Raw genomic sequence first — 113,105 nt, forward strand, 5'->3', positions numbered from 1 at the left:
TCGGCACGGGCGCACCCTTCTACTACGCGCGGAGCATCTACCCGTCGGCCACCTCGGCCGAACGGCACAACTACACCTCGGCGTCCTACTCGCTGCTGCTCATCGAGGCGATCTTCGCGAACCTGCCCTACGGCACGACCGAAGGGTACGAGCGCATCGACGATCGCCTGGTGCCGCGCATCTCGCCGCGGGCGCACAACCCGGAACTGCTCGACGCCATGGAGCGACTGATGCCGGCGTTCGCGGCCGACTTCCTCGCCCTGCCCGCGTTCGATCATGCGCAGCTCGCTCGCGACGCCTTCCGCTTCGGCTTCGAGCACTTCCGCACGCAGCCGGGCTTCACCGACTACGTGGAATTGATCGCCCCGCTGCGCGACGCCGTAGAACTCGGGGGACTCGAACGGGAGTTCGCGCCCGCGCTCCGGCTGCGCGACCTCGTCGCGTTCCTCAGAGGCAAGCCGATTAGCGAGATCACGAGATCGTTCCCGATCAGTATGAAACGCTCGCGGGGCCTCGCCCCGAGGCTGTTCCGGCTGCAGCGGGAGGTCGGCTTCCGTCGCGTGCTGAAGCGGCTTCGGCAGCGCATCGGCGGCGTGGTGCCCCGGCGACGCAATCGTCCCGAGCCCGCTGCCCCCGGTGCGAATCCGCCGAGCGCGGCCGGCCGGCCGACCGCGTAGCGGTCCCGCCGCTCAGGCGTCGCCGCGAGGGACGAACACCGCATCGACGAGGCGGGCCGCCGCGCGGCCGTCCTCGAGTTCGAGGTACTCCTCCCGGAACCGTTGGACGGCGCCGGCATACTCCGCGCGAACCGCGCCGAGGTCGGCCAGCTTGCTCGCCACCTCGTGGAAGGTGCCGACCCACGGGCCGGGCGCGGTGGCTGCGTACGGCACCATCGGCGGCCGACCCTCGAAGTACTCGTCGAGATCCGGGACGTGGAACAGCATCGGCTTGCCGGTGAGCGCGTAGTCGAAGCGCAATGAGGAGTAGTCGAGGATGGCCGCGTCCGAGGCAAGCGTCAAGTCGGTGATCGACGGGTGGTCGGTCACGTCGATGATGTTCGGGCCGGCGACGGAGTACCCGACTCGGGAGTTCATGACGTGTCCACGCACCAGCAGCACGTGCGTGTCGGCGAATTTCCGAGCGAGTCGGGTGAGGTCGAGCGAGGCGATCGGCCGAGCGCGGAACTCGTCGAGGGAGAGGTAGTCGCGGTAGGTCGGCGCATAGAGCACCGCCGTCCGATCGTCGGGGATCCCGAGTTCAGCACGAACGCGCTGGCGGATCTGCTCGCCGCCCGGTCGGAGGAGCACGTCGTTCCGCGGATAGCCGAGCTCGAGCATCCGCCCCCGCCATTCGTCGCGGGGCAGGAACTCCTCCAGCAGCGGGGTCGCATACGCTGCAGGGGAGACGAAGTAGTCCCACTCGGCGGCCCGGGCCTCGAACGAGGCGATTCGCGCGGGCGGCAGCCCGCTCGCCTCCCAGTGCCGACGGCCCGCGAGCTTGAACGGGTAGCCGTGCATGGTCTGGATGACGACCTGCTCCGGCCCGCGGACGAACCAATCGGGCTGGTGCACGTTGAAGACGAGGTACTTCGAGCCGTTGATGGCCCGATAGAAGTCCTCCGACTGCTCCAGGACGCGGGTCCCACCCTCGGGAACCGGGACGCCGTGGTCCTTGGTCGACCAGATCAGCTCGAGGTCGCTGCCGCGACGTCGGAGCTCATGGTGGACCGCCTCTGCGGAATCGCCGGTGACCTCGCCGTACAGGCAGCGGAAGAAGACCGCGGGCCGGGCCGGTCGATCCGCCGCGGTGAGCGAGCTCGCCTCCCGCATCCGCCGCTGCCAGTATCGGCTGCGCTCCTGCTGATCGAGCGGTGGGGCGATCTCGACTCGCAGGTGCCCTGCGGGGTTCTGCTGCACCCACAACCGGGCGTCCGGGCGAGCGAACTCGAGCGGGAGCTGGGCGGCGAACGCGCCGGCGTCGACGGGCACGATGCTCGTTCCGCCCCATTCGATGCGCAGGCGGTAGGTGCCGCTGGGGGCGATCCGTGGCGGTCGACCCCACATCGAGAACTTCAGCGGAAAACATGCGACGAGCTCACCGTCGACGGAGCTGAGCTCTTCGCTCCGGATCTCGTGCTTCGCCGAACGCAGCACCGCCGTGGCACCGGCCGCCGGGAGGCCGATTGCGGTGAACCGTGCAACGAGCGCGTCCTCGACGAGCTCGAACGACTGCAGTTCGGCGCTGCGGGTCCGTGCAATCACGAGCGCGGCGTGCCCCGGGTAGTAGATCCGCGTCGGATCTGCGGGTTCGATCCGGGGCTGCACGAGCGATCCGCTGGGGCGCCGCTCGACCCGGACCGGTCCGTCGCCGGGGGCGCCGCGAAGGGGAATGACCGGATCTGCGATGACGGCGGCCCAGTCGCCTCCCGCCTTCCGGGCCTCGAGACGCCAGACCTGCTGGTTCCGCGGCGAGCGCGGCGCCGTCTTCGCCGCGGGCAGCTCGAGTTCGACGGCGTAGTCGCGGTCACCCGGCTGCACTTTGGCGACGACCGAGGGGATCGCGAACCGGTCGTCCGCCGGCACGAGCGCGATCGCGGTCACCGCTTCAGCGGCTCGGCCGCGGATCCGCAGCCGATCGCCGTCGAGTTCGGCGTTCGAGAGGGTCACGGTCGGTCGGCTCGCACGCAGCACGAGGTATCCGCGGTGATCGGTAACGGCGTCGACGACCACGCCATGGGGGAGCAGCCGTGCGGGTGCGTCCCCGCTCGAGCGGCGATCCTGCAGGCGCCCGCTTCGCGAGATCCCGCCGGAGGTGAGCGTCAGCTCGATCGCCCAGTCCCCGGGTTCCACGCCGGCGGCGACCGGATCGACGACGAGGCGGAAGTGCGCCTTTGTGCCGTCGGTGTTCGGGGTGGCGAACGACGCCGTACGGAGCTCGTCTTCCGCCCAGCCGATCTCGATTGGGACTCGGGTCTGGTCGAGGACGAGCTGCGCGGAGATGTCGACGTCGTGGGTGGCCGGGTCCAGCCCGGTGATGGCAGCGTGCCCGTGCAGTTCGAGCCGCCCGTCGTCCAGCCACCGGATGCGCTGGGTACGGCTGCGCAACCGCGTCTGGAACTCGCTGAGCCGGAAGGCCTCGGGGGCGACCCCGGCGAGGTGCTCGGTGAGGCGGCCGAAGTCGGCTTCGATGGTCCCGCCCACCACGCGCGATTCGAGCTGATCGGCCTGCCAGCCGCCGCCCAGCAGGAACGCCGTGAGGTCGTCGCGGCGATCCGCCGTGATCAATGAGAAGGCGACCTTGTTGCGGGCCGGGACGCTCTCCCAGATCTCGGGCTCGTCGCCCACCTCCTCCACGAGCGTGCGCAGCGCGGAGACGAATTCGTCCCACTGCTCGGCGCTCGCGTCGGGGAGCATCGGGATCATGTGCGAATAGTCGTTCGAGAGGAGCTGCTCGAGCCGGGCTCGGCGCGCCGCCGTCAGCCCGTTCGCCGCGAGGAAGCCGAGCGAGTCGAGGGCGACCCGCAGGTGGTCCCTCGTGTTCCGCACGTTCAGCACGGCCTGTGAGATCGAGGACCCGTCATCCCGCACCCGCCAGTTGATCGCTGGGTGCGTGAGGACGTCGAACCGGTCCGCGAGTGCGTACGCGCGCGTCGAGACGGGCTGATCCTCGTAGAGGATTCCCTCGGGGAAGCTCAGCCCGTGCGCGCGCCAGAAGCTCGTGCGGTAGACCTTGCTCCAGGCGACGGCGTTCACCTGGATGGACGGGTCGTCCGACAGCCGGGCGCCCAAGCGCTCCTCGGCGTGCGCTTCGGCGATCCACGGTCCGGCGGGGTGCTCGGCGTTGCGCACCAGGCGGCGGTACGGCATGACCGCGAAGTCGGATCCGGTGCGCCGCAGCGTCGAGATCGTGTATCGGTAGGCGTGCCGGTCGACGGTGTCGTCGCTGTCGACGAACGCGAGGAACTCGCCCCGGGCGGCACGTGCCCCGGTGTTGCGCGCCGCACCGAGGCCGGCGTTCTCCTGCCGGATGATGCGCACCCGCGGGTCCAGGCGGCGGAATCTCCTCGCGATCCGATTGCTGCCATCCGTGCTCCCGTCATCGACGATCACGACGTCGAGGGCCCGGTAGCGCTGCCGGAGGAGAGATCGGAGCATGGTCTCGAGATACGCCTCGACGTTGTAGACGGGCACCACCACCGTGAGGACACCCGCCGCGGCGCGATCCGGGGCAACGGCCGAGAGGATCCGTCGCCGAACGCCGTAGCTCCGCCCGAGGACGTCCCGGGCGGCCTCTCGCACCGGGAGGAGGCGAGGTGCGCCCAACGTGCGGTACAGCGATGACTTCAGATTCATGGGGACCCCGCGGTTCAGAACGAGGCGAGCAGCTCGCGCACCGCGGCGATCTGCTCTGGCACGGGGTAGTGGTGGTTCCCGATGAACAGACCGTCGGTGTGGATCTCGTCCGCGGCGCGCAGCTCTCCGTCGACGCGGGCGTCGAGGTGGTGCATGACGGGGTTCCGGGCGAAGTTGCCGGCGACGACCGGGCGGGATTCGATGCCCGCTCGAGTCAGGACCTGCACCAGTTCGGTGCGGCGTCCTGCGAGCTGACCGGTGAGCACCATCGAGAATCCGAACCAGCTCGACTCGGCGTCGGCAGCCACGCGCTGGATCCGGATTCCGGGCAGATCCTGGAACTCGGCCACGAACGTTCGAGCGTTCTCCTGACGCCCGGCGATGAGCGAGGGCAGCTTGGCGAGCTGTTCGATGCCCAAGGCGCCCGAGAGCTCGAGCGGACGCAGGTTGTACCCCGGGAGCACGAACCGGAAGAGGTCGTCGAACTGGTCGCCGGATTTGGGGTGGATCAGGTTGTCCGCGGGCAGCTCGCGGGTCCAGCCGTGCGCGCGCATGGAGAGCATGGCCTGGTAGAGGTACTCGTCGTCCGTGACGACGAGGCCGCCCTCCATCGTCGAGATGTGGTGCGAGAAGAACGAACTGTAGGTGCCGAAGAGGCCGAACGTCCCGGTCTGGCGCCCGCCGAGCGTCGCCCCGAGCGACTCGCAGTTGTCCTCGAAGAGCAGAAGCCCGTGCTCGGCGCAGATCGCCTGCAGGTCCACGAGCTCCGCCGGGTTGCCGAGCAGGTTCACGGCGAAGACCGCTCGGGTCCGCGGGGTGATGGCCGCTCGCACGCGGTCGGGATCGATGTTGAGCGTGTCGGGATCGACGTCGACGAGGACGGGGACGAATCCCAGCTGGCTGATCGGATAGTAGGTGGTGGCCCAGGACACCGCGGGCACGATGATCTCGTCGCCGCGCTGGAGACCGAGATGCGGGCTGTACGCGGCGGCGGCGATGCCGAGGAGGTTGGCGCTGCTGCCCGAGTTCACCATCACCGCGTAGCGGCTCCCGGTGAAGCGCGCGAACTCCTCCTCGAAGCGACGGACCTTCGGGCCCATCGTGAATCGGCCCCCCGCGATCACCTCCTGCATGGCGGCGTACTCGGCGTCGTCCCAGGTGGTGGTGGCCAATGGGTACCAGGGCTGCTCGCTCGTCACTGCGCGGTCTCCGTCCGGTGGTCGGGGGTGGTCGCGGAACCCAGGAAGGCGGCGTACGCCGCCGCCATTCCGGTGCGGATGTCGGTGGGCGGGGCCCACCCGAAGGATGCCGCGAGCGACGAGTCCATGAGCTTCTGGTGCATTCCAGCCGGCTTGGAAGGATCGAAGCTGAGCTCGCACTCGTAGCCGACCGTCTCGAGGGCGAACTCGTAGAACTCGCGGATGGAGTGGTCGCGGCCGAGGCCGACGTTCAGCAGCGGCGGCCAATCGGCCAGCCCGTGAGCGGCCCGAGCCACCCACTCCGCCACGTCTTCGACGTAGGTGAACTCGCGGCGCGCGGTGCCGTCGCCCCAGACGTCGAGGTGGTCCGCGCCCGTCTCACGGGCCACGTGCGCCTTCCAGATCGTCGCGGCGACGAGGTGGCTCGCCTCGCTGCCGTAGTGGTCGTTCGGTCCGTACAGATTCGAGGGGATCACCACCCGGTAGTTCAGGCCGTACTGCCGCGACGCGTATTCGCAGTACTTGGCGCCGGTGATCTTCGCGAGCGCGTAGCCCTCGTTCGTCGGTTCGAGCGGCGCCTGCAGGACATCGGTCTCGACGAGGGGCTGGCGGTAGTCGCGCGGGTACATGCAGGAGCTGCCGAAGTAGATCAGGTCGCGCACGCCCAGTTCGCGAGCCGTCTCGAGGACGCTGGTATCGAGCGCGAGGTTGTCGGCGAGGAACTCCGTCGGCGAGGCGACATTCGCACTGATGCCGCCGACCTTGGCTGCGGCGTGCAGCACGAGGTCGGGCGAGATCCGTTCGAAGAGCCGGCGTGTGGCGGTCCGATCCCGGAGGTCGGCGTCGTCCCGCGTGACGGCATGGACCTCGTCATCGGGGTGGGCGCGCTCCCACGCGCGCACCAGCGCGCTGCCGAGCATGCCGCGACCGCCCGTGACGACGACCTTCATCGCAGCGCCTCGGCCCACGGGGCCGACTCGGGGGTGTCGACCCAGTGGGCGGTGCCGGCCTCGAGGGCGGCGATGTCGGCGTCGACCATGATGCGGGCGAGCGCCGCTCCATCGACGGACGGCTCCCATCCCAGTCGCTCGCGCGCCTTGGCGGGATCGCCGATCAGTGCGTCGACCTCGGAGGGACGGAGGTAGCGCTCGTCGAACCTGACGAACTCGTTCCAATCGAGGTCGGCGTGGCCGAACGCGATGTCGAGGAAGTCGCGGATGGTGTACCCCACGCCGGTCGCGAGGACGAAGTCGTCGGGCTCGTCCGCCTGGAGCATCTGCCACATGCCGAGCGCATACTCGGGTGCGTAGCCCCAGTCGCGCACTGCGTCGAGATTGCCGAGGTAGAGCTCGGACTGGAGCCCGGCCTTGATCCTCGCGACGGCGCGCGTGATCTTGCGGGTGACGAAGGTCTCGCCGCGGCGGGGCGACTCGTGGTTGAAGAGGATCCCGTTCACCGCGAAGAGGCCGTACGCCTCGCGGTAGTTCTTCGTGATCCAGTAGCTGTAGAGCTTGGCGGCCGCGTACGGCGAGCGCGGGTGGAACGGGGTGGTCTCGCTCTGCGGGGGCGGGGTCGACCCGTACAGCTCTGAGGAGGAGGCCTGGTAGAACCGGGTTCGGATGCCGGAGAGCCGCACCGCTTCGAGCAGACGCACCGTGCCGGTTCCGGTGGTGTCCGCGGTGTGCTCCGGCTCGTCGAATGACACCCGCACGTGGGACTGCGCGGCGAGGTTGTAGACCTCGTCGGGGTCGATCTGCGCCATGAGCGTCACGAGTCGGGCTCCGTCGCTGAGGTCGCCGTAGTGCAGGAAGAGCTTCGCGTCGCGCTCGTGCGGGTCCACGAACAGGTGGTCGATACGCGCGGTGTTGAAGGTCGAGGCACGCCTGATCAGCCCGTGCACCTCGTACCCCTTGGCGAGCAGGAGCTCGGCGAGGTATGACCCGTCTTGACCCGTGATTCCAGTGATCAACGCCCGCTTGCTCAAGTTCGTCCTCGCCTCGGTTTCGGCGCGCTCCAGCGGCGCACCCCTGACAGCGTACCCGGAGCGCCGATTCGATAAGCGATACCGGTACCCTGGCACGGTGCCGCTCGCCGTGGCGGAGCCGGCCTCGGAACCGGCGCGGCCGGGCAGCGGGGTCCGACGAGCCACGATGAAGGGGGACGGATGCACGGGACGACGGTGCAGGTGTTGGGCGAGGACTACGTCTCGAAGCTCGGGCTCCGCCTCGAACGCGACTTCTCCGTGGTCTCCCGGATCAGCGGCGTCTCCCCGTTCACGATCGCCGCCCCGCGGGACGCCGAGCTGCAGAGCCCCGACGGCGATGCGAAGAGCACGCCGCGGAGTCGCCTCGATCACGGCAAAGCCCTCGCATCCGCGCTCGAGAACGTCCACGCCGATCTGCTCGTCGTCGACCTCACCGGCGCATCCCTCCAGATCGTCGAGCTGGGTGACAGCTGGTACACGTCGGCGAGCTCGGAGGACTCCTGGCTCGCTCGGCGGGTCGAGGCGGAGGTCGAGCGGGGCAGGGCGGTCCGACCCGCGCTGCGCGCGCTGTCGGAACGCGAGCTCGCATACTTCGACGCGTTCGCCGGCATCGTGCGCGAGGTCTACGGGCCGGATCGCATCATCCTCGTGGAGTCCGCCGTTCACGAGTTCTTCTGGGACGGGGCGCAGGTACGACCGCGCGGGCGGGTCGCCGAGCTTCGGGCGCACCGCGAGCTGCTCGAGGGGCTCGATGCGCGATTCGCGGAGCTGACGGGGTGCGGCCGCATCGACCTCGCCCGGCGATTCCTGCCCCGGGTCGACGGACCGCCGGGCGACCTCCGGCTCGGTCCGGACTTCGAGGCGGCCCTCGAGCGGGAGCTCGTCTCCGCCGTGCGCGGAGGGGGGTCCGTGCGCACATCGGCGGGGCGCTCTCGAAGCTCCGGCCCGTCCGCCTTCGGTGCGTGGGTGCATCGCCAGCTCAGCCGCGGTCGACGGGTCCAGCAGGGCGCGGTGCGCCGCCGTATCTCCGCGCAGGCGTCCGTTTCGCACTCCGACGCCGTGGCGCTCGCCGCCCTCGTCGGCGCTGAGCCGCACGCGGACTGGCTCGAGGTCGCACGACTCGTCTGCGCCATCCCCGACTCGGCCCCGGTGATTGAGGCTCGTCGACGTTTCGACCGCAACGTGGAGACCCTCCGCGCGTACCCGCACGTCTACGTCGACGGCGGTCTCGACGTGTCGTTCGAGGCGCACGGCTCGGTGCCCATCGCCGACGACGTCCGCCTCATCGTCGACCCGGCGGCCGAACGGCCCATGGCCGTCGAACGGACGACGCGGACCGGCGACTGGGATGCTTCCCGATTCGTCGAGGGCGGGTACTCGCTCGGGCTGCACGAACTCGACCACGTGCTCGAGAGCTGGTGGATGTACTTCGAGCGCGCCAGGCGGGGCGACACGCAGCCGTTCCGGCTCGAGTTCGCCGACCGCGCCGCCTTCACCAGGTCGCTGTCGGCCGTCGACTACGCCGAGGTGCTCGAGAACGAACGGCTCTGCCTCACGGTGGATGGGCAACTCCCCGACGACGTGGAGTGGGCGCCCGCCGTCGACCTCGGGTTCCTGTTCGACCCGTCGGCGCGGGTGTGCGGTCTGCGGAGCGGCTTCGGCGACCAGCTCTATTACTACGTGCACGCTCGCGCGCTCAGCACGAAGCACGGCCTCCGGTTGTATCTCGACGATCTCCTCTACGACAACGACGAGATGATCGCGCACACCCCGCACATCCGTCCTGACGTCCTACCCTTCACCGAGGCGGACGGCGTGTTCTCGGAGCTCGTCTCCCGGCGGCTGCGCATTGCACGGGTCCGCGACCTGAAGGAGCGCCGCGACAATCGCAGCGAGTATCACCGGATGGGCTTGCGCGAGATGGTCCTCGCCACCGACCGCATGCACCTGAAGGCGTGCTACGACCGCCGGGAGTACCCCTCGGCGCTGACGGTGCAGGTCATCGATCTGGACGGCTACGAGCGGTTGATGACGAATCCGCCGGGCTCGCTCTACCTCGACGTCCTCGCGAAGCACGAACTCCTCGGCTATCGCCTCCTCGAACAGAAGCCGACCTGGGAACGAGCGATCCGTCTGGCGCCGTTCGAGTCCGAGGCATCCAAGTCCGTGGAGGCGAAGATGCTGGAGACGGACGCCGTCGTCGTGCACATCAGGCGCGGCGACCGGGTGGCCCTCGGCATCGCGGACGGCGACGCCTACTACCGCGACTTCGTCGTGCGGACCGCCGAGCTCGACCACCTGCCGAACAAGCACTGGTTCGTCTTCTCGGACGACCTCGACTACTGCCGGAGCCACCGTGAAGAGCTCGGCCTCGACATCGCGGGCGACCGCATCACCTTCGTGGAAGGGAACCACCACTATGCGTCGATCGACGACTTCCACCTGATGGCGCTCGGCAAGGTCGTGGTCTGCGGCAAGAGCGGCTTCAGCGCGTCGGCCGCGATGATCAGCACCCGGGTCGAGCACATCTTCGGCACCGGGTACTCCCTGACGCCGGGCGGCGACTCGTGGAGCCGGGCGGAACAGGCCCAGGAGGCGAGCGCATGAGCGAGGCCGGAGCGGGCGTCGGCCGCAACGGCGGCGCGCCGCGTCGCGCGGTCGTGCTCGGGGACATCGGACGCCCGGGGCATTACCACCTCGGCGACGAAGCGATGACGGAAGTCGCGATCGAGCAGTTGCGCGCACGCGGCGTCCACGACCTGACGCTCGCCGCGGTCGACCCGGAGACCGCGCAGGCGTTCTACGGCGTCGCCGCCGTGCGGCAGTTCGGCTTCGTCTGGAACTGGTCGCGTCAGAAGCACGAAGCGGCGCTCGCCGGGCTGACGGAGGCGCTGCGCGACGGCACCGCGACCGGACCGCTCGTCGAGGCGGTGCGGACGGCGGATCTCGCCGTGATCGCCGGTGGTGGCAATCTCACGAGCGAATACCCGCTCCACGTGTACGAGCGGGTCGCATTCGCTCGGATCGCCGCGCACTTCGGCGTCCCGCTGTACATCACCAGCCAGACGGTCGGCCCGGTGCTCCGAGCTCGCGAGCGCGAGCTCGTGAAGGAGATCGTCGACACCGCCGAGTGCTTCGGCGCCCGGGAACGGTTCTCCGCCGCGCTCGTGCGCGAGCTCGCCGCCGCCCCCGATCGGGTTCGGCACACCCTCGACGACGGCATCCTCCTCCGAGCGGACGAGTCCGGCCGACTCGACGCGACCGAGCTCGGGCTCGGCGGTCGGGTCATCGTCGCCTCCTTCGCCGCGGACCAGGGGGCGACCGGCTGGTCGCGGGAGGCGTACGTGGCGAAGGTCGCGCGCGCGCTCGACGAGTTGGCCGTCGCGCTCGACGCCCGCGTGGTGCTCGCTCCGCATACCGGCGGGCTGGAGCCCGCCGCGGCGTCGCGGGACCACGAGATCGGTCTGGAGATCGCCGCGGCCGGTTCCGAGGCGATCATCGCGCTGCCCGTGCTGCCGGCTCGTGAGTATCTCGCGATCCTCGAGTCGGCGGTGCTGTCGATCTCGACGAGATATCACCCGACCGTCTTCGCCCCCGCGCTCGGCATCCCGACGGTGGGGGTCTCGACGTCCTCCTACTCTTCCGTGCGGATGCGCGGGGCCCTGGGCAACGTCGGCCTCGAACGCTTCGTCGTGCCGGCTGCCGCCTGGGAGCAGCTCGTGCCCGCCGCCCTGGCAGCGGTCGCGAACGGCGCGCCCGCCGCAGCGCACATTCGCTCGGCCGTGGACTTCCAAGGTCGGTGGTGGGACGCGCTCGTGCGTGGCGCCGGCACCGGAAGCTGGGTCGCACCGGACGCGTACTCGGCCCCGGAGCAGGTCGACCCCGACGGTGCGTGGAGCGAGCTCAGCGAGGCGGTCGCTCCGGTGTTCGACGCGTTGACCGCCGAGCGCGTCGTCGTGAGGCTCGAGCGGGAGGACGGGGCGGCGGCTCTGGCCGCTGCCGAGGGTCGGGCGCGCGAGGAGCGTCTCCGAGCCGAGGACCTCGAACGCCGGCTCTCGAAGCTGCAGGCGGAACGGGATGCGCTGGCCGGGCAGCTGGCAGCCGCCCGTGAACGCCGCGTCGTGCGGTTCGCGGATGCCGCGGGCGACGTCGTGCGTCGGGTGCGCCGGCGCGCCTGAGACCGGGCGGCCGGCGGCGGCCTACACGAACGCCGCTTCCCCGGTCACGGTGCGGCCGACGATGAGGGTGTTCATCTCGCGGGTGCCCTCGTAGGAGTAGAGCGCCTCGGCGTCGGCGAAGTAGCGGGCCACCCCGTAGTCGAGCACGATGCCGTTGCCGCCGAGCGTCTCGCGCGCCCAGGCGACCGTCTCGCGCATCCGGGCCGTGGCGTACGCCTTCGCGAGGGCGGAGTGCTCGTCGCGCTGGGTGCCGGCGTCGAGCATCTGCGACACCCGCACCACCATGGCGAGCGAGGCGGTGATGTTGCCCAGGCTGTTCACGAGGTGCTCCTGGATGAGCTGGTGGGCGGCGATCGGCTTGCCGAACTGCTCGCGCTCCGTCGCGTACGCGACGGCCGCCTCGTAGGCGCCGATCGCGGTGCCGACGGCGGCCCAGGCGACCTCGGCGCGGGTCTGGCGGAGGATGGCGGCGGTGTCACGGAACGAGTTCGCGTTCTGCAGGCGCAGGGCCTCCGGCACGCGGACGTCGCGCAGCTCGATGTCGGCGTTCTGCACGGGGCGCAGGCTGATCTTGCCCTCGATCTTCGTCGCCGTGTAGCCGGGGGTCGAGGTCGGCACGATGAAGCCCTTGACCTGGCCGTCGGCTTCGTCCTTCGCCCAGATGATCGTCACGTCGGAGAAGGTCGCGTTGCCGATCCAGCGCTTCTGCCCGTTCAGCACCCACTCGTCGCCCTCGCGGCGGGCGGTCGTGCGCAGGCCTCTTGCGGAGTCGGAGCCGGAGAGCGGCTCGGTGAGCCCGAAGGCGCCGATGACCTCGGCGGAGGCGAGCTTCGGCAGCCACTCGGCGCGCTGCTCGGCGGAGCCCGCGAGGGCGATCGAGCCGGCGGCCAGGCCGTTCTGCACGCCGACGAAGGTGCTGACCGAGGCATCGATGCGGGCGAGCTCGAGGGCCACGAAGCCGCGGAACACGGCCGAGTTCTCGAAGGGCTTCGTCTCGTCCCAGGCGAACGACAGCACGCCGAGTTCGGCGAGCGGCTGCACGATCCCGGTGGGGAACTCGGCGCGCTCCCAGTAGCCGCCGATGACGGGCTTCACCTCGCGCTCGCCCCAGGCGCGGATGGCCATGACGGCCTCCTGCTCGCGATCGCCGAGGAGGGCCTCGGCGTAGCCGTAGAAGTCGCTCGAGAGGGGCGCGAAGGTCATGACTGCTCCAATGCGGGTCGGATGCCCCGAGCCTAGGACGCCGGCTCGGGGCATCCGAAGCCGTTGGTAGTTTGGAGCCAAGCCGCGAAAGGAACTGCGCCGAGATGTTCGTCAGGATCGACAACGAGCCCAGGGACTACGCCTGGGGCGACCGCGGGCTGATCGCGGCCTTCCGCGGCCGGGAGGCGAGCGGCGCGCCCGAGGCGGAGCTCTGGCTCGGCGCGCACCCCGGCTCGCCGTCCCGCATCGTCGGCGCCGAGGTCCCGTTCGACGACCTCGCGGCCTGGGTCGCCGCCGAGCCCGAGCGGGCGCTCGGGGCCGAGGTCGCGTCGCGCTTCGCCGACGAGGGGATGCCCCGGCTGCCGTTCCTGCTGAAGCTGCTCGCCGCCGGCGGCCCCCTGTCGCTGCAGGCGCACCCCACGACGGAGCGCGCGCGGCTCGGGTTCGCCAAGGAGGAGGCCGAGGGCGTGCCCGTCGACGCCTACGACCGCAACTACCGCGACCGCTTCCACAAGCCGGAGCTCGTCGTCGCGCTCAGCGAGACCTTCGACGCGCTGTCCGGCTTCCGGCCCCTCGACGAGGTCGCCGAGGTGCTCGAGGTCCTGCGCGCCGCCGATGCCGCCTCGGCCGAGCCCCAGCCCGGCGCGATCGAGCTGCTCGCCGCGCGCCTGGGCGCCGAGGGGCTCGAAGGCGCGGTCGAGTGGCTGCTCACCGATGGCCGCGGCGGGGACACGGGGGAGTCCGCGTGGCTCGTCGAGCGCGTCGTCGCGCTCGCCGCCGAGCCGATCGCGCTCGCCTCGCCGGCCGCCGCGTCGTTCCGCACGGTCACGGCGCTCGCCGAGGCGTATCCGGGCGATCCGGGCATCGTCATCTCGCTGCTGCTGAACCGGGTGCGCCTGGCGCGGGGCGAGTCGCTGTTCCTCGCCGCAGGCAACATCCACGCCTACCTCGGCGGCCTCGGCATCGAGCTCATGGCTGCGAGCGACAACGTGCTGCGCGGCGGGCTGACCCCGAAGCACATCGACGTCGCCGAACTCGTCGAGGTGCTCGACTTCACCCCGATGCCGCCGCCCCGGCTCGAGCCGGAGCATCCGGCGCCCGGGGTGCTGAGCTTCCGGCCGCCGGTGCCCGACTTCGTGCTGTACCGGCTCGAGGCTGGCGAGGGGCGGTCCGCCCTCCCCGAGGTGCCGATCGAGGGGCCGGCGATCGCGATCGCCGAGGCCGGGCCGGCCCGCCTCGCCGGCGCGCTCGGCGCGATCGAGCTCGGCCGCGGCGAGGCGGTGTTCGTCACGCCGGACGAGGGCCGCCTGCGCCTCGAGGGTGCGGGCACGGTCTGGCTGGCGACGACCGGCTGAGCCGAGGCATCCGCCCGCTCAGCCGGCGAGCGCGGCCGTGTCGCGCCGTCCGAAGAGCCGGCGGTAGGCGGTCGGCGTCGTCTGCAGCACCTTCACGAAGTGGTGCCGCATCACGGCCGCCGCGCCGAAGCCGCACTCGCGCGCGATCTCCTCGAGGCTCAGATCGGTCTCCTCGAGGAGCTGCTGCGCGCGCAGCAGACGCTGCCGGTTGAGCCAGGCGTTCGGCGTGGTGCCGGTCTCGGCCCGGAAGCGCCGCGCGAAGGTGCGCGGCGACATGAGCGCCTTCCTCGCGAGCCGGTCGACGGTGAGCTCCTCGTCGAGGTGCTCGAGCATCCACGCCGTGACGGTCGCGAAGGAGTCGCTCTTGCACTCGACGACGGGCGTCTGGATGAACTGCGACTGGCCGCCGTCGCGCTGCGGGGGGACGACCATGCGGCGGGCGACGATGTTCGCGGCGCTCGCGCCGAGTTCGGTGCGCACGATGTGCAGCGCGGCGTCGATGCCGGCGGCGGTACCGGCGCCGGTGACGACGAGGCCGTCCTGCACGAACAGCACGTCGGGGTCGACCTCGGTGGCGGGGAAGGCGGCGGCGAGGCGGTCGGTGTACATCCAGTGCGTCGTCGAGCGGCGGCCGTCGAGGACGCCGGCCTGGCCGAGGATGAACGCGCCGGAGCAGACGGAGAGCACCCAGGCGCCCCGGTCGACCGCCTCGCGGATGACCTCGAGCACCCGCTCGTCGGCGTCCTGATCGATGAGCGCGGCGGGCACGGCGACGAGGTCGGCGGTGCGGGCCGCGTCGAGCCCCTCGTGCACGACGACATCGAAGCCGAGCTTCGTCGGGATCGGGCCGGGCTCGGCCGCGACGACGCGGAAGTCGAAGGTGGGCCCGCCGTGCTCGCGCCGGTCGATGCCGAAGACCTCGCAGATGACGCCGAACTCGAACGGCGCCATGTGCGGCACGGCGATGCAGGCGATGGAACGGAGCATGGGCACCTCGCGTGGCAGGAACTGATGGATTCGTGGCAATGCTGCCACTGTCGGCAGAATCTCACAAGTCATAGATTTCCTGCCATGATCACGATTCTGCTCCTGATCCTCGCGGGCCTCGCCGTCTGGGGCGTGGTGGCGACCCTGCTCCGGCTCGACTCCGACGGCTACGGCCGACCGGAGATCCGAGACCGGGTCCGGCACGCCCAGCACGAGCCGATCTCCAGCCGTTAGCATCGTCGAGGCGGCGGCCGCCCCGGCCGCCGCGTCGAGGTGTTGCGGAGGGAACGACGGATGAGCTGGATGGTCACCGGGGGAGCGGGCTACATCGGAGCGCACGTCGTGCGGGCGTTCCAGGCCAAGGGCATCGACGTCGTCGTGCTCGACGACCTCTCCTCCGGGCGGCGCGGCTTCGTCACCGACGGCGTGGACTTCGTGCACGGCTCGATCCTCGACGGCGCCCTGCTCGAGAGCGTCTTCGCCCGGCACGACGTGCGCGGTGTCGTGCACCTCGCCGGGTACAAGTACGCGGGCGTTTCCGTGCAGCGGCCGCTGCACACCTACCAGCAGAACGTCACCGGCACCGCGACGCTGCTCGCCGCGATGGAGGCGGCGAAGGTCTCCCGCATCGTCTTCTCGTCGAGCGCCGCCGTCTACGGCACGCCGGACGTCGACCTCGTCACCGAGGAGACGGCGAAGCACCCGCAGTCGCCGTACGGCGAGTCGAAGCTGATCGGCGAGTGGCTCCTCGCCGACCAGGCCGTGGCGACCGGCCTGGCCCACACGAGCCTGCGCTACTTCAACGTGGTCGGCTCGGGCACGCCCGAGATCTTCGACCCGAGCCCGCACAACCTCTTCCCGTTGATCTTCGACGCGCTGCTGGACGGCCGGACCCCGAAGATCTACGGCGACGACTACGCGACGCCCGACGGCACCTGCGTGCGCGACTACATCCACGTGGCCGACCTCGCGGCGGCGCACGTCGTGGCGGCCGAGCGGCTCGAGGCGGGGCAGCCGGTCGCGCCCGTCTACAACCTCGGTTCGGGCGACGGCGTCTCGGTCGCCGAGATCATGTCCGCGGTCGCGGCCGTCACCGGCATCGACTTCACTCCGGAGCACGCGCCGCGCCGGGCCGGGGACCCCCCGCGGATCGTGGCCTCGGGCGAGCTTGCCGCGCGCGACCTCGATTGGCGCATGCGGCACTCGCTCGAAGACATGGTCCGCAGCGCCTGGGAGGCCCGCCGCGCCGCCGGCTGAGCATCGCGAGCGGGTGCGCCGTGTCCCCAGAGCGGGGGACGGGATCACAACTCCGGAACGACTCCGGCGTGTCGCGGCGAGGCGGAAGCTTCGATCCCTGCCTGAGGGTTTACGATCTGCGACTTGACTCACTCGAATTACACCGCTGTAATTGGTCGTGACGCGGCATCCGGATCCTCGGGAGCGGCGGGCGGTACAACTGGGTGGGAGACGATATGGCAATTCCTGAATATCGTTCTGGAGTACCTGACGACTGGTTCATCGATCCGGTGCGGCTGGGTGTCCCGGGGGTGCGTCCAACGACGGACGACGACGACAACCCCCTGGCATGGCAGAGCGACGCGCTGTGCGCGCAGACCGACCCGGAGGCGTTCTTCCCCGAGAAGGGCGGATCGACCCGGGACGCGAAGAAGATCTGCACCGGCTGCGAGGTTCGTGCGCAGTGCCTCGAGTACGCGCTGTCGAACGACGAGCGGTTCGGGATCTGGGGCGGGCTCTCCGAACGAGAACGACGAAAGCTCCGCAAACGAGCGGTGTAGCAAGATCCGGCAAGACGAACGAGGGCCCGTGCGATGCACGGGCCTTCGTCGTTCGTCCGCGGATCGGCGGCACGCCCGCCGATGGCGACGGCTCGCAGCGAGCCGGTGCTTAGGCTGACTGCGATGTCCCCCAGAGTGACCGCCATCCTCGTCGTGCACCACGGCGGCGAACGCCTGACCCGTGCCCTCGACGCCATCCGCGCGCAATCGCGCCGGCCCGAGCGCCTGATCGTCGCGCTGGTCCAGGCGAACGCGGAGACCCGCGCCGCCGCGGCCGAGGCCGCGCCCGACGGGATCATCCAGATCGAGGAGCGCGTCGCCTTCGGCGAGGCGGTGCGGCGGGCCGAGCAGACGCTACCGCCGCCGCAGGACGACGAGGACGCCGTCTGGCTGCTCTCCGAGGACACCGAGCCGGAGGCCCGGGCTCTCGCCGCGCTCGAGACCACCCTCGAGACCGCGCGGTCCGTCGCCATCGCCGGCCCCAAGCTGCTCGAGGCGGAGCGGCCGGATCGCATCGCGAGCCTCGGCCGTTCGATGACCCGGTTCGGCGCCGCCGTGCCGCTCGTGACGGGCGAGCTCGACCAGGGCCAGCACGACGGGCTCAGCGACGTGCTCGGGGTGGATCCCGGCGGCATCCTGGTCCGGCGCGCCGTCTGGCGTTCGCTCGAGGGCTTCGATCCCGCCCTGCCGGTCGTCGACGACGGGCTCGACCTCGCTGTCCGGGCTCGCCTCGGCGGGCACCGCGTCGCCGTGGTGCCGACCGCGCACGTCCGCTTCGCCGCCGGCGGCCTGATCGGCCCGGCCGCCGGGCACCGCGCGGGCGCCGTGCGCCGCAGGGCCGCGGCGACGAGGCGCGCCGCCCTGCACCGGCGGATGAGCTACGCGCCCGCCGCGGTGACCCCGCTGCACTGGCTGAGCCTGCTGCCGCTCGCGGTGCTGCGCTCGATCGTGCTGCTCGTGACGAAGGCCCCCGGCCGGATCGTCGGCGAGTTCGGCGCGGCGCTTCGCACGATGTTCTCCTTCGGCGCCATCGCCCGCTCGCGGCGCGTGCTCCGCGGCGCCCGCTCGGTCGGCTGGTCGGCGATCGCGCCGCTGCGGATGCAGCCGGACGAGATGCGCCGCCGCCGCCGGCTCGAGGCCGAAGAGCGGCGGGCCAGGGCCAGAGGGCGGGTCGACGGCGTCGACTTCCTCGCCACCGGCGGAGGCTGGGTGCTGCTCGTCTCGGTCGTCGTGTCGATCGCCGTCATGTTCCCCCTGCTCGGCGCCGCCGGCGTCTCCGGCGCAGGGCTGCTGCCGCTGTCCCCGGCCGTCGACGAGCTCTGGCGCAACGCGAGCTACGGCTGGCGCGACGTCAGCACGGGCTTCGTCGGGGCAGCGGACCCGTTCCAGGCCGTGCTCGCGGTGCTCGGCTCGCTCGCGTTCTGGTCGCCCTCCTGGGCGCTCGTCGCGCTCTGGCTGCTCGCCATCCCGGTCTCCGCGCTCGGCGCCTGGTTCGCGGCGGCGCGCCTCACCGAGCGCGGCGCCCTGCGCGCGCTCGCGGCGGTGCTCTGGATGCTCGCGCCCCCGCTGCTGTCCGCCCTCGCCGACGGGCGTCCCGGTGCGGTGCTGGCGCATGTGCTCCTCGCCTGGCTGCTGTACGCGGCGCTCGGCGCGGCGACGAGCTGGGCGACGGCCGCGACCGCGTCGCTGCTGTTCGCGGCCGTCGTCGCCGCGGCGCCCAGCCTCGCCCCGGCGCTGCTCGTCGCGTGGATCGTCGGCATGGCGGTCTCCGGCCGCGGGGCGGCGCGGCTCGCGCTGCTGCCCGTGCCCGCCGCGGTGCTCGCCGCACCGCTGATCTGGGCCCAGCTGGCTGCGGGCAACCCGCTCGCGCTGCTCGCCGATCCGGGCGTCCCAGTGCCTGCCGCGGTGCCGGGAACCGGGGTGCTCGCGCTCGGCTTCACCGACCCGGAGCTCGGCGGCTGGCAGCAGGTGCTCGCCGCGCTGCAGGCGAGCATCGACCCCCGCTGGGTCGTCGCCGCACTGCTGCTGCCGCTCGCGCTCGCCGCGCTCGCCGCCTTCGCGACCGGTCGGCTCCGCGCGGCCGCCTTCGCCCTCGCCGGCGCCGCCCTCGGCTTCGCCACGGCCGTTGCCGCGGCGCAGCTGTCGCTCGCGATCGTCGGCGCCTCGGCGGTCCCGGTCGCCTCCGCCCCGGGCCAGAGCATGATGTGGCTGGGGCTCGTGCTCGCCGCCGTCGTCGCGCTCGACGGCCTGCGGCGCGCTTCGGCCTGGCTCGCGGCGCTGCTCACCGTCACGACGGCGGGGGCCGTGCTGCCGCTCGCCGTCAGCATCGCCACCGGACGCGCGGAGGTCGCTCCCGCGCCGCAGCGTTCGCTGCCCGCCTTCGTCACCGCCGAGGCGGAGAACGACCCCAGGGTGACCACCCTGCGGCTCGTCCCGCAGGCCGACGGCGGCCTCCGAGCCACCCTCGAACACGGCGCGGGCGCCACGCTCGACGAGCAGTCCACCTTCGCGCAGACCCGCGTCACGATGGACGCCGGCGAGCTCGCGCTCGCGGCGATCGCCGGCAACCTGGCCTCGCGCGGCGGGTTCGACGCCGACCGCGCGATCGAGGAGTTCGGCATCTCCTACGTGCTCCTGGGTCAAGCCGATGCGGACGCCCCGCGGGCCGAGACGCAGACCGCCGATCGGTCCCGGGCCGCCCTCGACGCCAACGCCGCCCTCGTGCCGGTGGGCGAGACCGATTTCGGCATCCTCTGGCGGTTCGCCGACGCCGAGCCCGACGCGCCGGCCGCGCAGATCCCGCCGCACGCGGGAGCACCGCTCGCCGGCTGGATCGCGACCGTGCAACTGATCGTCTTCGGTGCCGTGCTGCTGCTGTCGATCCCCGCGGGGGTCGGCCGCGAGGAGCCCGCGCGCCGCCCGAAGCGGCCGCGTCCGGACCGCGTGCGGCGGCGCAGCGCGAAGGCGGCGCCGGCCGAGCCTGCGGCCCCCGTCGAGACCGCCGAGCCGGACTCCGACGCCGAGGCGGTCGCGACGGAGGCGCCGGACGGCGCCGAGGACCGCACGGCCGTCGACACGGGGGTCGCGGTCGACGCGGGCCCCGCCGAGCCCGAGCCGCCGGCTCCGCTCGCGGAGCCCGCGCAGGAGGGCGGTTCGACGGATGCCGGCGAAGTGAAGCCCGACGAGCGGGAGGGAGAGCACGATGCCCGATAGTCGCACCCTGTTGCGGGCCGGTGGACGCGGCGTCGCCGTGCTCGGCGCCGCCGTGCTCACGGTGGCCGCGTTCGGGGCGGCGGCGATCGTGCCGTGGCCCGAGCACCGCGCCGAGCCGCTCGCCCGCTCCATCCAGCCCGCCGAGAGCCGGACGCTGCGCGTCTGCCCCGGCCCGATGCTGGAGCTCGGCGACGACGCCGAGAGCGTGTCCACCCTGGGCTCCGCCCGCATCGTGACCGCCACGCAGCCGGCGGATGCCGGGGCCGAGCGGGTCGTGCTCGCGCCGCCGCGCGGCACCGAGGACGACGTCGCCGTCTCGCTCGTGACCGACCCGGGGGCCGTCGACGCCGGGATGCTGGCCGGTGCCCAGTCGCAACGGCTCACGACCGAGACCGCGGCCGGGTTCCTCGCCGCGGGCTGCGCGGAGCCGCTCGCCGACGCCTGGCTCGCCGGCGGCAGCACGGAGCTCGGCCGCTCGACGATGCTGCTGCTCGCGAATCCGGGCGAGGTGGCGGCGACCGTCGACGTCCGCGTGCACTCGGAGACCGGGCCCGTGGAGGCCCCGTCCGGCCTCGGCCTCATCGTCCAGCCGGGCGGGCAGCGCGTCATCTCGATCGCGGGCCTCGCGCCGGGGGCGGCGGCGCCCGTCGTGCACGTCACGAGCACTGGGGGCACGGTCGCCGCGACGCTCGAGCAGACCTCGATCGACGTGCTGACCCCGACGGGTGCCGAGCTGATCGGCACGACCGCACCGCCTGCGAAGCGGCAGACCATCACCGGCGTCGTCGTACCCCAGGCCGGCGGGATCGCCGTCGACGAGGATCACGCCGAGGGCGACGCGCATCCGAGCCTGCGGCTGCTGGCGCCCGGCACGGACGCCGTGGAGGCCGCGGTCTCCGTCGTGCCCGAGGCCGGTGGCGAGGGCTCCGTCTTCAACGTGGTGCTGCAGCCCGGCCAGGTCAGCGACATCCCGCTCGGCGAACTCGCCGCGGGCGAGTACACGGTCCGCATCGACGCCGACGGCGAATTCGTCGCCGCCGCGCGGACCGCGACCACGGCCGGCGGCGACGAGCCTCCGAGCGACTTCGCCTGGTTCCCGGCCTCGCTGCCGCTCCTCGAGGAGACGCTCATCGCGGTGCCCCGCGGCCCCGGGGCGAAGCTGCACTTCGCCAACACGGGTGACGCGGACGTCGAGGCGAGCGTGACCACCGACGACGACGGCGAGCGCCGGGTGACCGTGCCGGCCGGCGGCGCGGTCTCCGTGCCGATGCCGGGCGGCGGCGGAAGCGCATTCGTGGCGGACGGCGCCGGGCTCTTCGCCTCGCTCAGCTTCGCGGGTGACCGTCAGCTCGCCGGCGTCGCCGTGCAGCCGCCCGGCCCGCTCGACTCGCCGATCGTGGTCTACCCGCGCTGACCCGCGGCGCGCTCGGCCGTCACGGTCAGAAGTGCCGGTAGCGGCCGGGCGCGAGCTCCCACGGGTCGCGTCCGATGAGCTCGCCGACCGCTCGGAAGACGCAGCTCTCGATGAGGAGCTTCTCGTCCTTGTCCTCGCCCTCCTGCAGGCGCAGGAACCGGACGATCGGCAGGCGGAAGAAGACGATCCGGCGCTCGTCGTGGAAGACGTGCCAGCGGTCGACGTGGTCGTCGTGGATGGCTTCCGCCGGCGCCTGCGAGACCTCGAACACGGCGCCGTCGAGCTCCGGCCACAGCCCGCGCAGGTACGACGCCGTCGCGGCGATCGTCATCTCGAACTCGTCGATGCGGGTGCTGAGCAGCGGCAGGTGCGGGCCGGTGACGGGGGAGCGGAGGCCGCGGCCGTGGCGGTCCCTCGCGAGCCGCCGCGGCGAGTGCGGGACTCGGGCGACACGACGAGGACGGGGCATGCCCTCCATCGTAATGTCCGTGCGGCTCGCTACGCTGGTCGAGCCATGAGACGTTGTTCGCGCACCGCATGCACCGCTGAGGCGGTGGCGACGCTGAGCTACGACTACGCCGACTCCATGATCGTCGTGGGGCCGCTCTCGCCCGTCCGCGAGCCGCACGGCTACGACCTCTGCGCCAAGCATTCCGAGCGCACGAGTGCGCCGCGCGGCTGGCAGGTCGTGCGCCACAAGCCGATGGGTGAGGTAGGTTTCAAGGCGTGATCGCCCCCGCCGACCCGTCCGGTTCCCTCGCCAGCCTGTCCGCCGTCGTCAAGGCGTACGACATCCGCGGCCTCGTCGGCGATCAGCTCACCGAGCCGATCGTCGAGGCCCTCGCCGCGGCCTTCGTCGACGAGGTCGACGCGGCCGGCGGCACCGTGGTCGTCGGGCACGACATGCGCGACTCCTCGCCGGGCTTCGCGGCGGCGTTCGCCCGTGGCGCGGCGGCGCGCGGCGCCTCGGTCACCGAGATCGGGCTCTGCTCCACCGACGAGAACTACTACGCCTCCGGCGCCCTCGCCGCTCCGGCCGCGATGTTCACCGCGAGCCACAACCCGGCGGCGTACAACGGCATCAAGCTGTCCCGCGCCGGCGCCCAGGGCATCTCGCTCGACACCGGTCTCGCGGCGATCCGCGACCGCGCCGCGGACTACCTCGAGCACGGCATCCCGCCCGTCGCCGAGCCCGGGGCGATCGCGGCCCGCGACGTCCTGGCCGAATACGCGGCCTACCTGCGCGGCCTCGTCGACCTCTCCGGCATCCGGCCGCTCAAGATCGTCGTCGACGCCGGCAACGGCATGGCCGGGCTCACCGTGCCCGCCGTGCTCGGCGACGCGGCGGGGCTGCCGCGACTGCCGCTCGAGATCGTGCCGCTGTACTTCGAGCTCGACGGCACCTTCCCGAACCACGAGGCCAACCCGCTCGAGCCCGCGAACCTCGTCGACCTGCAGCGCGCGGTCGTCGAGCACGGCGCCGATCTCGGTCTCGCCTTCGACGGCGACGCCGACCGCTGCTTCGTCGTCGACGAGCGCGGCGCGGCCGTCACCCCCTCCGCAGTCGCCGCGATCGTGGCGCTGCGCGAGATCGCCCGGGTCCGCGCCGCCGGCGAGACCGGCGAGATCGCCGTCATCCACAACCTCATCACCTCGCGCGTCGTCCCCGAGACGATCGAGCGCGCCGGCGCCGTGCCGGTGCGCACCCGCGTCGGTCACTCGCTGATCAAGGACCGCATGCGCGAGACCGGCGCCGTGTTCGGCGGCGAGCACTCCGCGCACTACTACTTCCGCGACTTCTGGGGCGCCGACAACGGCATGCTCGCCGCGATGCACCTGCTCGCCGAGTTCGGGGCGCAGACCGGGCCGCTCTCCGAGCTGTCCGCACGCTTCACGCCCTACGCCCTCTCGGGCGAGGTGAACTCGACCGTCGACGACGTGCCGGCCGCCTACGCCCGCATCTTCGAGGCCTTCACGGGCCGCGCGGAGTTCGACGAGCTCGACGGCCTCACCGTCGAGGGCATCACGGCGATCGACGAGCCGTTCTGGTGGTTCAACGTCCGCCCCTCGAACACCGAGCCGCTGCTGCGGTTGAACGTCGAGGGCGCCGATGAGGCCACGATGATCCGCATCCGCGACGAGGTGCTCGCGCTCATCCGCGCCTGAACGGCCCGGCGGAGCCGGGGCGGGCGGCGCTGCGGCGTCACACTCAGGCCCCGAGTTCCCGATTCTCCCGCCGAGGCCGGAGAATGGATGCCATGAGCTCCCAGCCCCTCACCACCGCCCTGCCGTTCAAGGTCGCCGACCTCTCGCTCGCCGAGGCGGGCCGCCACCAGCTCCGGCTCGCCGAGAACGAGATGCCGGGGCTCATGGCGCTCCGCGCCGAGTTCGGCGCGGCGCAGCCCCTGGCCGGCGCCCGCATCGCCGGCAGCCTGCACATGACGGTGCAGACCGCGGTGCTCATCGAGACCCTCGTCGCCCTCGGTGCGCAGGTGCGCTGGGCGAGCTGCAACATCTTCTCCACGCAGGACGAGGCCGCCGCCGCGGTCGTCGTCGGCCCGAACGGCACCGTCGAGGAGCCCGCCGGCGTGCCGGTGTTCGCCTGGAAGGGCGAGTCGCTCGAGGAGTACTGGTGGTGCACCGACCGCATCTTCGATTGGTCGGCCGAGGCCGAGGCCGCCGGGGCGGACTGGATCGGGCCGAACATGATCCTCGACGACGGCGGCGACGCCACCCTGCTCGTGCACCAGGGCCGCGAGTACGAGCTCGCCGGTGCCGTGCCGGCGGCCGCCGCCGACGACAGCGCCGAGTTCCGGGTCGTGCTCGACACGCTGCGCCGTTCGCTCGAGCGCTCGAGCGACCGCTGGACGCGCATCGCCGAGGAGCTCCGGGGCGTGACCGAAGAGACCACGACCGGCGTGCACCGCCTCTACGAGCTGCACGCCCGCGGCGAGCTGCGCTTCCCGGCGATCAACGTCAACGACTCCGTCACGAAGTCGAAGTTCGACAACAAGTACGGCATCCGCCACTCGCTGCCCGACGGCCTGAACCGCGCCACCGACGTGCTCATGGGCGGCAAGGTCGCCTTCGTCGCCGGCTACGGCGACGTCGGCAAGGGGGCGGCCGAGGCGCTGCGCGGCCAGGGCGCCCGCGTCATCGTCTCCGAGATCGACCCGATCAACGCGCTGCAGGCGGCGATGGACGGCTACCAGGTCGCGCGCCTGGAGTCCGTGATCGGCGACATCGACATCCTCGTCACCGGCACGGGCAACAAGGACGTCGTGCGCCTCGAGCACCTGCTCGGGCTGAAGCACCTCGCCGTCGTCGCGAACGTGGGCCACTTCGACAACGAGATCGACATGGCCGCCCTCGAGGCGCTGCCGGGCGCGGAGCGCGTCGAGATCAAGCCGCAGGTGCACGAGTGGCGGCTGCCGAACGGGCGCAGCGTGCTCGTGCTGAGCGAGGGCCGGCTGATGAACCTCGGCAACGCGACCGGGCACCCCTCCTTCGTGATGAGCAACTCGTTCACGAACCAGGTGCTCGCGCAGATCGAGCTCTTCACCCGCCCGGAGGCGTACCCCACCGGCGTGTACGTGCTGCCGAAGCACCTCGACGAGAAGGTCGCCCGGCTCCACCTCGACGCGCTCGGCGTCGAGCTGACGGAGCTCACCCCCGAGCAGGCCGCCTACATCGGCGTCCCGGTCGAGGGGCCCTACAAGGTGGAGCACTACCGCTACTGACGGATGCCGCGGCGGCGCGCCTGCGCCGCCGCGGTGATCGCGGCGGGGCGTGCGCGGGGGCTCAGCGCTCGGGGAAGCCGTTCGGACGCGCGGTGAGCACCGGCTCGAGCGAGCGCATCCGGGCGGCCTCGAGCTCGAGCGCGGTGGTGTCGCGCTCCCGGCGCAGGGCGATGACGCCAGCGAGGAACAGCTCGGCCGGGGCATCCGGGATCGGTGAGACGTACGGCGCGGCCTCCTGCGCGAGCGCCGCGGCGAAGCCGGCGCGCCGCTCGGGCACGAGGTGGGCGGCGTTCCGGAAGAACGCGGAGATGCGCCGCTCGAGCGGCGCCGGCAGGCGGCCGACGTCGGCCGTCGCGGCCCACGCGGTGAGCGGCGTCGGCACGCCGAAGGGATCGATCTCGAGCTTCGGCACCCGCTCCATCTGCGCGTGGGTGCCGGCGAGCAGGTCGCCCAGCCGCTTCGAGGACGGGTTCAGGAATCCGACCAGCAGCGCCAGCCCGCCGAGCGTGAAGTAGATCTCCAGCACGCCGGTCAGCGCGCGGATGAACGCGTGCCGGAACCCGATCGCGCCGCCGTCGTCGCGCACGACGCGCAGGCCCACGGCGAGCTTGCCGAGCGAGCGGCCCCGGCTCGCCGTCTCGACCGTCGTCGGCACGACGACGAGGCAGACGACGAGCGCCGCGATCGCGACGGCGCGGAACGCGGCCTCGTCGAGGCGGAGGCTCGAGGCCAGCCAGACCAGGGCGGCGCCCAAGAGGAGCGTCACGAACACGTCGATCCCGGCCCCGGCGGCCCGCAGCACGGCGCCGGCCGGGCGCACGTCGAGCTGCACCGCCTCGCCGGTCAGCACGCCGTCCTCGGCCGTGGTGGATCGGCGCTCGGGCGCTGCGACGGTCATGGGTAGTATTCAAGCAGATGGATCTCGACGCTCTCGCCGCAGCCCGTGCCGACGACTGGCAGCGCCTCGACGCGCTCACCAAGCAGCGACGACTCGACGGCCGTGAGACCGACGAACTCATCGAGCGCTACCAGTCGGCCGCCTCCGACCTCTCGACCGTGACGACGACGGCCGGTTCGACCGCCCTCGGCGAGCGACTGTCGATCCTGCTCGCGCGAGCCCGGCTCCGCTTCACCGGGGTGCCCGAGAATCCGCTGCGCCAGCTCACCCGGTTCTGGCTCGTCTCGCTGCCCGCCGCCCTGTACCGGGTGCGCTGGATCACGCTGGCGGTGGCCGTCGCGACCGTCGTCGTCGCCGGGCTCTTCGCGTCCTGGGTGCTCTCCGACCCGCGCGTGATCGCGAACCTCGGCAGCGAAGCCGAGCTCAAGCAGATCGCCGACGAGGGCTTCGTCGCCTACTACTCCGAGCACCCCGCCGCTTCTTTCGCCGGATCCGTCTGGACCAACAACGCCTGGATCGCCGCGCAGTGCGTCGCCTTCGGCATCGTCGGTGTCTGGGTGCCGTGGGTGCTCCTGCAGAACGCGCAGAACCTCGGGGTCACCGCCGGCATCATGCTGCACTTCGACGAGGCCGATACCTTCTTCCTCTACCTCGCGCCGCACGGCCTGCTGGAGCTCACCTGCGTCTTCGTGGCCGCCGCCGCCGGACTGCGCATCTTCTGGGCGTGGATCGCGCCGGGTCCGCGAGGGCGCGCCTCGGCGCTCGCCTCGGAGGCCAGGGCGCTGTTCACGATCGCCATCGGACTCGTCTTCTGGCTGTTCGTCTCGGGCCTCATCGAGGGCTTCGTCACCCCGCAGCCCTGGCCGTCGGCGGTGAAGATCGCGATCGGCGCGCTCGCGCTGGCCGCCTTCCTGTTCACGATGCTCGGCCTCGGCCGGCGCGCCGCGAAGGCGGGCGAGACGGGCGATCTCGCCGAGTTCGACTCGGGCGAGCGCCGCCTCGTCGCGGGCTGAGCCGGCCGCTTCGTCGGCGCTCGGCCGGACCGAGCCGGGCTGGACCGCCCCGGAGACGCCGATGGCGGATGCCCCGTCGGGACATCCGCCATCGTGGTCGCGAGGCTCAGGCGCTGAGCTTCGCCGCGCGGTCGAAGACCAGCTTGTACAGCACGCCCGCGATGAGGCCGCCGACGATCGGCGCGACGATCGAGGCCCAGAGCTGCCCGAGGGCGTCGCCGCCGCCGAAGATCGCCGTCGCGATCGAGCGGGCCGGGTTGAACGAACCGTTGGTGATCGGGCCGGCGACGAGCACCAGCACGGTCAGCGTGAGACCGATGGCGAGCGGGGCGAAGTTCGCCGCCGCGCGGCCGGCGGAGGTCACGCCCAGGATGACGAAGAGGAACACCGCGGTGGCGACGATCTCGGCGATGAAGAACGCCCCGATGCCGAAGCCGGCGGGGGAGAGCTCGTCGTAGCCGGTCGAGGCCGCGCGGAACGTCGCGACGACGTCGGCGCCCGGGGCGCTCGCGACGATGCCGAGCAGCACCACGGCGCCGAGGATGCCGCCGACGATCTGCGCGACGAGGTACCCGGCGACGTCCTTCCACGCGAAGCGGCCGGCGACCGCGAGGCCGAGCGTCACGGCCGGGTTGAAGTGCCCGCCCGAGATCGGTCCGAAGGCGTAGGCGGCGACGAGCACGCTGAGGCCGAGCGCGAAGGCGACGCCGAGGAGGGTGGCGTTGGCGGAGGAGAAGATCGCCGCGCCGATGACGCCGAAGACGAGGATGAAGGTGCCGAGGAGTTCGGCGGTGAGCTTCTGCCCCGTCGAGGGGGCGGCCGTTCCGGCCATGCTGGTGTCCTTTCCTAGGGAGACGAATCGCCTCCTGCGGAGGCGACGAAACGGCGCGGGACCCCTCCGCGCCGGGCATGAGCCTATCGACAAGCGGGATCGCCGCCGCGGCGAGGCGTGCCGGTGTGTCGCGCCGCGACGTCGGATGACGGCCGGCGACGTCGCGTGCAACACCGTGGCGCCCGGGGGCCGCGGTTAGAGGCGCCCGGCGGCCTTCAGCGCCAGGTACCGGTCGGCGAGGGCCGGTGGGAGCTCCTGCGGCGGGGCGCTCACCGTCTCGGCGCCGAGGCGGCGGATGGCCGCCTCGACCCGGGCGCCGTCGAGTAGGCCCCGCTCGGCGGCGGCAGCGCGGTAAACCTCGTCGAGGTCTTCGGTGCCGCGGCTCGCGGCGACCGCGTCGGGATCGGCGACGGAGGCGACGATCACGAGGTGGCGGGAGGTGAGCTGCGGGAGCATGGCGAGCAGTCCCGCCGCGTTCGCGGGGGAGTCGACGCCGGTGAGGAGGACGACGAGTGCGCGCCGGCTCGTGAGCCGGCGCACCTGCGCGGGCACCGCCGCCCAGTCGGTCTCGATGAGCTCGGGGTCGATGGTCGACATGACGTCGACGAGTTTCGCCAGCAGCTCGGCGCCGTTCGCGCCGTGCACTCGGCCGCGGACGCGGCGGTCCCAGGCGAGCCAGTCGACCCGGTCGCCCGCGTGCGAGGCGAGGGCCGACAGCAGCAGCGACGCCTCGAACGCGGTGTCGAGCCTGGGCTCGTCGGCGATCCGTGCGGCGGCGGTGCGCGAGGTGTCGGTGACGATGACGATGCGCCGGTCGCGCTCGGGACGCCAGGTGCGCACCATCAGCCGGGTGCCGCCGGGCGCCTCGGGATCGGTGCGCCGCGCGGTCGCCCGCCAATCGATCGAGCGGACGTCGTCGCCGCGGACGTACTCGCGGATGGAGTCGAACTCGGTTCCCTGTCCGCGGATCAGGATCGGCGTGCGCCCGTCGAGCTCCCGGAGTCTCGTCAGCCGCGACGGCAGGTGCACCCGCGAGGCGAACGGCGGCAGCACGCGCAGCACGCCGGGCGCTGAGAGCGTCGCCTGCCGGGACCACAGGCCGAGCGGACCGGCGCTGCGGATGGTGACCTGCCCGACCCGGCGGTCGCCGCGACGCCGGGGCACGAGCACGAGGGACACCCGACGCCGCTCGCCGGCCGGGATCCGGAGCCGTGAGCGATTCGGCCCGACGACCCCCGCGGAGGGCTGCCAGCCGTCGCGGACGACCGCACGCAGCGCCCGTCCGCCGAGGTTCTGCACGATGAGGTGCGACTCCGCCGCCTCACCGAGCCGGACCCGTGGCGGCAGCTCCCGCTCCAGCGCGACACGTCGAGGGGAGCCCGCCAGGGAGAGGTCGATCGCCCCGAGGCCGGCGCAGAGCGCCGCCCAGGCGAGCAGCGCGAGCCACGCCGTCTGGCCCCCCGCGGCCGCCACGGCGGCCGGCGTCTGAGCGCCGGAGGCGGCGCCGGCGAGCGCGCCCGCGACGACGATCGGCACCACGCCGAGCGCGAGGAGCAGCACGAACCTCCCAGAGATCGTCATCTCAGAGCGGGACCCGGACCTGCTGGACGATGCCGCGCAGCACCTGGTCGACGGCGACGCCCTCGAGCTCGGCCTCGGGCCGCAGCTGCACGCGGTGACGCCAGACGGGCAGCAGCATGGCCTGCACATGGTCGGGGGTCAGCCGGTCGTAGCCGGTCAACCAGGCCCAGGCCTTCGCCGCGGCGAGCAGGGCGGTCGCCGCCCGCGGGCTGACCCCGAGCCGGAGCGAGGGGGCGCGGCGGGTCGCCCGGGCGAGGTCGACCAGGTACGCGAGCACGTCGTTGGAGGCGCCGACCCGGCCGGCCGCGGCGCGCGCGGCCGTGAGCTCGCCCGCCGAGAGCACGGGCTGCACGCCGGCCGCCTCCAAGTCGTGCGGGGAGAAGCCATCGGCGTGACGGCGGAGCATCGCGAACTCCGCGTCGCGCTCGGGCACCTCGAGCACGAGCTTCATGAGGAAGCGGTCGAGCTGCGCCTCGGGGAGGGAGTAGGTGCCCTCGTACTCGATGGGGTTCTGCGTGGCCGCCACGAGGAACGGGTTCGGCAGCGCACGGGTGACGCCGTCGGCGGAGACCTGCCGCTCCTCCATCGCCTCGAGCAGCGCCGACTGGGTCTTCGGCGGGGTGCGGTTGATCTCGTCGGCGAGGAGGAGATTGGTGAAGATCGGGCCCTCTCGGAACGCGAACTCCCCGGACCTCGGGTCGTAGGCGAGCGAGCCCGTCACGTCGCCCGGCATGAGATCGGGAGTGAATTGCAGGCGACGGGTCTCGAGCCGGAGGGTGCGGCTCAGCGTGCGGACGAGCAGCGTCTTCGCGACGCCGGGAACGCCCTCGAGGAGGACGTGGCCGTCGGCGAGCAGCGCGATGATGAGGCCGGTGATCGCGCCGTCCTGGCCGACGACGGCCTTGCCCACTTCGGCGCGGACGCGGTTGAGGGCGTCGCGCAGCTCGGCGTCCGTCTGCATGGGGTCGGTCATGAGGGCCTTCCTGGTCGTTCGGTGGTCTGCGTGGGGTCGGCGTCGGGCCGGAGGGTGCGGCGCACCTCGGCCTCGAGCTCGTGGATGGCGGCGGCGAGCTCCACGAGCCGCCGGTCGTCGGCCGGCTCCTCGTCGACGAGCAGCCGCTCGGTGGCGTAGGGATCCCGACCGGTCGCGAGCGCGGCGGCGTGGGCGATCTCGCGGACATCCGCGGAGCGGGGCAGCTTCAGGACGCCGAGCAGGCGGCCGAGCGCACCGATGCGGAGCTGATCGAGCGCGTGGGTGCGCACCGAGCTGCGCTCGTAGAGGCGGGCGCGGCCCTCGCGGGTCTCGGCGACGGGGACGTCGACGACCAGGTCTTCGGCGACGAGCGGTCCGAAGCGGCGGCCGCGCCAGACCGCCGCCACGACGACGAGCGCGATGAGCAGGAGGATGACAGGCGTCACCCATCCCGGGGTGAGCTCGCCGAGCGTCGGGGCGGTCGCGGCATCCACGTCCTCGATGCCCGGGACGTACCAGGCGAGCGTGTCCGTCTCGCCGAGGAGTCCGAGCGCGAGCGCCGCGTTGCCGGCCTCGTCGATCGTCTCGTTCGCGAACGCCGTCGAGGCGGCGACGACCGTGATCCGGCCGCCGCCGCTCGGGCCCTCGGCGAGGGCGAAGCCGAACTCGCCGTCCGGGAAGCAGCCCTGCCAGCCCGCGGCCCGGGCGTCGTCGTCGATCCGCAGCAGCCCCTGCCCGTCGGAGAGCGTGCCCGCCCGCTCGGCGGCGGGGAGCTCGCAGGCGGCGCCATCGAGCGCGCCGCTCGCGGTGCCGGCCAGACGCACGCCCTCGGCGAGCGCGTCGAGCGAGGCGAAGTCGGGTGCGACGACGACGAGCCGCTCTGCGGTGTCCGCGAGCTCGGCGAGCCGTTCCGGATCGAGGAAGCCCTCGACGTCCGCGACGACGACGGTCGCGCCGCCGCGGGCAGCGCTGCGTGCGTCGTCGAAGGCGGCGACCTCGTCGACCTCGACGCCCTGCCCGCGGAGCACCTCGACGACGGCCTTCGCGCCCGCCGGGGCGGGGTTGTCGGCGCCGAGGGGTGGGCCCCCGCCGCGGATGCCGCCCTGCAGCACGAGCAGCGCGACGGCGCCGAGGATCGCGACGGCGCCGATGGCGATCCAGGTGCGGGCGCGGCGCAGGCCGCCGCGCAGCGTGGGGGTGAGGGGCGTCGCCTGCTGGGGGCCGCCCGGGGTCGCGGGCGGCTCCGCCGCGCGTGCCGCTGCCGGGGGTGCCGGCGCGCTCGTGCCGCTCACGCCGTTCATGCGGGCACCGCCGGACGGCCGAGCGACGCGTCGTCCGGCGTGGTGGTCGCGAGCGCCGTCTCGAGCGCGGTCAGCTGCTCGTACTCGGCCGCACCGCCGCTGCGTCCCAGGTACCTGACCTCGTCGAACGCCCGCGCGGCCTGCTGCAACGCGGTGGCGTGGCCGGGGAACGGGATCGTCGCGGCCGCGGCGATCGCGTGGGCCGTCGTGCCGGGGTGGATGCGCACGAGCTCGCGCTCGACGAGTCCGCGGGCGAGCGCGCGGAACCGCTCCTCGATCGCGAGCGGCCAGTCGCCGCGCTGCGCGGCGAGCGCCGCGGCCCGGCGCAGCTCCTCGAGTCCGCGGATGTCGCCGTCCTCGAAGAGGGGCACCTGGGCGGCTCGGCGCCGCCGGAGCCGCGGCACCCCGAAGACCAGCAGCCCGATGACGACGAGCGCGATCACGATGAGCACCACGATGCCGATCACGAAGGGCTGCGGCACGCCGCCCGCTCCTGAGAAGAGCTCGCCCAGCCACTCGCCGATGGCCTGCATCAGCCGGTCGAACCAGCTCGGCTCCGCCGCCCGGTACTCGGGCTTCGAGAGCTCGTCGACGAGCCAGCGTCGGGCCTCCTCGGCATCCGGGTCGACCGGGATCTCGATGCGCACGGCCGCTCAGGCCCAGTTCGGCGCGGTCGCGGTGGGCGCCGCCGACGGCGCGAACGGGTCCCCGACGGGGACGCCGGCCTCGCGGAGCTCGACGTGCCGCTGCAGGACGAGGTCGAGGCCCTCCTTGCGCATGCGGAGATCGACGTAGACGACCGCGACGACGGCGGACTGCACGACGGCCGTGACCGCGCCGAGGACGAGCGAGAGCACCGTCGACACGGCGTAGAGCGCGATGATCGCCCCGACGCCGCTGCCGGAACCGGTCGGGTCGACGAGGCCGACCACGATGCCGCCGATGACGGAGACCGGCGTGCTCACGAGCTGCGCGGCGAAGTACAGGATCACGGCCACCAGCGCCTCGACGCCGAAGGTGCGCCAGAAGACGCCGTTCGTGAGCTGCCAGGACCTCGCGATCGCACGCCCGACGCCCGCCTGCTCCAGGACGATGACGCTCGGTACGAGGGACAGCTTCACGGCGAGCCAGACCCCGACGGCGCCCACGCCGAGCGCGACGAAGCCGATGATGAGCACCGTCGCGACGATGCCGCCGACCCCGCCGTCGGTGGCCGCGGCGAAGCCGAAGCCGATGAGGACGCCGAGCACGACGACCACGAGGATGGCGAGCACGACGGCGACCGCGACGAGCAGGGTCCAGCCGATGAGGGGCCAGATGCGCCGCGCGGTGCGACGCCACAGCTCGCCGAAGCGGAGCCGTTCGCCGAGTGTGCCGCTCGCGACTTCGACGACCATGATGCCCTGCAGGAACGCGCTGCCCACGACGGAGAGCGCCAGCGGGATCAGCATGAGCAGGAGGAAGCCGCCGACGGCGCCGGCCGCGATCGCGCTCTGGTCGGCGACGCTCGCCGACCCCGCTCGGGCCGTCACGGCGAAGAAGAACGGCACGAACGCGCCGACGGTGGCGAGCGCGATGACGAGTTGCACGATGAGCCCGCTGCCGAGCACCGGCCCGGGGTTGCGCCGCAGCGTGCGGAACGGCGCCCACATCAGCGTGCCGAAGCCGAGGGGGCGCAACGGCAGCAGGCCGGGCTTCGGCGGCGGGGTCCATCCCGCGTGCGGCGCACCGTACTGCGGCTGGGGCGCACCGTACTGCGGCTGGGGCGCGCCATATGCTGGCTGGCCGTATCCCGGCTGGCCGTACCCCTGCTGGGGCGCCGGTGCCGGCCAGCCGCCCGGGGCGCCGCCGTTCGCCGGCGGCGGCCACGCGCCCGATTCGGGCGCCTGCCACTGCGGATCGGTCACGAACGGGCTCCTTCCGGTGGTCTCCCCATGCTTTCACATCCCGCCGGGAACGCGTCGTCGTCGTCCACAGCGCGCCCCCGGCTCCGGGATCCCGCTCCCTCGGCCGTCGAACGGCTACGCTGGGACGACCGGCCACGTCGCAGAAGCCCCGGCCCGAGCGGAGATGTGAATCGATGTCCCAACGCATCCTGGTCGTCGACGACGACACGGCCCTCGCCGAGATGATCGGCATCGTGCTGCGTTCCGAGGGATTCGAGCCGCTGTTCTGCGCCGACGGCGCCCAGGCCGTCGAGGCCTTCCGCGAGGCCCGGCCTGATCTGGTGCTCCTCGACCTCATGCTGCCCGGCATGGACGGCATCGAGGTGTGCGGGCGCATCCGCGCGGAGTCGGGCACCCCGATCATCATGCTGACCGCGAAGAGCGACACCGCGGACGTCGTCCGCGGGCTCGAGTCCGGCGCCGACGACTACATCGTGAAGCCCTTCAACCCGAAGGAGCTCATCGCACGCATCCGCACCCGGCTCCGCCCGGCCCCCGAGCAGGCGCCGGAGACCCTCGGCGTCGGCGACCTCGTGATCGACGTCGCCGGGCACGAGGTGCGCCGAGGCGACGAGCGCATCAACCTGACGCCGCTCGAGTTCGACCTGCTGCACACCCTCGCGGCCAAGCCGCAGCAGGTCTTCACGCGGGAGATGCTGCTCGAGCAGGTCTGGGGGTACCACTACAAGGCGGACACGCGCCTCGTGAACGTGCACGTGCAGCGCCTGCGGGCGAAGGTCGAGCACGACCCCGACAACCCCCGCATCGTCATGACCGTGCGCGGCGTGGGCTACCGCGCCGGCGCCACCACCTAGCGCATGAGCACGACCGAGGCGGCGCCGCTGACGCTGCGGATCGGTCGCTGGCGGGGCGTCCCTCGGCGGCTGGCGACCCTCTGGCGCCACTCGCTGCAGTTCCGCACCGTGCTCATCACGCTGGCGCTCTCGGGGCTCGCGATCCTCGTCATCGGCCTCTACATCAGCTTCAGCGTCGCCTCCAACCTCTTCAAGACGCAGCTCGACCAGGTGCTCGCCTCGTCGAACAACGCCACCGCGGCGGCGCAGCGCATCCTGAGCCCCTCCGACGCCTCGGACCAGGCGGCGATGCAGTCCCTCATGGACTCCACCGTGAAGATCGTGCAGTCGAGTTCGGGCAGCTCGCTGATCGGCGTCTACCGCGCGCCCGAGCAGGACCCGTCGACCATCGCCCCCCTCGGCAGCATCGCCCCGGGGCTCGAGGCGGTGCTCACCGACGAGCTGCGCGAACGGGTGCAGGAGAACCCCGGCGGGCAGTTCTGGCAGTCCGTCGCCCTCGACGACGGCGACGGGGGCACCGATCCCGGCGTCGTCGTCGGCTCCGACCTCCAGGTGCCGGGCGCGGGGCGGTACGAGCTGTACATCGGCTACGACTTCGCGGACGCCCAGCAGACGCTCGACCAGATGCAGGCGACCGGCGTCGTCGGCGCCATCGCGCTGCTCGCGCTGCTGGCCGTCGTCACGCTCCTCGTCGTGCGCTGGGTGATCGAACCGATCCGCACCGCGGCGGTGACGAGCCGCCGGCTCGCGGCGGGAGATCTCGGGGTGCGGATGCCGGAGAAGGGCGAGGACGAGCTCGCCACCCTCGCGGCGTCCTTCAACGGCATGGCCGACAGCCTGCAGGCGCGCATCCGCGAGCTCGCCGAGCTCTCGGTGGTGCAGCAGCGCTTCGTGTCCGACGTCTCCCACGAGCTGCGGACCCCGCTGACCACGATCCGGCTCGCCGGCGACGTGCTCTACGGGCAGCGCGACGACTTCCCCGGCCCGACCGCGCGGACCGTGGAGCTCCTGCACACCCAGACGGACCGGTTCGAGCAGCTCCTCGCCGACCTCCTGGAGATCAGCCGCTACGACGCCGGATCCGTCGAGCTCGCCACGGAGCCGACGAACCTCGTGCACCTCGCGGGCGACGCCATCGAGTCGATGCACGAGCTCGCGGAGGAGCGCGGCAGCGAGCTCCGCCTCGATGCACCGGGCGGGCACCTCGACGCGCACGTCGACCCGCGACGCATCCGCCGCATCGTGCGCAACCTCCTCGGCAACGCCATCGAGCACGGCGAGGGCCGACCCATCGTGATCGCCGTCGACTCCAACGAGCAGGCGGTCTCGTTGAGCGTGCGCGACTACGGCCTCGGCATGAGCGAGGAGGAGCAGGCGCACGTGTTCGACCGCTTCTGGCGCGCCGACCCGAGCCGCACCCGCACCATCGGCGGCACCGGCCTCGGACTCGCCATCTCGCTCGAGGACGCGGTCGCGCACGGCGGTGCGCTCGACGTCTGGTCGCGGCCAGGCGTGGGGACCGTGTTCCGGCTGACGGTGCCGCGGGCAGCCGGCGGGGAGTTCGGCGAGCCGCCGCTGCCGCTCGTGCCGCTCGACCCGGAGGCCGACGGCCCGGGCGCGCCGAACACCGTCACGACCGACACGAAGAGCCTGGGGGTGCCCGATGCGTAGGGGGATCGCGCTCGCCGCGGCGGCGATCGCCGCGTTCCTGCTCGCGAGCTGCGCCTCGCTGCCGAGCTCGGGCGGGGTGAACGCGGGCAGCCCCGGATCGGGCGACGAAGCGCTCGAGCTCGATCTGCAGGCGCCCGCGCCGACCGACGGGGCCAGCCAGGAGGAGATCCTGCGCGGCTTCATCAACGCGGCCACCAGCCCGCGCAGCAACTACGCGGTCGCCAGGCAGTACCTCGCCCCGGGATTCGCCGACCAGTGGCAGCCGGGGGAGGGGGCCACCGTCGACCGCTTCGCCGACCGCGACACGGTCCGCATCGACGACACGCACCTGCAGATCGACGCCGTGCCGGCCGCGGAGCTCGCGGCGAACGGCCAGTACCAGGCAGCGCAGTCGCAGGCGCCGATCCAGCTCGACTACCGCTTCGTGAAGGTGGGCGACGAGTGGCGGATCAGCGAAGCCCCGGCGGGCGTGCTCATGGACGAGTCGAACTTTTCCCGCGTCTACCGCACCCACACCCTCTATTTCTACGATCGCGACTTCCGCTTCGCGGTGCCCGATGTGCGCTGGTTCGCCGGGCGGGAGTCGGTGCAGACGAGCATCGTGCGGGCGCTGCTGGCCGGACCGGCCGACTGGCTCGACGCCGGCGTGGTGTCGGCGTTCCCGGAGGGAGTCCAGCTCGACCCGGACGCGGTGCCGATCGACGGCGGCGTGGCCGACGTCTCGCTCGAGGGCGCGACGGCCGACGACGAGCTCGCCTCGCAGCGGATGCGATTCCAGTTGAAGGAGAGCCTCGCCTCGGTGCCGAACGTCGACGACGTGCAGCTCTCGCTCGACGGCACCGTGCAGGGCGGTGCACTGACGTTCTCGGCCGTGACGGACCCGGTCGGCGACTCCCGGCCCGTCGTCTACGACGGCACCGTCTTCGGTCACCTCGCGGCGACCGGCGACGGCGTCGAGCCGATCCCGGGCCTCTCGGACCAGGTCGCGGCGCTGCTGCCGACGGCGGCGGCGGTCGCGGCCGACGCGCAGTCGGCCGCGGTGCGCTCGGTGGAGGGCGACGTCTACCGGGTCCTGCCCGACGAGCAGCCGGTGCGCGTGGACGATCGTGCCGGGCTCATCCCGCCGGCGATCGACGCGCACGGGTACATCTGGACGGTCCCGGCGGGCTCGGCGAGGCAGCTCCGTGCGACCGGCCCGGACGGCAGCGCCATCGCGATCACGCCGCCGTGGACCAGCGCCGGCATCGCGTCGCTCGAGCTCTCGCCGGACGGGACGAGGCTCATCGCCCTCCTCGACGACGGGGGCGCGAGCCGCTTCGTCGCGGTGGCCGTGGCGCGCACGGCCGACGGCGCGCCCCAGTCGCTCGGCTCCGTGCAGCTCGTGCTGGCCGGCGACTCCGGAGCGGCCGAGGATGTGAGCTGGCTCGATCAGACGACCGTCGTCGCCCTGAGCTCGACGGACGGCGGCAGCGTCATCGTCAGCCAGGTGCTCGGCGGGCTCGCGACCCGACGCGACGGCCCGGGCGGCGGGGTGCAGCTGGATGCCGCGGCGAGCCCGCGCGAGTACCGGGTGCTCACCGCGGACGGCGATCTCGAGACCGTCAGCGGCGTCGGCTGGCAGGTCCGCGCGAGCGGGCTGCGCTTCCTCGGCACGCAGCTCGCGGGCTGAGGGCCGCTCCTCCTCCCCAGCGGCCCCCGGACGTCGCGCCTCCCCGGTTCGGCGCGCGGGGCGCCTGGCCGGATGCCGCGCCGGCATCCTTGCCGCATGGCCGGCCGAGTGGTGCGCGACGCGCTCGCCGCGGCGCTCGCGCTCGCGCTGCCCGTGTCCTGCGCCGGCTGCGGGGCGTTCGACCGGGTCGTCTGCCCGGCCTGCGCGCGCGAACTCGCGCCCGTACCGCGCCTCGTCGCCAGAGCACCGCTCGGAGCGCGCGACGTCTGGGCCGGGCTCCGCTATCGCGGGGCCGTCCGTCCCGTGCTCCGGGCCTACAAGGATGCCGGCCGCACCGATGCCGCGGCCGCGCTCGCGCCCGCCCTCGGCGCCGCAGTCGAGGCGGCGCTGCTGGCGCTGCCGCAGGGCGGCGGCGAGCCCCTCGAACTCTGCACGATCCCCTCCACGCCGGCGGCGCTCCGGGCGCGGGGCTACCGGCCGGTCGAGCGGCTCCTCGCCCGGCTCGGGCTGCGCGCGGCCCCGGTGCTGCGGCCGGTCGCCGGGCACCTCGACCAGGCGGGGCTCGACGCGGAGGCCAGGCGGCGGAACTCCTCCGGCTGGCTCCGGGCGCAGCGGGCGCATGGGAGGCGGTTCCTCCTCGTCGACGACGTGCTCACCACTGGCTCGACGCTCGCCGCCGCGGCGGCCGCGATCGAGTCCGGCGGCGGCCGGGTCGCGGGCTTCGCCGTGCTCGCCGAGACCCCGCGCCGCACGGATGAACATCGCAGGGGATCTTGGGGGAACTCTCCGTGACAAGCGGGCCGAAGCGGGCTACGGTGGCAGCACAGGCGTGGTCCAACCACCCTTCAGAACCGGGTGACACGCCGGGAGATGGAGGCCGTAATGGAACTGAACATCGTCGGACGCAACCTTGGGGTCACCGATCGATTCCGTGCCTACGTCACTGAGAAGGCCGAGAAGGTCTCGCACCTGGCCGAGCGGGCCATCGCGCTCGATGTGAAGCTCGTGCGCCACAGCGAGAAGAACGGGAACCCGGGTCCCGACCGCGTCGAGCTCACGCTCGTCGGCCGCGGCCCCGTCGTCCGGGCGGAGGCGGACGGCAGCGACAAGTACGCCGCGTTCGACGTGGCGCTCGGGCGATTGCTCGAACGGATCAGGCGGGCGAAGGACCGCAAGAAGGTGCACCGCGGGGGCGGCCACCGGCACACCTCGCTGCGCGAGGCCGCCGACGCCGGGTTCACCGGGGTCGGGGTGCAGGCCGCGGGCGCCGAGGTCCTCGAGCGGGTGCGCACCGGGAGCATCCCGGTCGTCGACGATCACGAGGAGCACGGCGAGGACGAGGTGTACACGCCGGTCGTCATCCGCCGGAAGGTGTTCGCGTCCGCGCCGATGACCGTCGACGAGGCCCTCTACTTCATGGAGCTCGTCGGGCACGACTTCTACCTCTTCGTCGACTCCGAGTCGGGCCGGCCGAGCGTGGTCTACCGCCGCAAGGGCTGGGACTACGGGGTGATCGGGATCGACGAGCAGGCCGGCGCCGTCGACGACCCCGTCACGAAGGGTCGCGAGGCGGTCGCCTCCTAGACGCAGGAATCGCGCGGGGCATCCGGTCGAGGGCCGGATGCCCCGCGGTCCGCCACGGGGCCGGCCGGGGCACCGGCGCCGCTCGGCCGGCATCCGGCTCGTGTCCAGGTCGCTGCCCACTAGCATGGCTATGATGACCGTCTGCACAGGCGGCAGCGGGCGTGCCCTCCACCCGATCGGGTGCGGCCGACGACACTGGGAGAGCATTTCGTGGCTTCGATTCTGGAAAAGGTCCTGCGCGTCGGCGAGGGCCGCACCCTCAAGCGCCTCGAGAACTACGCGAAGGCGATCAACGCCCTCGAGGACGACTTCAAGGACCTCAGCGACGAGGAACTGAAGCACGAGACCGTCGAGCTGCGCGAGCGATACTCGAACGGCGAGTCCCTCGACGACCTGCTGCCCGAGGCGTTCGCCGCCGTCCGCGAGGCGTCGCGGCGCACCCTCGGCCTCCGCCACTTCGACGTCCAGCTCATGGGCGGCGCCGCGCTGCACCTCGGCAACATCGCCGAGATGAAGACCGGTGAGGGCAAGACGCTCGTCGCGACGACGGCGGCGTACCTCAATGCGCTCACGAGCCGCGGCGTGCACATCGTCACGGTGAACGACTTCCTCGCCTCGTACCAGTCCGAGCTGATGGGCCGCGTCTTCCGCGCCCTCGGCATGACGACCGGCTGCATCCTCTCCGGGCAGACCCCGCAGCAGCGCCGCGAGCAGTACGCCGCCGACATCACCTACGGCACGAACAACGAGTTCGGCTTCGACTACCTCCGCGACAACATGGCCTGGCAGGCGTCCGACATGGTGCAGAGAGGGCACTACTTCGCCATCGTCGACGAGGTCGACTCCATCCTCATCGACGAGGCGCGCACGCCGCTCATCATCTCGGGCCCCGCCTCCGGTGAGGCGAACCGCTGGTTCACCGAGTTCGCCCGCCTCGCCGAGCGACTCGTCCCCGGCGAGGACTTCGAGGTCGACGAGAAGAAGCGCACCGTCGGCGTGCTCGAGCCCGGCATCGAGAAGGTCGAGGACTACCTCGGCATCGACAACCTCTACGAGTCGGCGAACACCCCGCTCATCTCCTTCCTGAACAACTCGATCAAGGCCCGGGCCCTGTTCAAGAAGGACAAGGACTACGTGGTGATGAACGGCGAGGTGCTCATCGTCGACGAGCACACCGGCCGCATCCTCGTCGGCCGCCGCTACAACGAGGGCATCCATCAGGCGATCGAGGCGAAGGAGGGCGTGCAGGTCAAGGCCGAGAACCAGACCCTCGCGACCGTCACGCTGCAGAACTACTTCCGCCTCTACTCGAAGCTCTCCGGCATGACCGGTACCGCCGAGACCGAGGCCGCCGAGTTCATGTCGACGTACAAGCTCGGCGTTGTGCCGATCCCCACGAACAAGCCGATGCAGCGCATCGACCAGCCCGACCTCGTCTACAAGAACGAGGAGTCGAAGTTCGCCCAGGTCGTCGAGGACATCGTCGAGCGGCACAAGAAGGGCCAGCCGGTCCTCGTCGGCACGACGAGCGTCGAGAAGAGCGAGTACCTCTCGCGGCTGCTCGCGAAGAAGGGCGTGCGGCACGAGGTCCTGAACGCGAAGAACCACGCGCGGGAGGCCGCGATCATCGCCCAGGCCGGCCGCCACGGCGCCGTCACCGTCGCCACGAACATGGCCGGTCGAGGCACCGACATCATGCTCGGCGGCAACGCCGAGTTCATCGCCGTCCAGCGCATGCACGAGAAGGGCCTGTCGCCCGTCGACACCCCGGAGGAGTACGAGGCCGCCTGGGACGACGTCTTCGCCGAGGTCAAGCGCGAGGTCGAGGTCGAGGGCGAGAAGGTGCTCGAGGCGGGCGGTCTCTACGTGCTCGGCACCGAGCGGCACGAGTCGCGCCGCATCGACAACCAGCTCCGCGGCCGCTCGGGGCGTCAGGGCGACCCCGGCGAGAGCCGGTTCTACCTCTCGCTCACGGACGATCTGATGCGGCTCTTCAACGCCGGCGCGGCCGAGAGCATCATGGCGCGCGGGGTGCCCGACGACGTCGCCATCGAGTCGAAGGTCGTCTCCCGGGCCATCCGTTCGGCGCAGTCGCAGGTCGAGGCGCGGAACGCCGAGATCCGCAAGAACGTGCTGAAGTACGACGACGTACTCAACCGGCAGCGCGAGGCGATCTACTCGGACCGCCGGCACATCCTCGAGGGCGACGACCTGCACGAGCGCACGCAGGCCTTCCTCGAGAACGTCATCGACGAGGTGCTCGACCAGCACACCGCCGAAGGCAACCCCGACGAGTGGGACCTCGACGCCCTCTGGACCGAGCTGAAGACGCTCTACCCGATCGACATCACCATCGACGAGGTCGTCGCCGAGGCGGGCGAGAAGGGGCGGGTCAACCGCGACTTCATCCGCCGCGAGATCCTCTCCGACGCGAAGCTCGCCTACCAGCGCCGCGAGGAGCAGCTCGGCAGCCCGGCGATGCGCGAGCTCGAGCGCCGCGTCGTGCTCTCGGTGATCGACCGCCGCTGGCGCGACCACCTGTACGAGATGGACTACCTGAAGGACGGCATCGGCCTGCGCGCCATGGCGCAGCGCGACCCGCTGGTCGAGTACCAGCGCGAGGGCTACGCGATGTTCCAGCAGATGATGGGCTCGATCCGCGAGGAGACCGTCGGCTTCCTGTTCAACCTCGAGGTCGAGGTGGCGCAGCAGGGCGGCGTCGCCGGGCCGAACATCGAGGCGAAGGGGCTCGGCCGTCCGGCGACCCCCACGGAGAAGCTCAGCTACACCGCGCCGAGCGACTCGGGCGAGGCCGAGGTGCGCAACCAGCGCGGACAGCTGCAGCAGGCGGCGACGCAGCGGCTGCGTCGTGCCGTCGCCGAGTCGCAGAGCGAGGGCGCCGGGGCGGCGCCCGCGCAGGGCGCGCGTGGCGCGTTCGGGCAGGCCACCGGCGAGGCGGCCCCGCAGAACCGGGCCGAGCGTCGCGCTCAGGACCGCAAGGGCCGCTAGCGATCACGAGACGAGGGCCGCGCATCCGAGGGGTGCGCGGCCCTCGTCGTGTTCGTCGCGGCCCGCTCGCGTGGGGCGGCCGAAGGCGGCCGGCGGGGTTCAGAGCACGCCGAGCACCGATGCCCGCCAGCGCGCGTCGAATCCCTCGAGCCGGATGACGATGGCGCGGGTGCGCGGCCGCTGGTGCACGAGCACGACCGCTTCGATCACCCCGTCGGCCGGCTCGCTGATCCGGACCGTGCCGATCGCGAAGACCGGCCGCTGCGGGCGGGCGCCGCGCACCCGGCGGGCCCGGGCGGCGAGGGCCACCCGCTTCTCGAGCCCGCGGTAGACGTCGTCCGTGACCCAGCGCGCGAGTTGCTCGAGGTCCCGCGCACCGGCGAGCGCCTCGACGACGCAGTGCGCGAGGTTGCGCAGCACGGGCATCGGCTCGGGAAGCTCGGCCCGCCCGACCGGCTGCGGACCGAAGAAATCGTCGCGGTCGAGCGGCGTGGGGTCGTGGACGGGGTCACCGGTCTGCGCCGGTTCGAAGAGGGGGGCCATCGTGCTCCTGGATCGTGGCGATCGCCGGGCGCAGCCCGGCGGCCGGATCACCCCCGAACGGGGGAGGAGGGGGACCCGTGCTTGAACGCTAGACGGCCCCTGGAATCCCTGTCAAGAAATCCTGCCGCCTGTGGAGAGCGTCGAGCGGTCGGGACTCGGTCTGGATTAGGGTCGCCCGCATGCGATTCGAGCGCCTCATCGACGACCTCTCGGCGCAGATGGAGCACGAGCAGCGAGAGGAGGAGCGCTCCCTCGCGCTCGAGGAGGAGCGGCATCGCCTCGGTCGGCTGTCCGTGCGGGAACGGGCGCGAGCGCTGCACGAGCTCGGTCGGCCGCTGCGGTGCGAACTCGTCGACGGCCGCACCATGACGCTGGCGCTCGAGTCGTTCGGCCGGGACTGGCTGGCGGCGCGCACCGGCCCGCCGTCCGGCGGCCTGCTGATCGTGCGGATCCCCGCGATCGAGGCGATCCTGGGGGATCGGGAGGAGCTGCAGGCGAGTCTCACTCCGCTTCCGGAGTCGCCGACGGCGCTCGCCGCGCGCATCGGATTCGGGTTCGTGCTCCGCGACCTCGCCCGCCGGCGTGCGGCGGTGCTCGTGCACGGCGTCAGCGGTGCGAGCTGGCCGGGCACGATCGACCGGGTCGGCGGCGATCATCTCGAACTCGCGCTGCATTCGGCGGGGACGCCGCGGCGCGAGGCCGAGGTGCGCGGCTACCGGCTCGTGCCGTTCGATCGGGTCTCGACGGTCGAGATGTGAGGGGCCGACGCGACGCGGAGCGTGGTGTCGCAGTGGAATCCCGAACGGATGACGACGAGGTGCGCCGAGTAGTCGGGATGCGAAGACCGTGCTCAGTCGACGGGGCGCACGCCACCGCGGCGGACGCCGGAGAGCTCGGAGATGGTGGCGAACTCGCCCTGGTTCCAGGCGGCGTGACGGCGGGCCGACTCGTACTGCTCGTCGATCCAGACCTCGAGCTGGGCGCGCTCGACGCGCCACGGGCCGTGCTCGCCGATGCGGATGGCGGGCAGCTCGCCCGAACGGATGAGCCCGTCGACCGTGCCCACGTCGACGGCGAGCAGCTCCGCGGTATCGGCGAGGGACAGGAAGCGCCCGAGCTCGCCGCTCGGTCCAGGTGAGGTCATGCCCTCGATTATCGACCCGGCGGACGAGGACGGCAGGGTCTGTGGATAACTCCGGACGCGTGGCTCGCGCCCCCGGGACGATGGACGGGCCGAGGAGCTCGGCGAGAGCAGGCGGGAGCGCGAATGGGCTGGCGGGCGAGGTCGGGCAGGGCGGTCGATCTTCGACTGGTGGTCGGGCTGGTGCTCGTCGCCGGATCGGTGCTCGGTGTGTGGGCGCTCGTGGGCGGACTCGATCGCTCGGTTCGGGTCTACGCGGCTCGCGACACGATCACCGCGGGCTCGCGCCTCGAGGCGCACGACCTCGAAGCGGTGCGGGTCGTGCTGGGCGAGCGGGCCGCGCAGTACCTCTCGGCCGAGACGGCGCTGCGGCCGGGAGCGGTGCTCGCACGCACGGTCGGGCCGGGGGAGCTGCTCCCGCGCGACGCGGTCGCCGACGCGTCCGACACCGCCTTCGCGGCCGTCGTCGTGCCGAGTCGCGGGGCGCTTCCCGAGTCGGTCGCTCCCGGGAGCGCGGTCGACGTCTGGGCCGGCGATGCGGTCGAGCGGGGGTTCGAGGCGCCCGCGGTGCTCGTCCCCGCCGCCGAGGTCGTCTCCGTGCGAGCAGCCGACTCGCCGGGCGCCGACGGGCCGCTCGTGGAGCTGCGGCTCGATCGCGAACGCCTGCCCCTCCTGCTCGAGGCGCTCGCCTCCGGCGACGCGATCGACCTCGTGCCCGCTCGGTCGGTCGGCTGATGGTCCGCATCGCCATGCTGCTCGGGCCCGAGCTGGAACGTCGCCTGCTGCCCGAGGCGGTCGAGCACGGGCACCGGGTCGTGCGGGCCGCCACCTGGTCGGAGCTCCGCGGCGGGCTCGCGGAGCACCGGGCGGAGCACCGGCCGGAGCTGCTGCTCGTCGGGGCGGGCGTGCTCGCCGTCGATCGCGACGTGCTCGCGGTGTGCGACGCCGTCGGCGTCCGGGTCGTCGCCATCGCCGACGACGATCGCCAGCGCGCCGCGGCTCGGGCGGCAGGCCTGCACGAGGTCTTCGGGCCCGTCGCGGCGTGGGCCGAGCTCGAGCCGGTCGTCACGGGCCGCGTCGCGCTCGTGCCGCAGGCGCCGCCCGCGCTCGAGGCGCGGACCGTCGCGGTCTGGGGGCCCACCGGGGCGCCCGGTCGCACGACGGTCGCCGTCAACGTCGCCGCCGAGCTCGCGGCCGGCGGGCGACGCGTCGCCCTCGTCGACGCCGACCCGTACGGGGGAGCCGTGGCGCTCGCCCTCGGGCTGCTCGACGAGACGCCCGGCTTCGCCGCCGCGTGCCGGCTCGCCGGCATGAACGCGCTCGATCGGGCGGAACTCGAACGGCTCGCGCAGCGCTGCACGACGAGCGGAGCGGAGTTCGAGGTGTTCACCGGGCTCATCGGGCCGGGGCGCTGGCCCGAGCTCGGCGCGGACCGGGTGACGGCCGCCCTCGAGGCGATCGCCGCCGGGGTCGACGTCGTCGTCATCGATACGGGGTTCAGCCTCGAGCGCGACGAGGAGCTCACGAGCGACCAGTTCGCCCCGCGTCGCAACGCCGCGACCTTCGCCGCGCTCGAGGCGGCCGATCGCGTGATCGCCGTCGGGCTCGCCGACCCCACGGGGCTCGGCCGCCTCCTCCGCGGCTGCGCGGAACTCGCGGAGCACGTCGATCCCGGACAGATCGACGTGCTGGTGAACCGGGTGCGCCCGAGCGTGCTCGGCATCGACGCCTACGCGCAGGTGCGGGCGACGCTGCAGCGGCTCGGCGGCATCGAGCGGTCCTGGCTCCTGCCACACGACGGGCGCGGCGCCGACGCCGCGGTCCTCCGGGCGCGAGCGCTGCGCGACGCCGCACCGCGCTCAGCCCTGGCGCTGGCCCTCCGGGAGTACGCGGCCGAGCGCTTCCCGCGCTCGGGCGCCCCGGACGCGGGCGGGCCCCGCTCGAGCAGACGCGGCGCGAGCGTCCGCGGAACACGACTTCTGGATCGCGTGCGACGCCGTGCGCCGCACTACGCTTGAGCTGTGTCGACCCTCAGTGAACTCGTCCTCGCCCAGGGCCGCAGCAGTCAGGCCGACGTCGACTGGCTGCACATGCTCGTCGGCGACCTGCAGCTGCTCGCCGATCTCGCCTTCGCCGACATCGTGCTGTGGGTGCCCTCCGGTGACGACGACTTCGTCGCGGTCGCGCACGCGCGGCCCTCGAGCGCGGCGACGCTCTTCTACCGGGACTTCGTCGGCCAGCCCATCAAGCCGCAGTGGCGCGAGCTCGTCACCCAGGCGTACACGAGCGCTGAGATCATCGACTCCTCCGCGCCCGACTGGTACGAGGAGATGCCGACCCGCGTGCGCGCCGTGCCGGTCATGCGGCGGCTCGCCGAGGCGAGCACCGCGGTCGCGCCCGAGCCGGTCGCCGTGATCACGAGGCACACGAACCTCGGCGCGACGCGCACGCCGAGCCGACAGGAGCTCACCTTCAACGACTGCGCCGGCGAGCTGTTCCAGATGATCGCCTCCGGCGACTTCCCCGATCTCGGCGCCCCGACCGGGCCTCGCCGAGGCGCCCCGCGCGCCTCCGACGGCCTCATCCGGCTCGACGTCGACGGCATCACGACCTTCGCGAGCCCGAACGCCCTCTCGGCCTTCAACCGGATGGGCTTCGACGACGAGCTCGAGGGGGAGTCCCTCGCCGATGTGACCACCCGGCTGCTCGGCGGCAAGCTCGTCGTCGACGAGTCGCTGCCGCTCGTCGTGACCGGGCGGGCGCCCTGGCGCACCGACGTGGAGTCCCGCGGGGTCACGGTGTCGCTCCGGGCCATCCCGATCCGCCGCAAGGGGGCGCGCATCGGCGCGATCGTGCTCACCCGGGACGTCACCGAGCTCCGTCACCAGGAGCAGGAGCTCATCACGAAGGACGCCACGATCCGGGAGATCCACCACCGGGTCAAGAACAACCTGCAGACCGTCGCGTCGCTGCTGCGCATCCAGGCGCGCCGCACCCACTCCGACGAGGCGCGCGAGGCGCTCACCCAGGCCATGCGCCGCGTCGGGGCGATCGCGGTCGTGCACGACACGCTGTCGACGGGCCTCTCCCAGAACGTGGACTTCGACGAGGTCTTCGACCGGGCGCTGCTGCTCGTCGCCGAGGTCGCCGCCGCCCACAACACCACGGCGCACCCGAAGCGCTCCGGAAGCTTCGGCGTGCTCCCGAGCGAGTACGCGACGCCGCTCGCGCTCGCGCTCACCGAGCTCGTCACCAACGCGGTCGAGCACGGCCTCGCCGGTCAGGTGGGCGAGGTCGAGGTGGTCGCCGACCGCACCGAGCAGCTGCTCACCGTGCAGGTGCGCGACACCGGATCCGGGCTCCCCGAGGGACGCGTGGGCGAGGGGCTCGGCACGCAGATCGTGCGCACGCTGATCCAGGGCGAACTCGGTGGCACGATCGACTGGCACACGGTCGTCGGCACGGGCACCGAGGTGACCATCGAGGTGCCGCTGCGCTGGATCGCGCCGGCCTGAGCGGGCGCGCGGCGCCGGCGCCGGGCATCGCCTCACGGGACGGGCGCCGCGGAGGCGGCCTACCATGGTCGATATGAACGATGCACGACTCGCCCCCGGCGATCTCGCCCCCGACTTCACGCTCGACGACCAGGACGGCACCCCGGTGACGCTCTCGTCGCTCCGCGGCGGCAAGGTGGTGCTGTACTTCTACCCCGAGGCGATGACCCCGGGCTGCACGACCGAGGCGTGCGACTTCCGCGACAGCCTCAACTCCTTCAAGTCCGCGGGCATCCGCGTCCTGGGCGTGTCCAAGGACGAAGTCGAGAAGCTGAAGCGCTTCGCGGAGCGCGACCGGCTGAACTTCACCCTCCTCGCGGACCCCGACCTCGCAGTCCAGCAGGCGTACGGCGTCTGGGGCGAGAAGTCGCTCTACGGCAAGATCGTCGTCGGCTCCATCCGCTCGACCTTCGTGATCGACGAGGAGGGCCGCATCGCGAAGGCCTTCTACAACGTGAAGGCCACCGGGCACGTCGCGCGCATCCGGCGCGAGCTCGGCCTCGACGGCTGACCCCTTCGACGCACCCCGCCGGGGCGGTGCCGGGCGCTCAGTGCTCCGGTGCCGCCCCGGCGTTGCCGTAGGCGCGGCGCACCGACGGAGCGAGCATGAGCACGACCACGACGATCGCCGGGATGAGCAGGGCCCAACCGATGTCCGGGCGGGCGAAGAGCCCCTGGAACGCCCCCGCGGCGACCGAGACCTGCAGCACCTGCCACACGATGGCGCCGGCGCGCGACCACCCGGCTCGGCGGATCGAGGCGACGGCGACGGCGGCGGTGAACACGGCGCCGATCGCGACGAGCACGATGAGTGCCACCGCGGTCGCGTACGACGACGGGGCGAGCGTCAGCAGGTCGACGACGAGCCAGACCAGCACGCCCGCGACGGCGAGCGCCTCGAGGACGAGCAGCACGTTCACGATCGCGAGCGCCGCGCGAGGGACCCCCTGATCAGCGGGCGGTTCCTCTGCTGAGGCGGGGCGGTCGGAGCTCTGATTCACAGCGATATCCCATACACGGCTATTGATTCGACCCCGTCGCTATGCCACGATTTACAAGGCCGAGTTGATGCTCACAGGGTGGTGAGCCGATCAATCATGATCCTACTTCCCGAGACTTGGCTTTCCCCCCGCAACACCGCTACCGAATTCGTGCGCACGCGAGTACGCACGAACGAAATGGCCGCGCGAAAGCGCGCGAGTGTGACTGCGACGAGTAGCAACAAGGAGCATCTCCATGGATTGGCGCGACAAAGCCGCCTGCCTCACCGCCGACCCCGAACTGTTCTTCCCGGTGGGGAACACTGGTCCGGCCGTCGACCAGATCGAGAAGGCCAAGGCGGTCTGCGCCCGTTGCACGGTCACCGAGATCTGCCTGCAGTACGCCCTCGAGACCGGTCAGGACTCGGGCGTCTGGGGCGGTCTCAGCGAAGACGAGCGTCGCGCCCTGAAGCGCCGCGCCGCTCGCGCCCGCCGCGCCGGCTGAGCGCCGCGACACGACCTCCATCGAGCCGAGGCCGGACGACACCACCCCGTCCGGTGCTCGGCTCGATCAGTGTCCGCCGCGATCAGTGTCCGCCGCGATCGGCGCCGCCCGGCGCCGTCGAGAACGTCTCGAGCAGCCGCTGCAGCGAGTCCAGCCGGGCCCGGCCCGTCTCGTCGAGCTCCCCGTCGGCCGCCGCCTCGTTGAGCGCGCAGTCGGGCGCGTCGGGCAAGTGGGTGCAGCCCCTCGGGCAGCGCTCCGCGATCTCGGCGAGCTCGGTGAACGAGCGCAGGATGTTCGCGGGGTCGACGTGCCCCAGGCCGAAGGAGCGCACGCCGGGCGTGTCGATCACCCAGCCGTCGCCGTCCGCCGCTTCGAGGCGCAGGGAGACCGTCGAGGACGAGGTGTGCCGACCGCGACCGGTGACGTCGTTCACCCGGCCGGTGGCGCGCTCCGCGCTCGGCACCAGCGCGTTCACGAGCGTCGACTTGCCGACGCCGGAGTGCCCGACGAAGACCGTGCGGTGGCCCACGAGGGCGGCGCGGATCTCGTCGAGCGGCATGTCCTCGGCGGCGGAGCGGAACACCGGCAGCTCGAGGCCGGAGAAGCTCTGCAGGAACGGTTCGGGATCGGCGAGATCGGTCTTCGTGATGCAGAGCAGCGGCGTGATGCCCGCGTCGTAGGCGGCGACCAGATAGCGGTCGACGAGTCTGGTGCGCGGCTCGGGGTTCGCGGCGGCGACGACGACGAGCATCTGATCGGCGTTGGCCACGATGATGCGCTCCACGGCGTCGGTGTCGTCGGCGCTCCGGCGCAGCAGGCTCGTGCGCTCGCCGATCCGCACGATCCGGGCGAGCGTGCCCTCGTCGCCCGTCGTGTCGCCGACGACGTCGACGAGATCGCCGGTCACGACGGACTTGCGCTTGAGCTCGCGGGCCCGGGCGGCGGTCACCTCGCGCTCGTCGGCACCGCCCTCGTCGAGCAGGACCGCGTAGCGGCCGCGGTCGACCCCGAGCACGCGGCCCTGCACGGCGTCGGCGTGCTCCGGGCGCTGCTTCGTGCGCGGCCGGCTGCCGCGGCGGCTCGGACGCACCCGGACGTCGGACTCGTCGAACTCGGGCTCGTCGTCCTCGTCGTCGGCGTCCCACCAGCTCATCGCAGCAGCCCGCCCCAGAGCTCGGGGAACTGCGGCAGCGTCTTGCCCGTCGAGGCGATGTCGTCGATCACGACCCCGGGAACCGCGAGACCCACGATCGCGCCGCTCGTCGCCATCCGGTGGTCGGCGTAGGCGCGCCAGGCGCCCTCGTGCAGCGGCGCCGGCTCGACGCGCAGGCCGTCCTCGAGCTCGGTGACCCGGCCGCCGAGGCCGTTGAGCTCGGCCGCGAGCGCAGCGAGCCGGTCGGTCTCGTGGTGGCGGATGTGGCCGATCCCCGTGAACGTCGACGGGCCGTCGGCGAAGGCGGCGATCGCGACGAGGTTCGGCACGAGTTCGCCCGCCTCGCCGAGGTCGAGCTCCACGGCGCGGATGCCGCCCGCCGCCGCGCCCGGGGCACGGACGGTGAGCCGGTCGCCGGTGCGCTCGACCTCGGCGCCGAAGCGGGGCAGCAGGGTCTCGAGCTGGGCGCCGACCTGCGTGGTGGCGTCGGGCCATCCCGTGATCGTCACCTCGCCGCCCGCGACGAGCGCGGCGGCCAGGAACGGCGCGGCGTTCGAGAGGTCGGGCTCGATGTCGACGTCGACGGCGGCGATGGGGCCGGGCGCCACGATCCAGCGGCCGGGCTCCGGCGACTCGACCACGACGCCCCGACGGGCGAGGGCCGCGACGGTCATCTCGATGTGCGGCATGCTCGGCAGCCGCTCGCCGGTGTGCCGGAGGTCGAGCCCCTGCTCGAAGCGCGGGGCCGACAGCAGCAGCCCGGAGACGAACTGGCTCGACGCGGAGGCGTCGATCTCGAGGGCGCCGCCCGCGATGCGGCCGGTGCCGTGCACGGTGAACGGCAGCGTGCCGCGTCGGTCGTCGTCGAGGTCGACGCCGAGGCCCTTCAGGCCGTCGATGACGCCGGACATGGGGCGTCGCCTCGCGGCCTCGTCGCCGTCGAAGGTGGTGGGCCCGAGGCCGAGGGCGGCCACCGGCGGCACGAAGCGCATGACGGTGCCGGCGAGGCCGCAGTCGACGGTGGTGGAGCCGAGCAGCTCCTCGGCGGGCGTCACCCGCAGATCGTCGCCGAAGCCGCCGCGGCCGGGCAGCCGTTCGAAGCCCACGCCGAGCGCCGAGAGCGCCTCGATCATCAGTTCGCTGTCGCGCGACCAGAGCGGCGCCCGGAGCACCGACGGGCCCTCGGCGAGGGCGGCGAGCACGAGCTCGCGGTTCGTCAGCGACTTCGAGCCCGGCACGGCCAGCGTCGCCTGCAGCGGCCGGCTCGCGGTGGGCGCGAGCCAGCCCGGGTCGGGCTCGGTGCGGCGCGCGTCGCCGTACGGGTCGAACTCGGGCTCGGAATATGGCGTGATCTGCATCGGTTATCAACAGTAGCGTCCGTGCGGGCGCGGGAGGAGAGGGTGCAGGTGAGCCTCGCACTGCTGGAACGGACGGCGGCCGAGCGGGTCGACGATCTAGGATGGCCGGTGATGACCGGTGATGAGATCGACGAGCCCATGGTCGAGGCCGAGCGCCCGCTGGGCGAGCTGTTCGAGGAGCAGGCGCTGCCCTTCATCGATCAGCTGTACGCCGCCGCGCTGCGGATGACGAAGAACCCCGCCGACGCGCAGGACCTCGTGCAGGAGACCTTCGTCAAGGCCTACGCCGCCTTCGCGCAGTTCAAGCAGGGCACGAACCTGAAGGCCTGGCTGTACCGCATCCTCACGAACACCTTCATCAACACCTACCGCAAGAAGCAGCGGGAGCCCTACCAGGGCACGATCGACGAGCTCGAGGACTGGCAGCTCGGCGGCGCCGAGTCGACGACCGCCGCGACGAGCCGCTCCGCCGAGGCGGAGGCGATCGACCACCTGCCCGACAGCGCCGTGAAGGACGCGCTGCAGGCGCTCCCCGAGGACTTCCGACTCGCCGTGTACTTCGCGGACGTCGAGGGCTTCTCCTACCAGGAGATCGCCGACATGATGAACACCCCGATCGGGACCGTGATGAGCCGCCTGCACCGTGGCCGGCGGATGCTTCGCGAGTCCCTCGCCGACTACGCCCTCGAGCAGGGCATCCAGTCGGCGGCCAACCCCACCAGGAGCAAGAAATGAACGACTGCGGCTGCGACAAGGCGCGGGCCGAGCTCGAGGAGTACCTGCACAACGAGCTCTGCAGCGAGGATGCCGCCGACATCCGCGCGCACATGGAGAACTGCCCCGAGTGCTCCGGCGAGCTGAAGGTCGGCATCACCATCACCGAGGTCGTGCAGCGGGCCTGCCGCGAGAGCGCCCCTGACGAGCTCCGCACCGTCGTGCTCACGCGGATCCGCGAGATCCAGACGCACGCCGTCCTCGCCGACTGAACCGAGGGGCCTGCCCGCGGCCAATCTTTCGATGGACGCGCTCCAGGGTGCGCCCGGCCTAACGTCGAGAGCATCATGAACGATGCAGAGCTTCGACCCGTCCGCTCCGGAGTGCCCCGCTGGCTCCGCGTGCTGCTGCCCGCCGTCCTGATCCTGCTGTGGACGGCGGCGTTCGGCGTCGGCGGCGCCTCCTTCGGCACCATCTCCGAGGTGCAGACGAACGACCAGACCCAGTTCCTGCCCTCGAGCGCCGAGGCGACCGAGGTGCAGTCGCTCCAGGAGGGCTTCCGCACGGGCGACGAGGTGCCCGCGATCGTCGTCTACGCGAGCGACGACGGCTCGAAGCTGGATGCCTCAGCCCTCGCCGACGTCGACGAGGTCCGCGGGCTCGTGGCCGGCGTCGACGGCGCGGGGGAGACCTCACCGGTCATCCCCTCGGAGGACGGCGCTGCGGCGCAGTTCGTCGTGCCGGTCGACTCGGGCGCCGAGGGCGGGGTCGACGAGGTCGTCGGCGAGGTGCGCGAGCTCGTCGCCGATCACGAGCTGGACGGCGTCACGAGCGCCGTCACAGGACCCGCCGGCTTCACCGCCGACCTCGTCGCCGCCTTCGCCGGCATCGACGGCCTGCTGCTCGCCGTCGCCCTCGCCGCGGTGTTCGTCATCCTCGTGATCGTCTACCGCTCGCTCCTGCTGCCGTTCATCGTGCTGTTCACGAGCCTGTCGGCGCTCTGCGCCTCGGTGTTCGCCGTCGTCTCGCTCGCGCGCAGCGGCGCGCTGCTGCTGAGCGGCCAGACCCAGGGCATCCTCTTCATCCTCGTGATCGGCGCGGCCACCGACTACGCGCTGCTCTACACCGCGCGGTACCGCGAGGCGCTCGAGTCCGCGCCCGGCAAATGGGCGGCGACGATGACGGCGCTCCGCCGCGCGTGGGAGCCGATCGTCGCCTCGGGCGGCACGGTCATCGCCGGACTCCTCATCCTGCTCTTCAGCGAGCTCAACTCGAACAAGGCGCTCGGGCCCGTCGCGGCCATCGGTATCGTCGCGGCGCTCCTCGCCGCCCTCACGCTGCTGCCGGCGCTCCTGCTCTGGGCGGGCCGGGCGGCCTTCTGGCCGCGCAAGCTGCACCGGCCGGATGCCTCGGCGCCCGGCGCTGCCGCGGAGCCCGAGCTGCCCGCCACGGGGCTCTGGGCCGGTCTCGCGCGCCTCGTCTCACGCCGGCCGCGCCTCGTCTGGGTGCTCTCCGTGCTGCTCCTCGCCGGCATGTCGCTCGGCCTGGCCCGGCTCGACGCCGACGGGGTGCCGTCGAGCGAGTTCGTGCTGGGGCACTCCGAGGCGCGCGACGGGCAGGCGCTGCTCGCCGAGCACTTCCCGGGCGGCTCCGGAGCGCCGGCGGCGATCGTCGGGCCGGAGGACGAGCTGCAGGCGATGGCCGACACCGCCCTCGCGACGGACGGCGTGGCGAGTGTCGCGGTCGTCTCGGCCGATTCGCCCTCGGGCACCGCACCCGTCACGGCCGACGGCATCGGCGCGTTCGGCCCGCCCGGCACCCCGGCGCCGGAGCCCACGGTCGTCGACGGGCGCGTGCTGCTGCAGGCGACCCTCGACGACGCCCCGGACTCCGCGGCCGCCGAGCAGACCGTGCGGGAGCTGCGCGACGCGCTCGACGACGTGTCGTCCGACGCGCTCGTCGGCGGCCCGACCGCGGTCGCCCTCGACACGAACGACGCGGCGATCGCCGACCGGACGCTCATCATCCCGCTCGTGCTCGCCGCGATCCTCCTGATCCTGATGCTCCTGCTGCGCGCGATCGTGGCGCCGCTCCTGCTCATCGCGAGCGTCGTGCTCTCGTACACGGCGGCGCTCGGCGTCTCCGCCTGGGTGTTCGAGGGGATCTTCCACTTCCCGGGCGCCGACCCGAGCGTGCCGCTGTTCGGCTTCGTGTTCCTCGTCGCCCTCGGGGTGGACTACAACATCTTCCTGATGACCCGGGTGCGCGAGGAGTCGCTTCGCTTCGGGGCGCGGGAGGGCGTGCTGCGCGGCCTCCGGCTCACGGGCGGGGTGATCACCTCGGCCGGCCTGGTGCTCGCGGCGACGTTCGCGGCGCTCGGGGTGCTGCCGATCCTCTTCCTCGCGCAGATCTCCTTCATCGTCGCGTTCGGCGTGCTGCTCGACACCTTCCTGGTGCGCACCCTGCTCGTGCCCGCCCTGGCGTACGACCTGGGCCGGTCGATCTGGTGGCCGTCGAAGCTCGCCCGCGGGGCGCGCTGAGCCTGCGCCCCCGGGCGCCGGGACGCGGAAGGGGCGCGGATGCCGAGGCATCCGCGCCTCTCCGGCGCTTCGGTCGTGAGCTACACGCTCAGTGCGCGACGCACGAGCTCGCTCTGCTCGGCGGCGTGCCGCTTCGCGGAGCCGGTCGCGGGGGAGGCCGCGGCCGCACGCGAGATGACCCGCACCTCGCGCGGCCCGAGCTTGTTCGTCTCGATGATGAAGTACGGCCAGGCGCCCTGGTTCTCCGGCTCGTCCTGCGCCCACACCAGCTCGGCGTTCGGGTAGGAGTCGGTGACCGCCTTCAGCTCGCCGGCGGGCAGCGGGTAGAGCTGCTCGAGGCGGACGAGGGCGATCTCGGGGTTGGGTGACTTCTCGAGCTCCGCCGCGAGGTCGTAGTAGAGCTTGCCCGACAGGAACACGACCCGCTTGACGGCGGCCTTGTCGGTGATGCGCGCGTCGTCGATCACCGGCTCGAAGCGGCCCTGCGTGAAGTCGGCCACCTCGCTCGTGGCCCCGCGCAGGCGCAGCATCGCCTTCGGGGTGAAGACCACGAGCGGCTTGCGCGGCCGCGCGTACGCCTGGCGGCGCAGCAGGTGGAAGTAGGACGCCGGCGTCGAGGGACGGGCGACCGTCATGTTGTTCTCGGCGCAGAGCTGGAGGTACCGCTCGATGCGGGCGCTCGAGTGGTCGGGGCCCTGGCCCTCGTAGCCGTGCGGGAGCAGGAGCACGACGCTCGAGCGCTGGCCCCACTTCTGCTCGGCCGAGGAGATGAACTCGTCGATGATGGTCTGCGCACCGTTCGCGAAGTCGCCGAACTGCGCCTCCCACGCCACGAGGGTGTCGGGGCGCTCCACCGAGTAGCCGTACTCGAAGCCCATCGCCGCGTACTCGCTGAGCAGCGAGTCGTAGACGTAGAAGCGGCCCTGGTTCTCGGCCAGGTTCATGAGCGGCAGCCACTCCTGGCCGTTCACCCGGTCGTGCATGACCGCGTGCCGCTGCACGAAGGTGCCGCGGCGCGCGTCCTGACCGGCGAGGCGCACGGGGGTGCCCTCGAGCAGGAGCGAACCGAAGGCGAGCAGCTCGCCGAAGCCCCAGTCGATCTTGCCGTTGCGGCTCATGTCGACGCGCTTCGTGAGCAGCTGCTGGATCTTCGGGTGCACGGTGAAGCCGTCGGGCTTGTTGCCGAAGGCGTCGCCGACGGCGTGCACGACCTCGAGGGCGACGCCGGTCGTCTCGAGCTCGCCGCTGGCGGGCTCGGGCTCGGCGACCGACTCGGTCGCGCCGATCACCGGGATCGCCCCGGTCTGCGCCGCGTGCGTCTCCGCGAAGGCGCGCTCGAGGCGGTCCTGGAAGTCGCGGTGCGCGTTCTCGTACTCCTCCTCGGTGATGTCGCCGCGGCCGACGAGCGCCTCCGTGTAGAGCTTGCGCACGCTGCGCTTGGCCTCGATGAGGTTGTACATGAGCGGCTGCGTCATCGAGGGGTCGTCGCCCTCGTTGTGCCCGCGCCGGCGGTAGCAGATGAGGTCGATGACGACGTCGCGCTTGAACTCCTGGCGGTAGCGGAACGCGAGCTCCGCGACTCGCACGACCGCCTCGGGGTCGTCGCCGTTCACGTGGAAGATCGGCGCCTGGATCGTCTTCGCCACGTCGGTCGAGTAGATCGACGAGCGGGCGTCGCCCGGCACGGTGGTGAAGCCGACCTGGTTGTTGATGTTCACGTGGATCGTGCCGCCCGTGCGGTAGCCGCGCAGCTGCGACATCTGCATGGTCTCGACGACCACGCCCTGGCCGGCCATCGCCGCGTCGCCGTGGACCAGGATCGGCAGGGTCGAGAAGGTGCCGATGGGCTTGCGGTCCTGCTTCGCGCGGACGATGCCCTCGAGCACGCCGTCGACGGCCTCGAGGTGCGAGGGGTTGGCAGCGAGCGAGACCGGGATCTGCTGGCCGTCGTCGGCGGTGAAGGTGCCCTCGGTGCCGAGGTGGTACTTCACGTCGCCGGAGCCCTGGCCGGCGGTCGCGCCCTCGAACTCGCGGAACACCTGGCCGTAGGTCTTGCCGGCGATGTTCGTGAGCACGTTGAGCCGGCCGCGGTGGGCCATGCCGATCGCGACCTCGTCCAGGCCGGCCTTCGCCGCGCCCTGGAGGATCTCGTCGAGCAGGGCGATCACCGACTCGCCGCCCTCGAGGCTGAAGCGCTTCTGGCCGACGTACTTCGTCTGCAGGAAGGTCTCGAACGCCTCGGCCTCGTTCAGCTTGCCGAGGATGCGCATCTGCTCGTCGTGCGTCGGCTTCTCGTAGGGCCGCTCGACCTCGTTCTGGATCCAGGCGCGCTGCACGGGGTCCTGGATGTGCATGAACTCGATGCCGATGGTGCGGCAGTAGGAGTCGCGCAGGACGCCCAGGATGTCGCGGAGCAGCGCCTTGCGCCGGTCTCCGAAGCCGCCGGTGACGAACTCGCGGTCGAGGTCCCAGAAGGTGAGGCCGTGGCTCGCGATGTCGAGGTCGGGGTGCGAGCGCTGCACGTACTCGAGCGGGTCCGTGTCGGCCATCATGTGGCCGCGCACGCGGAACGCGTTGATGAGTTCCTGCACGCGGGCGGTCTTGTCGATCGCGCTCGCGACGTCGACCGCGATGTCGGGCGCCCACTGGATGGGCTCGTACGGCAGCCGGAGGGCGGCGAAGATGCCCTCGTAGAAGCCGCGCTGGCCGATCAGCAGCTCGTGCACCTTCTTGAGGAACTCGCCCGAGCCGGCCCCCTGGATGACCCGGTGGTCGTAGGTCGAGGTGAGCGTGATCGTCTTGCCGATCGCGAGGTTCGCGAGCGTCTTCTCGCTCGCGCCCTGGAACTCGGCGGGGTACTCGAGGGCCCCGGCGCCGATGATGCAGCCCTGGCCCTTCATGAGCCGCGGCACCGAGTGCACGGTGCCGATGCCGCCGGGGTTCGTCAGGGAGATCGTGCCGCCCTGGAAGTCGTCGGCCTTCAGCTTGTTCTGGCGGGCCCGCGAGACGAGGTCCTCGTAGGCGGCGAGGTACTCGTTGAAGGTCATCGTCTCGGCGCGCTTGATGGCGGGGACGAGCAGGGCCCGGGTGCCGTCGGGCTTCGGGATGTCGATGGCGATGCCGAGGCCCACGTGGGCGGGCTTCACGAGGGAGGGCTTGCCGTCAACCTCTGCGTAGTAGACGTTCTGGCTCGGGAACTCCTTGAGCGCCTGGATCAGCGCCCAGCCGATGAGGTGGGTGAAGCTGATCTTGCCGCCCCGGGTGCGCCGCAGGTGGTTGTTGATCACGATGCGGTTGTCGATCATGAGCTTCGCCGGGACGGTGCGCACGCTCGTCGCGGTGGGAACGGTGAGCGAGGCGTCCATGTTGGCCGCGAGGGTCTTCGGCATGCCCTTGAGGGTCACGACCTCGTCTTCCCGCTCGGAGGCGACGACGGGCTGCGGGCTCGTGACGGGCACGTCGGCCGGGACCGGCTCGGAGCGCGGCGCCCGGGAGGTGGTGCGCGCCGCCGGGGTCTGCCCGATGACGGGCGTCGGCGTGGTCGGCGTGGGCACGGCGCCGTTCGCCGAGCCGTTCGCGGAACCGTTGGCTGGTTGCGGAGCCGCCGGTGCGGCTTGCGCGGCCGGCGCCGGCGGTGCGGCGGAGGCCTCGGCCGCGGGGGCCGGGGCGGCGGCGGCGCTCTCGGCCGTCTTCGAGCGGTGGTAGTGCTCCAGCACCGGCCGCCAGGTCTCGTCGACGGAATCAGGGTCGGCGAGGTACTTCTCGTACATCTCGTCGACGAGCCATTCGTTGGCTCCGAACTCGCCCGACGCCGTCTCTTCGGCACCCGCCCCGGTCAATTGGCTCGACACAGCCTCTCGCCCACTCTCTCCGTTGATGAAAGGATTCCGCGGAGATCGGACCGGCCGCGCTCGCGACCGCGCCCCGATCACCCACCCAAGCCTAAACCCGTTGCGACCCGGCCGAGGACCCCGCGCCTGGCAGTACCGTGGGAGCCATGGAGTTCTACCGCACGGCGCCGACGCACGACCTGACGTACTCCGACGTCTTCCTCGTCCCGAGCCGCTCCGGAGTGCCGAGCCGGCTCGACGTCTCGCTCGCCCCCGACGACGGATCGGGCGGCTCGATCCCCATCGTCTCGGCGAACATGAACTCCATCACGGGTCCGCGCCTCGCCGCGACGCTCGCCCGCCGCGGCGGCATCGGCGTGCTCCCGCAGGATCTGCACCTGCAGGACCTTGCAGAATCCATCCGCTGGGTCAAGGCCCAATCGGCGAGCTTCGACATCCCGCACCGCTTCTCGCCGGACCAGACCGTCGCCGACGCCCTCGTGGCCCTGCCTGCCGCCGCCGGCCACGGCCTCGTGCTCGAGGACGAGCAGGGCGAGTTCCGCGGCTGCATCCCGGCCGAACGCCTCGCGACGGCGCTCCCCGACGCTCGGCTCGGCGACCTCGTGCACGGCGGCAGCGCGGCGCTCGACGCCGAGGACGTCGGCACGGCGCGCCGCGCCTTCGACCTCATGGTGGAGGCCGAGCTCGACTTCGCGCCCGTGCTCCGGCACGGCAAGGTGGTCGGCACGCTCAGCCGGCGCAGCGCGCTCCGCGGCACGATCTACGACGCGAACGTGGACGGCGACGGCCGGCTCCGCGTCGCGGCGGCGGTCGGCATCAACGGCGACGTCGAGGCCAAGGCCCGCGCGCTCGCCGCGGCCGGCGTCGACATGCTCGTGCTCGACACGGCCCACGGCCACCAGGAGGGCATGGTCGACGCGGTGCGCCGCGTGCGCGATCTCGAGCTGGGGCTGCCGATCGTCGCGGGCAACGTCGTGACCGAGCAGGCGGTCGGCGATCTCGTCGAGGCGGGCGCCGACGTGCTGAAGGTCGGGGTCGGTCCGGGGGCGATGTGCACGACGCGCATGATGACCGCCGTCGGCCGCCCGCAGTTCTCCGCCGTGCTGGAGACCGCCGAGGCGGCGGCGAGCCTCGGGGCGAAGGTCTGGGCCGACGGCGGCGTGCGCTACCCGCGCGACGTCGCGCTCGCGCTCGCCGCGGGGGCGGCCTCGGTGATGATCGGCTCCTGGTTCGCCGGCACGATCGAGGCGCCCGGCGTGCTGCGGACCGACGCCGACGGTCGGCTCTACAAGGAGAGCTGGGGGATGGCCTCCACCAAGGCCGTGCGCGAGCGCTTCGACCGCCTCTCGCCCTACGAGCTCGCCCGCAAGGAGCTCTTCGCCGAGGGCATCTCCTCCTCGGCGATCTACCTCGACCCGCTCCGGCCCTCGCTCGAGGACCTGCTCGACATGATCACCTCCGGCGTGCGCAGCTCCTTCACCTACGCGGGCGCGCGTTCGCTCGCCGAGTTCCGCGACCGTGCGCTCGTCGGCATCCAGTCCGCGGCGGGCTACGAGGAGGGCAAGGCGCTGCCGGTCAGCTGGTGACGGATGCGGCGGCTTCCCAGTCTCGGAGCGGGACGCCGCCGATATACTGGCCGCACCATGGACGAACCTCCTTCTGCGACTCCGCCCGGCCATAGACCCTCGCCCGTGACGCGTCGGGGAGGTGCCCGTGTCTGAGTGGATCCTGCTCGGTATCGGTGTGCTTCTCACGATCGGCACGGGCTTGTTCGTTGCGAGCGAGTTCGCGCTCGTCAACCTCGATCGCGCCGACCTCGAGGCGCGTCGCGCCAGGGGCGAGACCCGCTTGGGCCTCACCATCCAGGCGCTGAAGATCACCTCCACCCACCTCTCGAGCGCCCAGCTCGGCATCACGCTGACGACGCTGCTCACCGGCTACACGATGGAGCCCGCGATCTCCTCGCTGCTGGCGGGGCCGCTCACCGCGATCGGGCTCCCGGAGGAGCTCGTGCGGCCCGTCGGGGCGACGACGGCCGTCGTCATCGCGACGCTGCTGTCGATGCTCGTCGGCGAGCTCGTGCCGAAGAACTTCGCGCTCGCGCTCCCGCTCGCGACGGCGAAGCTCGTCATCCCGTTCCAGACCGCCTTCACCTGGGTCTTCCGGCCCGCGATCGCGGTGCTGAACGGCAGCGCGAACGCCGTCATCCGCTCCTTCGGCATCGAGCCGAAGGAGGAACTGTCGGGTGCTCGCTCCGCCGAGGAGCTGAGCTCGCTCGTGCGCCGCTCCGCGAGCGCCGGGGTGCTCGAGCAGGACACGGCGACGCTGCTCGGCCGAACGCTGCGCTTCTCGGGCCACGACGCCTCCGACGTGATGACGCCGCGCCCGCGGCTCGCCGCGGTGCAGCGCCTGGAACCGGCCGAGGCCGTCATCGAGCTGGCCCGCCAGACCGGCTACTCGCGCTTCCCGGTGTACGACGAGAACCTCGACGACATCGTCGGCGTCGTGCACGTGAAGCAGGCGGTGGCCGTGCCGCGGGAGCGCCGCGGCGAGGTGCCGACCTCGGCGCTGCAGTCCGACGCGCTCCGCGTGCCGGAGACCATGAAGCTCGACTCGCTCCTCGGCGAGCTGCGGGCTCGCGGCTTCCAGATGGCGGTGATCGTCGACGAGTACGGCGGCACCGCCGGGGTCGCGACGCTCGAGGACCTCGTGGAGGAGCTCGTCGGCGAGGTCGCCGACGAGCACGACCGCACGCGCGCGGGCATCGTGCGCCGCGGCGACGAGATCAGCTTCCCCGGCATCCTGCGCCCCGACGAGCTCGAGGAGCGCACCGGCATCCGCGTTCCCGAGAACGGCGACTACGAGACCGTGGCCGGCTTCATCACCGCCTCGCTCGGGCGGCTGCCCGTCGTCGGCGACGAGGTCGAGATCGACGAGGGCCGGCTCGAGGTGCGCCGGCTCGACGGCCGCCGGGTCGACCGGGTGAGGTTCATCCCGACCCCGCTCCCGACGGCCGATGAGGAAGGGGGCGAGCGATGAGCGACTGGGCCGGACTCGCCTGGCTGTTCGTGCTGCTGCTCGCGAACGCCTTCTTCGTGGGCGCCGAATTCGCCGTCATCTCGGCGCGGCGCTCGCAGATCGAACCGCTCGCCGAACAGGGCAAGCGCAGCGCCAAGACCGCCCTCTGGGCGATGGAGCACGCGACGCTCATGCTCGCGATGAGCCAGTTGGGCATCACGATCTGCTCGCTGCTGATCCTGAACGTCTCGGAGCCGGCGATCCACCACCTGCTCGAGATCCCGTTGGCCCTCACCGGCTGGAGCGAAGAGGTGATCGGCACGGTCGCGTTCATCATCACGCTCGTGCTCGTGAGCTACCTGCACGTGGTGTTCGGCGAGATGGTGCCGAAGAACCTCTCGTTCTCGGTGCCCGACCGCGCGGTGCTGCTGCTCGCCCCGCCGCTCGTGTTCATCGCGCGCCTGCTGAAGTTCGCGATCGTGGCGCTGAACGCGACGGCGAACGGGGTGCTGCGGCTCTTCGGCGTCGAGCCGAAGAACGAGGCGAACTCGACGTTCACGCTCGACGAGGTGCAGACCATCGTCGACCAGTCCCGCCGCGAGGGGGTGCTGGACGACGCGAGCGGCACGCTGAGCGCGGCGTTCGAGTTCACGACGAAGCGCGTCTCCGACGTCGCCGTGCCGATGGACTCGCTCGTCAGCCTGCCGCCGGGGGCCACCCCGCGCGACGTCGAGCGCGCGGTCGCCAAGCACGGCTTCTCGCGCTACGTCATCCTCGGCGAGGACGGCGAGCCCGACGGCTACGTGCACCTGAAGGACGTCATCGACCTCGACGACGGCGAGTTCGACGACCCGCTGCCCGCGAAGCGGGTGCGCAGGCTCGTGTCGGTCTTCGACGGCACCGAGGTCGAGGATGCGCTGTCGACGATGCGCCGGCTCGGCACGCACGTCGCCCGCGCCTTCGACCGCGAGGGCGCGACGACGGGCGTGGTGTTCCTCGAGGACATCATCGAGGAGCTCGTCGGCGAGGTGCACGACGCGACCAGGCGGGGCTGACGCCACCGCGATCGAAGGGCGGTCCCGCGCAGGCGGGGCCGCCCTTCCGCGTCAGCGGCGGCTGCGGATTCTGGCGTAGACTGAGCGCGACCCGAGGAATCGAGGTTCACTCATGTTCGAGACGATCCTGGCGACGGCGGTCCTGCCGGCGCACGACCTCGACCGCGCGAGGCAGTGGTGGGCGCAGGTGCTCGGCCGCGAGCCCATCGGCGGTGAGCCGGAGGGCGAGACGCTGTTCTACGAGATCGGCGGCCTGCCCGTCATGGTGTACCGCACCGGCTTCGCCGGCACCGCGCAGAGTACCGCCTTCAACCTGCTCACCGACGACCTCGACCGTGACATGGCGACCCTCCGCGCAGCGGGCGTGACCTTCCACGAGTACGACCTCCCGGGCCTCAGCACGGTCGACGGCGTCGCCGAGCTCGGCGACGAGCGTGCGGCCTGGTTCAGCGACAGCGAGGGCAACATCTTCTCGCTGAGCCAGCCGGCGGAGGAGTCGGCGGCGCTCGTCGAGCGGCTGCGCGCCCGGAACACGGCCGCCGGCTGACCCGGGGTCAGGCCGCGCGCTCGCGGAGCCAGCGCTCGAGGCCCGCGGCGTCGGTGAAGACGTGCCCGTCCCCGCCGACCGCCCGGGCGCCTGCGACGTTCTCGGCACGGTTGTCGACGAAGAGGAACTCCTCGGGCGCGATGCCCAGCTCGGCGATGACGTGCTCGTAGATGTCGGCGTTCGGCTTCACGAGCCCGAGCTCGCCGCTCACGAAGACCCGCTCGAACAGCGGGCCGAAGGAGCCGTGCCGCAACCAGCCCGAGAAGTCGGCGCCCGCGTTCGACAGCAGCGCCAGGCGCGTGCCGCCCGCCTGCAGCGCATGGAGCACCGTGAGCGTGCCCGGGTCGACGCTGAGCCAGCCGCGGTGATCGATCGACCACAGCTCGTGCACGTCGATCGGGGAGAACTCGGTGCCGAGGCCCGCGGCGACCGCCGACCAGTAGCCGGCGATGGAGACGGTGCCCTGGTCGAGGCCCTCGCGGTGCGCCCAGTACTCGCGCCAGAACGCGGCCTCCTGCTCGGGGGCGATGCGAGCCCGGGCGACGAGGGCGGCGCGGTCGGCGGGCGCGGGCGAGCGGGAGATCACCTCGCCGTAGTCGAACACGACGACGGCGGGGGAGAGGGCGATGGGGGCGAGGGCTGTCGGAGTCATCCCGGCCAACCTATCGTTGGAGCATGAGCGCTGGCGGATGGCAGGAATGGCAGGCCGGGGACGCGGCGGAGTGGCTGCGGCCGCCCACGGCGGACGACGACAAGTACTCCCGCGGCGTGCTCGGCGTCGTCACCGGCTCCCACGAGTACCCCGGGGCGGCGCTGCTCGGGGTCGAGGCGGCCACGCGCAGCGGGGTCGGCATGGTGCGCTACACGGGGCCGCGCCCCGTGCGGGCGCTCGTGCTGGCGCGCGCACCCGAGGCGGTCACGACCTCGGGCCGGGTGCAGGCCTGGCTGCTCGGTTCGGGCATGGATCCCTCGCGCCGCTCCTTCGTGCTCATCGGCGAGCTCGAGCACGCGCTCGCCTCCGGCGTGCCGGTCGTGCTCGACGCGGGCGCCCTCGACCTCGTCGGCGCGCACTCGGCGCCGACCGTCATCACCCCGCACGCTCGTGAGCTCGCCACCCTGCTCGCCGATCGGGAGGTGCGCACGAGCGTCGAGGAGGTGCGCCGTGACCCCGCCGTGTGGGCGGCGCGCGCCGCGCGCGAGATCGGCGTCGTCGTCCTGCTGAAGGGCGCGGTGACGCACATCGCCGATCCGGACGGCGCGGCGATCGCCGTCACCGCGCCGACGCATCGGCTCGCCACCGCCGGCTCGGGCGACGTGCTGGGCGGCATCCTCGGCGCGCTCGTCGCCGGCTCCCACGAGCGGCTCGCGAGCGACGCGCACGCGCTCGCGCCGATCGCCGCGACCGCGGTGCTGGTGCACGGGCTCGCGGCCGAGCGCGCCGTCGCCGCGGTCGACGGCGGCCCGATCGTCGCCTCCGACATCACCGCGCAGGTGCAGCGGGTGCTGGGGCAGCTCGCGGGCTGAGCGCCGCGCCGAACCGTCGTCGGGAGCCGCCGCGCGTCAGCCGGGCAGCACGCGGGCGAGGAACTCGCGGGTGCGCTCCTCGCGCGGAGCGGCGAAGAACTCCCGCGACGGCCCCTGCTCCACGATGCGGCCGCCGTCGAGGAACACCACCCGGTCGGCGACGTCGCGTGCGAACGCCATCTCGTGCGTCGCCATCAGGATGGTCGTGCCGCCGTCGGCCAGGGAGCGGACGAGCGCGAGCACCTCGCCGACGAGCTCGGGGTCGAGGGCGCTCGTCACCTCGTCGAGCAGGAGCAGCTCGGGACCGGTCGCGATGGCCCGCACGATCGCGACGCGCTGCTGCTGCCCGCCCGAGAGTCGGTCGGGGTAGGCCCGGGCGAAGTCGGCCAGGCCGATCGAGGCGAGCAGCTCCTGCCCGCGACGCTCGGCGTCGGCCTTCGGCGTGCGGTGCACCAGGCGCGAGGCGAGCGTCACGTTGTCGAGCACGCTCAGGTGCGGGAACAGGTTGTAGTGCTGGAAGACGGCCCCGATCCGCGCGCGGACCGTGTCGGCATCCACCCGCGGATCGCTGATGTCGCGACCCGCGAGCCGGATGACGCCGTCGTCGATGGGCTCGAGGAGGTTCGCGGTGCGCAGCAGCGTCGACTTGCCCGAGCCGGAGGCGCCGATGAGGGCGACGACCTCGTGCGCGCGCACCTCGAGGTCGACCCCGTCGAGGACGACGTGCTCGCCGTACGCGCGGCGGACGCCCGTGAGGGCGAGCACCGGCTCCCGCTCGCCCGTGGCCCCGGCGGGCGGCTGCGCCTCGGCGGCTGCGCGGCTCATACGATGCTCCCGATCTGCTCGCGCCCCCGCATCCGCGCCGTCACCCAGTCGGTGAGCCGGACCATCGGCAGTGCGAGGAGGACGAACAGCAGCCCGGCGACGACGTAGGGCGTGAAGTTGAAGTAGTGCGCCGTCTCGATCTGCGCCGCCCGCACGGCGTCGACCGCGCCGAGCACCGAGATCAGCCCGACGTCCTTCTGCATCGCGACGAAGTCGTTCATGAGCGCCGGGGTCACCTTGCGGATCGCCTGCGGCAGCACGACCCGGCGCATCGTCTGCGCGTGGCTCAGGCCGAGCGAGCGCGCGGCGAGCCGCTGCGAGGGATGCACCGCCTCGATGCCGGCCCGGAAGACCTCGGCGACGTACGCCGAGTACACGAGGATGATCGCGATCGTGCCCCAGACCGCGACCGGCAGCCGCGGGAAGAACTCGAGCGCCGGCACCCCGTAGCCGACGAGGTAGAGCACGATGAGCAGCGGCACCCCGCGGAACAGGTCGGTGTAGCCGGCCGCGATCGCCCGCAGCGGGAAGAACACCGGGCCGCGGAGGGTGCGCAGGGTCGCCAGGGTGATCGCGACGAGCAGCACGCCGATCGCCGCGAAGACGAGCACCTGGAGGTTGAGCAGCAGCCCCTCGGCGATGCGCGGGAGGGAGGCGATCGCCACCTGGGGGTCGAAGAACGTCTCCGCGACCCGCGCCCAGCCCGGCGAGCCCAGCACCGCCCAGGCGAGCAGCCCGGCGAAGACGAGCGTGCTCAGCGCGCTCACGAGCACCGATCGCCAGGTCTGCCGACGACGGAACGCCCGGCGGCCGAGCTCGAGTTCGCTCGGCCGCCAGGCGCCGTCGGAGGATGCTGCGCTCATGCGTCCGCCGGAGCGGAACCGGCCGGAGCGGCCACGCGGGTCACTTGAGGACGGGCGCCGTGTCGTCGCCGCCGAGCCACTTCGCCGCGAGCTCGTCGAGCGTGCCGTTCTCGCGCAGTGCATCGACCGCGGCGGTGACCTTCTCGGTGAGCGGGGAGTCCTTCGCGAGCACGAGGCCGAACTGGTCGCCGCCGCCCGTCGACGGCAGCTGGCCGATGATCTTGCCGCCGTCGAGCTCCGCGCCCGTCAGGTAGAACGCGGTCGGCAGATCGACGACGATCGCGTCGACGGTGCCGCTCTGCAGCGCGAGCTTCGCGTCGTCGTTCGTGTTGAAGATCTGCGCACCGCCGTCGGGGGCGATCGTCTGCTCGACCGCGTCGAGGCTCGTCGTGCCGGTCTGGGCGCCGATCTTGAACGGCTTCAGCTCGGCGATCGTGGTCGCGCCGGCCGCGGGCGAGGCGTCGACCGTGACGACCACCTGCGTGGTCTCGTAGTACGGCGAGGAGAAGTCGACGGCCTGCTTGCGCTCGTCGGTGATGGAGAACTGCTGGAGGTTGAAGTCGAAGTCCTTCGGCCCCGGTGCGATGGCCTGCTCGAAGGTGGAGCGCACCCAGACGACGTCGTCCTTCGCGAAGCCGAGCTCGTCGGCGACCGCGTAGGCGACGGCCGATTCGAAGCCCTCGCCGGACTCGGGGGCGTCGTCGATCACCCAGGGGAAGTACGCGGGCTGGCCCGTGCCGATCGTGAGCTTGCCGTCGGTCACGTAGCCCTCGGCGCTCGGGCCGGCGGCCTGGCCGTCACCGCCCGCGGTGCAGCCGGCGAGGGCGAGGGCCGCTGCGGCGGCGAGGGCGACGGCAGTGAGCGTGCGACGGGTCATGGCGGGGCCTTCCGATCGGGATGACTCCAGCTTGGCCGAACTCGGCGCAATCCGCAGCCCGCATGGCGTCGTATGACGGCCGCGCACGGCTAGGCTCTGAGCCATGCCGGATCGGGGGATGGGGGATCGTCGATCGAGCCGCGGCATCCGCCGTCTCCTCGCCGGCCGGGGCGCGATCTGGATCGCCTTCGCGCTCGTCCACGCCGCGCTCGTCGCGCTCAACCTCTTCGCGCCGGGACTGCCGCTCGGCGACGTGACCGGGGTGTACCGGATCTGGGCCGAGAACGCGGCGCACGGCTACGCGCGGATGGGCATCGACCTGCCGTGGGTGTACCCGATCCTCGCCTTCGCGCCGATGGCGGCGTCCCTCGCGTTCGGCGGCGAGTGGTTCGGCGAGACGTGGCTCGCCCTCGTCACCGTGCTGAACGGGATCACCCTCTCGGTGCTGCTCGGGCGGGCGACGTTCTCCAGGCACCGCCGGCTCGCCGCGTGGTGGTGGCTCGGCTTCCTCGCGCTGCTCGGACCCATCGCGCTCGGGCGGATCGACGCCGTCACGGTGCCCTTCGCGATGCTCGGGCTGCTCTGGGCCGCCGGCCGACCCCGCGTCGCCGCCGTGCTGCTCACGATCGGCGCCTGGATCAAGGTCTGGCCGGCCGCGCTCGTCGCCGCCCTCGTCGTCGCGCTCCGCCGCAGGGCCGAGGTCGTCATGATCGCGCTCGCGCTGAGCTTCGGCATCCTGGCGGTGAGCGTCGTCGCCGGAGCGGGCGTCAACGCGATCGGCTTCATCGGCGAGCAGGCGGGCCGCGGGCTCCAGGTCGAGGCGCCGCTCGCGGTGCCCTGGCTGTGGGCGATCGTCGCGGGCGCCTCCGGGGTGCACATCGCGTACGACCGCGAGATCCTGACCTACCAGGTGTACGGACCCGGCGTCGAGACCGCCGCCTGGCTCACCACGCCGCTGCTCGCCGTCGGCGTCGCGGCCGTGCTCGCGGTCGGCATCCGCGCGGCGCGACGTGGCGCTCCGCTCGGCCGGCTGCTGCCGCCGCTCGCGCTCGCCTTCGTCGTCGTGCTGCTACTCGGCAACAAGGTCGGCTCGCCGCAGTTCGTCACCTGGCTCGCCGCCCCGGTCGTGCTGGGCCTCGTGCTGCGCCCGGCGCGCTTCGCGGTGCCCGCGCTGCTCGCGGCCGGCGCGGCGCTGCTCACCCACGTCATCTACCCGTACTGGTACGGCTGGCTGCTCGTCGCCGACCCCGCCTTCGTGCTGCTGCTGACGGGCAAGGTCGCGCTGCTCGCGCTGCTGCTCGCGTGGGCGCTGCGACGGCTGTGGCAGGCTGGAAGCCGGGCCGCGCTCCCGGCGCACGAGCTCGCCTCGCGGCCCGGCTAGGAGGACCCCATGCTGGTGGCATTCTCAGTCGCGCCGAGCGGCACGGGACGGAGCGACGGATCGGTGCACGACGCCGTCGCGGCGGCGGTGAGGGTCGTGCGGGAGTCCGGGCTGCCGAACCGCACCACCTCGATGTTCACCGAGATCGAGGGGGAGTGGGACGAGGTCTTCGACGTGGTCCGGCGGGCGACCGAAGCGGTCGGCGCGTACGGCTCGCGCGTCTCGCTCGTGCTGAAGGCCGACATCCGCCCGGGCTACGCCGGCGAGCTCGACGCGAAGGTCGAGCGGCTGGAGCAGGCGATCGACGATGAGCGGGCCTGAACCCGAGTCCGACCTCGACTTCGATTTCGGCGCGGAAGCGAACGCACTGCTCGACGCTCTGGACGCCGCCCTTCATGAGGAAGGCTGGGCCGCGCACTACTCGACTCGACGAGGGCTCAGCACATGGTTCGACGTCGCGCGGCAGCGTTGGGCGGGCTCCGACACCGTCGACGACTACACCAATGACCTGTGTGCTCGGGATGCGCTCGAGCTTGCCCTCGAACGGACCACCGGTGCGTTGCACGAGCGCCTCGCCGCGCTCGTCGAGCATGCCGACCGAGAGTTCCTCGCCTCCACAGAGCCGGATTCCGCGACGTTGCTGGGGAGGTACTTCCGAGTGGACTCGCGGTCCGGCTGGTGGTGGCGCCGCATCCCCTCGACCGGAGGAGTCAGCGAGCAGCTTCGCGCCGAACGGTGAGTCCAGTCGGCGCTGTCGCGCGGGCGCACGACGGCGGATGACGCCATCCGCTTGTCGAATCGATTCGAGGCGTGACAGAATCGCCGAGTGATCCCCGACTCCTCCGGGCCGACGACGCTGTCGCCGGCCCGTCTTCGTTTCGCGCTGCTGGCGCTCGCCCTCGGCGGCTTCGGCATCGGCGCCACCGAGTTCGTCGCGATGGGCCTGCTGCCCGACATCGCGGGCGATCTGCTGCCGAGCCTCGCCACCACTTCGCCCGACGAGGCGAACGCGCAGGCCGGCTGGCTCATCTCGGCGTACGCGCTCGGCGTCGTCGTCGGGGCGCCCACCATCGCCGCGGCGGCGGCGAAGTGGCCGCGCAAGCGGTTGCTGCTCGCCCTCGCCGCCTGGTTCGCCCTCGGCACGCTCGCCTCGGCCCTGCTGCCGAGCTTCGGCCTCGTGCTCGTCGCCCGCTTCGTCGCCGCCCTGCCGCACGGGGCGTACTTCGGCATCGCCTCGCTCGTCGCGGCGAGCCTGATGGGGCCGGGCAAGCGCGCCCGCGGCGTCGCGCTCGTGCTCTCCGGGCTCACCATCGCAAACGTCGTCGGCGTGCCGAGCATCACCTGGCTCGGCCAGCTCGCGGGCTGGCGCGTCGCCTACCTCGCCGTCGCCGTGATCTTCGTGCTCACCTTCCTCGCGATCGCGGCGGCCGTGCCGTGGCAGGCGGGCGACCCGGCGGCGAGCATCCGCCGCGAGCTCGGCGCCTTCCGCCGCTCGCAGGTCTGGTTCGCGATCGCGATCGGCGCGATCGGCTTCGGCGGCTTCTTCGCGATGTACAGCTACATCGCGCCGCTCGCCACCGAGGTGACGGGGCTCGAGGCCGCCTTCGTGCCCTTCGTGCTCGTCGCGACCGGCCTCGGCATGACCGTCGGCAACCTCATCGGCGGCCGGCTCGCCGACTGGAGCGTGCGCCGCACGATGTACCTGTTCTTCGTCGCCCTCGCGGCGGCACTGCTGCTGCTCGCCCTCACGGCGAGCCATCCGCTCGGCCTCTTCGGCGGGGTCTTCCTCGTGGGCGTCACGTCCTCGGCGCTCGCGCCGACGATCCAGACCCGCCTCATGGACGTCGCCCGCGACAGCCAGTCGATCGCCGCCGCGCTGAACCACTCGGCGCTGAACGTCGGCAACAGCATGGGGGCCGTGCTCGGCGGCCTCGTCATCGCCGGCGGCCTCGGCTACCTCGCCCCGATCTGGGTCGGCTTCGCGCTGACGCTCGCGGGCATCGGGCTCGCGTTCGCGAGCTTCGCGCTCGACCGCCGGCGGATCGGCCGCGGCGTCGACGTGCCGTACGCGACCGGAGCGGTCGCGGCGGCCGAACGGGACTGAAGCGGCGGGCGCGCGCCGGGCGCTCGCCCCTCGGGCGGTCCCGGCGCCGCGGCCGGCCGTGTCAGTCGGTCTGCAGCAGGATGCCGTCGGCGATGGCACGCTTGCGGAGCGCGACCTTCGTGCCGACGTCATAGCCGGCGACGCGGTACTTCTCGCGGATGCGCTTGAGGTAGCTCTTCGCGGTCTCCTCGGAGATGCCGAGCTGGAACGCGACCGCCTTCACCGGCTGCCCGGCGCCGTAGAGCGCCATGACGCGCCGCTCCTGCGCCGACAGCTTCGGCGCCTGCACCGCGTCGGCGTCGGCGAGCGTCGTCTCGAGCTCGGGCGTGATGTACGAGTCGCCGAGCCGCGCCGCCCGGATCGCCTCGACGATCGTCTCGACCGGCTCCGACTTCACGAGGTAGCCGAGCGCGCCCGCGTTCAGCGCCTCGCGGACGACCGCGGGCTCCGAGTAGGTGCTCATCAGCATCGTCTGCACGCCGGCCGACTTCAGCATCGACAGCTTGAGCGAGACCGGGATGTTGTCGCGCAGGTCGAGGTCGAGGAGCACGACGTCGGCCGGGAACTCCGGATGCGCGAGCAGCTCAGACCAGGACGGCACCGCGGCGACGAGCTGGATGTCGGGCGCAGCACCCCGCAGCCACTCGGATAGGGCGCCGAGCAGCATGCGGTGATCGTCGACGATCGCCAGGCGGATCGGTGCGGCCGGTTCAGGCATTCATCTTCCCCTCGTTCGGGCGCTCCGAGGCGCCGAAGCGGCTGCCGGGGCGTTCGGGTCGACCGGGCAGACGAGTTCGATCCTGATCGAATCCGACGCGGACACGACCTCGTGACTTCCGAGACTACCGAGTGCATCCCAGATGGCGGGGTCCAGATGACGCCGCGCCACGCCGGAGACCTCGATCTCGATCGCGAGCGGACCCCGTTCGTCGTCGTCGAACGGCTCGCTGCGCACCCGCACGACGACCCTCGCGCCCGCGGCCCGACGCGGCCGGCGCTCGCCCGCGATCAGCCAGAGCGTGAGCAGCAGGCCGTCGCGCTGGGCCGGGGCGAGGACGCCCGCGTCGCCGTCGGGGTCGTCGATCGTGACGCGGCGGCTGAGGTACGCGGATTCCGTCACGGCGTGCTTCAGCCAGGTGTCGCTGCGGCCCTCGATGAGGCGGACGCGGAGCTTCGCCGCGAGCGCGCCGGCCCGCAGGGCCGCGTCGGTCGGCAGCGGGATCGGCAGCCGGCCGGAGCCGACGTCCTCGAGCAGCGACTCGGCGTCGAAGTCGAGCCGCGCCAGCTCCTCGGAGGCGCGCATGCCGACCGCGCTGCGCGGCGTCTGCACCGTGCTCTGCACGAGCGAGAGGTCGAGCTCGCGTCCGACGAGCCGGCGGAACCCCACGATCGCGAGCGCGGCGACGACGACGGGCAGCACGGCGGACGCGGCGACCGCGACGCCGACGACGACGAGGGGACCGGCCGCGGGCAGCTGCACGAGGGAGGCGATCGCGATCGCCGCGCCGATGACGCCGGCGACCACGACGGGCACACGGCGGCCGCGCAGCGTCGTCACGGGCATCAGCACGACGGCGGAGGCCGCGGCGGCCGTCGGCGTGACGCCGAGGTGCAGCAGGCCCCGGGTCGCGACGAGGTCGAGACCCACGGGCACGGCGAGCGCGGTGAACAGTGCGAGGTAGACCCAGGCCGGCATCCGCGGCGAGAACAGCCGGGAGACGACCCCGCCGGCGAGGACGATCGCGAGCGCGATCCACGCCGCCCAGGGATCGTGGCCGGCCGGATACGCGCCGACCGTGGCGAGGAGGTGCACGAAGTGCCCGGCGACGAGCACCGCCGCGGCGATCGTGATGCCCGCCGACATCCGCCGCCCGCCGTGCCGCTCGCGCATGTCGACGGCGGCGCGCGCCGAGCGCGCCGGTCGCCGGAACGAGCGTTCGATGGTCGAGTGCAGTCCGCTCACGGCTTCGGCACCTCGAGCATGACGGTCGTTCCGGCGCCGGGGGAGGAGAAGACTCTGGCGCGCCCGCCGACGGCGTGCAGGCGGCCGACGACGGACTCGGCGAAGCCGAGCCGGCCGGGCTCGACGGCATCGGTCTGGAAACCGGTGCCGGCGTCGGTGATCATCGCGCGCACCGCGCGTTCGTCGTCGGTGACCGTGACGTCCGCCTCGTTCACGCCGGAGTGCCGGCGCACGTTCTCGAGGCACTCCCCGAGGGCGCCGAGCAGCGCATCGAGGCTGTCCCGAGGCAGCAGCAGCTGGCCGGCGCCGTGCCAGTTCACGTCCAGGCCCATCCGGGCGAAGCGCTGGCGCACCGACTCGAAGGTCGAGCCGAGCGCGTCCTCGTCGGCCTCCGGCGCGTACATCGGATGCGAGCCGACCTCGAGCGGCACGCCGAGGCGCAACTGGCGCAGCAGGCGGGCGTCGTCGCGGGCCTGGTCGCGCAGGGCGGCCTGGCCAACGCCCACGCCGGAGTGGGCCAGGAGGCTGAGGGTCGCGAGCACGGTGTCGTGCAGCAGGCGGGCGTCCTGGCGCTGCTGGGACTCCGCCTCGCTCGCGAGGCGCTCCGCCTCGTGCGCCCGGCCGACCTCCGAGATGCGGTCCGCCGCCCGGTCGATCGCGCGCGCCGTCCAGGTGGCGAGCAGGCCGCAGGCCGCCCAGCCGGCGATCGCGGCGACGATGGGGAGCAGGGAGCCGCGGCCGGCGACCGCGCCGATCCAGACGGCGATGACGACGAGGACGGCGAGGCTCGCGACGACGAGCTGGCCGTGGCGCCGCGGGACGAGGGTCAGCGCGAGCGCGGCCGTCGCGGCGCCCGCGATCGCGGCGATGGCGGTCGATCCGGCCGGGCCCGGCGTGTCGAGGCCGACGAGGAGGATGGCGGCGACGCCCGGGGCCGCCGCGCCGAGCGCGGGGCCGAGCTCGCCGCGCTCGGTGTGCAGCACGATCGCCCCGGCGACGAGCAGGGTGAGCACGATGGCGACGATGCGGCCGACGAGGCCGGTCGAATCGGGGACGAGCAGGCACAGCACCGCCCCGGCGCACCCGGACAGCCCGGTCAGCCGCGCGATCCGGGCGAGGAGCCGGTCGCGTTCGTTGTGGATGCGATGCACGATCTTCCTCAGCCGAACAAGGGCGCCCGCGACGGAAGCCCGATAGTCGAACCCTAGTGCAGAGCGGGCCGGCGGCGCTCGTTCGAGCGGCGAAGCGCGCCGGCCGGCGGCTCAGGCGGCGAGCAGCGCCGCGATCGCGCGGCCCACCGCGTCGGACTCGATGAGGAAGGCGTCGTGCCCGTACTCGGAGTCGAGGACGACCGGATCCGGGCCGTGCACGCTGCCCCGCAACTGCGCCGCGATCTCGCGCTGCCCGGCGAGCGGGAAGTACCGGTCGCTCTCGATGCCGAGCACGAGGCTCTTCGCCTCGATGCCGGCGAGCGCCGCCGCCGTGCCGCCGCGTCCGCGGCCGACGTCGTGCGAGTTCATCGCCTCGGTGAGCACGAGGTAGCTGTTCGCGTCGAAGCGGCGGGTGAACTTGTTGCCGTGGAAGTCGAGGTACGACTCGACGGCGAAGCGGCCGCCGCCGCCGAGGGGGTCGAGCCCCGACTGCCAGCTGCGCGCGAAGCGGTCGTTGAGCTCGGTCGCCGTGCGGTAGTTCAGCATCGCCATCCGTCGGGCGAGCGCGAGGCCCCGACTCGGGCCCTCGCCGTCGGCCGCGTCGTAGTAGGCGCCGCCGGCGAAGGCGGGGTCCGAGCGGATGGCCTCGAGCTGCACCGAGTTCAGGGCGATCTGGTCGGCGGTCGCTGCGGGCGGACCGGCGAGCACGGCGATCCGCTCGACCCGCTCGGGAGCCGTGATCGCCCACTCGAGCACGTGCATCGCGCCCATCGAGCCGCCGACGACGGCGGCGAAGCGGTCGAGGCCGAGTTCGTCGGCGAGGGCCTGCTGCGCGGCGACCTGGTCGCGGATCGTCAGGAACGGGAAGCGCCCGCCCCACTCCACCCCGTCGGGCGCGAGCGAGGCCGGGCCGGTCGAGCCCTGGCAGCCGCCGAGCACGTTCGGGGCGATGACGAACCAGCGCTCGGTGTCGATCGCACGGCCCGGGCCCACGACGTCCTCCCACCAGCCCGCGCTCGGGTGCCCGGGTCCGGCGGAGCCCAGCACGTGGCTGTCGCCGGTGAGCGCGTGCAGCACGAGCACGGCGTTGTCGCGCGCGGGGGAGAGCTCGCCCCAGGTCTCGTAGGCGATCGTGACCTCGGGCAGCGTCTCGCCGGACTCGAGCCGGACTGTGCCGATCTCGGCGAAGCGGCGGTCGCCGACCGGGTCGCCGATGCGCCAGGCGCCGGTCGCCGGGGCCCGGCCGAGCAGGCTGTGCGCGCGCGCCTCCGGCACGATGCTCGCCGGGACGACGTCCGCCTGCCGCTGCCAGTCCATGCCTTCGATTCTCCCCGAGCGGGCGGGGCGCGCGGGCATTGTTACGGTCGCGGCATCCGGTGGGCGCGGACCCGCGCAGACGACGGATGCCGCAGGCGCTGGCCTGCGGCATCCGGGTCGTGCTGGGCTTCGCGTTACGCGCGCAGCGCCTCCGAGGCGGCGCGGGCGGCGGCGAGGCCGGCCTCGAGGTCCGCCTTCAGGTCGTCGATGTTCTCGATGCCGACCGAGAGGCGCACGAGGCCGGGCGTCACGCCGCTCGTGAGCTGCTGCTCGGGCGTGAGCTGCGAGTGGGTCGTCGAGGCCGGGTGGATGACGAGCGAGCGCACGTCGCCGATGTTCGCGAGGTGCGAGAACAGCGAGAGGTTGTCGACGAGCGCGCGGCCCGCGTCGACGCCGCCCTTCAGCTCGAAGGACAGCACCGCGCCGACGCCCTTCGGGGCGTAGCTGTTCGCCGCCGCGTACCAGGGGCTCGAGGGCAGGCCGGAGTAGTTCACGCTCGCGACGTCCGGGTGGTCGTCGAGCCACTCGGCGATCTCCTGCGCGTTCTGCACGTGACGCTCGATGCGCAGCGACAGCGTCTCGATGCCCTGGATGAGCAGCCAGGCGCTGTTCGGCGAGATCGCCGCGCCGAGGTCGCGCAGCAGCTGCACGCGGGCCTTGATGATGTAGGCGAGTCCGTCGCCGACCGCGGCGGTGTAGCTCGCGCCGTGGTACGAGGGGTCGGGCTCGGTGAGGCCGGGGAACTTCTCGACGTTCTTCGACCACTCGAACTTCCCGCCGTCGACGATGATGCCGCCGATGGTGGTTCCGTGGCCGCCGAGGAACTTCGTCGCCGAGTGGATGACGATGTCCGCGCCGTGCTCGAACGGGCGGATGAGGTACGGCGTCGCGATCGTGTTGTCGACGACGAGCGGGATGCCGGCGTCGTGCGCGATGCCCGAGACGAGGCCGATGTCGAGCACGTTGATCTTCGGGTTGCCGATGGTCTCGGCGAAGAAGAGCTTCGTGTTCGGGCGCACCGCGCGGCGCCACTCCTCGGCGTCGTCCTGGTTCTCGACGAAAGTGGTCTCGATGCCGAGCTTCGCGAGGGTGTACTTGAAGAGGTTGTAGGTGCCGCCGTAGATCGAGCTCGACGAGACGATGTGGTCGCCCGCCTGCGCGATGTTCAGCACCGAGAAGGTCGCCGCCGACTGGCCGGAGGCGAGCAGCAGCGCGCCGGTGCCGCCCTCGAGCGCGGCGACGCGCTCCTCGACGACCGCCTGGGTCGGGTTCTGGATGCGGGTGTAGATGTTGCCGAACTCGGCGAGCGCGAAGAGGTTCTGCGCGTGCTCGGCGTTGTCGAAGACGTACGAGGTCGTCTGGTAGATCGGGGTCGCGCGGGCCTTCGTGATCGGGTCGGGGGCGGCGCCGGAGTGGACCTGCTTGGTCTCGAAGCGCCAGTCGGCTGCGTTGCTCATCGAGCTCTCCTTCGGTTCGGCCGGCTCGGGTGGCCCGGCCGTGTTGCGACCACGCTAGGCGGGGCGCGCAGGCCGGGCAACGCGGCCCGACACACGGCGTAACCGCTGGGCGGTCCGCTCAGTCGCGCGGCGCGGGCGGGCCCGTGGGCGGCGCCGTGCCGGCCGGGCCGGGCGGGAGCGCCTCCGGGGGCAGCACGATCGTGCCGGTCGCCGTCGAGGGTTCCGGGCGGAACAGCCACCTGGCGCGCGGCTCGACGAGCGGGCGGAAGACCCGGCGCACGGGCTTCAGCGACAGCACGATCGAGATGCCGACGCAGAAGACGATCATCGCGGGCAGCACCCAGAACGGCTGATCGCCCTCCAGCACCCCCGACTCGCGGAACGGGTAGAGCACGAAGCTGTGCAGCAGGTAGATGTACATGGTCGCCGCGCCGAAGGGCGTGAACCAGTGCGCGCCGCGCGGCATGAGCGTGAGGAAGGCGACCGCGAGCACCATGGCGGTGACGAGCAGCCCGAGCCGGATGGCACCCGTCCACGGCTCGTCGTAGCCGAGGTCGGGGTAGGACTCGTCGTAGAGCAGGAATCGGCGCAGCTTCATATCGCGCCACCACTCGATCGCGGTCGGCATGGCGATGAGGACCGCGGCGAACAGGGCGATCGCCCCCGCCCGCCAGCGCCAGGCCACCCGCGCGGGCAGCGCCAGCCAACGGCCGGTGATGCGCCACTGACGCAGCTTCCAGCCGAAGACGAAGAACGGCAGCATGCCGAAGGTGCGGCTGAGGGCGAGCGTCGAGTCGATCGTCTCCGAGTAGCCGGCGGCGACGGAGATCGCGATCGCGATGAGCAGGGGCGCCCGCAGCATGACCAGGTAGGGCAGCACGACGCGCCACACCGCGAGCGCGATGAGGAACCAGAGGGTCCAGGAGGGCGTCGCGTAGTCGAGCCCGACCCCAGTGCCCAGGAGGAAGCGCAGCACCGTCCAGATCGTCTCGAAGATCAGGTACGGCAGCACGATGTCGGTGATCACCTGCCGGATGGACCGCGCCGTCGGCGGCCCCGACTTCGCGAAGTAGCCCGAGACGGTGACGAACACCGCGACGTGGAACGAGTAGATGAACAGGTAGACGCTGTAGGCCGAGTTGGACTCGCCGATGAGCGGCAGGATGCCGTGGCCGACGACGACGAGGACGATCGCGATCCACCTCGCGTTGTCCCACAGCGGCACCCGTTTCTTCTGGTGCGGCTGGGACTTCGTCGGCGTCGTCGGCGTGGAAGGCATCGCCCCATTGTTCCAGCACGGGCAGAATAGGCGCATGAACGGCAGACGGGCAGTGGTCACCGGGGCGAGCTCGGGCATCGGCGAAGCCACGGTGCGGGCGCTCCGCGCCGAGGGCTGGGAGGTGGTCGCCGTCGCGCGGCGCGAGGATCGGCTGCGCGCGCTCGCCGAGGAGACGGGCGCCGCGTTCATGGTCTGCGACGTCACCAGGCAGGACGACGTCGACGCCCTCGCCGCCGAGCTCGCCCGGGGCGGGCCCGTGCACGGGCTCGTGAACAACGCGGGCGGGGCCAAGGGGGTCGCCTCCGTCGAGGCATCCGATCCCGAGGACTGGCGCTGGATGTTCGAGGTGAACGTGCTCGGGCTGCAGCGCGTCACCGCGGCGCTCCTGCCGCTGCTGCGGCAGGGGGCGGCCGAGCGCGGCGTCGCCGACCTCGTCAACGTGACCTCGGTCGCCGGGCACGTGCCGTACGCGGGCGGCGGCGGGTACAACGCCGCGAAGTCGGCCGCCCACGCCGTCACCGCGGTGCTCCGGCTGGAGCTGAACGGCGAGCCGATCCGCGTCGTGGAGGTCGCGCCCGGGATGGTGCGCACCGAGGAGTTCTCGCTCGTGCGGTACGGCGGTGACCGGGAGAAGGCGGATGCCGTCTACGCCGGTGTGGCGGAGCCGCTCGCCGCCGAGGACGTCGCCGCGGTCATCGCCGACGCGATGGGCAAACCGCGGCACGTCGATCTCGACCTCATCGTCGTGAAGCCCGTGGCGCAGGCCGCCCCGCACCTGCTGGCGCGGGGCCCGCTCGAGGTGCGGACCGGGCGATGAGCGCGACGGGCGGGGGTGCGCGCGATCGTGAGACCGCCCGCCGCCGCGCCTGGGAGGACCGCACGACCGGGCCGCTCGTCGTGCTCGGGATCGGGTTCCTCGTCGCCTACGCGACCCTCGTGCTCACGGAGGCGCTGCCGCCCTGGCTCGTGCTGACGCTGCAACTGCTCCTCATCCTCTCCTGGGCGACCTTCGTCGTCGACGTCGTCGTGCGCTGCGCGCTGACCCCGCGCGGGCACCGGATCGCCTTCCTCGTGCACCACCCGCTCGACGTGCTCTCGGCGGTGCTGCCGGTGTTCCGCGCGCTGCGGGTGGTGAGTCTCGTGCACCGGGTGCGCTACTTCCGGGGGCGCGGCGGCGACGCCTTCCGCGCGCGGGTCGTCTCCACGATGCTCGTCTACGCTGTCGTCTTCATCGTCTTCATCGCGCTCGCCACGCTGAACGCCGAGCGGGACGCTCCGGGCGCGACGATCCAGAGCTTCGGCGACGCGATCTGGTGGGCCTGCGTCACGATCGCCACTGTCGGCTACGGGGACATGTACCCCGTGACGGTCGCCGGCCGCATCTTCGCGGTGATGCTGATGATCGGCGGGATCGCGATCGTCGGCACCGCCTCGGCCACGATCGTGTCGCTGTTCACCGAGCGCCTCGGCCAGCTCCGCGAGCACCCGCGCGAGGAGCGCGAGCGCCCGGGCGAGCGGCGGCCCGCGGATGCCGGGGCGGCCCCCGACGCCGTACCCTTGCAGGATGACCTTCGACGCGAATGACGCGGCCATCGGCGAACCCGATGTGCGTCGCGAGATCCTCGGCTGGGACCAGTTCGGCGAGGCGGCGAGAACCCTCGCCGCGGACGTGCTCGGGTCGGGGTTCCGCCCCGACGTCGTCATCGCGATCGCCCGCGGCGGGCTGCTGCTCGCCGGCGCGATCTCGTACGCGCTCGGCACCAAGCAGTGCGGCTCCATCAACGTGGAGTTCTACACCGACATCGAGCAGGTCCTGCCCGAGCCGATCGTGCACCCGCCGATGCTCGACGCGCCGGCGCTCGCCGGCCTGAAGGTGCTGCTCGTCGACGACGTCTCCGACTCGGGCCGCACGCTCGCGAAGGTGCTCGAGCTGCTCACCGACGTCGGCTCGGAGGTGCGCACGGCGACGCTCTACACGAAGTCGCGCACGGTGCTGGTGCCGGACTACAGCTACCGGGCGACGGACGACTGGATCGTCTTCCCCTGGTCGGCGCAGCCGCCGGTGCAGGTCACCGCGTGAGCGTCCACCTGCTGGGCGGTGGCGCGCTGGAGCCGGCGGACGCCCCGCTGTACGCCCCGTTCCTCGCCGAGGCGGCGGCGCGCGCCCGGGCGGCCGGCCGCACCGCGCCCCGCGTCGCGATCGTGTCGATCCACCCGGGCGGTCCGGACCGCGCCGAGGTGCTGCGCGGGGTGCTCGCCGCGGCCGGCGCGGTCGAGGCGCACGTGACGAGCTCGCCGGGCGGCGAGCCGCTCGCGCTGACCGCGATCGCGGACGTCGACGGCATCCTCGTCGGCGGCGGCATCGTGGAGCAGGTGCGCGCCGGGCTCGAGCCGCTCTTCGGCGAGCTGCGGCGTCAGGTCGCGGGCGGCGTGCCCTACCTCGGCGTCTCGGCCGGTGCGATGATCGCGGCCGAAGGCGCGCTCGGCGGCGGCTCGCGCATCGACGGCGTGCTCGTCGCGCCCGAGGACCCGGCCGAACCCGGCCCCGAGTTCGAGGTGGAGGCCGGCATCGGCCTCGTCGACGTCGCGATCGACGCGCACGTCGCGCAGCGCGGCACCCTCTCCCGGCTCGTGGCCGCCGTGGAGTCCGGGCTCATCGACGGCGCCCTCGGCATCGACGAGCGCACGGTGCTCATCGTCGGCGAGGGCGGGCTGCGCGTCGAGGGCGAGGGCAGCGTGTGGCGCGTGCTGCCCGGCGACGGCGGCGTGCTCGTCTCGACGATCGCCGCCTGATGGCCCCCGCGAAGACCCTGCCGGAGCTCGCCGAGGCCGGGCTCATCGACCCGGGCTGGGCGGCCGCGCTCGAGCCGGTCGCCCCGCGCATCGCGGAGCTCGGCGAGTTCCTGCGCGCCGAGCAGGCCGCCGGTCGCGGCTACCTGCCGGCGGGCGACCGCGTGCTGCGCGCCTTCTCGCAGCCGATCGACGACGTCCGGGTGCTCATTGTCGGGCAGGACCCGTACCCGACGCCGGGGCATCCGATCGGGCTGAGCTTCGCCGTCGAGGCGCACGTGCGACCGGTGCCGCGGAGCCTCGGCAACATCTACAAAGAGCTGCGCGACGACCTCGGCGTCGAGCCCCCGGCCCACGGCGACCTCGGCGCCTGGAGCCGCAACGGCGTCATGCTGCTGAACCGGGTGCTGACCGTGCGCCCCGGCACGCCGGCCTCGCACCGCGGCAAGGGCTGGGAGGCCGTCACCGACCACGCCATCCGCACGCTCGTGGCCCGCGGCACGCCGCTCGTCGCGATCCTCTGGGGGCGCGACGCGCAGTCGCTGAAGCCGCTGCTCGGTGAGACGCCGACGATCGAGTCGGTGCATCCCAGCCCGCTCTCCGCCTCACGCGGCTTCTTCGGCTCGAAGCCGTTCAGCCGGGCGAACGCGCTGCTCGAGGCCCAGGGCGGCACCCCGGTCGACTGGTCGCTGCCCGCCTGAGCCGCGCCGCCGCCCCGGCCGCATCCGCCGCCGAAACGCGCCCGCAACACCGACCGCGTAGGCTGACCGCCATGCTCGAGGAGGAATACCAGCAGCGGCGCGTGCCGCCGCCCCACCTGCGTCAGGTGGAGCCCGCCGAGCCGCCGTTCGAGTTCGTCATCCGGCCGGCGACGCCCGCCGACCTGCCGAGCGTGCGCGAGATCTACAACTACTACGTGGCGAACTCGACCGTGACGTTCGACGAGGACGCCATGACCCTGCGCGAGTGGCGGCAGAAGTACGCGATGCTCGACAAGCTCGGGCTGCCGTTCCTCGTCGCCGAGTCCCCGTCCGGTCAGCTGCTCGGCTACGCGCTCGCCGCGCCCTGGCGGCAGCGGCGCGCGTACCGGTACACGGTCGAGAACTCGATCTATCTCGGCCCCGCGGCATCCGGCAAGGGCCTCGGCCGGGCGCTGCTCACCGCCCTCATCGACGCCGCGACGGCGGCGGGGCTGCGCGAGATGATCGCGGTCATCGCCGACCAGGGCGCCGAGGCCTCGCTCGCGCTGCACGAGAAGTTCGGCTTCGTCGAGATTGGCAGGATGGGCCGGGTCGGCTTCAAGTTCGACCGCTGGCTCGGCACGGTGCTGCTGCAGAAGAACCTGCGCTGAGCGCGGGCGCCGCCGACGGTCGTAGGCTCGACGGATGAGCGATCCGGTGGAACTGCACGAAGCGACCGCCCTCGAGCTGCACCAGCTGCTGCAGCGCGGGGCGGTCTCGCCGAGCGAACTCGCCGCCCACTTCCTCGCGCGCATCGAGCGGCTGGGCTCCGAGCTCGGCGCGTTCGCCCACGTCGACGCGGAGGGCGCGCTCGAGCGTGCGCGCCACGTCGAGCGGGAGGTGCCGAAGACGGCGCCGCTCTGGGGGATGCCGCTCGCGGACAAGGACCTGCAGCTGCGCGCGGGGATGCCGGCCCGCTTCGGCTCTCGGGCCTTCGCCGACTTCGTGCCCGCCGAGTCCGACGCGCTCGTGCGCGACGTCGATCGGGCCGGCGCCGTGAGCCTCGGCAAGACCGCGACGCCCGAGTTCGGGTTGCCGTCGTACACCGAGGGGCTCGCCTTCCCGCCCGCGCGCACGCCCTGGGACCTCGCGCGCGGCGCCGGCGGCTCGAGCGGCGGCGCCGCGGCGGCGGTGGCGGCCGGGCTCCTGCCGTTCGCCCCCGGCTCGGACGGCGGCGGCTCGATCCGCATCCCGGCCGCCTCCTGCGGGCTCGTCGGGCTGAAGCCCTCGCGCGGGCGCGTCCCGGGCAGCTCGGGGATCGGCAGCCTCGCCGGGCTCGGCGTGGCCGGCCCGATCGCGCGCACGGTCGCGGACGCCGCCCTGCTGCTCGACGGGATGGTGGCCCCGGCGGGCTACCCGGGGGAGCATCCCTTCGCGCTCCGTGCGCCCGGCTCCGACGGCCCCTTCCTCGGGGCGGCCATCCGCGGCGAGGGGCGCTACCAGCTCGGCGTGATGACCGAGACGCCGTGGGACGACTTCACCGAGATCGTCGTCGAGCCCGAGGCGCACGCCGCCCTCGAGCGCGGCATCGAGCTCGCCGACCGGCTCGGACACGGGGTCGAGGCCGTGCCGCCGGCGCCCGAGCCCGGCTATGCCGACGCCTTCCGGGCCGTCTGGCAGGCGGGCGCGGGCGGCATCCCCGTGCAGGGCGAGGGGGAGGAGCTGCTCGAGCCGCTCACCCGCTGGCTGCTCCGCCGTGGCCGCGCGCTGCCGGCGACCGAACTCGTCGCGGCGCTGTCGTGGCTGTCGGACTACGAGCAGCGCGTCATCCGCCGTCTCGCGAGCTACGACGCGGTGCTCACCCCCGCGCTGGCCATGACGCCGCGTCCCGTCGGTTGGTACGACGCGGAGGACGGCGAGCGCAACTTCGCCCAGCAGGTCGCGTTCACGCCGTTCACCTCCTTCGTGAACGTCACCGGGCTGCCCGCGATCACGGTGCCGGTGACGTTCACCGAGGGCGGGCTGCCGATGGGGGTCCAGCTGATCGGGCGGCCGGGCGGCGAGGCCGTGCTGCTGTCGATCGCGGCGCAGTTCGAGCGCCGTGCCGGCGTCGTGGGGCGGCGTCCGCCGGTCTGGTGATCGGGGCACTGCGCGCGGTTCGCGGAATTGGCTCTTCGCCCCGGCGGAGCGATGTGTAAGACTTAGGTAATGCTTACCTCAGTAGCGGAGCCGATCGTCCGCCCTCGGCCGGCGTACCGCAGCTTCTCCGCCGCCGTCGCGCGGGCCGAGCGACTGTCGCCCCACTTCGTCAGGGTGACGTTCGCGGGCGAGGAGCTCGCCGACTTCGGCACCGCCGGCCTCGACCAGCGCGTGAAGCTCGTCTTCCCGATCGAGGGCCGCGGCTTCGCCGACTTCCCGGAGGGGGAGGACTGGTACCGCGCGTGGCGGGAACTGCCCGCCGAACGGCGCAACGTGTTCCGCACCTACACGGTGCGTGCCGTGCGCCCGCACCGCTGCGAGGTCGACGTCGACTTCGCGCTGCACGGCGACCTCGGGCCCGCCTCCGCCTGGGCCGCCCGGGCGAGCGCCGGCGACGAGCTCATCATCATCGGCCCCGACGAGCGCAGCCCGGAGCGCACCGTCGGCATCGACTTCCGCCCCGGCGCGGTCGACACCGTGCTGCTCGCGGGCGACGAGACCGCGGCGCCCGCGATCTGCGCGATCCTCGAGCAACTCCCCGCCGACGCCTCGGGCGCCGCCCTCATCGAGGTGCCGAGTGCCGAGGACGTGCTCCCGGTCGCCGCACCCGCCGGCGTCGAGGTGCGCTGGCTCGCCCGCTCCGCGGCCGACGCCGTGCACGGGGAGCGCCTGATTCCCGCCGTGCGCGACTGGGTCGTGCGGGCGACGACGGCGAACGGCTCGGGCGAGGCGGACGCCACCGCGGATGCCTCGGGCGCCGCCGCCCTCGCCGCGGCCGAGCGGGCCGACGGCGACGACGTGCCGCTCTGGGACGTGCCGGAGGGGCGGAGCCTCGACGGGGCCTGCTACGCCTGGCTCGCCGGCGAGGCATCCGTCATCACGGCGCTGCGCCGCTTCCTCGTGCGCGACGCCGGCCTCGACCGGCGCCAGGTCGCGTTCATGGGCTATTGGCGGCGCGGTCGCGCCGAGCTGGAGTGATGCGCGCCGTCGGTACCGTCACCACGGGCCAGCACGCGCCCTCCGCGCCCGCCCCGCGCCGGCCGGCCCGCTCGCGGCCCGGACGGGTCGTGCTCGTCTTCGGCCTCGCGGCCCTGGTGCTCGTGCTCATGGTGCTCGCGAGCCTCGCCTTCGGCGTCCGGGCGATGGACCCCGCGCAGGTCTGGCGGGCGATCTTCTCGCCCGACACGGCCGACCCGGACCAGTTCGTCGTGCTCCAGCTGCGCGTGCCGCGCACGGTCATCGGGCTCGCCGCGGGCGTCGCGCTCGGCCTCGCCGGCACGGTGATCCAGGGCGTCACCCGGAACCCGATCGCCGATCCGGGCCTGCTCGGCATCAACGCCGGCGCCTCGCTGGCGGTCGTACTGGGCATCTCCTTCGTCGGCATCGTCGACCCGCTCGGCTACATCTGGCTCGCCTTCGCCGGCGCCGGGCTCGCGGCCGTCGCGGTGTTCTCGATCGGCCGCGGGGAACCCGTGCGGCTCGCACTCGTCGGGGCGGCCGTCACGGCGTTCATCACCCCGCTCATCGCGCTCGTGCTGCTGCAGGACACCGAGGCGTTCAATCAGTACCGCTTCTGGGCGGTGGGCTCGCTGACGGGACGTGACCTCGCGACCGTGGGCGTGCTCTGGCCGTTCCTGCTCGTCGGCGCCGTGCTCGCGTTCTTCCTCGCGCACCGGCTCAACCTCCTCGCCCTCGGCGAGGACGTCGCGAGCGCCCTGGGCCAGCGCGTCGGGGTCACTCGCGGGCTCGCGGGCGTCGCGATCGTGCTGCTCTGCGGCACCGCGACGGCCCTCGCCGGCCCGATCGCCCTCGTCGGGCTCGTCGTGCCGCACGCGGCGCGCCGCCTGATCGGCAGCGACTACCGCCTCGTCATGCCGCTCGCGCTCCTCCTCGGGCCCATCATGCTGCTCGCGGCCGACGTCCTCGGCCGGCTCGTCGTGCCGAACTCCGAGCTCGAGGCGGGCGTCGTCGCGGCCTTCCTCGGCGCGCCCGTGCTCATCGCCGTCGCGCGCAGCCGGAAGGTGGCCGGGCTGTGACCGCCCTGGGGGTGCGGCCCGGCCGCGCGGACGCGCCGACGGGCGTCGGACTGCTGCACGAGGTGCGCCGCCGTCGCCGCCGTCGCGGGCTCGCGGTCGTGCTCGTCGTCGCCGCGCTCGGGCTCGCCGTCGCGCTCGTGGCTGCCTCCCTCGGCGCGGCGGCCGTCTCGCCCGACCGGGTGCTCGCGGTGCTGTTCGGGCAAGGAGAGAAGGTCGAGCGCTTCGTCGTGCTCGAACTCCGCCTCCCGCGGATCGTGGCGGCCCTCGTCGTCGGCTGGGCGTTCGGGCTCGCCGGTTCGGTGTTCCAGGCGGTGCTGCGCAACCCGCTCGCGAGCCCCGACATCCTCGGCATCTCGTCCGGGGCGAGCCTCGGCGCCGTCTGGGCGATGCTCGGCCTCGGCCTCGCCGGCATCTGGGTCACGGGCTTCGCCTTCGCGGGCGGGCTCCTCGTCGCCGTGATCATCTGGGCCGTCGCCTGGCGGCAGGGGCTGCACGGCATCCGCTTCGTGCTCGTCGGCGTGGGCCTCGCCTACGTCTGCGGCTCCACGGTCAGCTGGCTGCTCGCCCGCGGCGACGTCCGGCAGGCGCAGCAGGCGCTGCACTGGACGGTCGGCAGCGTCGCTGACGTCCGCGGCGACGACCTCGCGGGCCTGCTCCTCGGGGTCGCGGTGATGTCGCTCGTCGTCGCGCTCGCCTCGCGCCTGCTCGCGGTGCTCGCGCTCGGCGACGACCACGCCGCGTCGCTCGGCGCCCGGGCGCACGCGGGACGCGTCGTGCTGCTCGCGGCGGCCGTCGGACTCGTCGCCGTCGCCGCCGCGATCGCGGGGCCCATCGCCTTCGTCGCGCTCATCGCGCCCGCCATCGCTCGCCGGCTCGTCGGCAGCGGCGGCGCGGCGCTGCTCGCCTCGGCCGTCGTCGGCGGCGTGCTGACGCTCGCCGCCGACGTCGTCGGCCAGTTCGCGATCCCGGGGCTGATGGCCCCGGTCGGCATCGTCACCGGCCTGATCGGCGCCCCCTATCTGCTCTGGCTGCTCGCCCGCACCGAGAGGACCCGCGCATGACCCCCCGCGCACGCACCGTCGACCCCGCCGTGGAGGTCGCCTCGCTTCGAGCCGACGCCGGGCCCGTCCCGACCGAGGCATCCGCGCTCCGCCCGTCCGCCGACCACCCCGTCGGCCTCGCCGCCGAGGGCGTGAGCCTCGGCTACGACGGCCGTCGCATCGTCGAGGACCTCTCCCTGCGGCTGCCGGCGGGACGGATCACGGCGATCGTCGGCCCGAACGCGTGCGGCAAGTCGACGCTGCTGCGCGGCCTCGCGCGACTGCATCCGCTGGAGGCCGGTCGCGTCACGCTCGACGGCCACGACGTCGGACGGATGCCCCGTCGCGAGCTCGCCCGCCGGCTCGGCGTGCTGCCGCAGTCCTCGGTCGCGCCGGACGGCGTGCGCGTCGCCGACCTCGTGGGGCGCGGGCGCTATCCGCACCAGGGCTGGTTCGGCCGGCACTCGAGCGGCGACGACCTGGCGGTGGCCGAGGCGCTCGAGGCGACCGGGATGGCGGAGCTCGCCGACCGGCCGATCGACGAGCTCTCCGGCGGGCAGCGCCAGCGGGTCTGGATCGCGATGGTGCTGGCGCAACAGCCCGAGGTGATGCTGCTCGACGAGCCCACCACCTACCTCGACCTCGCCCACCAGCTCGAGCTCCTGGACCTGCTCACCGCGCTGAACCGCGAGCGCGGCACGACGATCGTGATGGTGCTGCACGAGCTCAACCTGGCGGCGCGCTACGCCGACCATCTCGTCGTCATGGCGGGCGGTCGCGTGGTCGCCGAGGGGGAGCCCGCCCGGGTGCTCGACCGCGAAACGGTGCACGGCGCGTTCGGGCTCTCGGCCGAGGTGATCGACGACCCGGTCTCCGGCGGTCCGCTCATCGTGCCGATCGGGCGGTTCCACTCGGCGCAGGCCGTCACGGAGCGCAACGCGGGTTCCGAATCCACCCTCGGTTAGGTTAGCCTGTCCTTATCATCCCCCGATCGACTCGAGGAGTCCCTGTGCGTCTTCGCCGTTCCCTGATCGCCGTGGCCGGTGCCGCCGTCGCCGCGATCGCCCTGTCCGCCTGCGCCGGCGGGAGCACCGAGCCCGCCGCGAGCGACGCGCCCGTCACCGGCGGGGGCTTCCCGATCACCATGGAGCACGCCCTCGGCGAGACCGTGATCGACCAGGCGCCCGAGCGCGTCGCCACCTGGGGCTGGGGGTCGACCGAGGCGGCCATCGCCCTCGGCGTCTACCCCGTCGCGATCGGCGAGCAGATCTGGACCGTCGGCGCCGGCAACTACCTGCCCTGGGTCGAGGCCGCCTACGAGGACGCCGGCGTCGAGCTGCCCGCCCTGCTGAGCGACCCCGAGGGCGGCGCGACGGTGCCCTACGAGGAGTTCATCGAGGCCGACCCCGACCTGATCCTGGCGCCCTACTCCGGGCTCACGCAGGAGCAGTACGACACGCTCTCCGAGATCGCGCCGGTCGTGGCCTACCCCGAGGCGCCGTGGACCACCCCGTGGGACGAGGAGATCCGCATCACCGCCGAGGCGCTCGGCCTCGCCGAGCAGGGCGACGAGCTGCTCGCCTCGATCTCCGATCAGCTCGCCGAGACCGCCGCGGCGCACCCCGAGTTCGCCGGCAAGACCTTCGCCGGCGTCTGGGACGGCGACGGCTTCGTCTCGGTCTACACCGCGGCCGACTCGCGCATCGAGGTGCTCACCGAGCTCGGCCTCGAGGTCGCGCCGAGCGTGTCGAAGCTCGACACGAGCGAGGGCGGCTTCTACTACGAGCTCAGCTACGAGCAGCTCGACCAGCTCGACGCCGACTTCATCGTGAGCTACCACAACTCCAAGGAGGACGCGGCCGCCTTCCTCACCAAGCCCGAGCTGCAGGCCATCCCCGCGGTCGGCGCGGGCCGGGTCGCCCAGGTCTCCGACCCGGTCACCGTCTCCTCGGTGTCGCCGCCCACCGCGCTCAGCTTCGACTGGGAGGGCGGCCTGCCCGCGCTCGTCGACGAGATCGCGGCGGCGCTCGCCGAGTAGTCGGCTCGGTCGAACGGCCCGGATGCCTCGACGCATCCGGGCCGTTCCGCGTCCGCGCCCCGTTCAGAACTCAGGAACACCCCGATCGGCATCCCTGCGAATCCGGGCATCGCGCAGCGGCACGCCGCGCAGAACGGCCACATGTTCCTGAGTTGTCAGGGGCGGCGGCGGGGGAGATAGCCGCCGTCCTCGAGACCGGCCTCGATCTCGAAGCGGTTCTTCAACGGATCGCGGCCCGCGAGGAAGTACAGCAGCGGGAAGAGCATGCCGTACTTCCGCCACTGCTGCCGGTGCACGGCTTCGTGCACGAGCACCCGCGGCCCGACGTTGCGATCGGTGAGGTAGCAGCCGCCGACGCAGGAGCCGCCGCGGCCGAAGGTCCACTTCGGCATCCCCTGGAAGATCCAGAGCCCGTCGCGCCGCTCGATGCGCCCGGTGCTCCACAGCGAGCCCCAGACGAAGCCGACGGCCGTCGCCCACCAGTAGCCGGCGCGGCTGAGCGGCGAGTCGGTGAGGCGCAGCACGACGCGGCGCGGCTCCCGGGCGGGGATGCCGCGGGCGCCGCCCGTCACGCCTCGCCCCGCTCGGCCGAGGTGAGCGCGGCGACGAGGCGGAGGATCGTCGGCAGGTCGTCCTCCGCGGCGAGCGGGGAGCCGGGGGCGAAGCCGGCGATCGCGGCGCCCGCGATCGGGAAGCGCGCGACGACCGCACGGAGGGTGGCGGCGAGCGTCGCGGCGTCGACGCCGAAGGGCATCGGGTAGGAGAGCCCGGCGAGCGCGGAGGGGTCGAGCACGTCGAGGTCGATGTGCACGAACACGCGGCTCGCGCCCGTCGCCTCGAGGGCGCCGACGACGACGGTCGGGTCAGAGAGGTCCTCGACGGTGAGCGTCTGCACGCCGTGCTCGTCGATGTAGCGGCGCTCCTCGTCGTCGAAGGCCCGGGCGCCGCCGAGCACGATGCGCTCTGGCGGCACGCGCTGCGACTCGTCGAGCCGGAGCCCGTCCGCACCCTCGCCGGCGATGGCGCGGAGCGTCATGCCCCCGAACCCGCCCGAGGGCGAGCTGTCGGGCGTGTTCAGATCGGGGTGGGCATCGAGCCACAGCACCGCGAGCTCGCCCGTGCCGCGCGCCGAGGCGTGGCCGACCGCGGCGAGCGAGGCCCCGCAGTCGCCGCCGATCGTGAGCGCCCAGTCGGGGACCTGCTCGAGCACCAGCGCGGCGGCCTCGCGCACGCGGCGGATCGTGCTGTACCGCTGGACGCCGGTGCCGAGTGCCTCGCCGGCCTCGACGGGCACCTCGACGGTGAGCGTCGCGGCGGAGGGCAGATCGCCGCGGATCGCCTCCGCTCCGTCGACGTGGCTCATCGCGCGAGCGGAGACGGAGCCCTGCCAGAGGGGGACGACGACGAAGGTGGCCGGCATGGTCTCCAGTATCGCCCCTCGACGGGGGATCGGGGGAGAACGGCGGATGCCCCGAGCTTCCGCCCGGGGCATCCGACTCGTACGCGCGCGGATCAGCCGCCGATCGCGCCCTGGCCGCCGCCGGCCTTCAGCGCGGCGAGCCGCGCGTCGACCTCGGTGAGCTCGCCGAGGTCGTCGAGCTCGTTGAACTGGGCGTCGAGGCTCGACGCGGCGATCTCGGCCTGGCCCCGGACGAGCGCCTCCTCGCGGCGGATCTTCTGCTCGAAGCGGCCGAGGTCGCTCGTCGGGTCGAGGATGTCGATCGACTTGACCGCGTCCTGCACCTGGCGCTGCGCCTGGGCGGTCTTCGCCCGGGCGACGAGCTCGTTGCGCTTGTTCTGCAGCTCGACGAGCTTCTGCTTCATGCCGTTCAGGCCGGCCTTCAGCTTGTCGACGACCTCGGTCTGCGCGGCGATCTGCGGCTCGGCGGCCTTCGCCTCGTTCTCGGACGAGATCTGGCGGCTGAGCGCGACCTTCGCGAGGTTGTCGAACTTGTCGGCGCCGGCGGCGTCGCCGGCGCTGCGGAGCTCGTCGGCCTTTCGGCTCGCGGCGAGGGCCTTGTCGCCCCACTCCTTGGCCGCGTCGACGTCCTCGCGGTGGTCGTCCTCGAGCAGGCGCAGGTTGCCGATGGTCTCCGCGATGGCGGCCTCGGCGTCGGCGATGGAGTTCGTGTAGTCGCGCACCATCTGATCGAGCATCTTCTGCGGGTCTTCGGCCTCGTCGAGGAGCGCGTTGATGTTCGCGCGGACGAGCTGCGAGATGCGACCGAAGATGGACTGTTTGGCCATGGCGGTTCCTTTCCTGTGGCGGGTCAGCGGATGCCGTCGGCATCCGTCGGGTCGTCGGGCCGGCCGGTGCCGGCGGGTCTGGGGCGGGCTGGGCGGATCAGAATCGGCCTCCGCTCCCGCGGCGGGATCGCGTGCCTGAGCCGCCGAAGCTGCCGGCGGAGCGGCGCCCGGAGCTGCCGCCGCCGAATCCGCCGAAGCCGCCCGAGGAGCTGGAGCCACCGCCCCAGCCGCCGCTCGAGCGACGGCCGCCGCCGCCTCCGCCGCCGAGCAGGTTGTCGATGAGGATGCCGCCGAGCACCGCGCCGAAGAGGTCGCCGCCGGAACTGCGGCCGGCCGGGGCCCCGCCGCCGTACCCGGAGCCGTACCCGCCGCCGCCGAAGCCGCCGACGTCGGTGCGCGCGAGCGAGATCGCCTCGTCGGCCAGGCGTTCGGCCTGCTGCGCGGTGGCGAGCGCCGCGACGGGGTCGCTCGCCGCCTGGATGCCCGCCTCCGAGACGAGCCGGCGCGCCTCGGCGACCCTCGTGCGGGCCTCCGGGCCGATGGCGCCGCGGCGGGCGACGATGTAGTCCTCGGCGGTCTGCGCCTTGGCCGAGGCGGCGGCGAGCGTGCGCTGCAGCTGGGCCGCGGCGCGCTGGGCGCGTTCTGCCGCATCGCGCGCGCCCGCGATCGCCTGATCGATGGCGGCGTTCGCCTGGGCGAGCCGCGCCTGCAGGGCGAGCGGATCGCGCGGGGTGGCCGCGAGGGCGCTGCGGAGCGCGGCGGCCTCGGCGGCGGTCTGCTCCGCGAGCGCGGCGAGCCCGTCGCCCGGCATGCCGCGGGCGGTCTGCACGTCCTGCTCGAGGTCGGCGGCGCCCGCGGCGATCGCCGCATCCGCGGCGGCGAGCTCGGCCGCGAGCCGCTCCACGGCCGCCGCGAGCAGCTTCGCCTGGTCGACGGCCTCTTCTGCGGCGCGGATCTCGACGGCGGCCGGGCCCTGCTCGCCGCGGGCGAGGGCCGCCTCGGCCTCGGCCATCGCCTCTCGCGCGAAGTCGAGGCGGGCGCGCGCCTGCGCCGGGTTGTCGGCGATCGCGGCGAGGGCGGGGGCCGCGTACTGCGCCTGCAGGGAGGCGAGCCGGGCCGCCGCCGGCGATGCGTTGGTCTCGACGGCGTCCGCCGCCTGCCGCACCCGGGCGAGCGCCTCCGGGGCGGTGCGTTCGAGCTCGCGCAGGGCGTCGAAGCGCTCCGCTTGCGCGTCGAGCAGCGCGTCGGCTTCGCCGGTCACGCGGATGATCGTCGTGTACCACTCGCGGCGCTGCTCGTCGGTGTCGGGGATCTCGTCGTCGAGCTGCTGCTGGATCGCGAACGCCTCGCGCACCTTGCCCTTGGCGGCGGCGAGCGCCTCGCGGAACGGCGCGGTGGCCTCCTCGCCGTACGAGGCGACGGCGAAGCCGAGCTCCTCCTCGCTGGTCTTCAGCGCGTCGTCGATCTGCACGAGGGCGCCGCCGGCCGTGCGGCGCAGCTCCTCGAGCGACGGCGGCGGGGGAGCGCCCGGCGCAGCGGTCCCGCCGCCACGCCGGCGGCGGGAGCGGACGACGAGCACGATCACGATCACGATGCCCGCCAGGACGAGGAGAGCGAGGAGCCAGCCCCACCATCCGCCCGCCGCGCCGTCGCCGCCGGCGATCGCGTCGGCCGCCGCGGTCGCGGCGCCGGCCCAGTCGCCGTCGCGGAGCCGGGGTTCGACGATCTCCGAGCTGATCCGGTCGAGCTCGGCGTCGGAGAGCGAGGCGCTCTGGTCGGCCGAGAGGTAGTAGGCGCGGCCGTCGACCGCGACGGCGAGGAGGTAGTCCTCGGCGCCCATGTTGGCGCCGACGGCGGTGTCCGCGGCCCACTCGACGGCGGAGGACGGGTTCGTGAACTCGTCGACGTAGGCCACGTAGAGCTGGCGGCCGCTGCGCTCGCCGGCGTCGACGAGCGCCTGCTCGACGGAGCCGAGCTGATCGCCCAGCACACCGGCCTGATCGACGACGGGGGAGCTGCCGAACGAGACCGGATCCTCCGCGTGCGCGATGCCCGCGGGCGCGGTCACCGCAGCGAGGACGGCGCCGAGCGCCAGCAGCATCGAACCCAGACGTCGCTTCGACATGTACCAGCAGCCCTCCGCCCCGGGACCAGACGCTCCAGAGTCTATGTCCCGCCCCCGAACTGGCGCCACCGGAGAGCGCGGCGCTCAGCGGACCGTCAGCTGCACCGGCTCGGAGACGAGGGGGACGCCGAGCGCGGCCCCTGAGGCGGCGAGCGCGACGGCGGCGCTCAGCGCGTAGGAGCCGGGCGCGAGCGCGGGGAGGGCGCTGGGGTCCGTGAGGGCCGCCTCGTCGTCGCAGCGCACGGCGCGCACCGGGGCGGTGAGCTCGATGCCCTCGCCGGGCTCGAGCGCGAGCGGCGTCCGCACCGCCTCGAGTCCGCTCGTGTGCCACCGCGTCACCTCGTCGGCGACGGTGAGCGCCGGCCCGGCGAACAGCTCGCCGCGGTACGGGGCGTCGCCCGTGTTCGTGAGCGTCACGGTCGCCTGCGCGCTGCCCCCGGCGTCGAGCGGGGGAAGCGCCGTGATCGCGATCGCGAGACCGTCGGCGGTGGGCGTGTTCGCCGCGGCGGGCGGCGTCCCGCACGGATTCAGCCGGTCGATCGGCCGCAGTGCGAGCTCCTCCTGCGGCGGCTCGTCCGCCGGGGCGACGCCCGTCGCAGGCGCCCCGGCGGCGTCGCCGTCGGCCTCGGTCGAACTGCTCGCCGGAGCGTCGGCCGTGGTCGACCCCGCGTTCATGCCGAGGCCGCCGGAGAGCACGACGCCGCCGATCGCGAGCACCGCGACCGCGCTCGCCGCCCCGCTCACGACGGCGGTGCGGCGTCGTCGGCGTTCGCGCCGGCTGCGCGTGAGCACGCCGTCGAGGTCGAGCCGGGCGCCGTCGGCGCCCTCGGCATCCGCGTGCAGGGCGCGACGCAGCGCCTCAGGGTCAGGGCGTTCCATCTCCGCCTCCCGTTCCGACGGCCGGATCGGCCGCGATCATGCTGGAGGAGAGCGCCCGCAGCCCGTCGCTCAGATAGCGCTTCACGGAGCCCTGGGCGATGCCGAGGACGCGGGCGATCTCGGCGACCGGCAGGTCCTCGTAGTACCGCAGCACCAGGCACGCCGACTGCCGCGGCGAGAGCGCGCGCAGCCGCTCGGCGAGATCGATCCGCTCGTCCACCGCCTCGGCGGCGCCGGCCGTCCGCTCGGGCTCGACGGCGAGGTGCCTGACCCGGCGCCAGGTGTCCCGCCGCCTCGAGCGGTCGATGACGAGGTTGAGGATGGCCCGGCGCACGTACGCCTCGGCGCGCGGCAGCTCGAGCGAGCGGCGGGGCTTCCCGAAGGTGCGGACGAGGGCGTCCTGCACGAGGTCGGCGGCCTCGTCCCGATCGCCGCAGAGCAGGTAGGCGTAGCGCACGAGGGCGTCGCCGCGCTCGGCGACGAGCCGCTCCGCGACCCGGTCCCATGCGCTCGCCACGTTCGTTCCTCCCGACGGCGGACGATCCGCCGTCACGTGAAGAGACGAGTGAGTCGGCGAATCGGTTGGGGCGGAAACGCGAATGACGCGGGACTCGTGTCCCGCGTCATTCGAACTCGTGCCCCCGGAGGGATTCGAACCCCCGACCTACGGTACCGGAAACCGGCGCTCTATCCCCTGAGCTACGGAGGCGCACAGCTGTCAACAGTAGCACCCCGCGAGGGGCGCGCCGAACGCGCGGCTCAGTGCACGACGAGGCTCGCGACGGTGTCGAGCAGGTCCTCGCGCACCTTCGCGCGCAGGTACGTGCGGCCGCCGCGGAGCACCGGCACGTCGCGCACCTCCGTCGCCACGACCTCCGGGTACCAGCGGCTGATCCGGCGGATCGCCGCCTGCACGACGGCCGCGAGCTCGTCGCCGCCGATCGCCGCGACCGGGCCGGCCAGCACGAGCTGTCGCGGGTCGAGGGTGGCGAGGAGCGGCAGGACGGCGTGCGCCACGCGCTCGCCGAACTCGGCGGTGAAGCGGGCGCGCACCTCGGGTCCGGCGGCGGCGAGCGCGGCGAGGGCCGTCGGGTGGTCGACGGCGGGCAGCCCCTCGGCCCGGACGAAGCGCTCGACCGCGCGGCCGCCGACGAGGTCCTGCACCGTCTGGGCGTCGGGGTCCATCGCGCGCGCCTCCGCGGAGAGCGGCAGGAAGCCGATCTCGCCGGCGCCGCCGAAGCTGCCGCGGTGCAGGTCGCCCGCCACGTCGAAGGAGGCGCCGACGCCGTTGCCGAGCCAGACGAGCGCGAACACCTCGCCGTCGACCCCGGCGCCCGAGTCGCGCTCCGCGACGGCGGCGAGGTTCACGTCGTTCTCGATGAACACCGTGCGGCCGAGGGCCGCCTCGAGCGTCTGCCGCACGCGCAGCACCGGCCAGCCGGGCAGCGTCTCGGTGAACAGCTCGCCCTCCTCGCCGGGGTCGACGTAGCCGGCGGTGCCGATCACGACGGTGTGCACCGCGTCGGGGTCGGTGCCGGCCGCCGCGCTCGCGTCGGCGATGGCGCGGCGGATCTCCGCGACCGCGTCGCGGTCGGCGGCCGCGGCGGGCAGCGGGAACCGGGCGACCGGATGCTCCGTGCCGACCGCGTCGACGACGGTCGCCCGGAGCTCGGCGGCGTCGACGTCGACCGCCACGCCGAGCGGGCGGTCGATGCGCGCCGCGTACAGCGCGGCGTTCCGGCCGGGGGAGCCCGCGACCGTGCCGCGCTCCTCGATGACCCCTGCGGCGAGCAGCCGGGTCATCATCAGCGACGCCGTGGGCTTCGAGACGCCGACGATCTCGCAGATCCGGTTGCGGGTGAGCGGGCCGTGGTCGAGCAGCGCCGAGAGTCCGACCCGGTCGTTGACCGCGCCGAGCCACGATGGCGTGCCCTTGGCAGATCGCGCAGCCATCCTCGCTCCTTCCCGTTCCGCCTGGCCGTGGCCCGACGTCACGCCGGCAGGTTCGACAGCACCGCCTCGACGAGCTGCTGGGCGTCGCCCGGCTCGAAGAGGGCGTTCGAGTCGATGACGATCCAGTAGCCGCTCTCGGTGAAGATCTGTGCCTCGCCCGAATTGCCGGACTGGCGGAAGTAGCCCTCGACCGCCGGCGGCGTGCCGTACGTGGGCACCGCGCTCGAACCGGATGCCGCCTGGTTGCGGGCGGCGTCGAGCGCCGGGCCGGCCGGGGTCGCGACGCCGAGCTGGATGACCTCGCCGCTCGTCTGGTTGAGCCAGCCGCAGGCGGTGCCGCCGGCCGCGACGGTGGCCGCGACGTCGGTGGAGCTCGGCTCGAAGCCCTCCTCGAGGCCGAAGTTCGCGTTGAACTCGTAGATCTGGTCGGGGGTGATCAGGGTGTCGCAGTCGGCGCTGAACGGCGTCGAGGTCGGCTCCGGAGTGGCGCTCGGCGTCTCGCTCGGCGCGGGCGCGGAGCTGGAGGGCGACGGCGATGCGCTCGGCGTCGAGCTCGGGGCCGGCGACTCGGCCGCGCAGCCCGCGAAGGCGGCGGTCGCTGCGACGGCGACGAGGAATGCCGCCGCGGCCTTGGCGGACCGGACGGCGGGGGAGCGGTGCATGCGCGACATGGGAGGAACCCTATCAATCGCGAACGATAGGATTCGTGCGTGACTCCAGCCGATCTTTCGCATGCCCTGTCCGACCTCGTCGCCGCCCTCGTGGAGCGACGTCGCGCGGCGGGCGCGGAGCTCGAGCTGAGCATCACCCCCGAGCAGATCGTGCTCGAGCGGCCGAAGCTGCGCGAGCACGGCGACTGGGCCTCGAGCGTGGCGCTGCGCATCGCGAAGCCGCTCGGCGCGAACCCGCGCGAGATCGCCGCGGAGCTCGCCACCGGCCTCGCCGAGCTCGACGGCGTCGCGAGCGCCGAGGTCGCCGGCCCCGGCTTCATCAACATCCGCCTCGACGCGGCGGCGGCCGGCGCGCTCGCGAAGACGATCGTCGACGCGGGCGCCGACTACGGGCACGGCACCACCCAGGCGGGCCGGGTGATCAACATGGAGTTCGTCTCGGCGAACCCCACCGGCCCGCTGCACATCGGCCACACCCGCTGGGCGGCGCTCGGCGACTCGATCAGCCGGGTGCTGCGCGCCGCGGGCGCCGAGGTCGCGAACGAGTACTACATCAACGACGCCGGCAACCAGATGGACACCTTCGGCGCCTCGGTGCTCGCGGCGGCGAAGGGCGAGCCGACGCCGGAGGGCGGCTACCCCGGCCAGTACATCGCCGACCTCGCGAAGATCGTGCTCGAGCGCGAGCCCAAGCTCGGCGAGCTCGACGACGCGACCGCGCTGCACACCGCGCGCGAGATCGCCTACGAGCACCAGCTGGCCGAGATCCGGGCCTCGCTCGACCGCTTCAACGTGCACTTCGACGTGTGGACGAGCGAGCGCCGGCTGCACCAGAAGGACGAGCACGGCGTCTCCGCGATCGACGCGGCGCTCGAGCGGCTGCGCGCCCAGGGCCACGTCTACGAGGCCGAGGACGCGATCTGGGTGAAGACGACCGACTTCGGCGACGACAAGGACCGCGTGTTCTGCCGGTCGAACGGGGTGCCCACCTACTTCGCCGCCGATGCGGCCTACTATCTCGACAAGGGCGACCGCGGCTTCGAGCACAAGATGTACCTGCTCGGCGCCGACCACCACGGCTACGTGCACCGGCTGAAGGCCGTCGCGGGCGCCGCGGGCGAGGATCCCGAGCGCGACATCGAGATCCTCATCGGTCAGCTCGTCTCGGTCAACGGCGCGCGGCTGTCCAAGCGCGCGGGCAACATCATCGAGCTCGACGACCTGCAGGCGTGGCTCGGCACCGACGCGCTCCGGTACACGCTCGCGCGCTACCCGGCCGACTCGCCCATCGCGATCGACCCGGAGGTGCTGAAGCGGCGCACCAACGACAACCCCGTCTTCTACGTGCAGTACGCGCACGCCCGCACCGCGGCCGTCGCCCGGAACGCGGCGGCCTCCGGCGTCGACCGCTCGGAGTTCGCCCCGGAGCTGCTCGAGCACGAGACGGAGTCGGCGCTGCTCGGCGCCCTGCAGGAGTTCCCGCGCGTCGTGGCGCAGGCCGCGGAGCTGCGCGAGCCGCACCGCGTCGCCCGCTATCTCGAGGAGCTCGCCGGGCTCTACCACCGCTGGTACGACAACTGCCGCGTGCTGCCGCTCGGCGAGGAGCCCGTCGGCCCGCTGCACCGCACCCGGCTCTGGCTGAACGACGCCGCCGGCCAGGTGCTCCGCAACGGCCTCGACCTCCTCGGCGTCTCGGCGCCCGAGCGGATGTGACGGGGGCACGATGAGCGAGGCCGCGACCGTGCCGATCGACCCGGCTCCCGGAGCCCGGGAACCGAAGCCGAAGCGGCGCGGGCTGCGCGCCCTCGTCATCGTGCTCGTGGTGGTCGTCGTGCTCGGCGTGGCCGCGGTCGTCGCCGACGGCATCGCCCGCGGCATCGCGCAGCAGCAGGTGGCCGCCAAGATCCAGGAGAAGCTCCCCGAGGACGTGCAGGGCGACGTCGACGTCCGCATCGGCGGCTTCTCCGTCATCGCCCAGTACCTCTCCGGACGCATGGACGAGGTCGAGCTCTCAGCACCCGAGCTCGAGGTGCGCGGCGCGCCCGTGGCCGTCGACGTCACGCTGCACGGCGTGCCCGTCGACCTCGCCGAACCGGTCGGCCGGCTCTCCGCCCGCGTCACGATCGAGCAGGACGCGCTGAACACCCTCATCGCCGAAGCCGGCACCGCCGCGGCGGTGGGCACGGTCGAGCTCGGCGACGGCACGGTCGGCTACGCGGGGCAGGCCGAATTGCTCGGCCTGACCGTCGACTACACCGCCAGCGCACGCCCGGAGGCGGCCGGCGACGAGGTGCTGCTCACCCCGGTCGACGTCTCCGTGGGCGCCCTCGGCGGCAGCGTCGACGTCTCCGGGCTCGTCGAGCGGCTGCTCGGCGAGGAGCCGATCGCCGTCTGCGTCGCGCAGTACCTGCCCGAGGGGCTCCGGGCCGAGCGCGTGCAGGTCGAGCCCGGCACGGCGACGGCGTGGCTCGGGGCGGAGCGCTTCACGCTCGACGGCGCGAGCCTGTCGACGACCGGCAACTGCGACTGACCCCAAGGTTTCGGGGCGTCGTCATGAATTTCAGCGGCTCCCGCTCCGTCGATAGACTCGCGATGATCCGCCGAGGCGGATGACGCCGACTGGCTTCAGGGACCAATCCGGGTTCGCTCGCCGCGCAGCACCCCCAGCTCCCGCATCCCGTGAGGTTCGTACGTGGCAGGACACGCAGCAGACCGCGGCACCCTCGAGGTGCCCGCCGACCCCAATGCGCTCGTCGAGGGCGTCTGGCCCGCGAGCGCGACCCGTGACGAGGCCGGCCGGCTCGTCGTCGGCGGCGTCGATGCGGAGACCCTCGCGGCCCGGTTCGGCACCCCGCTCTACGTGCTCGACGAGGGGGAGGTGCGCGCCAGAGCCGCCCGCACCCGCACCGCGTTCGAGACCGCCGCGCGCCGCATCGACACCGAGGCGACCGTCTACTACGCGGGCAAGGCGTTCCTCTCCACCGCGATCGTCCGCTGGGTGACCGAGTCGGGTCTCGCCGTCGACGTCTGCTCGGGCGGGGAGCTCGCCGTCGCGCTCGCGGCGGGGGCCGAGCCCGCGCGCCTGGGCTTCCATGGCAACAACAAGTCGGAGGCGGAGATCGCCGCCGCGGTCGAGGCCGGCGTCGGCGCCCTCATCATCGACAGCGAGATCGAGATCGAGCGGGTCGCCCGGGCGGCGGCGGCCGCCGGCCGCGTGCAGCGCGTGCGGCTCCGGGTGAACAGCGGTGTGCACGCCTCGACCCACGAGTTCCTCGCCACCGCGCACGAGGACCAGAAGTTCGGCGTGACGCTCGGCCGCGCCGTCGAGCTCGGCGAGCGCATCCGCTCGCACCCCTCGCTCGAGTTCCTCGGGCTGCACTGCCACATCGGCTCGCAGATCTTCGACGCGGCCGGCTTCGCCGAGTCGGCGGCGCGCCTGCTGGCCGAGCACGCCGCGCTGCTCGCCACGGGCCCCGTGCCCGAGCTGAACCTCGGCGGCGGCTTCGGCATCGCCTACACCGCCGCCGACGATCCGGCGCCCATCGAGCGCATCGCCGACGGCATCGCCGACGCGGTGGCCGACGGCTGCCGCGCCCTCGGCATCCCCGTCCCGAAGCTCGCCTTCGAGCCCGGCCGCACGATCGTGGGTCCCGCGGGCGTCACGCTCTACCGCGTCGGCACGGTGAAGCCGGTGCCGACCGAGGAGGGCTGGCGGCACTACGTCTCCGTCGACGGCGGCATGAGCGACAACGCGCGCTTCGCCCTGTACGGGGCCGACTACTCGGCCCGGCTGGCCTCCCGCAGCTCGGCGGAGCCCGCCGCGCTCGTCCGCATCGCGGGCAAGCACTGCGAGGCCGGCGACATCGTGGTCGACCGCGAGTACCTGCCGCACGACGTCGGGCCGGGCGACCTCGTCGCCGTCGCCACGACTGGTGCCTACTGCTGGTCGCTGTCGAGCAACTACAACCACGTGCCCCGCCCGGCCGTCGTCGCCGTCGACCGAGGGGCCGCGCGGGTCATCGTCCGCGGCGAGACCATCGCCGATCTCCTCGCCCGCGATGTCGGGCACGAGGCATCCGGAACCTCGGACGCCGTCTCCACCCCAGCCGAAGGGACCTCAGAATGATCGAGTACCGCTCCATCCGCGTCGCACTCCTGGGCGCCGGGTCGGTCGGATCGCAGGTCGCGAGGCTCCTCCTCGAGCACGGCGACGAGCTGGCCCAGCGCATCGGCGCGCGGCTCGAGCTCGTCGGCGTCGCGGTCCGCGACGTCGACGCCCGGCGCGACGTCGAGCTGCCGCGCGAGCTCCTCACGACCGACGCGGAGACGCTCATCCTCGGCGCCGACGTCGTCATCGAGCTGATGGGCGGCATCGAGCCGGCGCGCACGCTCGTGCTGCAGGCGATCGGCTCCGGCGCCGACGTCGTGACGGGCAACAAGGCGCTCATCGCCGCGCACGGCCCCGAGCTCTTCGCCGCGGCCGAGCAGGTCGGCGCGCAGCTCTCCTACGAGGCGGCCGTCGGCGGGGCGATCCCGATCATCCGCCCGCTGCGCGACTCGCTCGCCGGCGACCGGGTCGAGCGCATCCTCGGCATCGTGAACGGCACCACGAACTTCATCCTCGACCGCATGGACACCACGGGCGCCTCCCTCGAGGACGCGCTCGCGACCGCGACCGAGCTCGGCTACGCCGAGGCCGACCCGACCGCCGACATCGGCGGCTACGACGCCGCGCAGAAGGCCGCGATCCTCGCGAGCCTCGCGTTCCACACGAACGTCCCGATCGAGGACGTGCACCGTGAGGGCATCACGCAGGTGAGCGCGGAGCAGGTCGAGTCCGCCAGGAAGGCCGGCTACGTCGTCAAGCTGCTCGCGATCTGCGAGCGGATCGCGGATGCCGCGAGCGGCGAGGAGGGCGTCTCGGCCCGCGTCTACCCGGCGCTCGTGCCGCGCAGCCACCCGCTCGCCGCCGTGCACGGCGCGAACAACGCGGTCTTCGTCGAGGCCGCCGCCGCCGGCCCGCTGATGTTCTACGGCGCCGGCGCCGGCGGCGTGCAGACGGCCTCGGCCGTGCTCGGCGACCTCGTCGCGATCGCCCGCCGGCACGTCATCGGCGGCCCGGGCACCGCGGAGTCGACGCACGCCGCGCTGCCGGTGCTGCCGATCGACCGCATCACGACCCGGTACGCCATCACGCTCGAGGTCGCCGACGAGCCGGGCGTGCTCGCCACCATCGCGCACGTCTTCGCCGACCACGGCGTCTCGGTCGAGCAGCTCGAGCAGACCGTGGACGAGGTCTCCGGCCGGGCTACGCTGGTCATCGGCACGCACGAGGCCAGTGAGGGCGCCCTCGCCCAGACCGTCGCCGCGCTCGCGGCGAGCCCGGTCGTCGTGTCGGTCGCGTCCGTCCTCCGAGTCGAAGGAGCCCAGTGAACCAGCCCACCCCCAAGCCGGGTTCGCGCCAGTGGCGCGGCGTCATCCGCGAGTACGCCTCGAGGCTCGACGTCACCGACGCCACCCCGATCGTCACGCTCGGCGAGGGCGGCACGCCGCTCCTGCCGGCCCCGGCGCTCGGCCGTCGCACCGGCGCCGACGTCTGGGTGAAGTTCGAGGGCATGAACCCGACCGGCTCGTTCAAGGACCGCGGCATGACCATGGCCGTCACGAAGGCGGTCGAGCGCGGCGCCGAGGTCGTCATCTGCGCCTCGACGGGCAACACCTCGGCCTCGGCGGCCGCCTACGCGGCGCACGCCGGCATCACGGCCGCGGTGCTCGTGCCCGAGGGCAAGGTCGCGATGGGCAAGCTCAGCCAGGCCGTCGCGCACGGCGCGCGGATCATCCAGCTGCAGGGCACCTTCGACGACTGCCTCGACATCGCCCGCGAGCTCGCCGACGTGCACCCGGTGCACCTCGTCAACTCGGTGAACAACGACCGCATCGAGGGGCAGAAGACGGCGGCCTTCGAGGTCGTCGAGGTGCTCGGCGACGCGCCCGACTTCCACTTCGTGCCGGTCGGCAACGCCGGCAACTACACGGCCTACACGCGCGGCTACCGCGAGGACATCCAGGCGGGCAACGCGACGCGGATGCCTCGCATGTTCGGCTTCCAGGCGGCCGGCTCCGCCCCGATCGTCCGCGGCGAGCCCGTGCGCGACCCCGAGACGATCGCGAGCGCCATCCGCATCGGCAACCCCGCCTCGTGGGAGCTCGCGCTCTCCGCGCGCGACGAGACCGACGGCTACTTCGGCGCGATCGCCGACGAGCGCATCCTCGAGGCGCAGCGCATCCTCTCGGCCGAGGTCGGTATCTTCGTCGAGCCCGCCTCGGCGATCTCGGTCGCCGGCCTGCTCGAGCGCGCCGAGGCGGGGCAGATCCCCGCCGGCGCGCGCGTCGTGCTCACGGTCACCGGCCACGGGCTGAAGGACCCGCAGTGGGCGGTCCGCCGGGCCGACGGCACGGAGGAGCAGCCGGTCGTCGTCCCCGTCGACACGGCGCAGGTCGCCTCCCTGCTGGGGCTCGGCGCGTGAGCGGCGGGATGGCCGGCGCGACGCCGGCGCAGGAGCTCGCACAGGCCCCCGGCATCGCGGGGCGCTCGATCCTCGTGAAGGTGCCCGCCACCTCCGCGAACCTCGGCCCCGGCTTCGACACGCTCGGGCTCGCGCTCGCGCAGTACGACGAGCTCGAGGTCACCGTGATCGAGGCGGGGCTCGAGATCGAGGTGCACGGCGTCGGTGCCGGCGAGGTGCCGCTCGACGACTCGCACCTCGTCGTGCGCGCCGCGGCGCACAGCTTCGCCCGCGTGGGCTACGCCCTGCCGCCGATCCGGCTCGTGGCGCGCAACACGATCCCGCACGGCCGGGGGCTCGGTTCCTCGGGGGCCGCGATCGTCGCCGGCGTGATGATCGCGAAGGGCCTGCTCGAGGGCATCGTCGACTTCGACGCCGACCGCCTGCTCGAGCTCGCGACCGAGCTCGAGGGTCACCCCGACAATGTCGCCCCCGCGCTCTTCGGCGGGCTCACGATCGCGTGGACCACGCCCGAGGGGCCGCGGCACAAGAAGCTCATCGTGCACCGCGGCGTCTCGCCCCTCGTGCTCGTGCCCGAGCACGAGATGTCGACGGCGCTCGCCCGTTCGCTGCAGCCCGAGCAGGTGCCGCACGAGGACGCGGTGTTCAACGTCTCGCGTTCGGCGCTGCTCGTCGCCGCGCTGATCCAGAGCCCCGAGCTGCTGCTGGCGGCGACCGAGGACAAGCTGCACCAGAACTACCGGGCGCAGGCGATGCCCGAGACCGACGCCCTGATCCGGGCGCTCCGCGCCGCGGGGCATCCGGCCGTCGTCTCGGGCGCCGGGCCCTCGATCCTCGTCCTCGCGAGCGACCCGGCCGAGCGCGCGGAGGCCGCCGCGCTCGTCGCCGAGCGCTCGGAGACGGCCTGGCAGGCGCTGCCGCTCGCGGTCGACTTCAAGGGCGCGACGGTCCAGGCGGGCTGACCCGGCGCGCCGGCGGACACGTCCGTACGGATTGGCGCGTCGCGGTTCGTCGCCGGGCGGGGTCGGGTGCTAGACTCGACCCCGCACCCGACGACCGACACGCGGTTCGCGTCCGTCGCCGCATGGTGCGATTCCCGGCAATTCATTGCTCTCGCTCTTGCGCAGATCTGCGCCTCCGCGCGCATCGATCGCCCGCTGTCGAGCGACCAGCCCTTCCGAGCCCGCGAATCTCGCGGCCGGGGGAAAGGAACATACCCCAGTGACCAACGGAACCGACCGCGTCCAGAACGCGGCCAGCACCGCAGAACTCAAGAGCCTCAAGGTGGCCGAGCTCGTCGAGCTCGCCGGCTCCCTCGGCATCGCCGGCGCCTCGAAGCGCCGCAAGGGCGAGCTGATCGAGCTCATCGAGGCCCAGCAGGCAGCCGGCAACGTCGAGCTCGACGTCCCGAGCGCCGAGGCCGACACGGCTGCTCCGGCCGAGGCGGCACCCGCCGTCGCGAGCGAGGTGCCGGCGACGGAGGCCCCGGCCGCCGAGGCATCCGCTCCGGCCGAGGCGCCCGCTCCGGCCGAGGCGCCCGTCGCCGAGGCGCCGGCGCAGAGCGAGGCGCCCGCCCGTCGCGGCCGTCAGTCGCGTCGCGTGACGAGCAGCGGCACCGCTGCCGTGCAGCACGTGAACGGCGGCGGCGCAGGCGTGCCGCTCGTCCCCGGCGACGACGAGGCCGCCCGCGAGGCCGCCCGTGCCGCCGTGCGCGAGGAGCTCGCGGCAGCCACCGGCGAGGCCGGCCAGCGTCCGGCCACCGCCGAGGGCGAGTCGGGCGAGGCGCCCGAGCCCCGGCAGGGTCGTCGCCGCGGCCGCCGCGGCGGCGAGCGCAACGCCGACGACAAGCAGCAGAACGGCCGGGAGTCCCAGGCCGACGGCGAGAAGTCGCAGGGCGGTCGGAACGGCGACGCCCGCAACGCCGAGCGCAAGAACGACAAGCACGACGGCGACAAGGCGGCCGACGGCGACAAGGCCGGCGAGAAGCAGGGCCAGGGCCGCGACAAGCAGGGCCAGCAGAACCAGCAGGGCGGCCAGCAGAACCAGCAGCAGGACGGCGAGGGCGGCCGCCGCAGCCGCTACCGCGACCGCAAGCGCCGCGGCCAGGGGGGTCAGGGCGACGAGGTCGAGCCCGAGATCCTCGACGACGACGTGCTCATCCCCGTCGCCGGCATCCTCGACGTGCTCGACAACTACGCCTTCGTGCGCACCACCGGCTACCTGCCCGGCCCGAGCGATGTCTACGTCTCGCTCGGACAGGTGAAGAAGTACCACCTGCGCAAGGGCGACGCCGTCGTCGGCGCCATCAAGCAGCCGCGCGAGGGCGAGGGCAGCAGCCGCCAGAAGTACAACGCGCTCGTGAAGGTCGACTCGATCAACGGGCAGACCGCGGAGGAGGCGGCGGCCCGCGTCGACTTCCAGAAGCTGACGCCGCTGTACCCGCAGGACCGCCTGCGCCTCGAGACCGAGCCGACGAAGCTCACCCAGCGCATCATCGACCTCGTCGCCCCGATCGGCAAGGGCCAGCGCGGGCTCATCGTCGCGCCGCCGAAGGCCGGCAAGACGATCGTCCTGCAGCAGATCGCGAACGCGATCTCGCAGAACAACCCCGAGGTCCACCTCATGGTCGTGCTCGTCGACGAGCGCCCCGAAGAGGTCACCGACATGGAGCGCACGGTGAAGGGCGAGGTCATCGCCTCGACGTTCGACCGTCCCGCCGAGGACCACACCACGGTCGCCGAACTCGCCATCGAGCGCGCCAAGCGCCTGGTGGAGCTCGGCCACGACGTCGTCGTGCTGCTCGACTCGATCACCCGTCTCGGCCGTGCGTACAACCTCGCCGCGCCGACCTCGGGCCGCGTGCTCTCCGGCGGCGTCGACGCCTCGGCGCTGTACCCGCCGAAGCGCTTCTTCGGCGCCGCGCGCAACATCGAGAACGGCGGCTCGCTCACCATCCTCGCCACCGCGCTCGTCGAGACCGGGTCGAAGATGGACGAGGTCATCTTCGAGGAGTTCAAGGGCACCGGCAACAGCGAGCTGCGCCTCAGCCGCCAGCTGGCCGACAAGCGCATCTTCCCGGCGGTCGACGTGAACGCGTCGTCCACCCGCCGCGAGGAGATGCTGCTCAGCCCCGACGAGGTGAAGATCACCTGGAAGCTCCGTCGCGCCCTCGCCGGCCTCGAGCCGCAGCAGGCGCTGGAGGCCGTTCTCGGGCGGCTCAAGGAGACCCAGTCGAACACCGAGTTCCTGCTCCTCATGCAGAAGTCGGCACCGGTCGGCGGGCACTCGAACGAGTCCGACCACCGCTGATCCGCCGATGTTCGAAACCGTCCGACCGCTGATCGCCGAGTACGGCGAGCTCCAGCAGGAGCTCGCCGACCCGGCGCTGCACGCCGACCCCGCTCGCGCGAAGAAGGCGAACCGGCGGTACGCGGAGCTCTCGAAGATCGTCGCCGCGCACGGCGCCTGGGTGCAGGCCGGCGACGATCTCGAGGCCGCCCGCGAGCTGGCGAAGGAGGACGAGGCGTTCGCCGAGGAGGTGCCCGCGCTCGAGGCCTCCCTCGCCGAGGCGCAGGAGAAGCTGCGGCGGCTCCTCATCCCGCGCGACCCCGACGACGGGCGCGACGTGATCATGGAGATCAAGGGCGGCGAGGGCGGCGCCGAGAGCGCCCTGTTCGCCGCCGACCTGCTGCGCATGTACATCCAGTACGCGCAGTCCAAGGGCTGGAAGACCGAACTGCTCGAGCGCAACGAGTCCGACCTCGGCGGCTACAAGGACGTGCAGCTCGCGATCAAGTCGAACGCGAGCGACCCCTCGCAGGGCGTGTGGGCGCACCTCAAGTACGAGGGCGGCGTGCACCGCGTGCAGCGCGTCCCCGTGACCGAGACGCAGGGGCGCATCCACACCTCGACGACGGGTGTGCTCGTCTTCCCCGAGGTCGACGAGCCCGAAGAGGTCGACCTCAACCAGAACGACCTCAAGATCGACGTCTACCGTTCGAGCGGGCCCGGCGGCCAGTCGGTCAACACGACCGACTCCGCCGTGCGGATCACGCACCTGCCGACCGGCATCGTCGTGTCGATGCAGAACGAGAAGTCGCAGCTGCAGAACCGCGAGGCGGCCATGCGGGTGCTGCGCGCGCGGCTCCTCGCCCGCCAGCAGGAGGAGCTCGCCGCGGCGGCCTCCGACGCCCGCCGCTCGCAGATCCGCTCGATGGACCGTTCCGAGCGCATCCGCACGTACAACTTCCCCGAGAACCGCATCGCCGATCACCGCACCGGCTACAAGGCGTACAACCTCGACCAGGTGATGAACGGCGCGCTCGACCCCATCATCGAGTCGGCGATCCGCGCCGACGAGGAGTCGCAGCTCGCCGCCTCCGGCGACGACTGAGCCGCTCGGGCGCGGTCCCGGTGCTCCGGCGCCTGCAGGAGGACGCTGCCCGGTCTGCGGCTGCATGGAGCGCTGCTGACGCGGCGCTGACGCAGCGCGCGCGCCACTTCGTGCTCGTTGCGCCACGTTGGGTGGCGCGTGGCGGGCGAAGTGGCGCGGATGCCTCGGCTGGGCGTGTGCGGGCCTCTCCTCCACATCGCACCGCGCCGCGGCGTCCTCCACGGAAGCGCTCCGAGCGCCAGGCCAGCAGCCCGCGCCGCTCGATGCTGGGGCGGTGACCAGCCATCCTGATGACGCACCGCCCCTGCCGATCGATCGCCATCGGCTCATCCTCGCGTCCGCGGTGCTCCAGACGGGCCAGCAGGCCCAGCTCAACCGGGCGGTGCGCGCCGGCGAGGTGCAGCGGGTTCGGCGCGGCGTCTACACACCGGTCGGCGCCGACCCGCCGCTGCGCGGAGCCGGCCGTCACGTCCTGACCGCGTTCGCCGCCGCCGCGCAGCGCGACGACCCGGTCTTCGCGGGCTACACCGCCGCGCTGTTGCACGGCATGCCGGCGGTCGGTGCCATCCCCGCGCAGGTGACCTTTCTCGCGGGAGGTGCCTCCGGGCGCATCCGCAACGGCGTCATCGAGCTCGGGCGCCGGGCCGACACCGTCGTCGAGACGATTGGCGGCCTCCGGCTCACCTCGCTCGCCGAGGCGGTGCTCGAGGTCGGCCGTCGATCACCGCTCGTGACCGCGCTCGCGATGGTGGATGCGGCGATCGGCCGCCGCGCCGAGGACGACCGCCGTCGCAGCTGTACGCTCGACGAACTCGTCGCGCTGCTCGACCGTCGGCGCCCGTTCCGCGGGAGCCGCCGGGTCGCCGCCGCCCTCGCTCGCGCCGATCCCTTCGCCGAGAGCCCCCTGGAGTCGGTGAGCAGGCTTCGCTTCGAGGAGTACGGCTTCCCGCCGCCGCGCTCGCAGTTCGAGGTCCGTCTCACTGACGGCCGGACAGCGCGGCTCGACTTCGCGTGGCCCGCCCTGGGGGTCTGGGGCGAAGCCGACGGTCTGGGCAAGTACGGCGGCGGGGGCCCGCTCGCGGCGGCGACCGTCATCGAAGAGAAACGGAGAGAAGATGCGATCCGAGCGATCACCGGGTGGCGCTGCGTGCGCTGGGGATGGCGGGACGCGTGGCGGGGCGTCCCGCTCGCGCGCCTGCTCCTCGACGCTGGGCTCCCCACGAGCGGACGCTCCCGACGGCGGTGAACCGGCGCGGTTCCCGGCGCGGGCGTCGCGTCAGATCTGCCAGTGCCAGTCGTGCACGCCGCGCGCGGCATCGGCTGCGGCGTTCGAGAGCGGGCGCACGGTCGCGGGGACGCCCACGACCAGCGAGTGCGGCGGGGCGTCCTTCGTGACGACCGCATTCGCGCCCACGGCGCTCCAGGCGCCGATCGTGATGTCGCCGAGCACCTTGGCGCCCGCGCCCACGGTCACGCCGTCCTCGAGGGTCGGGTGCCGCTTGGTGCCCGGCGGAGTGTTGCGGGGCGCCTTCCCGCCGAGCGTCACGCCGTGGTACAGCATCACGTCGTCGCCGATGACGGTGGTCTCGCCGATCACGACGCCCATGCCGTGGTCGATGAAGAAGCGCCGGCCGATGGTCGCCCCGGGGTGGATCTCGATCCCCGTGAGGAAGCGCGCGAGCTGCGAGACGAGCCGGGCGAGGAAGCGCCAGCGGCGGCGCCACATCCGGTGCGTCAGCCGGTACGTCCAGATGGCGTGCAGCCCCGAATACACGAGGAAGACCTCGAGACCGCCCCGTGCGGCGGGATCGTGCGCACGGGCGGTCGCGAGGTCTTCCTTCAGGCGCGAGAAGATCGTCACCCGATCAGTCAAGCAGACCTTCGTACAGCACCGTCGACAGGTAGCGCTCGCCGTAGCTGGCCACGATGACGACGATGGTCTTGCCGGCGTTCTCGGGGCGCTTCGCGAGCTCCAGCGCGGCGTAGACCGTCGCGCCCGAGGAGATGCCGCCGAGGATGCCCTCCTCCTGGCCGAGCCGGCGCGCGGTGGCGACGGCCTGGTCGATGTTGACGTCGATGATCTCGTCGTAGATCTCGCGGTCGAGCACTGCGGGCACGAAGTTCGCCCCGATGCCCTGGATCTTGTGCGGGCCGGGCTCCCCGCCGTTCAGGATCGGCGACTCGGCGGGCTCGACGCCCACGATCTTCACCTCGGGCTTGCGCTCCTTCAGCACCTGGCCGGTGCCCGTGAGCGTGCCGCCCGTGCCGATGCCGGAGACGAAGATGTCGACGCCGCCGTCGGTGTCGGCCCAGACCTCCTCGGCCGTCGTCTTGCGGTGGATCTCGACGTTCGCCTCGTTCTCGAACTGGCGCGCGAGGATCGCGCCCGGCGTCGAGGCGGCGATCTCCTCGGCCTTCGCGACGGCGCCGCGCATGCCCTCGGAGCCCGGCGTGAGCACGAGCTCGGCGCCGTAGGCCTTCAGCAGCGCCTTGCGCTCGGCCGACATGGTCTCGGGCATCGCGAGGATGACCCGGTAGCCGCGGGCCGCGCCGATCAGGGCGAGCGCGATGCCGGTGTTGCCGCTCGTGCCCTCGACGATGGTTCCGCCGGGCTGCAGCTGGCCGGACGCCTCGGCGGCGTCGACGATGCCGACGCCCAGACGGTCCTTCACGCTGGCCGAGGGGTTGTAGAACTCGAGCTTCGCGAGCACGGTGGCGCCCGCGCCCTCGGTGAGGCGGTTCAGGCGCACGAGCGGGGTGCCGCCGAACGTCCGGGTGATGTCGTCGTAGATCTTGGCCATCTGGAGCCCCTCTCGGAGAGCAACGGGTCGGGCGCTGCGGAGCGCAACTGGGTCGGGCGCTGCCAGACTACGGCGGGAGTCTCACAGCCGGGTGTGCGTTACATTCCATTGCGTGGATTCGTTCGACCCGCCCGCCCGTCCCCTGCGTCAATTGCGAGAGGAGACGGTGGCTCGACTCGCGGCCGCGGGGGTGCCCGATCCGGAGGTCGACGCCGAGCTGCTGCTCGGCCACGTCCTGGGGCTCAGCCGCGGGGGAGTGCAGGCGAAACTCGTCGTGGGCGCCGAGGTCCCCGATGCGCAGCTCGCGACGCTCGACGGGCTCGTGGCCCGCCGGGTGCGGCGCGAGCCGCTGCAGCACCTCACCGGGCGCGCCGCGTTCCGGTCACTCGAACTGCACGTCGGGCCGGGCGTCTTCGTGCCTCGCCCCGAGACCGAGCAGGTCACGGAGCTCGCCGTCGAGGCGCTGCGCGCCGTGGCGGCGCCAGAGCCCGTCGCGGTCGATCTCGGCAGCGGCAGCGGGGCGATCGCGATCGCCCTCGCCACCGAGGTGCCGCACGCGCGGGTGTACGCCGTCGAGAAGTCCGACGACGCGATCGACTGGACGCGCCGCAACGTCGACGAGCTCGCGGGCCCCAACCTGACGCTCGTGCACGGCGACCTGGCCGACGCGCTGCCGGAGCTCGACGGCGCGGTCGACCTCGTGATCTCGAATCCGCCGTACGTGCCGGACGAGGCGGTGCCGCGGGATCCGGAGGTGTGGCTGCACGATCCGGCGATGGCGCTCTACGGCGGGGCGGACGGGCTCGACGTGGTGCGCGTGCTGTCGCAGCGCGCGCTCCGGCTGCTCCGCCCGGGCGGCCTGCTCGTGATCGAGCACGGCGAGCTGCAGGCGGCGCCGATCGCGGCGCTCCTCGCCGGCGACGGCTGGCGGGGCATCTCGCACCACCGCGATCTCACCGCCCGCGACCGGGCGACGACCGCGCTGCGCTGAGCCCCCGGCGGTCAGCTCTGGCGCGCCGCCTTCTCGCGGGCGTGCTGCTCCTTCTCGCGGGCGTGCTGCTCCTTCTCGCGCGCCTGTTTGACGGCCTCGCGCTCGCGTTTGCGGGCCTCGCGCAGCGCCTTCTCGGCCTCGCGCACCTTCTGCTCGGCCTCCTTGCGCGCCTTCGCCGCTTCGCGCACCTTCGGTTCGCGGGGGAGCACGAGCATCGGGTCCGGCTCGCTCTGCGGCCCCGTGGCGGTCGCGTCGACGCCAGCCCCCGCTCCGGCCGAGCCCGACGCCGTGGCCGCCTCGGCGGTGCGATCGAGGTGGTACTGGAGCCCGTCGAGGATCCGCTCGAGGCCGAAGGTGAAGTCCGTGTCCGCGTCCTCCTCGGATTCCTCGGGCGGTGGCACGTAGCCGCCGGCCGCGAACAGCGGACTGAGCGCGGGGAAGCGCTCGGGGGTCACGAGCTCGGCGAGCGCGGCGAACGCGGCGGAGCCCGAGGCATCCGCCCCGCCGGCCGCCGCCGCGCTGAGGTCGCGCTCCTGCGCGCTCGTGGCGCGGACGTAGGCGGTGAGCAGCAGGAGCGCCGACATCTTCTCGCCGTCGCTCAGGGGGAGCTCCCGCACCTCGTGCAGGAACCAGTCGACGATCTGCAGGCTGTTCGGCGTGATCGGCGCCCCCGACACGGGGATGTCGACGAGCCAGGGGTGCTCCCGGTACGTCGAACGGATGCCGAGCGCCCACGCCGTGACGCCGGCGCGCCAGTCCCGCTCGATTGATTCGCTCGGCTGCACGGGCAGGCTCGCGCCCTCCTGCATCAGGAGCACGAGGTCGTCCTTGCTCGTGACGTAGCGGTACAGCGACATCGTGGTGAAGCCGAGCGCCGTGGCGACCTTGCTCATCGAGACCGCGGCGAGCCCCTCGGCGTCGGCGATCTCGATGGCCGTCTCGACGATGCGCTCGATCGACAGCTCCCGTTTCGGCCCGCGCTGGGGGTGCGCGGCGATGCCCCAGGCCAGCGCCACCCCGCGGGGCAGCTCGGGGTCGGTGGGCGGCGCGGGCTGATTCACTCGGCACTCCTCGATTCGGCTTGACCACAGTCTAGAACTGTGTATTACTTAAACAACTGTAGGCGACATAAACAGTTTGCGTGATACGCAGACGCTCGACGAAGGGACCCACCCGTGGAACTCGCCATCCAAGCCCGCGGACTCCGCAAGCGCTTCGGCAGCACCGAGGTGCTCGCCGGGCTCGACCTCGCCGTCCCGGCGGGCAGCATCTTCGCCCTGCTCGGCCCGAACGGCGCGGGCAAGACGACCACCATCGGCATC

At 73.0% G+C, this 113,105-nt stretch carries 101 protein-coding genes and 1 tRNA gene (2 of these 102 running past the window's edge); 60 read left to right on the plus strand and 42 right to left on the minus strand.

Going from position 1 to position 113,105, the window contains the following annotated elements:
- Nucleotides 1–677, plus strand: partial view of a CDP-glycerol glycerophosphotransferase family protein gene (locus ACFWE1_RS09570; RefSeq protein WP_376933242.1) — the 3' end only. It extends 2,473 nt beyond the left edge of the window; only the last 677 of its 3,150 coding nucleotides appear in the window; the start codon falls outside the window, past its left edge; its stop codon occupies nt 675–677.
- 12 nt (nt 678–689) lie between these two features.
- Here ACFWE1_RS09570 and ACFWE1_RS09575 read toward each other — a convergent pair whose 3' ends face one another.
- The 4 genes from ACFWE1_RS09575 to gmd form a co-directional block, all read right to left on the minus strand.
- Nucleotides 690–4,298, minus strand: coding sequence for a CDP-glycerol glycerophosphotransferase family protein (locus ACFWE1_RS09575; protein ID WP_376933243.1), 3,609 nt, complete (start codon nt 4,296–4,298; stop codon nt 690–692).
- Between the two features lie 68 nt (nt 4,299–4,366).
- Complete coding sequence (locus tag ACFWE1_RS09580; protein WP_376933244.1) at nt 4,367–5,551, minus strand: DegT/DnrJ/EryC1/StrS family aminotransferase; 1,185 nt, start codon at nt 5,549–5,551, stop codon at nt 4,367–4,369.
- Nucleotides 5,548–6,501 (minus strand): GDP-L-fucose synthase family protein, encoded by a 954-nt coding sequence (locus ACFWE1_RS09585; protein ID WP_376933245.1) that lies wholly within the window; start codon nt 6,499–6,501, stop codon nt 5,548–5,550. Before ACFWE1_RS09585 ends, ACFWE1_RS09580 begins: the two co-directional genes overlap by 4 nt.
- Complete coding sequence (gene gmd, locus ACFWE1_RS09590) at nt 6,498–7,535, minus strand: GDP-mannose 4,6-dehydratase (RefSeq protein ID WP_376933246.1); 1,038 nt, start codon at nt 7,533–7,535, stop codon at nt 6,498–6,500. Before gmd ends, ACFWE1_RS09585 begins: the two co-directional genes overlap by 4 nt.
- Before the next feature lie 180 nt (nt 7,536–7,715).
- Between gmd and ACFWE1_RS09595 the strand changes: the two genes are divergently transcribed.
- Both ACFWE1_RS09595 and ACFWE1_RS09600 read left to right on the plus strand, forming a co-directional pair.
- Nucleotides 7,716–10,142 (plus strand): hypothetical protein, encoded by a 2,427-nt coding sequence (locus ACFWE1_RS09595; protein ID WP_376933247.1) that lies wholly within the window; start codon nt 7,716–7,718, stop codon nt 10,140–10,142.
- The gene (locus ACFWE1_RS09600) at nt 10,139–11,713 is read left to right on the plus strand and encodes a polysaccharide pyruvyl transferase family protein (protein WP_376933248.1); all 1,575 of its coding nucleotides are present in this window, start codon (nt 10,139–10,141) and stop codon (nt 11,711–11,713) included. Before ACFWE1_RS09595 ends, ACFWE1_RS09600 begins: the two co-directional genes overlap by 4 nt.
- A 21-nt stretch (nt 11,714–11,734) precedes the next feature.
- On the opposite strand, the gene ACFWE1_RS09605 is transcribed toward ACFWE1_RS09600, so the two are convergent.
- On the minus strand, nt 11,735–12,916 hold the full coding sequence (locus tag ACFWE1_RS09605) for an acyl-CoA dehydrogenase family protein (RefSeq protein WP_376933249.1): 1,182 nt from the start codon (nt 12,914–12,916) through the stop codon (nt 11,735–11,737).
- Nucleotides 12,917–13,020: 104 nt separating this feature from the next.
- On the opposite strand from ACFWE1_RS09605, the gene manA reads away from it, so the two are divergent.
- The gene (gene manA / locus ACFWE1_RS09610) at nt 13,021–14,271 is read left to right on the plus strand and encodes a mannose-6-phosphate isomerase, class I (RefSeq protein ID WP_376933250.1); all 1,251 of its coding nucleotides are present in this window, start codon (nt 13,021–13,023) and stop codon (nt 14,269–14,271) included.
- Between the two features lie 18 nt (nt 14,272–14,289).
- On the opposite strand, the gene ACFWE1_RS09615 is transcribed toward manA, so the two are convergent.
- Nucleotides 14,290–15,258, minus strand: a complete 969-nt coding sequence (locus ACFWE1_RS09615) for a GlxA family transcriptional regulator (protein WP_376933251.1) — start codon at nt 15,256–15,258, stop codon at nt 14,290–14,292.
- An 84-nt stretch (nt 15,259–15,342) separates the two neighbouring features.
- Here ACFWE1_RS09615 and ACFWE1_RS09620 point away from each other — a divergent pair, with 84 nt between their 5' ends.
- The 5 genes from ACFWE1_RS09620 (at nt 15,343) to ACFWE1_RS09640 (ending at nt 21,681) form a co-directional block, all read left to right on the plus strand.
- Nucleotides 15,343–15,492: a hypothetical protein gene (locus ACFWE1_RS09620; protein WP_376933252.1), complete on the plus strand. Its 150-nt coding sequence runs from the start codon at nt 15,343–15,345 to the stop codon at nt 15,490–15,492.
- 60 nt (nt 15,493–15,552) lie between these two features.
- Nucleotides 15,553–16,515 carry a UDP-glucose 4-epimerase GalE gene (gene galE, locus ACFWE1_RS09625; protein WP_376933253.1) on the plus strand — a complete coding sequence of 321 codons (963 nt, stop codon included), beginning with the start codon at nt 15,553–15,555 and terminating at the stop codon, nt 16,513–16,515.
- Between the two features lie 215 nt (nt 16,516–16,730).
- Complete coding sequence (locus ACFWE1_RS09630; RefSeq protein ID WP_243568846.1) at nt 16,731–17,054, plus strand: WhiB family transcriptional regulator; 324 nt, start codon at nt 16,731–16,733, stop codon at nt 17,052–17,054.
- A 123-nt stretch (nt 17,055–17,177) separates the two neighbouring features.
- On the plus strand, nt 17,178–20,267 hold the full coding sequence (locus ACFWE1_RS09635) for a glycosyltransferase family 2 protein (protein ID WP_376933254.1): 3,090 nt from the start codon (nt 17,178–17,180) through the stop codon (nt 20,265–20,267).
- The gene (locus ACFWE1_RS09640; protein ID WP_376933255.1) at nt 20,257–21,681 is read left to right on the plus strand and encodes a DUF5719 family protein; all 1,425 of its coding nucleotides are present in this window, start codon (nt 20,257–20,259) and stop codon (nt 21,679–21,681) included. Before ACFWE1_RS09635 ends, ACFWE1_RS09640 begins: the two co-directional genes overlap by 11 nt.
- A gap of 25 nt (nt 21,682–21,706) precedes the next feature.
- Here the strand turns inward: ACFWE1_RS09640 and ACFWE1_RS09645 are convergent, their stop codons facing one another.
- The gene (locus tag ACFWE1_RS09645) at nt 21,707–22,150 is read right to left on the minus strand and encodes a hypothetical protein (RefSeq protein ID WP_243568843.1); all 444 of its coding nucleotides are present in this window, start codon (nt 22,148–22,150) and stop codon (nt 21,707–21,709) included.
- A 45-nt stretch (nt 22,151–22,195) separates the two neighbouring features.
- Between ACFWE1_RS09645 and ACFWE1_RS09650 the strand changes: the two genes are divergently transcribed.
- The 3 genes from ACFWE1_RS09650 to ahcY all read left to right on the plus strand — a co-directional run bounded on the left by ACFWE1_RS09650 (nt 22,196) and on the right by ahcY (nt 25,421).
- A complete protein-coding gene (locus ACFWE1_RS09650; protein ID WP_376933256.1) occupies nt 22,196–22,411 on the plus strand; it encodes a DUF3499 family protein in 216 nt (71 codons plus the stop codon).
- Nucleotides 22,408–23,847, plus strand: a complete 1,440-nt coding sequence (locus ACFWE1_RS09655; RefSeq protein WP_376933257.1) for a phosphomannomutase/phosphoglucomutase — start codon at nt 22,408–22,410, stop codon at nt 23,845–23,847. The genes ACFWE1_RS09650 and ACFWE1_RS09655 overlap by 4 nt, the downstream gene beginning before the upstream one ends.
- Nucleotides 23,848–23,939: 92 nt before the next feature.
- On the plus strand, nt 23,940–25,421 hold the full coding sequence (ahcY, locus tag ACFWE1_RS09660) for an adenosylhomocysteinase (protein WP_376933258.1): 1,482 nt from the start codon (nt 23,940–23,942) through the stop codon (nt 25,419–25,421).
- A gap of 61 nt (nt 25,422–25,482) precedes the next feature.
- Here ahcY and ACFWE1_RS09665 read toward each other — a convergent pair whose 3' ends face one another.
- Nucleotides 25,483–26,319 carry an RDD family protein gene (locus tag ACFWE1_RS09665; protein ID WP_376933259.1) on the minus strand — a complete coding sequence of 279 codons (837 nt, stop codon included), beginning with the start codon at nt 26,317–26,319 and terminating at the stop codon, nt 25,483–25,485.
- Between the two features lie 17 nt (nt 26,320–26,336).
- On the opposite strand from ACFWE1_RS09665, the gene ACFWE1_RS09670 reads away from it, so the two are divergent.
- A complete protein-coding gene (locus ACFWE1_RS09670; RefSeq protein WP_376933260.1) occupies nt 26,337–27,332 on the plus strand; it encodes a stage II sporulation protein M in 996 nt (331 codons plus the stop codon).
- A gap of 106 nt (nt 27,333–27,438) precedes the next feature.
- Here ACFWE1_RS09670 and ACFWE1_RS09675 read toward each other — a convergent pair whose 3' ends face one another.
- From ACFWE1_RS09675 to ACFWE1_RS09700, 6 genes are all read right to left on the minus strand, one after another.
- Nucleotides 27,439–28,164, minus strand: coding sequence for an aquaporin (locus ACFWE1_RS09675; RefSeq protein WP_376933261.1), 726 nt, complete (start codon nt 28,162–28,164; stop codon nt 27,439–27,441).
- A 195-nt stretch (nt 28,165–28,359) separates the two neighbouring features.
- Nucleotides 28,360–29,745 carry a DUF58 domain-containing protein gene (locus ACFWE1_RS09680; RefSeq protein WP_376933262.1) on the minus strand — a complete coding sequence of 462 codons (1,386 nt, stop codon included), beginning with the start codon at nt 29,743–29,745 and terminating at the stop codon, nt 28,360–28,362.
- Nucleotide 29,746: 1 nt separating this feature from the next.
- Nucleotides 29,747–30,718 carry an AAA family ATPase gene (locus ACFWE1_RS09685; protein WP_376933263.1) on the minus strand — a complete coding sequence of 324 codons (972 nt, stop codon included), beginning with the start codon at nt 30,716–30,718 and terminating at the stop codon, nt 29,747–29,749.
- Entirely contained in the window at nt 30,715–32,010 is a 1,296-nt protein-coding gene (locus ACFWE1_RS09690; protein ID WP_376933264.1) for a DUF4350 domain-containing protein, read from the minus strand. The genes ACFWE1_RS09685 and ACFWE1_RS09690 overlap by 4 nt, the downstream gene beginning before the upstream one ends.
- 5 nt (nt 32,011–32,015) lie before the next feature.
- Complete coding sequence (locus ACFWE1_RS09695; protein WP_376933265.1) at nt 32,016–32,666, minus strand: DUF4129 domain-containing protein; 651 nt, start codon at nt 32,664–32,666, stop codon at nt 32,016–32,018.
- A 6-nt stretch (nt 32,667–32,672) separates the two neighbouring features.
- Nucleotides 32,673–33,926, minus strand: coding sequence for a glycerophosphoryl diester phosphodiesterase membrane domain-containing protein (locus tag ACFWE1_RS09700; protein ID WP_376933266.1), 1,254 nt, complete (start codon nt 33,924–33,926; stop codon nt 32,673–32,675).
- A 173-nt stretch (nt 33,927–34,099) separates the two neighbouring features.
- Between ACFWE1_RS09700 and mtrA the strand changes: the two genes are divergently transcribed.
- The 6 genes from mtrA to secA all read left to right on the plus strand — a co-directional run bounded on the left by mtrA (nt 34,100) and on the right by secA (nt 42,713).
- Complete coding sequence (gene mtrA / locus ACFWE1_RS09705) at nt 34,100–34,780, plus strand: MtrAB system response regulator MtrA (protein ID WP_376933267.1); 681 nt, start codon at nt 34,100–34,102, stop codon at nt 34,778–34,780.
- A gap of 3 nt (nt 34,781–34,783) precedes the next feature.
- Nucleotides 34,784–36,451 (plus strand): MtrAB system histidine kinase MtrB, encoded by a 1,668-nt coding sequence (gene mtrB / locus ACFWE1_RS09710; protein WP_376933268.1) that lies wholly within the window; start codon nt 34,784–34,786, stop codon nt 36,449–36,451.
- Nucleotides 36,444–38,120, plus strand: a complete 1,677-nt coding sequence (locus ACFWE1_RS09715; RefSeq protein ID WP_376933269.1) for an LpqB family beta-propeller domain-containing protein — start codon at nt 36,444–36,446, stop codon at nt 38,118–38,120. Before mtrB ends, ACFWE1_RS09715 begins: the two co-directional genes overlap by 8 nt.
- 96 nt (nt 38,121–38,216) lie before the next feature.
- Nucleotides 38,217–38,912: a ComF family protein gene (locus tag ACFWE1_RS09720; protein WP_376933270.1), complete on the plus strand. Its 696-nt coding sequence runs from the start codon at nt 38,217–38,219 to the stop codon at nt 38,910–38,912.
- 90 nt (nt 38,913–39,002) lie between these two features.
- The gene (gene hpf / locus ACFWE1_RS09725; RefSeq protein WP_376933271.1) at nt 39,003–39,704 is read left to right on the plus strand and encodes a ribosome hibernation-promoting factor, HPF/YfiA family; all 702 of its coding nucleotides are present in this window, start codon (nt 39,003–39,005) and stop codon (nt 39,702–39,704) included.
- Between the two features lie 210 nt (nt 39,705–39,914).
- Complete coding sequence (gene secA / locus ACFWE1_RS09730; RefSeq protein WP_376933272.1) at nt 39,915–42,713, plus strand: preprotein translocase subunit SecA; 2,799 nt, start codon at nt 39,915–39,917, stop codon at nt 42,711–42,713.
- Between the two features lie 99 nt (nt 42,714–42,812).
- Here secA and ACFWE1_RS09735 read toward each other — a convergent pair whose 3' ends face one another.
- On the minus strand, nt 42,813–43,256 hold the full coding sequence (locus tag ACFWE1_RS09735; protein WP_376933273.1) for an Rv3235 family protein: 444 nt from the start codon (nt 43,254–43,256) through the stop codon (nt 42,813–42,815).
- A 179-nt stretch (nt 43,257–43,435) separates the two neighbouring features.
- Here ACFWE1_RS09735 and ACFWE1_RS09740 point away from each other — a divergent pair, with 179 nt between their 5' ends.
- Complete coding sequence (locus tag ACFWE1_RS09740; protein ID WP_376933274.1) at nt 43,436–44,014, plus strand: hypothetical protein; 579 nt, start codon at nt 43,436–43,438, stop codon at nt 44,012–44,014.
- Nucleotides 44,015–44,106: 92 nt separating this feature from the next.
- Here ACFWE1_RS09740 and ACFWE1_RS09745 read toward each other — a convergent pair whose 3' ends face one another.
- Nucleotides 44,107–44,400, minus strand: coding sequence for a helix-turn-helix domain-containing protein (locus ACFWE1_RS09745; protein ID WP_376933275.1), 294 nt, complete (start codon nt 44,398–44,400; stop codon nt 44,107–44,109).
- Nucleotides 44,401–44,568: 168 nt separating this feature from the next.
- On the opposite strand from ACFWE1_RS09745, the gene ACFWE1_RS09750 reads away from it, so the two are divergent.
- The 4 genes from ACFWE1_RS09750 to bcp all read left to right on the plus strand — a co-directional run bounded on the left by ACFWE1_RS09750 (nt 44,569) and on the right by bcp (nt 48,462).
- Nucleotides 44,569–45,132: an SAF domain-containing protein gene (locus ACFWE1_RS09750; protein WP_376933276.1), complete on the plus strand. Its 564-nt coding sequence runs from the start codon at nt 44,569–44,571 to the stop codon at nt 45,130–45,132.
- On the plus strand, nt 45,132–46,415 hold the full coding sequence (locus ACFWE1_RS09755; protein WP_376933277.1) for a CpaE family protein: 1,284 nt from the start codon (nt 45,132–45,134) through the stop codon (nt 46,413–46,415). Before ACFWE1_RS09750 ends, ACFWE1_RS09755 begins: the two co-directional genes overlap by 1 nt.
- Nucleotides 46,416–46,418: 3 nt before the next feature.
- A complete protein-coding gene (locus tag ACFWE1_RS09760; protein WP_376933278.1) occupies nt 46,419–47,912 on the plus strand; it encodes a sensor histidine kinase in 1,494 nt (497 codons plus the stop codon).
- Between the two features lie 73 nt (nt 47,913–47,985).
- Nucleotides 47,986–48,462, plus strand: a complete 477-nt coding sequence (bcp, locus tag ACFWE1_RS09765) for a thioredoxin-dependent thiol peroxidase (protein WP_376933279.1) — start codon at nt 47,986–47,988, stop codon at nt 48,460–48,462.
- Between the two features lie 37 nt (nt 48,463–48,499).
- On the opposite strand, the gene ACFWE1_RS09770 is transcribed toward bcp, so the two are convergent.
- Entirely contained in the window at nt 48,500–48,952 is a 453-nt protein-coding gene (locus ACFWE1_RS09770) for a hypothetical protein (protein WP_229781798.1), read from the minus strand.
- Between the two features lie 235 nt (nt 48,953–49,187).
- Between ACFWE1_RS09770 and ACFWE1_RS09775 the strand changes: the two genes are divergently transcribed.
- Complete coding sequence (locus ACFWE1_RS09775; RefSeq protein WP_055859573.1) at nt 49,188–49,436, plus strand: WhiB family transcriptional regulator; 249 nt, start codon at nt 49,188–49,190, stop codon at nt 49,434–49,436.
- Nucleotides 49,437–49,518: 82 nt separating this feature from the next.
- Here ACFWE1_RS09775 and rsgA read toward each other — a convergent pair whose 3' ends face one another.
- Complete coding sequence (gene rsgA / locus ACFWE1_RS09780; RefSeq protein ID WP_376933280.1) at nt 49,519–50,589, minus strand: ribosome small subunit-dependent GTPase A; 1,071 nt, start codon at nt 50,587–50,589, stop codon at nt 49,519–49,521.
- Entirely contained in the window at nt 50,586–51,947 is a 1,362-nt protein-coding gene (gene aroA / locus ACFWE1_RS09785) for a 3-phosphoshikimate 1-carboxyvinyltransferase (RefSeq protein ID WP_376933281.1), read from the minus strand. Before aroA ends, rsgA begins: the two co-directional genes overlap by 4 nt.
- Before the next feature lie 111 nt (nt 51,948–52,058).
- Between aroA and ACFWE1_RS09790 the strand changes: the two genes are divergently transcribed.
- The 3 genes from ACFWE1_RS09790 (at nt 52,059) to ACFWE1_RS09800 (ending at nt 55,201) form a co-directional block, all read left to right on the plus strand.
- Nucleotides 52,059–52,682 (plus strand): sigma-70 family RNA polymerase sigma factor, encoded by a 624-nt coding sequence (locus ACFWE1_RS09790; RefSeq protein ID WP_189086373.1) that lies wholly within the window; start codon nt 52,059–52,061, stop codon nt 52,680–52,682.
- Entirely contained in the window at nt 52,679–52,933 is a 255-nt protein-coding gene (gene rsrA, locus ACFWE1_RS09795; protein ID WP_230766015.1) for a mycothiol system anti-sigma-R factor, read from the plus strand. The genes ACFWE1_RS09790 and rsrA overlap by 4 nt, the downstream gene beginning before the upstream one ends.
- Before the next feature lie 75 nt (nt 52,934–53,008).
- Complete coding sequence (locus ACFWE1_RS09800) at nt 53,009–55,201, plus strand: MMPL family transporter (RefSeq protein ID WP_376933282.1); 2,193 nt, start codon at nt 53,009–53,011, stop codon at nt 55,199–55,201.
- Between the two features lie 80 nt (nt 55,202–55,281).
- Here the strand turns inward: ACFWE1_RS09800 and ACFWE1_RS09805 are convergent, their stop codons facing one another.
- Nucleotides 55,282–59,052, minus strand: coding sequence for a multifunctional oxoglutarate decarboxylase/oxoglutarate dehydrogenase thiamine pyrophosphate-binding subunit/dihydrolipoyllysine-residue succinyltransferase subunit (locus tag ACFWE1_RS09805; protein ID WP_376933283.1), 3,771 nt, complete (start codon nt 59,050–59,052; stop codon nt 55,282–55,284).
- Between the two features lie 146 nt (nt 59,053–59,198).
- Between ACFWE1_RS09805 and ACFWE1_RS09810 the strand changes: the two genes are divergently transcribed.
- The 4 genes from ACFWE1_RS09810 to ACFWE1_RS09825 all read left to right on the plus strand — a co-directional run bounded on the left by ACFWE1_RS09810 (nt 59,199) and on the right by ACFWE1_RS09825 (nt 63,672).
- Nucleotides 59,199–60,638 carry a GuaB1 family IMP dehydrogenase-related protein gene (locus ACFWE1_RS09810; RefSeq protein WP_376933284.1) on the plus strand — a complete coding sequence of 480 codons (1,440 nt, stop codon included), beginning with the start codon at nt 59,199–59,201 and terminating at the stop codon, nt 60,636–60,638.
- Between the two features lie 127 nt (nt 60,639–60,765).
- The gene (locus tag ACFWE1_RS09815) at nt 60,766–62,091 is read left to right on the plus strand and encodes a hemolysin family protein (protein WP_376933285.1); all 1,326 of its coding nucleotides are present in this window, start codon (nt 60,766–60,768) and stop codon (nt 62,089–62,091) included.
- On the plus strand, nt 62,088–63,125 hold the full coding sequence (locus tag ACFWE1_RS09820; protein WP_376933286.1) for a hemolysin family protein: 1,038 nt from the start codon (nt 62,088–62,090) through the stop codon (nt 63,123–63,125). The genes ACFWE1_RS09815 and ACFWE1_RS09820 overlap by 4 nt, the downstream gene beginning before the upstream one ends.
- Before the next feature lie 112 nt (nt 63,126–63,237).
- Nucleotides 63,238–63,672: a VOC family protein gene (locus ACFWE1_RS09825; RefSeq protein WP_376933287.1), complete on the plus strand. Its 435-nt coding sequence runs from the start codon at nt 63,238–63,240 to the stop codon at nt 63,670–63,672.
- Between the two features lie 7 nt (nt 63,673–63,679).
- Here ACFWE1_RS09825 and ACFWE1_RS09830 read toward each other — a convergent pair whose 3' ends face one another.
- Nucleotides 63,680–64,324 carry an HAD family hydrolase gene (locus ACFWE1_RS09830; RefSeq protein ID WP_376933288.1) on the minus strand — a complete coding sequence of 215 codons (645 nt, stop codon included), beginning with the start codon at nt 64,322–64,324 and terminating at the stop codon, nt 63,680–63,682.
- A 23-nt stretch (nt 64,325–64,347) separates the two neighbouring features.
- On the opposite strand from ACFWE1_RS09830, the gene ACFWE1_RS09835 reads away from it, so the two are divergent.
- Nucleotides 64,348–65,196 (plus strand): NAD(P)H-hydrate dehydratase, encoded by an 849-nt coding sequence (locus tag ACFWE1_RS09835; RefSeq protein WP_376933289.1) that lies wholly within the window; start codon nt 64,348–64,350, stop codon nt 65,194–65,196.
- 36 nt (nt 65,197–65,232) lie between these two features.
- Here ACFWE1_RS09835 and ACFWE1_RS09840 read toward each other — a convergent pair whose 3' ends face one another.
- From ACFWE1_RS09840 to ACFWE1_RS09850, 3 genes are read right to left on the minus strand one after another with little or no spacing between them, the layout of a single operon-like run.
- Nucleotides 65,233–66,021 carry an amino acid ABC transporter ATP-binding protein gene (locus ACFWE1_RS09840; protein WP_376933290.1) on the minus strand — a complete coding sequence of 263 codons (789 nt, stop codon included), beginning with the start codon at nt 66,019–66,021 and terminating at the stop codon, nt 65,233–65,235.
- Nucleotides 66,018–66,884: an amino acid ABC transporter permease gene (locus tag ACFWE1_RS09845; protein WP_376933291.1), complete on the minus strand. Its 867-nt coding sequence runs from the start codon at nt 66,882–66,884 to the stop codon at nt 66,018–66,020. The genes ACFWE1_RS09840 and ACFWE1_RS09845 overlap by 4 nt, the downstream gene beginning before the upstream one ends.
- A 40-nt stretch (nt 66,885–66,924) precedes the next feature.
- The gene (locus ACFWE1_RS09850) at nt 66,925–67,761 is read right to left on the minus strand and encodes an ABC transporter substrate-binding protein (protein ID WP_376933292.1); all 837 of its coding nucleotides are present in this window, start codon (nt 67,759–67,761) and stop codon (nt 66,925–66,927) included.
- Between the two features lie 118 nt (nt 67,762–67,879).
- Between ACFWE1_RS09850 and ACFWE1_RS09855 the strand changes: the two genes are divergently transcribed.
- The 4 genes from ACFWE1_RS09855 (at nt 67,880) to ACFWE1_RS09870 (ending at nt 71,246) form a co-directional block, all read left to right on the plus strand.
- Entirely contained in the window at nt 67,880–69,142 is a 1,263-nt protein-coding gene (locus ACFWE1_RS09855; protein WP_376933293.1) for a hypothetical protein, read from the plus strand.
- 9 nt (nt 69,143–69,151) lie between these two features.
- On the plus strand, nt 69,152–69,463 hold the full coding sequence (locus tag ACFWE1_RS09860; RefSeq protein ID WP_376933294.1) for an MTH1187 family thiamine-binding protein: 312 nt from the start codon (nt 69,152–69,154) through the stop codon (nt 69,461–69,463).
- Nucleotides 69,450–69,881: a hypothetical protein gene (locus ACFWE1_RS09865; protein ID WP_376933295.1), complete on the plus strand. Its 432-nt coding sequence runs from the start codon at nt 69,450–69,452 to the stop codon at nt 69,879–69,881. The genes ACFWE1_RS09860 and ACFWE1_RS09865 overlap by 14 nt, the downstream gene beginning before the upstream one ends.
- Nucleotides 69,882–69,968: 87 nt before the next feature.
- Entirely contained in the window at nt 69,969–71,246 is a 1,278-nt protein-coding gene (locus ACFWE1_RS09870; RefSeq protein ID WP_376933296.1) for an MFS transporter, read from the plus strand.
- Between the two features lie 61 nt (nt 71,247–71,307).
- Here ACFWE1_RS09870 and ACFWE1_RS09875 read toward each other — a convergent pair whose 3' ends face one another.
- The 6 genes from ACFWE1_RS09875 to ACFWE1_RS09900 form a co-directional block, all read right to left on the minus strand.
- Nucleotides 71,308–71,964 carry a response regulator transcription factor gene (locus ACFWE1_RS09875; RefSeq protein WP_189086340.1) on the minus strand — a complete coding sequence of 219 codons (657 nt, stop codon included), beginning with the start codon at nt 71,962–71,964 and terminating at the stop codon, nt 71,308–71,310.
- Complete coding sequence (locus tag ACFWE1_RS09880) at nt 71,965–73,209, minus strand: hypothetical protein (protein WP_376933297.1); 1,245 nt, start codon at nt 73,207–73,209, stop codon at nt 71,965–71,967.
- Nucleotides 73,206–74,360 carry a sensor histidine kinase gene (locus tag ACFWE1_RS09885; protein WP_376933298.1) on the minus strand — a complete coding sequence of 385 codons (1,155 nt, stop codon included), beginning with the start codon at nt 74,358–74,360 and terminating at the stop codon, nt 73,206–73,208. The genes ACFWE1_RS09880 and ACFWE1_RS09885 overlap by 4 nt, the downstream gene beginning before the upstream one ends.
- A 111-nt stretch (nt 74,361–74,471) precedes the next feature.
- Entirely contained in the window at nt 74,472–75,677 is a 1,206-nt protein-coding gene (locus ACFWE1_RS09890; RefSeq protein ID WP_376933299.1) for a homoserine O-acetyltransferase, read from the minus strand.
- Nucleotides 75,678–75,811: 134 nt separating this feature from the next.
- Nucleotides 75,812–77,134, minus strand: a complete 1,323-nt coding sequence (locus tag ACFWE1_RS09895; RefSeq protein ID WP_376933300.1) for a bifunctional o-acetylhomoserine/o-acetylserine sulfhydrylase — start codon at nt 77,132–77,134, stop codon at nt 75,812–75,814.
- Nucleotides 77,135–77,252: 118 nt separating this feature from the next.
- On the minus strand, nt 77,253–78,413 hold the full coding sequence (locus ACFWE1_RS09900) for an acyltransferase family protein (protein WP_376933301.1): 1,161 nt from the start codon (nt 78,411–78,413) through the stop codon (nt 77,253–77,255).
- Between the two features lie 34 nt (nt 78,414–78,447).
- Here ACFWE1_RS09900 and ACFWE1_RS09905 point away from each other — a divergent pair, with 34 nt between their 5' ends.
- The 12 genes from ACFWE1_RS09905 (at nt 78,448) to ACFWE1_RS09960 (ending at nt 89,196) form a co-directional block, all read left to right on the plus strand.
- Complete coding sequence (locus tag ACFWE1_RS09905) at nt 78,448–79,230, plus strand: SDR family oxidoreductase (RefSeq protein ID WP_376933302.1); 783 nt, start codon at nt 78,448–78,450, stop codon at nt 79,228–79,230.
- Nucleotides 79,227–79,997 (plus strand): potassium channel family protein, encoded by a 771-nt coding sequence (locus ACFWE1_RS09910; protein ID WP_376933303.1) that lies wholly within the window; start codon nt 79,227–79,229, stop codon nt 79,995–79,997. Before ACFWE1_RS09905 ends, ACFWE1_RS09910 begins: the two co-directional genes overlap by 4 nt.
- A complete protein-coding gene (locus ACFWE1_RS09915) occupies nt 79,978–80,493 on the plus strand; it encodes a phosphoribosyltransferase (protein ID WP_243568797.1) in 516 nt (171 codons plus the stop codon). The genes ACFWE1_RS09910 and ACFWE1_RS09915 overlap by 20 nt, the downstream gene beginning before the upstream one ends.
- On the plus strand, nt 80,490–81,206 hold the full coding sequence (locus ACFWE1_RS09920; protein ID WP_376933304.1) for a Type 1 glutamine amidotransferase-like domain-containing protein: 717 nt from the start codon (nt 80,490–80,492) through the stop codon (nt 81,204–81,206). Before ACFWE1_RS09915 ends, ACFWE1_RS09920 begins: the two co-directional genes overlap by 4 nt.
- Entirely contained in the window at nt 81,206–81,904 is a 699-nt protein-coding gene (locus ACFWE1_RS09925; protein ID WP_376933305.1) for a uracil-DNA glycosylase, read from the plus strand. Before ACFWE1_RS09920 ends, ACFWE1_RS09925 begins: the two co-directional genes overlap by 1 nt.
- A gap of 71 nt (nt 81,905–81,975) precedes the next feature.
- A complete protein-coding gene (locus ACFWE1_RS09930; RefSeq protein ID WP_376933306.1) occupies nt 81,976–82,554 on the plus strand; it encodes a GNAT family N-acetyltransferase in 579 nt (192 codons plus the stop codon).
- Between the two features lie 34 nt (nt 82,555–82,588).
- Nucleotides 82,589–84,022 (plus strand): amidase, encoded by a 1,434-nt coding sequence (locus ACFWE1_RS09935; RefSeq protein ID WP_376933307.1) that lies wholly within the window; start codon nt 82,589–82,591, stop codon nt 84,020–84,022.
- 69 nt (nt 84,023–84,091) lie between these two features.
- Nucleotides 84,092–85,060, plus strand: coding sequence for a siderophore-interacting protein (locus ACFWE1_RS09940; RefSeq protein ID WP_376933308.1), 969 nt, complete (start codon nt 84,092–84,094; stop codon nt 85,058–85,060).
- Nucleotides 85,060–86,118: a FecCD family ABC transporter permease gene (locus tag ACFWE1_RS09945; protein ID WP_376933309.1), complete on the plus strand. Its 1,059-nt coding sequence runs from the start codon at nt 85,060–85,062 to the stop codon at nt 86,116–86,118. Before ACFWE1_RS09940 ends, ACFWE1_RS09945 begins: the two co-directional genes overlap by 1 nt.
- Entirely contained in the window at nt 86,115–87,179 is a 1,065-nt protein-coding gene (locus ACFWE1_RS09950; protein WP_376933310.1) for a FecCD family ABC transporter permease, read from the plus strand. Before ACFWE1_RS09945 ends, ACFWE1_RS09950 begins: the two co-directional genes overlap by 4 nt.
- On the plus strand, nt 87,176–88,123 hold the full coding sequence (locus ACFWE1_RS09955) for an ABC transporter ATP-binding protein (RefSeq protein ID WP_376933311.1): 948 nt from the start codon (nt 87,176–87,178) through the stop codon (nt 88,121–88,123). Before ACFWE1_RS09950 ends, ACFWE1_RS09955 begins: the two co-directional genes overlap by 4 nt.
- Before the next feature lie 44 nt (nt 88,124–88,167).
- Nucleotides 88,168–89,196 (plus strand): iron-siderophore ABC transporter substrate-binding protein, encoded by a 1,029-nt coding sequence (locus ACFWE1_RS09960; RefSeq protein WP_376933312.1) that lies wholly within the window; start codon nt 88,168–88,170, stop codon nt 89,194–89,196.
- A 155-nt stretch (nt 89,197–89,351) separates the two neighbouring features.
- Here ACFWE1_RS09960 and ACFWE1_RS09965 read toward each other — a convergent pair whose 3' ends face one another.
- The 9 genes from ACFWE1_RS09965 to ACFWE1_RS10005 form a co-directional block, all read right to left on the minus strand.
- A complete protein-coding gene (locus ACFWE1_RS09965) occupies nt 89,352–89,768 on the minus strand; it encodes a Fe-S oxidoreductase (protein WP_376933313.1) in 417 nt (138 codons plus the stop codon).
- Nucleotides 89,765–90,616, minus strand: coding sequence for an arginase family protein (locus ACFWE1_RS09970; protein WP_376933314.1), 852 nt, complete (start codon nt 90,614–90,616; stop codon nt 89,765–89,767). The genes ACFWE1_RS09965 and ACFWE1_RS09970 overlap by 4 nt, the downstream gene beginning before the upstream one ends.
- Nucleotides 90,617–90,708: 92 nt before the next feature.
- Nucleotides 90,709–91,443, minus strand: coding sequence for a PspA/IM30 family protein (locus tag ACFWE1_RS09975; RefSeq protein ID WP_376933315.1), 735 nt, complete (start codon nt 91,441–91,443; stop codon nt 90,709–90,711).
- A 97-nt stretch (nt 91,444–91,540) separates the two neighbouring features.
- On the minus strand, nt 91,541–93,568 hold the full coding sequence (locus ACFWE1_RS09980; protein WP_376933316.1) for a TPM domain-containing protein: 2,028 nt from the start codon (nt 93,566–93,568) through the stop codon (nt 91,541–91,543).
- 84 nt (nt 93,569–93,652) lie between these two features.
- Nucleotides 93,653–94,447: a hypothetical protein gene (locus tag ACFWE1_RS09985; protein ID WP_376933317.1), complete on the minus strand. Its 795-nt coding sequence runs from the start codon at nt 94,445–94,447 to the stop codon at nt 93,653–93,655.
- Nucleotides 94,434–94,964, minus strand: a complete 531-nt coding sequence (locus tag ACFWE1_RS09990) for a sigma-70 family RNA polymerase sigma factor (RefSeq protein ID WP_376933318.1) — start codon at nt 94,962–94,964, stop codon at nt 94,434–94,436. Before ACFWE1_RS09990 ends, ACFWE1_RS09985 begins: the two co-directional genes overlap by 14 nt.
- Nucleotides 94,965–95,083: 119 nt before the next feature.
- Nucleotides 95,084–95,156: transfer RNA gene (locus ACFWE1_RS09995), tRNA-Arg, on the minus strand.
- Between the two features lie 50 nt (nt 95,157–95,206).
- On the minus strand, nt 95,207–96,400 hold the full coding sequence (locus tag ACFWE1_RS10000; protein ID WP_376933319.1) for an ROK family protein: 1,194 nt from the start codon (nt 96,398–96,400) through the stop codon (nt 95,207–95,209).
- 38 nt (nt 96,401–96,438) lie between these two features.
- A complete protein-coding gene (locus tag ACFWE1_RS10005) occupies nt 96,439–97,071 on the minus strand; it encodes a DUF3558 family protein (protein WP_376933320.1) in 633 nt (210 codons plus the stop codon).
- A 39-nt stretch (nt 97,072–97,110) separates the two neighbouring features.
- Here ACFWE1_RS10005 and ACFWE1_RS10010 point away from each other — a divergent pair, with 39 nt between their 5' ends.
- The 9 genes from ACFWE1_RS10010 (at nt 97,111) to ACFWE1_RS10050 (ending at nt 109,237) form a co-directional block, all read left to right on the plus strand.
- A complete protein-coding gene (locus ACFWE1_RS10010; RefSeq protein ID WP_376933321.1) occupies nt 97,111–98,784 on the plus strand; it encodes an arginine--tRNA ligase in 1,674 nt (557 codons plus the stop codon).
- Nucleotides 98,785–98,794: 10 nt separating this feature from the next.
- A complete protein-coding gene (locus tag ACFWE1_RS10015; RefSeq protein WP_376933322.1) occupies nt 98,795–99,601 on the plus strand; it encodes a DUF2993 domain-containing protein in 807 nt (268 codons plus the stop codon).
- A 162-nt stretch (nt 99,602–99,763) separates the two neighbouring features.
- Complete coding sequence (lysA, locus tag ACFWE1_RS10020) at nt 99,764–101,197, plus strand: diaminopimelate decarboxylase (RefSeq protein ID WP_376933323.1); 1,434 nt, start codon at nt 99,764–99,766, stop codon at nt 101,195–101,197.
- On the plus strand, nt 101,194–102,504 hold the full coding sequence (locus ACFWE1_RS10025; protein ID WP_243568777.1) for a homoserine dehydrogenase: 1,311 nt from the start codon (nt 101,194–101,196) through the stop codon (nt 102,502–102,504). Before lysA ends, ACFWE1_RS10025 begins: the two co-directional genes overlap by 4 nt.
- Nucleotides 102,501–103,598: a threonine synthase gene (thrC, locus tag ACFWE1_RS10030; RefSeq protein ID WP_285463970.1), complete on the plus strand. Its 1,098-nt coding sequence runs from the start codon at nt 102,501–102,503 to the stop codon at nt 103,596–103,598. Before ACFWE1_RS10025 ends, thrC begins: the two co-directional genes overlap by 4 nt.
- An 8-nt stretch (nt 103,599–103,606) precedes the next feature.
- Nucleotides 103,607–104,560, plus strand: coding sequence for a homoserine kinase (thrB, locus tag ACFWE1_RS10035; protein ID WP_376933501.1), 954 nt, complete (start codon nt 103,607–103,609; stop codon nt 104,558–104,560).
- 259 nt (nt 104,561–104,819) lie between these two features.
- The gene (rho, locus tag ACFWE1_RS10040) at nt 104,820–106,907 is read left to right on the plus strand and encodes a transcription termination factor Rho (RefSeq protein WP_376933324.1); all 2,088 of its coding nucleotides are present in this window, start codon (nt 104,820–104,822) and stop codon (nt 106,905–106,907) included.
- A 7-nt stretch (nt 106,908–106,914) separates the two neighbouring features.
- The gene (gene prfA / locus ACFWE1_RS10045) at nt 106,915–107,991 is read left to right on the plus strand and encodes a peptide chain release factor 1 (RefSeq protein ID WP_376933325.1); all 1,077 of its coding nucleotides are present in this window, start codon (nt 106,915–106,917) and stop codon (nt 107,989–107,991) included.
- A gap of 274 nt (nt 107,992–108,265) precedes the next feature.
- Nucleotides 108,266–109,237 (plus strand): hypothetical protein, encoded by a 972-nt coding sequence (locus ACFWE1_RS10050; protein WP_376933326.1) that lies wholly within the window; start codon nt 108,266–108,268, stop codon nt 109,235–109,237.
- A 30-nt stretch (nt 109,238–109,267) separates the two neighbouring features.
- On the opposite strand, the gene epsC is transcribed toward ACFWE1_RS10050, so the two are convergent.
- Together epsC and cysK are read right to left on the minus strand one after the other, a co-directional pair.
- A complete protein-coding gene (gene epsC / locus ACFWE1_RS10055; protein WP_189086174.1) occupies nt 109,268–109,852 on the minus strand; it encodes a serine O-acetyltransferase EpsC in 585 nt (194 codons plus the stop codon).
- A gap of 4 nt (nt 109,853–109,856) precedes the next feature.
- On the minus strand, nt 109,857–110,792 hold the full coding sequence (gene cysK, locus ACFWE1_RS10060; RefSeq protein WP_376933327.1) for a cysteine synthase A: 936 nt from the start codon (nt 110,790–110,792) through the stop codon (nt 109,857–109,859).
- Between the two features lie 112 nt (nt 110,793–110,904).
- Between cysK and prmC the strand changes: the two genes are divergently transcribed.
- Nucleotides 110,905–111,783 (plus strand): peptide chain release factor N(5)-glutamine methyltransferase, encoded by an 879-nt coding sequence (gene prmC, locus ACFWE1_RS10065; protein WP_376933328.1) that lies wholly within the window; start codon nt 110,905–110,907, stop codon nt 111,781–111,783.
- 11 nt (nt 111,784–111,794) lie between these two features.
- Here the strand turns inward: prmC and ACFWE1_RS10070 are convergent, their stop codons facing one another.
- Nucleotides 111,795–112,844, minus strand: coding sequence for a TetR/AcrR family transcriptional regulator C-terminal domain-containing protein (locus tag ACFWE1_RS10070; protein WP_376933329.1), 1,050 nt, complete (start codon nt 112,842–112,844; stop codon nt 111,795–111,797).
- A 114-nt stretch (nt 112,845–112,958) separates the two neighbouring features.
- On the opposite strand from ACFWE1_RS10070, the gene ACFWE1_RS10075 reads away from it, so the two are divergent.
- Nucleotides 112,959–113,105: the start of an ATP-binding cassette domain-containing protein gene (locus ACFWE1_RS10075; protein WP_376933330.1), read on the plus strand. Its footprint extends 786 nt past the window's final position; the window shows 147 of its 933 coding nt (coding positions 1–147); its start codon is at nt 112,959–112,961; the stop codon falls past the right edge of the window.

The organism is Agromyces sp. NPDC060279 (genome assembly GCF_042726785.1).
Taxonomy (GTDB): Bacteria; Actinomycetota; Actinomycetes; order Actinomycetales; family Microbacteriaceae; genus Agromyces.

Excerpts from the sequence above, each read along its gene's own strand:
- ACFWE1_RS09585 (WP_376933245.1), bottom strand. The coding sequence starts at position 6,501 with ATGAAGGTCGTCGTCACGGGCGGTCGCGGCATGCTCGGCAGCGCGCTG.
- ACFWE1_RS09595 (WP_376933247.1), top strand. The coding sequence starts at position 7,716 with ATGCACGGGACGACGGTGCAGGTGTTGGGCGAGGACTACGTCTCGAAG.
- ACFWE1_RS09600 (WP_376933248.1), top strand. The coding sequence starts at position 10,139 with ATGAGCGAGGCCGGAGCGGGCGTCGGCCGCAACGGCGGCGCGCCGCGT.
- ACFWE1_RS09605 (WP_376933249.1), bottom strand. The coding sequence starts at position 12,916 with ATGACCTTCGCGCCCCTCTCGAGCGACTTCTACGGCTACGCCGAGGCC.
- manA (WP_376933250.1), top strand. The coding sequence starts at position 13,021 with ATGTTCGTCAGGATCGACAACGAGCCCAGGGACTACGCCTGGGGCGAC.
- ACFWE1_RS09615 (WP_376933251.1), bottom strand. The coding sequence starts at position 15,258 with ATGCTCCGTTCCATCGCCTGCATCGCCGTGCCGCACATGGCGCCGTTC.
- ACFWE1_RS09620 (WP_376933252.1), top strand. The coding sequence starts at position 15,343 with ATGATCACGATTCTGCTCCTGATCCTCGCGGGCCTCGCCGTCTGGGGC.
- galE (WP_376933253.1), top strand. The coding sequence starts at position 15,553 with ATGAGCTGGATGGTCACCGGGGGAGCGGGCTACATCGGAGCGCACGTC.
- ACFWE1_RS09630 (WP_243568846.1), top strand. The coding sequence starts at position 16,731 with ATGGCAATTCCTGAATATCGTTCTGGAGTACCTGACGACTGGTTCATC.
- ACFWE1_RS09635 (WP_376933254.1), top strand. The coding sequence starts at position 17,178 with ATGTCCCCCAGAGTGACCGCCATCCTCGTCGTGCACCACGGCGGCGAA.
- ACFWE1_RS09640 (WP_376933255.1), top strand. The coding sequence starts at position 20,257 with ATGCCCGATAGTCGCACCCTGTTGCGGGCCGGTGGACGCGGCGTCGCC.
- ACFWE1_RS09645 (WP_243568843.1), bottom strand. The coding sequence starts at position 22,150 with ATGCCCCGTCCTCGTCGTGTCGCCCGAGTCCCGCACTCGCCGCGGCGG.
- ACFWE1_RS09650 (WP_376933256.1), top strand. The coding sequence starts at position 22,196 with ATGAGACGTTGTTCGCGCACCGCATGCACCGCTGAGGCGGTGGCGACG.
- ahcY (WP_376933258.1), top strand. The coding sequence starts at position 23,940 with ATGAGCTCCCAGCCCCTCACCACCGCCCTGCCGTTCAAGGTCGCCGAC.
- ACFWE1_RS09665 (WP_376933259.1), bottom strand. The coding sequence starts at position 26,319 with ATGACCGTCGCAGCGCCCGAGCGCCGATCCACCACGGCCGAGGACGGC.
- ACFWE1_RS09670 (WP_376933260.1), top strand. The coding sequence starts at position 26,337 with ATGGATCTCGACGCTCTCGCCGCAGCCCGTGCCGACGACTGGCAGCGC.
- ACFWE1_RS09675 (WP_376933261.1), bottom strand. The coding sequence starts at position 28,164 with ATGGCCGGAACGGCCGCCCCCTCGACGGGGCAGAAGCTCACCGCCGAA.
- ACFWE1_RS09680 (WP_376933262.1), bottom strand. The coding sequence starts at position 29,745 with ATGACGATCTCTGGGAGGTTCGTGCTGCTCCTCGCGCTCGGCGTGGTG.
- ACFWE1_RS09685 (WP_376933263.1), bottom strand. The coding sequence starts at position 30,718 with ATGACCGACCCCATGCAGACGGACGCCGAGCTGCGCGACGCCCTCAAC.
- mtrA (WP_376933267.1), top strand. The coding sequence starts at position 34,100 with ATGTCCCAACGCATCCTGGTCGTCGACGACGACACGGCCCTCGCCGAG.
- mtrB (WP_376933268.1), top strand. The coding sequence starts at position 34,784 with ATGAGCACGACCGAGGCGGCGCCGCTGACGCTGCGGATCGGTCGCTGG.
- ACFWE1_RS09715 (WP_376933269.1), top strand. The coding sequence starts at position 36,444 with ATGCGTAGGGGGATCGCGCTCGCCGCGGCGGCGATCGCCGCGTTCCTG.
- ACFWE1_RS09720 (WP_376933270.1), top strand. The coding sequence starts at position 38,217 with ATGGCCGGCCGAGTGGTGCGCGACGCGCTCGCCGCGGCGCTCGCGCTC.
- hpf (WP_376933271.1), top strand. The coding sequence starts at position 39,003 with ATGGAACTGAACATCGTCGGACGCAACCTTGGGGTCACCGATCGATTC.
- ACFWE1_RS09735 (WP_376933273.1), bottom strand. The coding sequence starts at position 43,256 with ATGGCCCCCCTCTTCGAACCGGCGCAGACCGGTGACCCCGTCCACGAC.
- ACFWE1_RS09740 (WP_376933274.1), top strand. The coding sequence starts at position 43,436 with ATGCGATTCGAGCGCCTCATCGACGACCTCTCGGCGCAGATGGAGCAC.
- ACFWE1_RS09745 (WP_376933275.1), bottom strand. The coding sequence starts at position 44,400 with ATGACCTCACCTGGACCGAGCGGCGAGCTCGGGCGCTTCCTGTCCCTC.
- ACFWE1_RS09755 (WP_376933277.1), top strand. The coding sequence starts at position 45,132 with ATGGTCCGCATCGCCATGCTGCTCGGGCCCGAGCTGGAACGTCGCCTG.
- bcp (WP_376933279.1), top strand. The coding sequence starts at position 47,986 with ATGAACGATGCACGACTCGCCCCCGGCGATCTCGCCCCCGACTTCACG.
- ACFWE1_RS09775 (WP_055859573.1), top strand. The coding sequence starts at position 49,188 with ATGGATTGGCGCGACAAAGCCGCCTGCCTCACCGCCGACCCCGAACTG.
- rsgA (WP_376933280.1), bottom strand. The coding sequence starts at position 50,589 with ATGAGCTGGTGGGACGCCGACGACGAGGACGACGAGCCCGAGTTCGAC.
- aroA (WP_376933281.1), bottom strand. The coding sequence starts at position 51,947 with ATGCAGATCACGCCATATTCCGAGCCCGAGTTCGACCCGTACGGCGAC.
- ACFWE1_RS09790 (WP_189086373.1), top strand. The coding sequence starts at position 52,059 with ATGACCGGTGATGAGATCGACGAGCCCATGGTCGAGGCCGAGCGCCCG.
- rsrA (WP_230766015.1), top strand. The coding sequence starts at position 52,679 with ATGAACGACTGCGGCTGCGACAAGGCGCGGGCCGAGCTCGAGGAGTAC.
- ACFWE1_RS09800 (WP_376933282.1), top strand. The coding sequence starts at position 53,009 with ATGAACGATGCAGAGCTTCGACCCGTCCGCTCCGGAGTGCCCCGCTGG.
- ACFWE1_RS09810 (WP_376933284.1), top strand. The coding sequence starts at position 59,199 with ATGGAGTTCTACCGCACGGCGCCGACGCACGACCTGACGTACTCCGAC.
- ACFWE1_RS09820 (WP_376933286.1), top strand. The coding sequence starts at position 62,088 with ATGAGCGACTGGGCCGGACTCGCCTGGCTGTTCGTGCTGCTGCTCGCG.
- ACFWE1_RS09825 (WP_376933287.1), top strand. The coding sequence starts at position 63,238 with ATGTTCGAGACGATCCTGGCGACGGCGGTCCTGCCGGCGCACGACCTC.
- ACFWE1_RS09830 (WP_376933288.1), bottom strand. The coding sequence starts at position 64,324 with ATGACTCCGACAGCCCTCGCCCCCATCGCCCTCTCCCCCGCCGTCGTC.
- ACFWE1_RS09835 (WP_376933289.1), top strand. The coding sequence starts at position 64,348 with ATGAGCGCTGGCGGATGGCAGGAATGGCAGGCCGGGGACGCGGCGGAG.
- ACFWE1_RS09840 (WP_376933290.1), bottom strand. The coding sequence starts at position 66,021 with ATGAGCCGCGCAGCCGCCGAGGCGCAGCCGCCCGCCGGGGCCACGGGC.
- ACFWE1_RS09845 (WP_376933291.1), bottom strand. The coding sequence starts at position 66,884 with ATGAGCGCAGCATCCTCCGACGGCGCCTGGCGGCCGAGCGAACTCGAG.
- ACFWE1_RS09850 (WP_376933292.1), bottom strand. The coding sequence starts at position 67,761 with ATGACCCGTCGCACGCTCACTGCCGTCGCCCTCGCCGCCGCAGCGGCC.
- ACFWE1_RS09855 (WP_376933293.1), top strand. The coding sequence starts at position 67,880 with ATGGGGGATCGTCGATCGAGCCGCGGCATCCGCCGTCTCCTCGCCGGC.
- ACFWE1_RS09860 (WP_376933294.1), top strand. The coding sequence starts at position 69,152 with ATGCTGGTGGCATTCTCAGTCGCGCCGAGCGGCACGGGACGGAGCGAC.
- ACFWE1_RS09865 (WP_376933295.1), top strand. The coding sequence starts at position 69,450 with ATGAGCGGGCCTGAACCCGAGTCCGACCTCGACTTCGATTTCGGCGCG.
- ACFWE1_RS09875 (WP_189086340.1), bottom strand. The coding sequence starts at position 71,964 with ATGCCTGAACCGGCCGCACCGATCCGCCTGGCGATCGTCGACGATCAC.
- ACFWE1_RS09890 (WP_376933299.1), bottom strand. The coding sequence starts at position 75,677 with ATGGACTGGCAGCGGCAGGCGGACGTCGTCCCGGCGAGCATCGTGCCG.
- ACFWE1_RS09895 (WP_376933300.1), bottom strand. The coding sequence starts at position 77,134 with ATGAGCAACGCAGCCGACTGGCGCTTCGAGACCAAGCAGGTCCACTCC.
- ACFWE1_RS09900 (WP_376933301.1), bottom strand. The coding sequence starts at position 78,413 with ATGCCTTCCACGCCGACGACGCCGACGAAGTCCCAGCCGCACCAGAAG.
- ACFWE1_RS09905 (WP_376933302.1), top strand. The coding sequence starts at position 78,448 with ATGAACGGCAGACGGGCAGTGGTCACCGGGGCGAGCTCGGGCATCGGC.
- ACFWE1_RS09910 (WP_376933303.1), top strand. The coding sequence starts at position 79,227 with ATGAGCGCGACGGGCGGGGGTGCGCGCGATCGTGAGACCGCCCGCCGC.
- ACFWE1_RS09915 (WP_243568797.1), top strand. The coding sequence starts at position 79,978 with ATGACCTTCGACGCGAATGACGCGGCCATCGGCGAACCCGATGTGCGT.
- ACFWE1_RS09925 (WP_376933305.1), top strand. The coding sequence starts at position 81,206 with ATGGCCCCCGCGAAGACCCTGCCGGAGCTCGCCGAGGCCGGGCTCATC.
- ACFWE1_RS09930 (WP_376933306.1), top strand. The coding sequence starts at position 81,976 with ATGCTCGAGGAGGAATACCAGCAGCGGCGCGTGCCGCCGCCCCACCTG.
- ACFWE1_RS09935 (WP_376933307.1), top strand. The coding sequence starts at position 82,589 with ATGAGCGATCCGGTGGAACTGCACGAAGCGACCGCCCTCGAGCTGCAC.
- ACFWE1_RS09940 (WP_376933308.1), top strand. The coding sequence starts at position 84,092 with ATGCTTACCTCAGTAGCGGAGCCGATCGTCCGCCCTCGGCCGGCGTAC.
- ACFWE1_RS09945 (WP_376933309.1), top strand. The coding sequence starts at position 85,060 with ATGCGCGCCGTCGGTACCGTCACCACGGGCCAGCACGCGCCCTCCGCG.
- ACFWE1_RS09955 (WP_376933311.1), top strand. The coding sequence starts at position 87,176 with ATGACCCCCCGCGCACGCACCGTCGACCCCGCCGTGGAGGTCGCCTCG.
- ACFWE1_RS09970 (WP_376933314.1), bottom strand. The coding sequence starts at position 90,616 with ATGCCGGCCACCTTCGTCGTCGTCCCCCTCTGGCAGGGCTCCGTCTCC.
- ACFWE1_RS09975 (WP_376933315.1), bottom strand. The coding sequence starts at position 91,443 with ATGGCCAAACAGTCCATCTTCGGTCGCATCTCGCAGCTCGTCCGCGCG.
- ACFWE1_RS09980 (WP_376933316.1), bottom strand. The coding sequence starts at position 93,568 with ATGTCGAAGCGACGTCTGGGTTCGATGCTGCTGGCGCTCGGCGCCGTC.
- ACFWE1_RS09985 (WP_376933317.1), bottom strand. The coding sequence starts at position 94,447 with ATGGAACGCCCTGACCCTGAGGCGCTGCGTCGCGCCCTGCACGCGGAT.
- ACFWE1_RS10000 (WP_376933319.1), bottom strand. The coding sequence starts at position 96,400 with ATGGCTGCGCGATCTGCCAAGGGCACGCCATCGTGGCTCGGCGCGGTC.
- ACFWE1_RS10005 (WP_376933320.1), bottom strand. The coding sequence starts at position 97,071 with ATGTCGCGCATGCACCGCTCCCCCGCCGTCCGGTCCGCCAAGGCCGCG.
- ACFWE1_RS10015 (WP_376933322.1), top strand. The coding sequence starts at position 98,795 with ATGAGCGAGGCCGCGACCGTGCCGATCGACCCGGCTCCCGGAGCCCGG.
- ACFWE1_RS10025 (WP_243568777.1), top strand. The coding sequence starts at position 101,194 with ATGATCGAGTACCGCTCCATCCGCGTCGCACTCCTGGGCGCCGGGTCG.
- thrB (WP_376933501.1), top strand. The coding sequence starts at position 103,607 with ATGGCCGGCGCGACGCCGGCGCAGGAGCTCGCACAGGCCCCCGGCATC.
- prfA (WP_376933325.1), top strand. The coding sequence starts at position 106,915 with ATGTTCGAAACCGTCCGACCGCTGATCGCCGAGTACGGCGAGCTCCAG.
- cysK (WP_376933327.1), bottom strand. The coding sequence starts at position 110,792 with ATGGCCAAGATCTACGACGACATCACCCGGACGTTCGGCGGCACCCCG.